103 protein-coding genes, 3 pseudogenes and 1 other annotated feature (1 of these 107 running past the window's edge) are annotated in these 113,868 nt (G+C 60.3%); of the genes and pseudogenes, 50 read left to right on the top strand and 56 right to left on the bottom strand.

The features are described from left to right. Positions 1 to 89: the end of an HAD-IA family hydrolase gene (locus FUU19_RS06935; RefSeq protein ID WP_230490255.1), read on the top strand. It extends 1,855 nt beyond the left edge of the window; only the last 89 of its 1,944 coding nucleotides appear in the window; the start codon falls outside the window, past its left edge; the stop codon is at positions 87 to 89. Positions 90 to 206: 117 nt separating this feature from the next. Here FUU19_RS06935 and hisIE read toward each other — a convergent pair whose 3' ends face one another. The 9 genes from hisIE to hisL all read right to left on the bottom strand — a co-directional run bounded on the left by hisIE (position 207) and on the right by hisL (position 7,487). Then, positions 207 to 821 carry a bifunctional phosphoribosyl-AMP cyclohydrolase/phosphoribosyl-ATP diphosphatase HisIE gene (gene hisIE / locus FUU19_RS06930; protein ID WP_230490256.1) on the bottom strand — a complete coding sequence of 205 codons (615 nt, stop codon included), beginning with the start codon at positions 819 to 821 and terminating at the stop codon, positions 207 to 209. Further along, positions 815 to 1,591 (bottom strand): imidazole glycerol phosphate synthase subunit HisF, encoded by a 777-nt coding sequence (gene hisF, locus FUU19_RS06925; protein WP_230490257.1) that lies wholly within the window; start codon positions 1,589 to 1,591, stop codon positions 815 to 817. The genes hisIE and hisF overlap by 7 nt, the downstream gene beginning before the upstream one ends. Continuing rightward, complete coding sequence (gene hisA / locus FUU19_RS06920) at positions 1,573 to 2,310, bottom strand: 1-(5-phosphoribosyl)-5-[(5-phosphoribosylamino)methylideneamino]imidazole-4-carboxamide isomerase (protein ID WP_197828533.1); 738 nt, start codon at positions 2,308 to 2,310, stop codon at positions 1,573 to 1,575. The genes hisF and hisA overlap by 19 nt, the downstream gene beginning before the upstream one ends. A 5-nt stretch (positions 2,311 to 2,315) precedes the next feature. Next, complete coding sequence (gene hisH, locus FUU19_RS06915) at positions 2,316 to 2,906, bottom strand: imidazole glycerol phosphate synthase subunit HisH (protein WP_033637766.1); 591 nt, start codon at positions 2,904 to 2,906, stop codon at positions 2,316 to 2,318. Further along, positions 2,906 to 3,973, bottom strand: a complete 1,068-nt coding sequence (gene hisB / locus FUU19_RS06910; RefSeq protein WP_033637767.1) for a bifunctional histidinol-phosphatase/imidazoleglycerol-phosphate dehydratase HisB — start codon at positions 3,971 to 3,973, stop codon at positions 2,906 to 2,908. The genes hisH and hisB overlap by 1 nt, the downstream gene beginning before the upstream one ends. Beyond that, positions 3,970 to 5,058: a histidinol-phosphate transaminase gene (gene hisC, locus FUU19_RS06905; RefSeq protein WP_197832846.1), complete on the bottom strand. Its 1,089-nt coding sequence runs from the start codon at positions 5,056 to 5,058 to the stop codon at positions 3,970 to 3,972. The genes hisB and hisC overlap by 4 nt, the downstream gene beginning before the upstream one ends. Next, positions 5,055 to 6,362 carry a histidinol dehydrogenase gene (hisD, locus tag FUU19_RS06900; RefSeq protein WP_141969893.1) on the bottom strand — a complete coding sequence of 436 codons (1,308 nt, stop codon included), beginning with the start codon at positions 6,360 to 6,362 and terminating at the stop codon, positions 5,055 to 5,057. Before hisD ends, hisC begins: the two co-directional genes overlap by 4 nt. 4 nt (positions 6,363 to 6,366) lie before the next feature. Then, on the bottom strand, positions 6,367 to 7,266 hold the full coding sequence (gene hisG, locus FUU19_RS06895) for an ATP phosphoribosyltransferase (protein ID WP_049202244.1): 900 nt from the start codon (positions 7,264 to 7,266) through the stop codon (positions 6,367 to 6,369). A 71-nt stretch (positions 7,267 to 7,337) separates the two neighbouring features. Then, positions 7,338 to 7,464 (bottom strand) — a sequence feature (His leader region). Then, a complete protein-coding gene (gene hisL / locus FUU19_RS06890; protein ID WP_100396937.1) occupies positions 7,440 to 7,487 on the bottom strand; it encodes a his operon leader peptide in 48 nt (15 codons plus the stop codon). It overlaps the preceding feature by 25 nt. Positions 7,488 to 7,716: 229 nt before the next feature. Between hisL and FUU19_RS06885 the strand changes: the two genes are divergently transcribed. Further along, positions 7,717 to 8,541: an SDR family oxidoreductase gene (locus FUU19_RS06885; RefSeq protein ID WP_197832844.1), complete on the top strand. Its 825-nt coding sequence runs from the start codon at positions 7,717 to 7,719 to the stop codon at positions 8,539 to 8,541. A 15-nt stretch (positions 8,542 to 8,556) separates the two neighbouring features. Here the strand turns inward: FUU19_RS06885 and FUU19_RS06880 are convergent, their stop codons facing one another. Next, positions 8,557 to 9,441, bottom strand: a complete 885-nt coding sequence (locus FUU19_RS06880) for a LysR family transcriptional regulator (protein WP_230490258.1) — start codon at positions 9,439 to 9,441, stop codon at positions 8,557 to 8,559. Positions 9,442 to 9,578: 137 nt separating this feature from the next. Here FUU19_RS06880 and FUU19_RS06875 point away from each other — a divergent pair, with 137 nt between their 5' ends. Continuing rightward, entirely contained in the window at positions 9,579 to 10,769 is a 1,191-nt protein-coding gene (locus tag FUU19_RS06875) for an MFS transporter (protein WP_230490259.1), read from the top strand. Here the strand turns inward: FUU19_RS06875 and FUU19_RS06870 are convergent. Beyond that, entirely contained in the window at positions 10,760 to 11,665 is a 906-nt protein-coding gene (locus FUU19_RS06870) for a LysR family transcriptional regulator (RefSeq protein ID WP_230490260.1), read from the bottom strand. The two genes, FUU19_RS06875 and FUU19_RS06870, sit on opposite strands and share 10 nt — an antisense overlap. A 248-nt stretch (positions 11,666 to 11,913) precedes the next feature. Here FUU19_RS06870 and speB point away from each other — a divergent pair, with 248 nt between their 5' ends. The 4 genes from speB (at position 11,914) to FUU19_RS06850 (ending at position 16,580) form a co-directional block, all read left to right on the top strand. Then, positions 11,914 to 12,846, top strand: coding sequence for an agmatinase (speB, locus tag FUU19_RS06865; protein WP_174136005.1), 933 nt, complete (start codon positions 11,914 to 11,916; stop codon positions 12,844 to 12,846). 77 nt (positions 12,847 to 12,923) lie between these two features. After that, positions 12,924 to 14,309 (top strand): sodium:solute symporter family protein, encoded by a 1,386-nt coding sequence (locus FUU19_RS06860; protein WP_230490261.1) that lies wholly within the window; start codon positions 12,924 to 12,926, stop codon positions 14,307 to 14,309. Between the two features lie 34 nt (positions 14,310 to 14,343). Continuing rightward, complete coding sequence (locus FUU19_RS06855) at positions 14,344 to 15,771, top strand: purine-cytosine permease family protein (RefSeq protein WP_230490262.1); 1,428 nt, start codon at positions 14,344 to 14,346, stop codon at positions 15,769 to 15,771. Continuing rightward, the gene (locus FUU19_RS06850) at positions 15,768 to 16,580 is read left to right on the top strand and encodes a nitrilase-related carbon-nitrogen hydrolase (protein ID WP_230490263.1); all 813 of its coding nucleotides are present in this window, start codon (positions 15,768 to 15,770) and stop codon (positions 16,578 to 16,580) included. The genes FUU19_RS06855 and FUU19_RS06850 overlap by 4 nt, the downstream gene beginning before the upstream one ends. A 74-nt stretch (positions 16,581 to 16,654) precedes the next feature. Here the strand turns inward: FUU19_RS06850 and FUU19_RS06845 are convergent, their stop codons facing one another. Then, entirely contained in the window at positions 16,655 to 17,638 is a 984-nt protein-coding gene (locus FUU19_RS06845) for a magnesium and cobalt transport protein CorA (protein WP_230490264.1), read from the bottom strand. Between the two features lie 11 nt (positions 17,639 to 17,649). Then, the gene (locus FUU19_RS06840; protein WP_033654621.1) at positions 17,650 to 18,069 is read right to left on the bottom strand and encodes a GNAT family N-acetyltransferase; all 420 of its coding nucleotides are present in this window, start codon (positions 18,067 to 18,069) and stop codon (positions 17,650 to 17,652) included. Positions 18,070 to 18,199: 130 nt separating this feature from the next. Here FUU19_RS06840 and FUU19_RS06835 point away from each other — a divergent pair, with 130 nt between their 5' ends. Then, positions 18,200 to 19,300, top strand: a complete 1,101-nt coding sequence (locus FUU19_RS06835) for a PQQ-dependent sugar dehydrogenase (RefSeq protein ID WP_230490265.1) — start codon at positions 18,200 to 18,202, stop codon at positions 19,298 to 19,300. 13 nt (positions 19,301 to 19,313) lie between these two features. Here the strand turns inward: FUU19_RS06835 and FUU19_RS06830 are convergent, their stop codons facing one another. Together FUU19_RS06830 and FUU19_RS06825 are read right to left on the bottom strand one after the other, a co-directional pair. After that, the gene (locus FUU19_RS06830; RefSeq protein WP_060432761.1) at positions 19,314 to 19,934 is read right to left on the bottom strand and encodes a glutathione S-transferase family protein; all 621 of its coding nucleotides are present in this window, start codon (positions 19,932 to 19,934) and stop codon (positions 19,314 to 19,316) included. Between the two features lie 89 nt (positions 19,935 to 20,023). Then, on the bottom strand, positions 20,024 to 20,680 hold the full coding sequence (locus FUU19_RS06825) for an HAD family hydrolase (RefSeq protein ID WP_060432762.1): 657 nt from the start codon (positions 20,678 to 20,680) through the stop codon (positions 20,024 to 20,026). A gap of 288 nt (positions 20,681 to 20,968) precedes the next feature. Here FUU19_RS06825 and FUU19_RS06820 point away from each other — a divergent pair, with 288 nt between their 5' ends. Next, positions 20,969 to 21,991 (top strand): isopenicillin N synthase family dioxygenase, encoded by a 1,023-nt coding sequence (locus FUU19_RS06820; RefSeq protein WP_230490356.1) that lies wholly within the window; start codon positions 20,969 to 20,971, stop codon positions 21,989 to 21,991. 58 nt (positions 21,992 to 22,049) lie between these two features. On the opposite strand, the gene FUU19_RS06815 is transcribed toward FUU19_RS06820, so the two are convergent. Further along, positions 22,050 to 23,195: a trans-sulfuration enzyme family protein gene (locus FUU19_RS06815; protein ID WP_060432763.1), complete on the bottom strand. Its 1,146-nt coding sequence runs from the start codon at positions 23,193 to 23,195 to the stop codon at positions 22,050 to 22,052. A gap of 12 nt (positions 23,196 to 23,207) precedes the next feature. Beyond that, positions 23,208 to 24,575: a pyridoxal-phosphate dependent enzyme gene (locus tag FUU19_RS06810; protein ID WP_147823020.1), complete on the bottom strand. Its 1,368-nt coding sequence runs from the start codon at positions 24,573 to 24,575 to the stop codon at positions 23,208 to 23,210. Between the two features lie 466 nt (positions 24,576 to 25,041). Here FUU19_RS06810 and FUU19_RS06805 point away from each other — a divergent pair, with 466 nt between their 5' ends. Next, positions 25,042 to 26,247: a serine hydrolase gene (locus tag FUU19_RS06805; protein WP_197832835.1), complete on the top strand. Its 1,206-nt coding sequence runs from the start codon at positions 25,042 to 25,044 to the stop codon at positions 26,245 to 26,247. A 102-nt stretch (positions 26,248 to 26,349) separates the two neighbouring features. Here FUU19_RS06805 and FUU19_RS06800 read toward each other — a convergent pair whose 3' ends face one another. The 3 genes from FUU19_RS06800 to FUU19_RS06790 all read right to left on the bottom strand — a co-directional run bounded on the left by FUU19_RS06800 (position 26,350) and on the right by FUU19_RS06790 (position 28,240). Beyond that, a complete protein-coding gene (locus FUU19_RS06800; protein WP_204275807.1) occupies positions 26,350 to 26,841 on the bottom strand; it encodes a fimbrial protein in 492 nt (163 codons plus the stop codon). Positions 26,842 to 26,860: 19 nt separating this feature from the next. Continuing rightward, on the bottom strand, positions 26,861 to 27,778 hold the full coding sequence (locus FUU19_RS06795) for a fimbrial protein (RefSeq protein ID WP_141972980.1): 918 nt from the start codon (positions 27,776 to 27,778) through the stop codon (positions 26,861 to 26,863). Positions 27,779 to 27,919: 141 nt separating this feature from the next. After that, on the bottom strand, positions 27,920 to 28,240 hold the full coding sequence (locus FUU19_RS06790; RefSeq protein ID WP_060432766.1) for a hypothetical protein: 321 nt from the start codon (positions 28,238 to 28,240) through the stop codon (positions 27,920 to 27,922). Between the two features lie 665 nt (positions 28,241 to 28,905). On the opposite strand from FUU19_RS06790, the gene FUU19_RS06785 reads away from it, so the two are divergent. The 9 genes from FUU19_RS06785 to FUU19_RS06745 all read left to right on the top strand — a co-directional run bounded on the left by FUU19_RS06785 (position 28,906) and on the right by FUU19_RS06745 (position 37,278). Next, positions 28,906 to 29,427, top strand: coding sequence for a fimbrial protein (locus FUU19_RS06785; RefSeq protein ID WP_025302212.1), 522 nt, complete (start codon positions 28,906 to 28,908; stop codon positions 29,425 to 29,427). 78 nt (positions 29,428 to 29,505) lie between these two features. Beyond that, positions 29,506 to 30,042 (top strand): fimbrial protein, encoded by a 537-nt coding sequence (locus FUU19_RS06780; protein ID WP_141969861.1) that lies wholly within the window; start codon positions 29,506 to 29,508, stop codon positions 30,040 to 30,042. Positions 30,043 to 30,088: 46 nt separating this feature from the next. After that, positions 30,089 to 32,623, top strand: coding sequence for an outer membrane usher protein (locus tag FUU19_RS06775; RefSeq protein ID WP_230490266.1), 2,535 nt, complete (start codon positions 30,089 to 30,091; stop codon positions 32,621 to 32,623). Between the two features lie 81 nt (positions 32,624 to 32,704). Beyond that, entirely contained in the window at positions 32,705 to 33,469 is a 765-nt protein-coding gene (locus FUU19_RS06770) for a fimbria/pilus periplasmic chaperone (protein ID WP_048321394.1), read from the top strand. 71 nt (positions 33,470 to 33,540) lie between these two features. Next, on the top strand, positions 33,541 to 34,179 hold the full coding sequence (locus tag FUU19_RS06765) for a fimbrial protein (protein ID WP_141972978.1): 639 nt from the start codon (positions 33,541 to 33,543) through the stop codon (positions 34,177 to 34,179). Positions 34,180 to 34,229: 50 nt separating this feature from the next. Further along, on the top strand, positions 34,230 to 34,784 hold the full coding sequence (locus tag FUU19_RS06760; protein WP_141969857.1) for a fimbrial protein: 555 nt from the start codon (positions 34,230 to 34,232) through the stop codon (positions 34,782 to 34,784). A 24-nt stretch (positions 34,785 to 34,808) separates the two neighbouring features. Next, positions 34,809 to 35,231 (top strand): hypothetical protein, encoded by a 423-nt coding sequence (locus tag FUU19_RS06755; protein ID WP_025302218.1) that lies wholly within the window; start codon positions 34,809 to 34,811, stop codon positions 35,229 to 35,231. Next, positions 35,228 to 36,616 carry an FKBP-type peptidyl-prolyl cis-trans isomerase N-terminal domain-containing protein gene (locus tag FUU19_RS06750; RefSeq protein WP_230490267.1) on the top strand — a complete coding sequence of 463 codons (1,389 nt, stop codon included), beginning with the start codon at positions 35,228 to 35,230 and terminating at the stop codon, positions 36,614 to 36,616. Before FUU19_RS06755 ends, FUU19_RS06750 begins: the two co-directional genes overlap by 4 nt. Further along, entirely contained in the window at positions 36,613 to 37,278 is a 666-nt protein-coding gene (locus FUU19_RS06745) for a response regulator transcription factor (RefSeq protein WP_202669235.1), read from the top strand. The genes FUU19_RS06750 and FUU19_RS06745 overlap by 4 nt, the downstream gene beginning before the upstream one ends. A gap of 54 nt (positions 37,279 to 37,332) precedes the next feature. On the opposite strand, the gene FUU19_RS06740 is transcribed toward FUU19_RS06745, so the two are convergent. From FUU19_RS06740 to deoC, 4 genes are all read right to left on the bottom strand, one after another. Further along, positions 37,333 to 38,700 (bottom strand): L-serine ammonia-lyase, encoded by a 1,368-nt coding sequence (locus FUU19_RS06740; RefSeq protein ID WP_025302221.1) that lies wholly within the window; start codon positions 38,698 to 38,700, stop codon positions 37,333 to 37,335. 92 nt (positions 38,701 to 38,792) lie between these two features. Continuing rightward, a complete protein-coding gene (locus FUU19_RS06735) occupies positions 38,793 to 40,091 on the bottom strand; it encodes an HAAAP family serine/threonine permease (protein ID WP_141969849.1) in 1,299 nt (432 codons plus the stop codon). A gap of 979 nt (positions 40,092 to 41,070) precedes the next feature. Continuing rightward, positions 41,071 to 41,835: a DNA-binding transcriptional repressor DeoR gene (gene deoR, locus FUU19_RS06730; protein WP_141969847.1), complete on the bottom strand. Its 765-nt coding sequence runs from the start codon at positions 41,833 to 41,835 to the stop codon at positions 41,071 to 41,073. 152 nt (positions 41,836 to 41,987) lie between these two features. Then, positions 41,988 to 42,668 carry a deoxyribose-phosphate aldolase gene (gene deoC, locus FUU19_RS06725; RefSeq protein ID WP_038881133.1) on the bottom strand — a complete coding sequence of 227 codons (681 nt, stop codon included), beginning with the start codon at positions 42,666 to 42,668 and terminating at the stop codon, positions 41,988 to 41,990. 213 nt (positions 42,669 to 42,881) lie between these two features. Here deoC and FUU19_RS06720 point away from each other — a divergent pair, with 213 nt between their 5' ends. Then, positions 42,882 to 43,718 carry an aldose epimerase family protein gene (locus tag FUU19_RS06720; protein WP_197832831.1) on the top strand — a complete coding sequence of 279 codons (837 nt, stop codon included), beginning with the start codon at positions 42,882 to 42,884 and terminating at the stop codon, positions 43,716 to 43,718. Between the two features lie 37 nt (positions 43,719 to 43,755). Here the strand turns inward: FUU19_RS06720 and ybjG are convergent, their stop codons facing one another. Together ybjG and FUU19_RS06710 are read right to left on the bottom strand one after the other, a co-directional pair. Continuing rightward, positions 43,756 to 44,361 carry an undecaprenyl-diphosphate phosphatase gene (gene ybjG, locus FUU19_RS06715; protein ID WP_197832830.1) on the bottom strand — a complete coding sequence of 202 codons (606 nt, stop codon included), beginning with the start codon at positions 44,359 to 44,361 and terminating at the stop codon, positions 43,756 to 43,758. 5 nt (positions 44,362 to 44,366) lie between these two features. Next, a complete protein-coding gene (locus tag FUU19_RS06710) occupies positions 44,367 to 45,101 on the bottom strand; it encodes a phosphatase PAP2 family protein (protein WP_230490268.1) in 735 nt (244 codons plus the stop codon). Between the two features lie 147 nt (positions 45,102 to 45,248). Here FUU19_RS06710 and FUU19_RS06705 point away from each other — a divergent pair, with 147 nt between their 5' ends. The 5 genes from FUU19_RS06705 to FUU19_RS06685 all read left to right on the top strand — a co-directional run bounded on the left by FUU19_RS06705 (position 45,249) and on the right by FUU19_RS06685 (position 50,235). Next, positions 45,249 to 46,094 (top strand): 5'-methylthioadenosine/S-adenosylhomocysteine nucleosidase, encoded by an 846-nt coding sequence (locus FUU19_RS06705; RefSeq protein ID WP_202669981.1) that lies wholly within the window; start codon positions 45,249 to 45,251, stop codon positions 46,092 to 46,094. Between the two features lie 140 nt (positions 46,095 to 46,234). Beyond that, positions 46,235 to 46,747, top strand: a complete 513-nt coding sequence (eco, locus tag FUU19_RS06700; RefSeq protein ID WP_230490269.1) for a serine protease inhibitor ecotin — start codon at positions 46,235 to 46,237, stop codon at positions 46,745 to 46,747. A 403-nt stretch (positions 46,748 to 47,150) separates the two neighbouring features. Beyond that, positions 47,151 to 48,632 carry a Tle-like phospholipase domain-containing protein gene (locus tag FUU19_RS06695; protein ID WP_230490270.1) on the top strand — a complete coding sequence of 494 codons (1,482 nt, stop codon included), beginning with the start codon at positions 47,151 to 47,153 and terminating at the stop codon, positions 48,630 to 48,632. Then, entirely contained in the window at positions 48,629 to 49,402 is a 774-nt protein-coding gene (locus FUU19_RS06690; protein WP_230490271.1) for an ankyrin repeat domain-containing protein, read from the top strand. Before FUU19_RS06695 ends, FUU19_RS06690 begins: the two co-directional genes overlap by 4 nt. Positions 49,403 to 49,491: 89 nt before the next feature. Continuing rightward, a complete protein-coding gene (locus FUU19_RS06685; RefSeq protein ID WP_230490272.1) occupies positions 49,492 to 50,235 on the top strand; it encodes an ankyrin repeat domain-containing protein in 744 nt (247 codons plus the stop codon). A gap of 477 nt (positions 50,236 to 50,712) precedes the next feature. Here the strand turns inward: FUU19_RS06685 and FUU19_RS06680 are convergent, their stop codons facing one another. Further along, positions 50,713 to 52,401: an aspartate:alanine antiporter gene (locus FUU19_RS06680; RefSeq protein ID WP_047728000.1), complete on the bottom strand. Its 1,689-nt coding sequence runs from the start codon at positions 52,399 to 52,401 to the stop codon at positions 50,713 to 50,715. A gap of 294 nt (positions 52,402 to 52,695) precedes the next feature. Here FUU19_RS06680 and FUU19_RS06675 point away from each other — a divergent pair, with 294 nt between their 5' ends. Beyond that, positions 52,696 to 53,085, top strand: a complete 390-nt coding sequence (locus FUU19_RS06675) for an inner membrane protein YbjM (protein ID WP_230507097.1) — start codon at positions 52,696 to 52,698, stop codon at positions 53,083 to 53,085. A gap of 53 nt (positions 53,086 to 53,138) precedes the next feature. On the opposite strand, the gene FUU19_RS06670 is transcribed toward FUU19_RS06675, so the two are convergent. Beyond that, the gene (locus tag FUU19_RS06670) at positions 53,139 to 53,387 is read right to left on the bottom strand and encodes a GrxA family glutaredoxin (protein ID WP_230507096.1); all 249 of its coding nucleotides are present in this window, start codon (positions 53,385 to 53,387) and stop codon (positions 53,139 to 53,141) included. Positions 53,388 to 53,617: 230 nt separating this feature from the next. Here FUU19_RS06670 and FUU19_RS06665 point away from each other — a divergent pair, with 230 nt between their 5' ends. From FUU19_RS06665 to rlmC, 9 genes and pseudogenes are all read left to right on the top strand, one after another. Next, entirely contained in the window at positions 53,618 to 53,920 is a 303-nt protein-coding gene (locus FUU19_RS06665) for a YbjC family protein (protein ID WP_033646672.1), read from the top strand. Between the two features lie 54 nt (positions 53,921 to 53,974). Beyond that, entirely contained in the window at positions 53,975 to 54,877 is a 903-nt protein-coding gene (gene rimK, locus FUU19_RS06660; protein ID WP_141969820.1) for a 30S ribosomal protein S6--L-glutamate ligase, read from the top strand. Between the two features lie 136 nt (positions 54,878 to 55,013). Continuing rightward, positions 55,014 to 55,493 (top strand): type III secretion system chaperone family protein, encoded by a 480-nt coding sequence (locus tag FUU19_RS06655; RefSeq protein ID WP_060421651.1) that lies wholly within the window; start codon positions 55,014 to 55,016, stop codon positions 55,491 to 55,493. A 406-nt stretch (positions 55,494 to 55,899) separates the two neighbouring features. Continuing rightward, positions 55,900 to 57,009: a spermidine/putrescine ABC transporter substrate-binding protein PotF gene (potF, locus tag FUU19_RS06650; RefSeq protein WP_141969818.1), complete on the top strand. Its 1,110-nt coding sequence runs from the start codon at positions 55,900 to 55,902 to the stop codon at positions 57,007 to 57,009. Between the two features lie 120 nt (positions 57,010 to 57,129). Continuing rightward, entirely contained in the window at positions 57,130 to 58,263 is a 1,134-nt protein-coding gene (gene potG / locus FUU19_RS06645) for a putrescine ABC transporter ATP-binding subunit PotG (protein WP_141969816.1), read from the top strand. Between the two features lie 24 nt (positions 58,264 to 58,287). Continuing rightward, positions 58,288 to 59,250 carry a putrescine ABC transporter permease PotH gene (gene potH, locus FUU19_RS06640; RefSeq protein ID WP_141969814.1) on the top strand — a complete coding sequence of 321 codons (963 nt, stop codon included), beginning with the start codon at positions 58,288 to 58,290 and terminating at the stop codon, positions 59,248 to 59,250. Beyond that, a pseudogene (potI, locus tag FUU19_RS06635) lies at positions 59,247 to 60,093 on the top strand (putrescine ABC transporter permease PotI). Before potH ends, potI begins: the two are co-directional and overlap by 4 nt. 104 nt (positions 60,094 to 60,197) lie before the next feature. Beyond that, the gene (locus FUU19_RS06630) at positions 60,198 to 60,677 is read left to right on the top strand and encodes a YbjO family protein (protein ID WP_230490274.1); all 480 of its coding nucleotides are present in this window, start codon (positions 60,198 to 60,200) and stop codon (positions 60,675 to 60,677) included. Between the two features lie 69 nt (positions 60,678 to 60,746). Beyond that, positions 60,747 to 61,877, top strand: coding sequence for a 23S rRNA (uracil(747)-C(5))-methyltransferase RlmC (gene rlmC / locus FUU19_RS06625; protein WP_230490275.1), 1,131 nt, complete (start codon positions 60,747 to 60,749; stop codon positions 61,875 to 61,877). A 33-nt stretch (positions 61,878 to 61,910) separates the two neighbouring features. Here rlmC and artJ (FUU19_RS06620) read toward each other — a convergent pair whose 3' ends face one another. The 6 genes from artJ (FUU19_RS06620) to FUU19_RS06595 form a co-directional block, all read right to left on the bottom strand. Further along, a complete protein-coding gene (gene artJ / locus FUU19_RS06620) occupies positions 61,911 to 62,645 on the bottom strand; it encodes an arginine ABC transporter substrate-binding protein (protein WP_033637816.1) in 735 nt (244 codons plus the stop codon). A 199-nt stretch (positions 62,646 to 62,844) separates the two neighbouring features. Continuing rightward, positions 62,845 to 63,513, bottom strand: a complete 669-nt coding sequence (artM, locus tag FUU19_RS06615; protein ID WP_230507095.1) for an arginine ABC transporter permease ArtM — start codon at positions 63,511 to 63,513, stop codon at positions 62,845 to 62,847. Continuing rightward, positions 63,513 to 64,229: an arginine ABC transporter permease ArtQ gene (artQ, locus tag FUU19_RS06610; protein WP_025159684.1), complete on the bottom strand. Its 717-nt coding sequence runs from the start codon at positions 64,227 to 64,229 to the stop codon at positions 63,513 to 63,515. Before artQ ends, artM begins: the two co-directional genes overlap by 1 nt. 9 nt (positions 64,230 to 64,238) lie before the next feature. After that, positions 64,239 to 64,970, bottom strand: a complete 732-nt coding sequence (gene artJ / locus FUU19_RS06605) for an arginine ABC transporter substrate-binding protein (protein ID WP_004928409.1) — start codon at positions 64,968 to 64,970, stop codon at positions 64,239 to 64,241. Between the two features lie 32 nt (positions 64,971 to 65,002). Next, positions 65,003 to 65,731: an arginine ABC transporter ATP-binding protein ArtP gene (gene artP, locus FUU19_RS06600; protein ID WP_038884338.1), complete on the bottom strand. Its 729-nt coding sequence runs from the start codon at positions 65,729 to 65,731 to the stop codon at positions 65,003 to 65,005. Between the two features lie 263 nt (positions 65,732 to 65,994). Next, the gene (locus FUU19_RS06595) at positions 65,995 to 66,537 is read right to left on the bottom strand and encodes a lipoprotein (RefSeq protein ID WP_141969809.1); all 543 of its coding nucleotides are present in this window, start codon (positions 66,535 to 66,537) and stop codon (positions 65,995 to 65,997) included. Between the two features lie 159 nt (positions 66,538 to 66,696). Here FUU19_RS06595 and FUU19_RS06590 point away from each other — a divergent pair, with 159 nt between their 5' ends. Next, positions 66,697 to 67,020, top strand: a complete 324-nt coding sequence (locus FUU19_RS06590; protein ID WP_004928400.1) for a heavy metal-binding domain-containing protein — start codon at positions 66,697 to 66,699, stop codon at positions 67,018 to 67,020. Between the two features lie 48 nt (positions 67,021 to 67,068). On the opposite strand, the gene FUU19_RS06585 is transcribed toward FUU19_RS06590, so the two are convergent. Beyond that, the gene (locus FUU19_RS06585; RefSeq protein ID WP_230490276.1) at positions 67,069 to 68,595 is read right to left on the bottom strand and encodes a DUF3300 domain-containing protein; all 1,527 of its coding nucleotides are present in this window, start codon (positions 68,593 to 68,595) and stop codon (positions 67,069 to 67,071) included. A 187-nt stretch (positions 68,596 to 68,782) separates the two neighbouring features. Between FUU19_RS06585 and FUU19_RS06580 the strand changes: the two genes are divergently transcribed. Then, a complete protein-coding gene (locus FUU19_RS06580) occupies positions 68,783 to 69,619 on the top strand; it encodes an N-acetylmuramoyl-L-alanine amidase (protein WP_230490277.1) in 837 nt (278 codons plus the stop codon). Here FUU19_RS06580 and FUU19_RS06575 read toward each other — a convergent pair whose 3' ends face one another. Together FUU19_RS06575 and FUU19_RS06570 are read right to left on the bottom strand one after the other, a co-directional pair. Further along, entirely contained in the window at positions 69,620 to 70,630 is a 1,011-nt protein-coding gene (locus FUU19_RS06575; protein WP_141969803.1) for an NAD-dependent epimerase/dehydratase family protein, read from the bottom strand. A 158-nt stretch (positions 70,631 to 70,788) separates the two neighbouring features. Beyond that, a complete protein-coding gene (locus FUU19_RS06570; RefSeq protein ID WP_141969801.1) occupies positions 70,789 to 72,228 on the bottom strand; it encodes a DUF2867 domain-containing protein in 1,440 nt (479 codons plus the stop codon). Positions 72,229 to 72,378: 150 nt separating this feature from the next. On the opposite strand from FUU19_RS06570, the gene FUU19_RS06565 reads away from it, so the two are divergent. Next, a complete protein-coding gene (locus tag FUU19_RS06565; RefSeq protein ID WP_230490278.1) occupies positions 72,379 to 72,726 on the top strand; it encodes a DUF1294 domain-containing protein in 348 nt (115 codons plus the stop codon). Positions 72,727 to 72,755: 29 nt separating this feature from the next. Here the strand turns inward: FUU19_RS06565 and ltaE are convergent, their stop codons facing one another. From ltaE to FUU19_RS06540, 5 genes are all read right to left on the bottom strand, one after another. Next, positions 72,756 to 73,772 (bottom strand): low-specificity L-threonine aldolase, encoded by a 1,017-nt coding sequence (gene ltaE, locus FUU19_RS06560; RefSeq protein WP_230490279.1) that lies wholly within the window; start codon positions 73,770 to 73,772, stop codon positions 72,756 to 72,758. Positions 73,773 to 73,847: 75 nt separating this feature from the next. After that, positions 73,848 to 75,569 (bottom strand): ubiquinone-dependent pyruvate dehydrogenase, encoded by a 1,722-nt coding sequence (gene poxB, locus FUU19_RS06555; RefSeq protein ID WP_089195715.1) that lies wholly within the window; start codon positions 75,567 to 75,569, stop codon positions 73,848 to 73,850. A gap of 199 nt (positions 75,570 to 75,768) precedes the next feature. Beyond that, entirely contained in the window at positions 75,769 to 76,770 is a 1,002-nt protein-coding gene (hcr, locus tag FUU19_RS06550) for an NADH oxidoreductase (RefSeq protein ID WP_230490280.1), read from the bottom strand. A gap of 56 nt (positions 76,771 to 76,826) precedes the next feature. Then, entirely contained in the window at positions 76,827 to 78,476 is a 1,650-nt protein-coding gene (gene hcp / locus FUU19_RS06545; protein ID WP_230490281.1) for a hydroxylamine reductase, read from the bottom strand. 180 nt (positions 78,477 to 78,656) lie between these two features. After that, positions 78,657 to 79,553, bottom strand: a complete 897-nt coding sequence (locus tag FUU19_RS06540; protein WP_004928363.1) for a LysO family transporter — start codon at positions 79,551 to 79,553, stop codon at positions 78,657 to 78,659. Positions 79,554 to 79,740: 187 nt separating this feature from the next. On the opposite strand from FUU19_RS06540, the gene FUU19_RS06535 reads away from it, so the two are divergent. Further along, the gene (locus tag FUU19_RS06535) at positions 79,741 to 81,399 is read left to right on the top strand and encodes an ATP-dependent endonuclease (protein ID WP_141969791.1); all 1,659 of its coding nucleotides are present in this window, start codon (positions 79,741 to 79,743) and stop codon (positions 81,397 to 81,399) included. Positions 81,400 to 81,413: 14 nt separating this feature from the next. Here the strand turns inward: FUU19_RS06535 and FUU19_RS06530 are convergent, their stop codons facing one another. Beyond that, positions 81,414 to 82,367 carry a VirK/YbjX family protein gene (locus FUU19_RS06530; RefSeq protein ID WP_141969789.1) on the bottom strand — a complete coding sequence of 318 codons (954 nt, stop codon included), beginning with the start codon at positions 82,365 to 82,367 and terminating at the stop codon, positions 81,414 to 81,416. A 195-nt stretch (positions 82,368 to 82,562) separates the two neighbouring features. Between FUU19_RS06530 and macA the strand changes: the two genes are divergently transcribed. Together macA and macB are read left to right on the top strand one after the other, a co-directional pair. Continuing rightward, positions 82,563 to 83,678, top strand: coding sequence for a macrolide transporter subunit MacA (gene macA, locus FUU19_RS06525; protein WP_255703089.1), 1,116 nt, complete (start codon positions 82,563 to 82,565; stop codon positions 83,676 to 83,678). Beyond that, positions 83,678 to 85,624 (top strand): macrolide ABC transporter ATP-binding protein/permease MacB, encoded by a 1,947-nt coding sequence (gene macB, locus FUU19_RS06520; protein WP_230490282.1) that lies wholly within the window; start codon positions 83,678 to 83,680, stop codon positions 85,622 to 85,624. Before macA ends, macB begins: the two co-directional genes overlap by 1 nt. Before the next feature lie 87 nt (positions 85,625 to 85,711). Here the strand turns inward: macB and cspD are convergent, their stop codons facing one another. Further along, positions 85,712 to 85,933 carry a cold shock-like protein CspD gene (gene cspD, locus FUU19_RS06515; protein ID WP_004928349.1) on the bottom strand — a complete coding sequence of 74 codons (222 nt, stop codon included), beginning with the start codon at positions 85,931 to 85,933 and terminating at the stop codon, positions 85,712 to 85,714. Between the two features lie 355 nt (positions 85,934 to 86,288). Here cspD and clpS point away from each other — a divergent pair, with 355 nt between their 5' ends. Then, the gene (gene clpS / locus FUU19_RS06510) at positions 86,289 to 86,609 is read left to right on the top strand and encodes an ATP-dependent Clp protease adapter ClpS (protein ID WP_004928347.1); all 321 of its coding nucleotides are present in this window, start codon (positions 86,289 to 86,291) and stop codon (positions 86,607 to 86,609) included. A 27-nt stretch (positions 86,610 to 86,636) separates the two neighbouring features. Further along, entirely contained in the window at positions 86,637 to 88,916 is a 2,280-nt protein-coding gene (clpA, locus tag FUU19_RS06505; protein ID WP_025302261.1) for an ATP-dependent Clp protease ATP-binding subunit ClpA, read from the top strand. Between the two features lie 205 nt (positions 88,917 to 89,121). On the opposite strand, the gene infA is transcribed toward clpA, so the two are convergent. From infA to trxB, 7 genes and pseudogenes are all read right to left on the bottom strand, one after another. Then, positions 89,122 to 89,340, bottom strand: a complete 219-nt coding sequence (gene infA / locus FUU19_RS06500) for a translation initiation factor IF-1 (RefSeq protein ID WP_002211347.1) — start codon at positions 89,338 to 89,340, stop codon at positions 89,122 to 89,124. 105 nt (positions 89,341 to 89,445) lie between these two features. Further along, positions 89,446 to 90,171, bottom strand: a complete 726-nt coding sequence (aat, locus tag FUU19_RS06495; protein WP_047727955.1) for a leucyl/phenylalanyl-tRNA--protein transferase — start codon at positions 90,169 to 90,171, stop codon at positions 89,446 to 89,448. Positions 90,172 to 90,200: 29 nt separating this feature from the next. Further along, a pseudogene (gene cydC / locus FUU19_RS06490) lies at positions 90,201 to 91,941 on the bottom strand (heme ABC transporter ATP-binding protein/permease CydC). A gap of 2 nt (positions 91,942 to 91,943) precedes the next feature. After that, entirely contained in the window at positions 91,944 to 93,710 is a 1,767-nt protein-coding gene (gene cydD / locus FUU19_RS06485) for a heme ABC transporter permease/ATP-binding protein CydD (protein WP_230490284.1), read from the bottom strand. Between the two features lie 175 nt (positions 93,711 to 93,885). Further along, complete coding sequence (gstA, locus tag FUU19_RS06480; protein ID WP_230490285.1) at positions 93,886 to 94,503, bottom strand: glutathione transferase GstA; 618 nt, start codon at positions 94,501 to 94,503, stop codon at positions 93,886 to 93,888. A gap of 93 nt (positions 94,504 to 94,596) precedes the next feature. Further along, positions 94,597 to 95,485, bottom strand: a pseudogene (locus FUU19_RS06475) (LysR family transcriptional regulator). 75 nt (positions 95,486 to 95,560) lie between these two features. Beyond that, positions 95,561 to 96,532, bottom strand: coding sequence for a thioredoxin-disulfide reductase (gene trxB / locus FUU19_RS06470; protein ID WP_230490286.1), 972 nt, complete (start codon positions 96,530 to 96,532; stop codon positions 95,561 to 95,563). A gap of 654 nt (positions 96,533 to 97,186) precedes the next feature. Here trxB and lrp point away from each other — a divergent pair. The 5 genes from lrp to serS all read left to right on the top strand — a co-directional run bounded on the left by lrp (position 97,187) and on the right by serS (position 104,994). Then, complete coding sequence (lrp, locus tag FUU19_RS06465) at positions 97,187 to 97,681, top strand: leucine-responsive transcriptional regulator Lrp (protein ID WP_004928318.1); 495 nt, start codon at positions 97,187 to 97,189, stop codon at positions 97,679 to 97,681. 120 nt (positions 97,682 to 97,801) lie between these two features. Continuing rightward, on the top strand, positions 97,802 to 101,428 hold the full coding sequence (locus FUU19_RS06460; protein ID WP_230490287.1) for a DNA translocase FtsK 4TM domain-containing protein: 3,627 nt from the start codon (positions 97,802 to 97,804) through the stop codon (positions 101,426 to 101,428). Between the two features lie 198 nt (positions 101,429 to 101,626). Beyond that, positions 101,627 to 102,238, top strand: coding sequence for an outer membrane lipoprotein periplasmic chaperone LolA (lolA, locus tag FUU19_RS06455; RefSeq protein WP_019454555.1), 612 nt, complete (start codon positions 101,627 to 101,629; stop codon positions 102,236 to 102,238). Positions 102,239 to 102,305: 67 nt separating this feature from the next. Further along, entirely contained in the window at positions 102,306 to 103,592 is a 1,287-nt protein-coding gene (locus FUU19_RS06450) for a replication-associated recombination protein A (protein WP_049208098.1), read from the top strand. Between the two features lie 109 nt (positions 103,593 to 103,701). Next, entirely contained in the window at positions 103,702 to 104,994 is a 1,293-nt protein-coding gene (gene serS, locus FUU19_RS06445; protein ID WP_141969772.1) for a serine--tRNA ligase, read from the top strand. Between the two features lie 51 nt (positions 104,995 to 105,045). Here serS and FUU19_RS06440 read toward each other — a convergent pair whose 3' ends face one another. After that, the gene (locus FUU19_RS06440; RefSeq protein WP_230490288.1) at positions 105,046 to 105,411 is read right to left on the bottom strand and encodes a DUF1801 domain-containing protein; all 366 of its coding nucleotides are present in this window, start codon (positions 105,409 to 105,411) and stop codon (positions 105,046 to 105,048) included. A gap of 163 nt (positions 105,412 to 105,574) precedes the next feature. Here FUU19_RS06440 and FUU19_RS06435 point away from each other — a divergent pair, with 163 nt between their 5' ends. Next, entirely contained in the window at positions 105,575 to 106,726 is a 1,152-nt protein-coding gene (locus tag FUU19_RS06435) for an MFS transporter (protein ID WP_033637849.1), read from the top strand. A gap of 49 nt (positions 106,727 to 106,775) precedes the next feature. On the opposite strand, the gene pflA is transcribed toward FUU19_RS06435, so the two are convergent. From pflA to ycaO, 4 genes are all read right to left on the bottom strand, one after another. Further along, entirely contained in the window at positions 106,776 to 107,516 is a 741-nt protein-coding gene (gene pflA / locus FUU19_RS06430) for a pyruvate formate lyase 1-activating protein (RefSeq protein ID WP_031299859.1), read from the bottom strand. Between the two features lie 279 nt (positions 107,517 to 107,795). Further along, positions 107,796 to 110,078 (bottom strand): formate C-acetyltransferase, encoded by a 2,283-nt coding sequence (pflB, locus tag FUU19_RS06425; RefSeq protein WP_049208015.1) that lies wholly within the window; start codon positions 110,076 to 110,078, stop codon positions 107,796 to 107,798. A gap of 54 nt (positions 110,079 to 110,132) precedes the next feature. Continuing rightward, positions 110,133 to 110,993: a formate transporter FocA gene (focA, locus tag FUU19_RS06420; RefSeq protein ID WP_107227716.1), complete on the bottom strand. Its 861-nt coding sequence runs from the start codon at positions 110,991 to 110,993 to the stop codon at positions 110,133 to 110,135. 462 nt (positions 110,994 to 111,455) lie between these two features. Continuing rightward, positions 111,456 to 113,219, bottom strand: coding sequence for a 30S ribosomal protein S12 methylthiotransferase accessory factor YcaO (gene ycaO, locus FUU19_RS06415; RefSeq protein ID WP_141969768.1), 1,764 nt, complete (start codon positions 113,217 to 113,219; stop codon positions 111,456 to 111,458). 148 nt (positions 113,220 to 113,367) lie between these two features. Between ycaO and FUU19_RS06410 the strand changes: the two genes are divergently transcribed. Then, positions 113,368 to 113,868 (top strand): asparaginase domain-containing protein (locus FUU19_RS06410; RefSeq protein WP_230507094.1); only part of this gene is annotated, 501 nt, incomplete at its 3' end.

The raw sequence follows: 113,868 nt of genomic DNA, 5'->3' as shown, positions 1-113,868 counted from the left end.
ATAAGTATTACGAAATGTTTGAACAGAGCTATTGGAAAGAAGGTTATCGGCGCATAAATAGGAAGAAATTCTGGAAGAAATACATCTAATCATATTAATTTAGGGTTCAATTTGCCGGCAATAAATGTCAAGTCATGATATTTATTGCCGGTTTTTTTATGGCCAAAAATGTTAAGTGAGTGATGTTATGGCATTATATCGCGATTTTATTTCCTATGCCGCTCGCGCAGCCGGCCAATCACCGCGCTCAGATCCAGATCCTGGTCCTGCAGCAGCACCAGCAGGTGATAGATCAGGTCCGAAGCTTCGTTGGTCAGCTCTTCGCGATCGTTGACCGTGGCGGCCAGCGCGGTTTCCACGCCTTCTTCCCCGACCTTCTGCGCGATGCGCTTGGTGCCGCTGGCGTACAGGCTGGCGGTGTACGAGCTGTCCGGGCTGGCGTGCTTGCGCTCCGCCAACAGCTGCTCCAACTGATAGAGGAACGTCCAGTCGCTGGCAGCCGGGTGGAAGCAGCTGCTGTTGCCCAGGTGGCAGGTCGGGCCGATCGGAGTGGCCAATACCAGCAGCGTGTCGTTATCGCAGTCCGGCGTAATGCTGACCACCTTGAGGAAGTGGCCGGAACTTTCACCCTTGGTCCACAGGCGCTGCTTGGTGCGCGAGAAGAAGGTGACGTTACCGCTCTGCTCGGTGGTCGCCAGCGCTTTCGGTGTCATGTAACCCAGCATCAGCACTTCGCCGGAAACGGCGTGCTGCACGATAGCCGGCATCAGGCCGTCGGTTTTTTCCCAGTCCAGCTGGTTTCTCTGTTGTTCTGTCAGCACACGCGAATCTCCACGCCTTGTTCAACCAGGAACCTTTTCAGTTCGCCGATATTGATGATTTGTTTGTGGAACACCGATGCCGCCAGCGCGCCGTCGACGTCCGTATCGCGGAACGCTTCCAGGAAGTGCTCCATGGTGCCCGCGCCGCCGGAGGCGATCAGCGGCACCTTGCAGGCCTCGCGCACCAGGCGCAGCTGCTGCAGATCGTAACCGTTGCGCACGCCGTCCTGGTTCATCATGTTCAGCACGATCTCACCGGCGCCGCGGCGCTGCACTTCCTGTACCCAGTCGAGGGTTTCCCACTGGGTGATGCGGGTGCGGCTCTCGTCACCGGTATATTGGTTGACGTGATACTTGCCGGTTTCACTGTCGAACCAGGTATCGATGCCCACCACGATGCACTGCACGCCGAAGCGTTCCGCCAGGCGGCTAATCAACTCAGGATCGGCCAGCGCCGGCGAGTTGATCGAAATCTTGTCGGCGCCGAAAGACAGGATCTGGCTGGCGTCTTCGGCGCTTTTAATGCCGCCGGCGACGCAGAACGGAATATCAATCACCTCCGCCACGCGCGATACCCAGCTTTTGTCCACCACCCGGCCGTCGCTCGAGGCGGTGATATCGTAAAACACCAGCTCGTCCGCACCTTCTTGCGCATAGCGCTGCGCCAGCGGCACGATGTCGCCGATGATTTCGTGGTTGCGGAACTGCACGCCTTTCACCACTTGCCCGTCTTTAACATCCAGGCACGGGATTATCCGTTTTGCCAGCATGCGATCGCCTCCTCAACGCTAAATTTACCTTCCAGCAGGGCGCGCCCCACGATCACGCCAGCAACGCCGCTGCCGCGCAGCTGGGCGATGTCGTCCAGATTGCCGATGCCGCCCGAGGCCTGGAAGGCCACCTGCGGATAGCGGCGGCTGATCGCCTGATACAGCGCCACGTTGGACCCGGCCAGCGTACCGTCGCGCGAAATGTCGGTGCACAGCACGTGCTTGAGCCCATAGGGCAGGAACTGCTCCACCACCTGTTCCAGCGTGGCGTCGGACTCTTCCTGCCAGCCGCTGATGGCCACGCGTTTCACGCCCTGCGCGTCGATGCGCACGTCCAGCGCCAGCACCAGCGCGTCGGCGCCGTAGCGCTCGAACCAACTCTGCACCAACTGCGGCTGTTTCACCGCGGTGGAGCCGATCACCACGCGCGTGGCGCCGGCCTCCAGCAGGGCGCTGACGTCTTGCTCGTTGCGGATGCCGCCGCCGACCTGCACCGGCACGTCAACCCCCGCCAGCAGCTTGCGCAGCAGCGGGATCTGGCGCGCCGTCGGATCCTTGGCGCCGGTCAAATCGACCAGGTGCAGCACCTGTGCGCCCTGTTGTTGATAGTCCTGCAGGCGCAACAGCGGATCGTTGCCGTAGTCGCGCTGCTGGCCGTAATCGCCCTGATGCAAACGCACCACGTTGCCGTCGATCAAATCCAAAGCCGGAATAATCATGCTGCCTACATCTCCAGAAAGTTTTTCAACAGTTGCGCGCCGGCCGCTCCAGAACGTTCTGGATGAAACTGCACGCCGAAGAAGTTGTCTTTTTGCACGGCGGCGGTGAAGGGCTCGCCGTAGTTCGCCTGGGCGATGGTGCTGGGGCATATCGGCATCGCATAGCTGTGAACGAAATAGAAGTAGGCGCCGTCATCGATGCCGCGGAACAGATGGTGGCCCGCCTGCGCGGACACCTGGTTCCAGCCCATGTGCGGCAGCGGCAGGCCGAAGTCGGTCATCTGCTTGACCGGCGTATCGATGAGGCCGAGCGTAGTCACGCCGCCGTTCTCTTCGCTGCTGGCCGCCAGCAGCTGCATGCCGAGGCAGATGCCCAGCACGGGCTGCGTGCAGGCCTTGATCAGTTCGATCAGATCGCGCTCGCGCAGTTGATCCATCGCCGCCTGTGCGGTGCCGACGCCCGGCAGGAACAGCTTGTCGGCGCGCAGCACGATCTCCGGATCGCGGCTCACCTCCGGCTGATAACCCAGGCGCCGCACCGCGTAGGTGACGGAGGCCAGGTTGGCGCAGCCGGTATCCAAAATCACCACGTTCATCACAGCACTCCTTTCGAGCTCGGCAGGGTATTGCCCTCGACGCGGATCGCCTGGCGCAGCGTGCGGCCAAACACTTTGAATAGGCTCTCGACCCGGTGGTGGTCGTTTTTGCCCTTGGTCTTCAGGTGCAGCGTGCAGCCCATGGTGTAAGAGAGCGAACGGAAGAAGTGCTCAACCATTTCGGTGCTGAGATCGCCGACGCGCTGATAGTTGAACTCGGCCTTGTATTCCAGGTGCGGGCGGCCGGAGATATCCAGCGCGCAGCGCGCCAGGCATTCGTCCATCGGCAACACGAAGCCGAAGCGGGCGATGCCGCGCTTGTCGCCCAATGCCTTGTTCAGCGCTTCACCCAGCGCCAGACCGGTGTCTTCCACCGTGTGGTGATCGTCGATATACAGATCGCCTTTGACGTCGATCTCCATGCGGAAGCCGCCGTGGGTGGCGATCTGATCCAGCATGTGATCGAAGAAGCCGACGCCGGTTTTGATCTTGCTGCCGCCTTCGCGATCCAGCCAGACGTTGACGTCGATCTGCGTCTCTTTGGTCACGCGGTTAACTCGCGCATGACGGTCACGCAGGGTCAGCTGGCGCACGATCTCTTTCCAGCCCAGCACGCCGCGCTGGTAACGCAGCCCCTGGATGCCCATGTTTTCCGCCAGTTGCACATCGGTCGGCCGATCGCCGATCACGTAGCTGTGGGCGGCATTCAGCACGCCGGGTTCGAGGTAACCTTTCACCAGCGCGGTTTTCGGCTTGCGGCAGTCGCAGTTGTCCGCCGGCAGGTGCGGGCAGATCAGCACATCGGCGAACTGAATGCCCTGCGAGCTGAGGATCTGCATCATCAGGTTGTGCGGCGGATCGAAGGTTTCCTGCGGGAAACTGGCGGTGCCGAGCCCATCCTGATTGGTGATCATCACCAGCTGATACCCCGCCTGTTGCAGCGCCAGCAGGGAAGGGATCACGTCCGGCTCGAGCGCCAGCTTGTCCAGGCGGTCAACCTGGAAATCTTCCGGTGGCTCGGCGATCAGCGTGCCGTCACGATCGATAAAGAGGATTTTTTGGCTCACATTGGCTCCTGGCGAGTCGGGTTGGCGCCGGGCAGGGCGGACAAAGCGTCCACCACGCGTTGACATTCGTCGCGGGTGCCTATAGTGATGCGCAGGCAGCCGGACAATCCGGGCTGTTTGTTTTGGTCTCGTAAGATAATGCCCTGATCCCACAAGCTTTTAAACACATTACTTGAGGCGGTGAAGCGAGCCAGCAGGTAATTGCTGTCGCTGGCGAAAACCTGCTCGACGCAGGCGCATTTCTCCAGCTGTTGCTGCAGCCAGCTGCGGGTGGCGGCGATATCGGTGACGCGCTGGCGCATGGTGCGGATACCTTCTTCGCTCAGCGCCTGCGCGGCGATATCCGCCACCGGCGTCGAAAGCGGGTAAGGCGCGATCACTTTCAGCAGCAGGGCGATCAGATCTTCGTTGGCGAGCGTAAAGCCGCAGCGCAGACCGGCCAGCGCAAAGGCCTTCGACAGCGTGCGCAGGATAGCCAGGTGCGGATAGTCGCTCAGCCAGCCGGCCACCGAGGCCTGCGGGCAAAACTCGATGTAGGCTTCGTCCACCGCGACGATCGCCTTGCCTTTGGCCAGCTCCAGCAGGCTGCGCAGAGAGTCAGGGTCGATCAGATTGCCGGTCGGGTTGTTCGGGCTGCAGACGTAGATCAGCTTCACGCTGTCCATGCTGTCTGCGATGGCCGGCAGATCCAGCTGCCAGTCCTCTTTGGCGGCTACGGTGCGGCGCTCCACGCCGAAGGTTTCGGCGCTGACGGCGTACATGCCGTAGGTCGGCGGGCAGAACAGAATGGCGTCTTTACCCGGCTCGCAGAAGGCGCGGATCAGCAGCTCGATGCCTTCATCGGCGCCGCGGCTGACCAGCACCTGCTCCTTCTTCACCCCGGCGTAGGCGGCGTAGCGTTCGATCACCAACGCCGGCTGGCACTCCGGATAGCGGTTGAAGGTTTGCGCGGTCAGCTGGAACTCGGGCGCGATCGGGTATTCGTTGGCGTTGAGCCACACATCGCCCTTACCGCCGAGGCGGCGCGCCGATTGATAAGGGGTCAGCTCGCGAACGTTGGCGCGCGCCAGTTTTTCGATGCTCATGCTTGCTCCTTCAGGGCGGCGACGCGCAGGGTCACGGCGTTCTTGTGGGCGATCAGCTGCTCGGCGGCAGCCAGCGTCTCGATGGTGGCGGCCAGGTTGCTGAAGCCCTGCGGCGTCAGCTCCTGCACCGTCATGCGTTTTTGAAAATCGGCCAGCCCCAGGCTGGAGCAGGTGGCGGTGTAGCCGTAGGTCGGCAGCACGTGGTTGGTGCCGGAGGCGTAATCGCCGGCGGACTCCGGCGACCAGTCGCCGAGGAACACCGAACCGGCGCTGGTGATGCCGTCCACCAGCTCACGCGCATTGCGGGTCTGAATGATCAGGTGCTCCGGGCCGTAGCGGTTGCTGATGGCCACGCACTCAGGCAGATCGCGCGCCACGATAAGGCGGCTGCTCGCCAGCGCCTGACGGGCGGTGTCGGCGCGCGGCAGCTCGGCCAGCTGGCTTTCCACCGCTTCGGCCACCGCCTGCGCCATTGCCGCGTCCGGCGTCAGCAGGATCACCTGCGAATCCGGGCCGTGTTCGGCCTGCGACAGCAGATCGGAAGCGACGAATGCCGGGGTAGCGCCGGCATCGGCGATCACCAGCACTTCCGAAGGGCCGGCCGGCATGTCGATGGCCGCGCCGTCGAGGCGCTGGCTGACCTGCCGCTTGGCTTCGGTCACGAAGGCGTTGCCCGGCCCGAAAATTTTCGCCACGCGCGGCACGCTTTCGGTGCCGAACGCCAGGGCGGCGATCGCCTGCGCGCCCCCGACCTGAAACACTTCCTGCACGCCGCACAGCTGTGCCGCATACAGGATCTCATCGGCGATCGGCGGCGGCGAGCACAGCACCACCCGGCGGCAACCGGCGATGCGCGCCGGCGTCGCCAGCATCAGCACGGTGGAGAACAGCGGCGCCGATCCGCCGGGAATATACAGGCCCACCGAGTCGATTGGGCGGGTCACCTGCTGGCAGCGCACGCCCGGCTGCGTTTCGACGTCCACCGGCGGCAGTCGCTGTGCGTTGTGGAAGGTGTCCACGTTGGCGACGGCCACCGCCATCGCCTGTTTGATGTCATCGCCCAGTCGGGCGCAGGCGGCGGCGATCTGCTCGGCGCTGACGCGCAGCGCGGCGACGTCCGCCTTGTCGAAACGGGCGCTGTAGTCACGCAGCGCCCGATCGCCGTTGGCCTTCACGTTGTCGAGGATCTCGCTCACCGTGCGGGTGATGCTGTCGGAAGCGGCGATGGCCGGGCGCATCAGCAGTTCGGCCTGGCGTTCGGCGCTGCACGTTGCCCAATCGATCGGCGTGTTGAAGGTCGACATGGCGTTACTCCATCATCTTTTCAATCGGCAGCACCAGAATCGAGCTGGCGCCGAGCGCTTTCAGTTTTTCCATGGTTTCCCAGAACAGGGTTTCGCTGCTCACCATGTGCATCGCCACGCGGTTCTGCGCGCCGGCCAGCGGCAGAATGGTCGGGCGCTCGGCGCCCGGCAGCAGCGCGACGATCTCGTCCAGCTTCTCGCTCGGCGCGTGCAGCATGATGTATTTGGATTCGCGCGCCTGGATCACGCCCTGAATGCGGGTCATCAGGCGGTCGATCAGCTGCTGCTTGGCTTCCGGCATTTCGCCGTCGCGCTGAATCAGGCAGGCCTTGGAGCGGTAGATCACTTCCACTTCGCGCAGGCCGTTGGCCTCCAGCGTGGCGCCGGTAGAGACCAGATCGCAGATGGCGTCGGCCAGGCCGGCGCGCGGCGCCACTTCCACCGAGCCGTTCAGCAGGCAAGATTTAAAGCGCACGCCCTGCTTGTCGAGGTATTGCTTCAGCAGGTGCGGGTAAGAGGTGGCGATGCGGGCGTCCTGCAGGTTTTGCGGACCGGTATATTCGGCGTCGAGCGGGGTGGCCAGCGACAGGCGGCAGCCGCCGAAATCGAGGCGGCGCAGGGTAAAGTAGCGCGGGTCTTCGCCTTGAGCGCGGCGGCTGAGCAGCTCTTCTTCCAGCACGTTTTCGCCGATGATGCCCAGATCGACCACGCCGTCCATCACCAGGCCCGGAATGTCGTCATCGCGCACGCGCAGGATATCGATCGGCATGTTTTCCGCGAAGGCGATCAGGCGCTGCTGCTGCAGGTTGATCTTGATGCCGCAGCGCGCCAGCAGCTCCTGGGATTCATCGCTCAGGCGACCCGACTTCTGCATTGCGATCCGTAAACGTGTCTTGTCCAGCATGGTAACCTCTGTTTAATCTGTAATTATATGAATTTATTGTAAAAGCTATTCTTTTCTGTCTGTCCGGAGCCAAAAAAAAACCCTCGGAAGAAATCTTCCGAGGGCTCTCTCTTGCGTTCTGCGCGCCACTGGAAGATTAACAAACCGTCTTCCAGCACTCATCGCCTGAAAGACTAGTCAGGGTGATGGTGATGATGGTGGTTGAACTGAACGCGTGTCATGGTGTTTTTCTCTAATCAAAAGCCGGTAAAAACCGTATGCCAATTAAGCTAAACTATCCGCTGTCCACCGCGCAACCCTTTTTTAACGTCATAAATTTAATTTATTGAAACAGGTTAGGTTATTAGCCACAGACGGCTTTACCTAACCTTAAGCCGGGCAGATTGTATCGCCGTGCACAGTGGCGTAGCCTTAGGGGTAGGGCGCTGCGATCTTCAGGAGAGGAAGAGGATGAAAAAGGTAGCCATTATTGGTTTGGGTTGGCTGGGCATGCCGTTGGCGCTGTCGCTGATGGGGCGCGGGTATGATGTGGTCGGCAGCAAAACCACGCCGGACGGCGTCGAGGCCGCGCGCATGAGCGGCATCGAATGCTATCAACTGGAGCTGACGCCGGAGCTGGTGTGCGATCCGGACGATCTGGAATCGCTGCTGCGCGTGGATGCGCTGGTGGTGACGCTGCCCGCGCGCCGCACCGTCGAAGGCAGCGAGAACTATTTTAATGCGGTGCGCATGCTGGTGGACAGCGCGATGGCCTTCGGCGTGCCGCGGGTGATCTTCACCAGTTCCACCTCGGTGTACGGCGAAACCGCCGGCACGCTGCGTGAAGAGTCGCCGCTGCGGCCGGTCTCGCCGTCGGGCCGGGTGTTGGCCGAGCTGGAGCGCTGGCTGCATGAATTGCCGAACACCTCGGTGGACATTCTGCGGCTGGCGGGGCTGGTGGGCGCCGATCGTCACCCCGGCCGCTTCCTGGCGGGCAAACTCGACGTGAAGGGCGGATCGCAGGGGGTGAATCTGGTGCACCAGGACGACGTCATCGCCGCCATCCAACTGTTGCTGAAGCTGCCGAAGGGCGGCCATGTGTACAACCTGTGCGCGCCGCATCATCCGGCCAAACGCGAATTTTATCCGGCGCTGGCCGAACAGCTGCACCTGGCGCCGCCGCAGTTCGCCGACGAAACGGAACAGGATGAGCGGCTGGTGGACGGCAACCGCATCTGCAACGAGCTGGGTTTTGAGTACCAGTATCCCGATCCGGCGCGTATGCCGGTCAGTTAAGGCGGCATACGTCGTTTAAAGCGGGAAAAGGTGGCTCGTCACAAAGTCGACGAACAGCCTGATTTTGACTGACAGGTGGCGGCCCGACGGCCAGAGGACATGAAAAACCATGTTCTCGCGGTCGTATTCATCCAGAACCGTCACCAGGCTGCCCTGTTCCAGCTGTCTGCGTACGGCGATCTCCGGCAAATAAGCGATGCCCAGCCCTTGTTCGGCGAAGCACACCTGCGGATCGAGGGTATTTGTCACCATGCTGGCCGGCCGTTCGGGGATCATCTCCGTCTTGTCTCCCAGCGGCCAAACATCCAGTTTTCCTGTGCGGGGAAAGCGATAATGCAAACGGGCATGGCTTGTCAGATCCTCGGGCTTGCGCGGTATACCCGCTTGGCTGAAATAGCTTGGCGCGCCAACGAAAACCTTGCGGCAGGTCCCCAACCGGCGGGCAACCAGCCGTGAATCGCTCGGAGTGCCGCTGCGGATAACGGCATCGAAACCTTCCTCAATCACGTCAACCAGCCGATCCGAATAATCAATATCCAGCTCGATCTCAGGATAGCGGCGCTTGAAGTCCCCCAGTTTTGGCATGAAAAGCGTGCCCAGCGACGGGAGACTGATACGCAGCTTGCCCTGAGGCGTTCCCCGCGTTTGCAACAGTTCGGCTTCTGCCTCTTTCACCTCACTCAAAATGCGTCGGCACCTTTCCAGGAACAAGGCGCCTTCCGGCGTCAGGTTGACCGTGCGGGTGGAACGGTGAAACAGGCGCACGCTGAGCCGCTCCTCCAGCCGGGCGATGGTTTTGCTGACCGCCGACGCGGAGATCCCCAGCTGTTGCCCGGCTGCCGTGAAACTGCGGCTTTCACTGACCCGCACGAAAACGTCGAGAGAACCCAGACTTTCCATAGGCTTCCATTCTATTGATGAACTTTATGTCATGAGTGTTGTTCACTTTAGCCTGTTTTTCTTTTATCAGCGAGTGGGCAGCATGATGCAAACGTCATCCGCGATGGGCGGAAACATCTTTGAATGGGGAGTGATTAATGAATCAAACGACGATATCTGCGCCTGCCGGGGGCATCGAGCGGTTGCCGCTGGGCGGCCTGCTGGCGTTGGCGATGGCCGCTTTCATCACGCTGCTGACCGAGATCATGCCGGCGGGCGTGCTGTCTTCGATCGCGGGCGATTTGAGCGTGTCTGAAAGCCTGGCGGGGCAGTTCATCACCGCCTATGCGGTGGGCGCGTTGGTCGCCGCCATTCCGCTCACCGCATTGACGCAGGGCATGCGGCGGCGCCCCTTGCTCTTGAGTGCGATCGGCGGTTTTGCCATCGTCAACCTCGTCACGGCGCTGTCGCATGATTACCACGTCTCATTGGCGACGCGTTTCTTCGCCGGCGTTTTCGGCGGCATCGTTTGGTCCTTGCTGGCCGGTTACGCCGTGCGCATGTCGCCGGCCCATCTTGGCGGCCGCGCTATTGCGATCTCCGGCGCCGGCGCCACCCTGGCGCTGGTGCTCGGCGTACCGCTCGGCACGTTGCTTGGCCGAGCCATCGGCTGGCAGGGCGCCTTTGGCCTGATGACGTTGATGGCGGTGATGCTCGTGGTGTGGATCATCGCCATCGTGCCGGATTTCCCCGGCCAGGCTAAGGCGCATCGCCCGTCTCTGAGCGGCGTATTCTTGCAATGCGGGATCCGCGCCGTGCTGTTCGTGGTGTTCACCTTCATCGTTGCCCACAACATTCTGTATATCTACCTGGAGCCTTTCCTCACGCCGTCGGGGTTATCCGAGCGGGTCGATATCGTGCTGTTTATCTTCGGGCTGGGCGCGATTGCCGGATTGGGCGTCGCCGGGATGCTGGTCGATCGACGAGTCCAATCTCTTACGGTAATGAGCATCGTCACCTTTGCCCTCGCCGCCGTGCTGCTGGGGAGTGGGGGACGGATAGCCCCGATGGTTTATCTCGCGGTCGCATTGTGGGGCGTGGCTTTCGGCGGTTTCGCCACCCTCACTCAGACGGCATTGTCACGCCTTTCCGGCCGCGCGGCCGATATGGCGCAGTCCATGTATACGACGGGCTGGAATACCGCCGTGGCCGCCGGTGGCGCGATCGGCGGCATGCTGCTCGACAAGGGCGGAGCGGCCTCTTTCGCCTGGGCCATTATCGGGCTCCTCATCCTGTCTTTAACCGGCACGCTGTTTGCCATGAATCGGGCGCTGGCCTCTCAGCGATGAGGCGATTGGCGTGCGGCGCGCGCCAAATCCTCCAGCAGCGCGTTCAACGCCTCGTCGGGCTGAACGGGGCGCCTGACCAGGCTGAGCGTGGCGCGGTAAGAGAGCGCCGCGCCGCCCAACTGCCGCAGCAATCCCTGTTCCACCCAGCGCGCCGCGTAGTGGGTGGGCAGATAGCCGAGACAGGTGCCGCTCAGCACCAGATGGGCGACGCTTTCCATATGATGGGCCACCGCCGCCAAGTGAGGCGGTGCGATCGGGCACAGCTGCTGCGCCAGCAGGTAGCCGCGCTTGACCCAGCGCGCGTTTTCAATCTGTTCGCGATCGGGGGCTTCCACCGCGAACAGCGGGTGATCCGCGCTGCAGTAAATCGCCTGCGTTTCCTCCAGCCACGGCTGATAACACAACGCCTCCAACTGTTGGCCAAAGTAGCCGATGCCCAGATCGAGCTGCCGGTGCAGCAGCCCTTGCTCAATCTCGTTCGGCGAACAGATGCGGCACTGCAATTGCACGTCCTGATGTCGACGTTGGAAGTGCTGGATGGCCTGGCTGAACGGATTGCCCGGCAGCGAAACCAGGTTATCCACCAGACCTATCTGCAGATCGCCGGTCAGCAAGCCGTTCAGCGACTGACTGACTCGGGTGAAGTCGCGGGCGGCGTTGAACAGCGAGCGGCAGGCGATCAGCATGCGTTCGCCCTTGGGCGTCAGTCGGAAGCCGGAGCGGCCGCGTTGGCACAGGCGAAAACCCAGCCGGGTTTCCAGCGAGGCCAGGTGGGTGCTGATGGTGGATTGGTTCATCAGCAGGGTTTCCTGTGCGGCGCTGACGCCCTGGGCTTCCGCCACCGCGACGAACACCCGCAGCAGTTTCAGATCGATATCGCTTAGGTTGGTGAGCATTCCCCCTCCGCAGAACGTCGGCCGGTTAACCCATTTTTAACATCAAAGAAATAGGGGCGACGCTAAAGATATGGCCTTCCTTATGGCATGAAGTGGAAATAAAAATCAATACTTCAATAAGTTAGTTGCATCGCGTTTTTCGATGTTTACATGCAAAAGCGGGAATGGTAGCCGGGGTGGCCAACGGGGTAGTCTGCGAATGTTGCTCAAATGTTTCAATTCATCGCAGATAAAGACAAGGAAACGCCATGCTGAACCAACCCCAAAGCGGTAACGACATGCCGCGCTTTGCCGGTATTCCCACCATGATGCGCCTGCCCGCCGCCGATCAGGCGCACGGTCTGGATGCTGCCTTTGTCGGCATTCCGCTGGATATCGGCACCTCCAACCGCAGCGGCACCCGCTATGGCCCGCGCCAGATCCGTCAGGAGTCGGTGATGATCCGCCCTTACAACATGGGCACCGGCTCCGCCCCGTTCGAACGGCTGCAGGTGGCCGATCTGGGGGATGTCGCCATCAACCCTTACAGCCTGGCGGACAGCGTGCAGCGTATCGAGGCGGCTTACCACGAGATCCTGGCGCACGGTTGCATGCCGTTGACGCTCGGCGGCGACCACACCCTGACGTTGCCGGTGCTGCGCGCCGTCGCCCGTCGGCATGGTCCGGTCGGGCTGATCCACGTCGATGCGCATTCCGACACCAACGAGGAGATGTTCGGCGAACAGCTGGCGCACGGCACCACCTTCCGCCGCGCGTTCGAGGAGGGGCTGCTGGCGCCGGAAAAGGTGGTGCAGATTGGCCTGCGCGGCAGCGGCTATGCGGCGGACGATTTTGACTGGTCGCGCCGCCAGGGCTTCCGCGTGGTGCCGGCCGAGGCCTGCTGGCACCGGTCGCTGACGCCGCTGATGGCGGAGATCCGCGAACAGATGGGCGATGCGCCGGTTTACCTCAGCTTCGATATCGACGGACTGGATCCGGCCTTCGCACCGGGCACCGGCACGCCGGAAGTCGGCGGGCTGTCGGTCTGGCAGGGGCTGGAGATCGTGCGCGGCTGCCGTGGGCTGAACCTGGTGGGCGGCGACGTGGTGGAGGTGTCGCCACCTTACGATCGCTCCGGCAACACGGCGCTGCTGGCCGCCAACCTGCTGTTTGAAATGTTGTGCGTGCTGCCGGCCCGCTGAGGCCGGTGCGCTGACCCTACCGGCGGAGCGGTTGCGTCGGGGCCCCTGATAACAATAACAACGGAGTGGAGGTACCCATGAATCTCGATCTGCTGGTCGTGGTGTTTTACTTTCTGGTGATAGGCGCGGTGGGGTGGATGGGCATTCGCCGCGCCAATTCCAAAGAGGCGTATCTGGTCGCCGGGCGCAACCTGGGGCCGGGGCTGTATCTGGGCACGCTGTCGGCGGTGGTGCTCGGCGGCGCGTCAACCATCGGCAGCGTCAAGCTCGGCTACACCTACGGCATCTCCGGCGCCTGGCTGTGCGGCGCGCTCGGGTTGGGCATCGTGGTGCTGAGCCTAGTACTGGCCAAGCCGCTGCTCAAGCTGAAGCTGTATACCGTCAGCCAGGTGCTGTCGCGACGCTATCACCCGGCGGCGCGGGTCACCAGCGGCGCGATCATGCTGGCGTATGACCTGATGGTGGCGGTGACCTCGATCATCGCCATCGGCAGCGTGATGCAGGTGATGTTCGGCCTGTCGTTCAGTGCGTCTATCCTGCTCGGCGGCGGGCTGGTGGTGCTGTATTCGACGCTGGGGGGCATGTGGTCGCTGACGCTGACCGACATCATTCAGTTCATCATCATGACCGTCGGCATGATGCTGGTGCTGATGCCGATGAGTATCGTCAAGGCCGGCGGCTGGGAAGCCTTCACCAGCCAGCTGCCCGCTGGTTACTACCAGCTGTCGTCGATCGGATTGGACACCATTCTGGTGTTCTTCCTGATCTACTTCTTCGGCATTCTGATCGGCCAGGACATCTGGCAGCGGGTGTTTACCGCCCGCAGCGCCAACGTGGCGCGCTTCGCCGGGCTGGGGGCGGGCGTCTATTGCGTGCTGTACGGCGTGACCGGCGCGCTGATCGGCATGGCCGGCAAGATCGTGCTGCCGTCGCTCAGCAACACCGACGGCGCCTTTGCCGCTATCGCGCAGGCGGTGTTGCCGGTCGGCGTCAGCGGGCTGGTGGCCGCCGCGGCGTTGGCGGCGCTGATGTCCACTGCCAGCGCCTGCCTGCTGGCCTCTTCCACCATCGCGCTGGAGGACGTATTGCCGGCCATCCGGCGGAAACCTTCCGGCGGGTTGGCCGCCGGGCGCTTCACCACGCTTTTCATGGGCGTGGTCATGCTGGGGCTGGCGTTCGTGGTGCGGGACGTGCTGGCGGCGCTGACGCTGGCTTACAACCTGCTGGTGGGCGGCATGCTGATCCCGCTGGTGGGGGCGATCTTCTGGCCGCGCGCCACCAGCGCCGGCGCGATTGCCAGCATGCTGACCGGCAGCCTGTGCGTGGTGGGGCTGATGGCCTGGCACGGCATCGACGCCAACAGCCCAATCTACGGCGGCCTGCTGGGCGGCGGCGTCGCCTTCGTGTTGGGCAGCCTGTTGAGCCGCCCGACGCCGCAGCTGCAGCCGCAAACCGAACGTTGAGACGACGAGGCTAATGACCGCGACGAGGTGGAACATGAACAATCGCAATGTGGCGTCACGCCCAAAAATTGAAGTGCGCTCGATAGACTATGTGCCCCGTCACGAGCGGCATGGCAAGGTTTGGCATCAGGCGCCGTTTTGGTTCACCGGCAATTTCGTTTTGACGACGATGGTGGTCGGTTTCACCGGCCCGGCGTTGGGATTGGGCGCGCTTTATTCGATGCTGGCCATTGCCGTCGGCGTAGGGTTCGGCACGTTCTTCATGGCGTGTCATGCTAATCAGGGGCCGCGCATGGGACTGCCGCAGATGATCCAGTCGCGGGCCCAATTCGGCCTGCGTGGCGCCATCGTTCCCTTTACCGCCGTGGTGTTTGTTTACATCGGTTTCAACGTGTTCAACGTTATTCTCGCGACCGATGCGATCAACACGGTGTTGCCGGGCCACCGTCTGCCTTGGTATGCGTTGCTGATTGCGGTGGCCGTGCTGTTGGCGATCGTCGGCCACGACATGCTGCATGCGGTGCAGCGCTGGCTGACCTATGTGATGATGGCAGTGTTCGGCGTGCTGACGGTCGGCGCCGTGTTGTCGTTGCGGATGGATGCCGCCGCCGGCGCCGGGCATTTCTCGTGGGCGGCCTTTTTGATTCAGCTGTCGGCCGCCGCCGGCTACCAGATCAGCTACGCGGTGTATGTTTCCGACTACTCGCGTTATTTACCGCATGAAACGCCGTCTGCCAACGTGATCTTTTGGACTTACCTGGGGGCGGCCGGATCGGCGCTTTGGCTGATGTCGCTGGGCGCATTTCTGGCTTCAGCCATACCGGTCCCCGATGCGATCGGCAGCGTACAGGCGGTGGGTAATGCCGTTTATCCGGGGTTTGGCACGCTGGCCGTGCTGATCGCCGTACCCTCGCTGGTCGGCATCATGGCGGTCAACTGTTATGGCGCAATGCTGACCAGCCTCAGCGCGATTGACGCGTTTTGCAAAGTGACGCCGACGTTGAGATTACGCATGATCGGCATTGGCGTCGTCGCCCTGACGGTGTTTGCGGTGGCGATGGCCATCCCGGCGAGCTACCTCGCCAGCTTCAATACCTTCGTGCTGCTGATGCTGTATTTCCTGGTGCCCTGGACGGCGGTGAATCTGATGGACTTTTACGTGGTGCGCGGCGGGCATTACGCGATCGGTGAAATCTTCAACCCGGCGGGGATCTACGGCCGCTGGGGGCGCCCTGGCCTGACGGCTTATGCGATCGGCCTGCTGGCGATGGTGCCGTTCATGACGTTGGGCTTTTACACCGGCCCCTTTGCTGTTTTACTGGGCGGCGCGGATATCGCTTTTCTGATCGGCCTGCTGGTGGCCGGGAGCGTTTATATCGTAATGTGCCGAAAGCTCGATCTCGAAGCCGAACGGCGGGTGGCGTTGCGCTGCGAGGGTTTATTGGAAGGAGAACGGGAGTGAAGGAAAAAATCAGCGTCGCATGCTGCCAGTTAGCGTTGCGGGTCGGGGAAGCGGAACACAATCGGGCGCTGTCCGCCCAGGCTATCCGCCGGGCGGCGCAGCGCGGCGCCAACGTCATCGTGTTGCCGGAGTTGGTGAACAGCGGCTACGTGCTGCGTGATAAGGCAGAGGCGCGCGCGTTGGCCGAGGCCGAAGACGGGCCTAGCCTCAGCCTGTGGCGGGGCCTGGCGCGCGAGTTGGATGTGGCGATCGTCGCCGGTTTTTGCGAACGCCTGCCTGATGGCGAGGTGGCCAACAGCGCGGCATTGATCGATGCGCAGGGGGTGAGGGCGATTTATCGCAAAGCGCACCTGTGGCATGAAGAGAGCACCATTTTTACCGCCGGCGATCGGCCGCCGCCGGTCATCGAGACCCGCTTCGGCCGCTTGGCGGTGATGATCTGTTACGATCTCGAATTCCCAGAGTGGGTGCGGCTGCCGGCGCTGGCCGGCGCTCAGCTGCTGTGCGCGCCGGTCAACTGGCCGCTGGCGCCGCGCCCGCAGGGTGAACGGCCGGCGGAGATGGTGAAGGCGCAGGCCAACGCCGCCGTCAATCGGCTGTTCATCGCGGTGTGCGATCGCTGCGAAACGGAGCGCGGCGTTGCGTGGATCGGCGGATCGGTGATTGTCGACGCCGATGGTTATCCGTTGACGCAGAGCCTGGAGGGCGAAGGCATGGTGCTGGCATCGATGGATATCGGCGCAGCCGATGACAAGCACATCGGCCGCCACAATCACGTGCATCGCGATCGACGGCCGATGCTGTACTGAAGCAACGGGGCGGCCGGTGGATCCGGCTGCCTCGCAGAGCGTCTTTGCCGGCGGGAAAAGCCGCCGTTTTGGCGCTACAGCCAGCCCGATTTCTTCAGCTTCTGATACAGGAAAATGCAGCCGACGGCGGTCACTCCCAGCGTGGCGTGATAGGCCCACGGGAACTTCAGCTCCGGCATGTCGGCGAAGTTCATGCCGTACAGGCTGAAGATCACCGTCGGGATGGCCAAAATCGCGCCCCAGCCCGCCAGCCGTTTCACCACTTCGTTTTGTTTGACCGTCACCAGCGCCAGGTTGACGTGCATGGCATTGGTCAGCATTTCGCGCATGTCGTCGATGTTGCTGACCACTTGATGCGCGTGATCCTGCACGTCGCGCACGTAGGCGCGCAGCTCTTTCGGAATCACCTCTTCGTGCAGGCGGATCAGCTGGTTGCAGATTTCATCCATCGGCAGCGCGGCGTTGCGCAGCGCCAACAGGTGGCGGCGCAGGGTATAGACGTTCTCGATCGCCGCCTGATCGAAGTCCGACTGGAACATGTTGGCTTCGATGTTCTCGATGGTGCTCTCGAAGCGCGTCACCACGCTGCGGTAGTTGTCCACCACGAAGTCCAACACCGAATAGAGGGCGAAGCCCGGCCCGCGGCACATCTGCTTGTGGTTCTCTTCCGCCTTGGCGCGGATCGGCGCGTAGCTGGGCGAGGCGCCGTGGCGCACCGTCACCAGAAAGTTTTTGCCGACGAAGAAGTGGGTTTCGCCGTATTCGATTTCGTCGTGTTCGCCCCACTGCGCGGTTTTCACCACGATGAACAGCGAGTCGCCGTAGGTTTCCAGCTTCGGCCGCTGATGTGCGCACAGCGCGTCTTCGATCGCCAGATCGTGCAGGCCAAACTCCTCCTGCACCTTGCGCATAAACGCCGGCTCCGGCTGCCGCAGCCCCAGCCAGACGAAGGTGTCCGGCTGTTTGACCTCCTCGCTGATATCGTCGATGGTCACTTCGCCCAGCCGTTGTCCGGCTTTGTACGCCACACAGTTCACCACCATGCTTTTGCTGTCCATCCGTCCATCCATTAATCAGTCAGGGTTTTGGTGAGAAAATAACACTCATGTTCCACCGGATAATCTTTCAGCGTCATTTGCAGCTGATAGCCGAGTTTTTCGTAGAACGGCCGCGCCTGGAAGCTGAAGGTGTCCAGGCGAGCGTAGCGGCAGCCGCGCGCCTGCGCCTCGCGTTCGGCGGCGCGCATCAGCCGGCCGCCGAGGCCGCTGCCGCGCTGGGAGTCGGCCACCCACAGCCACTCGACGCTCAGCCAGTTGCCCCAGGTTTCGGCGGTCAGCCCGCCGATCACCGTGCCGGCCTCGTCGCGCGCATAGACGCTGAGCGGCTTGCGGTGACGGGCGTCGATATGGGGCAGGTTGTAAGCGCGCAGGCCTTGCCTGATCGCATCGAGGGTGTGTTCGTCAATCGCGTCGGTAACGGTAATGTCCATGATTCCTCCTGGGTGATGCGTTAACTTAAGCACACTACGGCCAAAAGGCAACCTATTGAAATGTAATGCAAACGACCACATCCGCTGAGTGGGCTACACTAAACGGGTCATTTCACCCCAGGAGGACGCCATGCCCCGATTGACTTTGCTGGCCGGTTTGCTGCTGTGCAGCGGCCTGCTGCACGCTGCGCCGACGGTCAGCCAACTGCAGGACGGCCTGGAACACCCGTGGTCGCTGGCCTTCTTGCCGGCGGAACAAGGCCTGCTTATCACCGAACGGCCCGGCCGGCTGCGGCTGTGGCAGCAGGGCAAAGGCCTGTCGCCGCCGATCGCCGGCGTGCCGCAGGTTTACGCCGAGGGGCAGGGCGGCCTGCTGGAGGTGTTGCCGGCCCCCGACTTCGCCGCCAGCCGCCGGGTGTACCTCAGCTTCGCCGAACCGGGCGAGGGCGGCAAAGCCGGCACGGCGGTCGGCTACGGCCGTTTGAGCGACGACGGCGCGCGGCTGGAAAATTTCAAGGTGATCTTCCGCCAACTGCCCAAGCTGTCGGTCGGCAATCACTTCGGCGGCAAGCTGGCGTTCGACAGGCAGGGCTACCTGTTTATTGCGCTGGGCGAAAACAACCAGCGGCCGACGGCGCAGGAGACTGGCAAGCTGCAGGGCAAGCTGGTGCGGCTGACCGCCGAGGGCGCGGTACCGCCGGACAATCCCTGGGTCGGCCAGGCCGGCAAACGGCCGGAGGTCTGGTCTTACGGCCACCGCAATCCGCAAGGGCTGGCGTTGAACCCGTGGAGCGGCGCGATCTGGGAACATGAGCACGGCCCGCGCGGCGGCGATGAGCTCAACATCCCGCTGCCGGGTAAAAACTACGGCTGGCCGCTGGCCACCTACGGCATCAACTATTCCGGCCAGCCGATCCCGGAGGCCAAAGGAGAACGGGTGCCCGGCACCGAACAGCCGCTGCACTATTGGCGGGTTTCGCCCGGCCTCAGCGGCATGGCATTTTATGACGGGCAGCGCTTCCCCGCCTGGCGGCACTCGCTGTTCATCGGCGCACTGGCGCAAAAGGAATTGATTCGTCTGACGCTGGAAGGTGACAAGGTGGTGGCGGAAGAGCGGCTGCTGGGCGATCGCGGCGAACGCATCCGCGAGGTGCGCAGCGGGCCGGACGGCTACCTGTATCTGCTGACGGACGAACGGGACGGCAAGCTGCTGAAGGTCGGGGCGTCGTAACGCCCCGCACGCATCAGGTGAGTTCGCTCATCACGCCGCGCTGATAGGCCGGGCGATCGCGCAGCTGCTGATACCAGCGTTCCATATTCGGCCGCGAGCGGCGGGCGATCGGCATCTCGAACCAGCCGTAGGCGAAGCTGCCGAGCGGAATATCGCCGAAGCCGAATGCGTCGCCGGAGAGGTAAGGCTGGTGCGCCAGCGTCTGTTCAATGACGTCGAAGTGTTTTTCCAGCGTGGCGATCGCCGCTTCGATTTTCGCCATGTCGCGCAGCTCCGGCGCGGTGCGGATCAGGCCCCAAAAGACGATGGTGAAGGCCGGAACGATGGTCGAGGTGGTCCAGTCCATCCATTTCTCGGCGGCGGCGCGCGCCTGCAGATCTTGCGGATAGAACGTCGCGTCGCCGAATTTCGCCGCCAGGTAGCGCACGATGGTGTTGGACTCCCACAGCACGAAGTCATCGTCCTGCAGCAACGGCACCAGGCCGTTCGGGTTCAGCGCGCGGTAACTCTCTTCGTTGACCTTGCCGAACGCGCCGCCGGCGTTGATGTGGGTATAGCTCAGCCCCAGTTCGGCGGCGCACCACAGCACCTTCCTGACGTTGTTCGAATTCTCACGACCCCAAATGGTCAGCATGGGATAACTCCGTTAGCGGATTAAAGACCCTTAATACCTACGCCACAATGCGCTTTTTGTCACACCGCAGGGCATTTTTTGTCTGCCGATCAACGCTCCCAGCGGCACACTTCCCAGCCGTGCTCCGCCGCCAGCGCGCTCAGTTCGCTGTCTGGGTTGATCACCGTGGCGCTGTCGACGAATTGCAGCATCGCCTTATCGTTGAGAGAGTCGCTGTAGCCATGGCTGTGCTCGAACTTCAGGTGTGGATGCTGCGTCAGCCAGTGCTGCAGGCGGATCACCTTGCCCTGTTGGTAGGTCATGGTGCCGTAGGTGTTGCCGGTGAAGCGGCCGTCGCTGATTTCCACGCCGATCGCCAGCGCATCGTCGGCGCCGAGCTGTTCGGCGATCGGCGCCACCAGGTGTTCGCCGGTGGCGGAGATCACCAGGATGCAGTCGCCGCGCTCGCGGTGCCACTGCAGGCGCTCACGGGCGGCGGGATAGACGCGCGGCAGGATATCGCGGCGAATGTAGCGTTGCACCCAGCCGGCCACGGTTTGCACGCTCAGGCCGGTCAGCGGTGCCAGCGTGGCCTGCATGTAGTCCTCCATCGACAGCTTGCCCTGATAATAGAGCTGCATCAGCTGCTGCTCCTGCAGTTCCAGCTCCGCCGGCGCGAAGCCCTGGCCGACCAGCCAGCGGATCCACAGGCTGGCGCTGTCATCGTCAATCAGGGTTTCATCCAGGTCGAATAAGGCTAAATCCATCAGTATTTCTCCGGCAGGCAGGGTATGAGGTCGTTTACAGGATAGCGGATAGCGCCCATCGCCAGCCAGCGGCGTCGGCGAAATTGCGCAGAGCATAAGAAACATTGATGACGGTTTTGCGACAGTTTGTTGAACGTTTGCATAACTTAGAACGCAACAATATTGGCCGCCCCGGGGAGCGCGGTGATAACTATGAGGCAAACGCAGCTACCCGCTGGAGAGAGACAATGTTGATTATTCGCCTGTATGGCAGCCCGATCGTGATCGGGGAACAAGAGGAACCGCATGATGACGCACCTGACGACGCTGAAGACGCTGCCGCTGCTGGATCTTTCGCAGCTTGACGGCGATGCGCGCCGGCGGCGCGTCTTTCTCGACGATCTGCGCGCGGCGGCCCGCGACGTCGGCTTTTTCTATCTGCGCGGCCACGGCGTGGACGGCGCGTTGAATGCGCGGCTGCAGCACGCCGCGCGGCAATTTTTCGCGCTGTCGGAAGCCGACAAATTGGCGGTGCAGATGGTGCATTCGCCGCACTTTCGCGGTTACAACCGGGCGGCGGCGGAGCTGACGCGCGGGCAGCCGGACTGGCGCGAGCAGTTCGATATCGGCGCCGAACGCCCGGCGCTGACGTTGTCTGACGACACGCCGCGCTGGGCGCGCCTGCAGGGGCCAAACCAGTGGCCGGCGGCGCTGCCGACGCTGAAACCGCTGCTGCTGCAGTGGCAACAGGCGATGACCGCCATGTCGCTGCGGCTGCTGCGCACTTTCGCTTTGGCGCTGTCGCTGCCGGAGCAGGCTTTCGATCGCTTGTACGGCGAGAAGCCCAACGAGCACATCAAACTGATCCGCTATCCGGGGCGGGAGGCTACCGACAGTGCACAGGGCGTCGGTGCGCACAAGGACTCCGGCTTTCTCAGCTTCCTGCTGCAGGACGCGCAAAAAGGGCTGCAGGTGGAGGTAAGCGAAGGGCAATGGATAGACGCGCAGCCGCGTGAAGACACCTTCGTGGTGAACATCGGCGAGCTGCTGGAGCTGGCGACCAACGGCTATCTGCGCGCCACGGTGCATCGGGTGGAAACGCCGCCGGCGGGGTACGACAGGCTGTCGATCGCCTTCTTCCTCGGCGCGCGCTTGGACGCGGTGGTGCCGTTGTATCAACTGCCGCCGCCGCTGGCGGCGCAGGCGCCCGGCCCGGCCAGCGATCCGCTCAACCCGCTGCTGCGCGACGTGGGGTATAACTACCTGAAAGGCCGCATCCGTTCCCACCCCGATGTGGCACAGCGCTTTTATCGGGACGTCATCGGCGTCTGAACACCAGGCACAAAAAAGCCCGGCACGCCGGCCGGGCTGATGGCGATTGATTCGGCGATTATTCCGCCAGCGCCTGCTGCAGATCGGCGATCAGATCTTCCACATCCTCAATCCCCACCGACAGGCGCACCAGCTGCGGTGTGATGCCGGTTGCCAGGCGCTGTTCCAGCGGAATGGAGGCGTGCGTCATGCTGAACGGTTGGCTGATCAGGCTTTCCACGCCGCCCAGGCTTTCCGCCAGGGTGAACAGGTGCGAGCGCTGGATGACCCGGCGCGCATAGGCGTCGTCGCCTTTCAGCCGCACCGAGATCATGCCGCCGAAGCGCGTCATCTGGCGCGCCGCCAGTTCATGCTGCGGGTGGCTCGGCAGGCCGGGATAATAGACGTTTTCCACCTGCGGCTGGCTCTCCAGCCACTGGGCGATGCGCAGCGCGCTGTCGCTGTGGCGCTGCATGCGCAGGGCCAGGGTGCGAATGCCGCGCAGCGTCAGGAAGCTGCTGAACGGATCGAGAATGCCGCCGACCGCGTTTTGCAGGAAACCGAGCTGCTCCGCCAGCGCCGGGTTATCCCCCACCGCAGCGACGCCGGCCACCACGTCGGAGTGACCGTTGAGGTATTTGGTGGCGGAGTGCACCACCACGTCAAAGCCCAGATCCAGCGGACGCTGCAGATACGGCGAAGCGAAGGTATTGTCCGCCACGCTGATAAGCTGATGCTTTTTGGCGATCGCGGCGATGGCGCTCAGATCCGCCAGTTTCAGCAATGGGTTGGTCGGGGTTTCCACCCAGATCATTTTGGTATCCGGCTCGATCGCCTGTTCCAGCCCGGCGAGATCCGCCGGTGACACGTAGGTGACGCGCAGGCCGGCGGTGCGGCTGCGCACCTTTTCCAGCAGGCGATAGGTGCCGCCGTACAGGTCGTCTACCGCGATCAGGTGGCTGTCTTTATCGAGCAGCTCCAGCACCGTGGAGCAGGCCGCCAGACCGGAGGCGAAGGCGTAGCCGCGGCTGCCACCTTCCAGTTCGGCGATGGCGCTTTCCAGCGCGGTGCGCGTCGGGTTGGCGCTGCGGGAGTATTCGTAGCCGGTATGCTCGCCCGGTGCCGGTTGGGCGTAGGTGGAGGTGGCGTAAATCGCCGGCATCACTGCGCCGGTCGCGTCCGGGGTGTAACCGGCGTGAACGGTCAACGTATCAAACTTGGCCATAATGGGTCCTTATTAACGTAATTTTTGGCGCCAGGCGTTAAGTACGTCTGTGCGGGTAATCAGGCCGAGGAAGCGCTCGCCGTCGAGCACTACCGCGACGTGGCCATGGTTGAAGGTGGCCTGTAATTCGTCGTAGCCGGCTTCTTTTTGCAGCGTATGGACTTGCTTGGTCATCGCGCTGCCGGCCGGCAGGCTGAAGTGGGCGGCGTCGGCCTGGACGGCGTTCAGCAGATCCCACTCATCGATCAAACCGACCACCCGATCGCCTTCCAGCACCGGCAGCTGCGAGATGTCGTACAGCCGCATGCGGGCGTGCACGATCGCCAGCGTGTCATCCGGCGCGGCAGAAACGGCCGCACCTTCGTCGTGGCGGTAGGCGATCAGATCGCGCAGATCGCCGTGCTGCGGCTTGCTCAGCAGGCCCTGTTCCAGCATCCAGTGGTCGTTATACATTTTAGACAGGTATTTGTTGCCGCTGTCGCAGACGAAGGTCACCACTCGCTTGGGTTCGGTCTGTGCGCGGCAGTAACGCAATGCGGCGGCCAGCAGGGTGCCGGTGGACGATCCCGCCAGCACGCCTTCCTTGCGCAGTAGATCGCGCGCGGTAGTGAAGGCCTCCGCGTCGCCGATGCGGTAAGCGTTGCGGACCTGGTCAAAGTCGCTGAGCGGCGGGACAAAGTCTTCGCCGATGCCCTCGACTAACCAACTGCCCGCTTCGCCGATGTGACCGTTGTCGAGATAGTCCGCCAGAATAGAACCGGCAGGGTCGGCCAGCACAAATTCCGTCTGCGGCGAAACGTCGGCGAAATAGCGGCTCAGCCCGCCCAGCGTGCCGCCGGAGCCGACGCCGACCACGATAGCGTCCACGTCGTGCTCCATCTGCCGCCACAGTTCGGGCGCGGTAGTGGTGGTATGGGCCGCCGGATTGGCCGGGTTGTTGAACTGATCGATATAAAAGGCGCCGGGGATCTCCCCGGCGAGGCGTTTGGCGTAATCCTGATAGTAAGCCGGATGCCCCTTGCCGACGTCCGAGCGGGTCAACAGCACTTCCACGCCCAGCGCGCGCAGGTGGAAGATCTTCTCGCGGCTCATCTTGTCCGGCACCACCAGCAGCAGCTTATAGCCTTTCAGCGCCGCCACCAGCGCCAATCCCAGGCCGGTATTGCCGGCGGTGGCTTCGATGATGGTGCCGCCCGGCTGCAGCTTGCCGTCGCGCTCGGCCTGTTCGATCATCGACAGCGCCACGCGGTCTTTGATCGAACCGCCGGGGTTTTGGTTCTCCAGCTTGACGAACAGCCGGCACGGGCCGGTATCGAACTGGGTCAGTTCCAGCATCGGGGTATTGCCAATCATCTCGATGACGGAATGGGGGATCGCCATGACTCATCTCCAGGATTATTCGGTATAAAAGTCTTTGTATGGATGATAGCGCTGAGGATAAGCGCTTTAAAAAGAACAAATAACGGTTCTATATGCCATTATGGAATATATTAATCTTTTTTAGACGTATGGATGCGCAGATGTTTAGCAGTGCAGATGCTTGGCCGTGTGGCCGTGGATGGGTGCAAAAATGCGCGTCGCGATGTTTTTTTAAACGATCAGCAGGGGCCTGCGTACAGTTATGTAAAAATGCTGAAAATTCACGCTAAACCCTGCAAAAATAAGATAAATCACATAAACTCACAGCAAGGGCATTTTCGGTGCGTTGTGTTACCCGCTATGGGCGCCGCAGGGGGTTGCGGCCGGCATGCGCGCACCGGGCCACTCTCGCTGGTTGGCTTAAAACGTGAACATGTTTGAAAGTTAACGCTATTTCAATGGTTTGAATGGACACTCTGGCGACGTCATGATGAAAAAAAACTTATCCACTTCCCTGAAAAAACTGACCTTCAGCGTAGGCATCCTGTTGCTGGCCGCACCGGCCGTGCGCGCTGCCGAGCCGCCGGCGCCGCCGCAGGTAGACGCCAAGGCCTACATTCTGATGGATTACAACAGCGGCAAGGTGCTGACCGAAGGTAATTCCGATACGCGTCTCGATCCCGCCAGCCTGACCAAGATCATGTCCAGCTACGTGATCGGCCAAGCGATCAAGGCCGGCAAGATCAAGCCGGACGACCTGGTCACCGTCGGTAAAGATGCCTGGGCGCCCGGTAACCCGGCGCTGCGCGGTTCTTCACTGATGTTCATCAAGCCGGGCGATCAGGTGCCGGTGCTGGAGCTGAATAAAGGCATCGTGATCCAGTCGGGCAACGATGCCAGCATCGCGCTGGCGGATTACGTGGCGGGCAGCCAAGATTCGTTCGTCGGCCTGATGAACAACTACGCCAAATCTCTGGGGCTGCAGAATACCCACTTCCTGACGGTGCACGGTCTGGATGCGGAAGGGCAGTACAGCACCGCGCGCGACATGGCGCTGCTGAGCCAGGCGCTGATCCGCGACGTGCCGGACGAATACGCGCTGCATAAAGAGAAAGAGTTCACCTTTAACAAGATCCGCCAGATTAACCGTAACCGTCTGCTGTGGAGCAGCAACCTGAACGTCGACGGCATCAAGACCGGTTACACCAGCGGTGCAGGCCACAACCTGGTGGCGTCCGCCACCGACGGCCCGATGCGCCTGATCTCGGTGGTGCTGGGCGCGCCGAGCGATCGCGTGCGCTTCAGCGAAAGCGAAAAGCTGCTGACCTGGGGCTTCCGTTTCTATGAAACCGCGACGCCGATCAAGGCCGATAAGCCGTTCGTCACCCAGAAAGTGTGGTTCGGCGACGTCAGCGAAGTGCCGCTCGGCGTGGCGAAAGACGCCTCGGTCACCATTCCGAAAGGGCAGATGAAAAACCTGAAGGCCAGCTACAAGCTGACCCAACCGACGCTGGAAGCGCCGCTGGCGAAAAACCAGGTGGTCGGCACCATCGATTTCCAACTGGACGGCAAGACCATCGAGCAGCACCCGCTGGTGGTGATGCAAGAGGTGAAAGAGGGCAACTTCTTCAGCCGCATCTGGGATATGGTGATGATGAAGCTGAGCCAGTGGTTCGGCGGGATCTTCGGCTAAATACCCTGATGTGAGGCGCGCGCCCCGGGCGCAAGATTCTCGACCAAGCCGCAACGGAGACGTTGCGGCTTTTTTTTCGCAAGTTTCTGGGATGCGGGGTGTTTAAAAGTAGTCCACCAGCATGGTGGCGCCGCTGGTGAAATCGCCTTCCGCCAGGGTGACGGCGCTGTTTTTCACCGGTACTGCATCAAGCGTCGGCGGATTGGCGTAATCGATGTTCAGCGGCGTATTGATGGCAAAGGCCTTACCGTTGGCCAGCAGCTTGATGCCCAATCCATTGACGCTGCTGGTTAACACGCTGCCGTCGAAGGCCGCCGCGCCGCCCATGATCTTCATTTTCAGCTGGCGGCTGTTATCCAGAAACTCGCATTTGATGCTGTAATCGATGCGTTGCATATAGCGATTGCCGTCGATGCGCTTAATACCGACCTTGCCGAAGTCGATATCGATGGTGCGCCCGTCATTGATCACGCAAGGCGGAGGCGCCACCACGGTGGCGGTGATGTTGACCTTGGTGCCCTGGTCGGCGGCCTGGGCGGCGGCGCTAATCAGGCTCAGTGACCACAGCAGAGCGCAGCGCGTTTTTTTCGTCATGTTCATTCTGACTCCCGTTTCAAGGTGCGCTGAAGATCAGCGTGGCCGAGCCTGACAGCGGGCCGGTGGCGATGCTGGTGTAAGGCACATTGTTCTTCACCGGCACAAAGGTTACGGTGTCGTTGCCCAGTCCGTTGACGATGCGCGTTCTGAAGGCATTGTTGGGCTTTACCACCGCCCCGTTGTACACCATGGCCACGCCGACGTTAGGGTTGCTGGTCTTGATAAAATCGCTGGAGAAGCCGCTGGCGTCGCTGACCATACGGATCAGAATATCCTGCGTCGCGCTCTGGTCGTCGCATTGGTAGCTGAGCGCTTTATCCTGTTTTATCTGGGCATCGCTGGCGCTCTGAGTCAGAAAGTCCTGACGGATCTGGCCGAAGTCGACGTTAATCTGCTGGCCGTTGTTGATGGTGCAACTGGTGGTGACGAAGTAAGCGTCATTGTCGGCGATCAGGCGCCAGCGATAAACGCCGCACTGTGGGCAACCCGGCTGATCGTTAGTCTGAATAAAGTTGATTTGACCGATGACGTCGCCCTTGTTCACCTTGATGTCCGGCGTTGGGAAACGGTTCAACACGATATAGACCCGGATGGCGACCGACTGAGTTTGCAGGTTGGTCAGGCTGAGTACGCTGATGCCTGATGGCACCGGAGAGTTGTAATCGCTGCCGTTGATGGTGGTACCGCTGCCGATGGTGCCAAAAATCGCACTGTTCATCGACAGCGCCGGGCTGTCGGTTTTGAGATAGTCATACCAGCTCGCGACGTCGTTTTTACAGGTGACCTGGCTGACGTTGACGATTTCGTTTTTGCCATAAGAAAGCTGTGGCCCGATGCGTACCCGGACGTCAACCGGCGTGGCCGAGCCCCCGGGTGGAATCAGTCCGCCATCGGACGTGCGGCAGGTAAATGCGTTGGCATTGCCAAGCAGCATGAAGAAAGATAATGCCAGGCAGCAACGTAAAAATAGCAGGGCTGTTTTTCTCACGATAATATCCCAATATATATAAATAGTGTGCGGCATTACTCCGCAATGAAATATCGCCAATCAGGCCGGTTGGCCATATTTATTCCGTTAAAGGGGAGTGAGGGCATCTCTGTTGGGGATGCCGTCGTTATCACCGTTCAGCAACGCGGTGGGATACCACCTCAACGAGTTGTTGATAGAGCCGTCCGTCACAATCACTTTTTGCCGAACGACAAGATCCAACAACAGCCGCCGAGCCCGGTAAACACCGACGTTGACAGCATTGGCCAGTTGCCGCGTCGATAGCCATTGCTGCTGCGGCGGCAGCCCGGCGACGGGGCACTTGCGGGGCGACTGCGCAAATAATGTTTGCAGCAGATCGTGCTGCAATTGCCGTATTTCCTTTTGTTTCGGAGATAACGCTTCCATAGCACTTCCTCTGTATTCCGATTGCCGTATTCCTAAGAAAAAACAAACTTTCGCTGCCTACCAACAACGAGGTAAAACGCGAACAAAGAAAAATCCTATCTATTTATCAGGATTGAAAAAAAAGGCGTTGCCCGCCCCGTTTTTACCTATAGCAAGGCAGGGGAGGCGTCACGCTGAAACCTAAAATTTTGGTTTATTATATTCACAAAGTGCCACTTTGCGATCTGATTACTTGGTAATCCCAGAAAAACAGGATATTGCTCTATAAAAGCATCTTTTACGATCTATGAGCCTAAAAATAACAGTAAATTAACTTCAATTAGGAAATAAATTGCGAATGTTCGCCTTGATCAAAAAAAGCCTTTTTTTGCTTGGAGGCATTTGCCAGAATATTCATCGCCGGACAAGAAGGGCGGATTAGAAAGTATTGGCCTCTGCTTGTTGTGATTTCGTTTATTTTTATATGACGAATTCATTAATGGGTGGGCCGCTGCGAACTTGCCGTGATCGACATGTTTATTGTCGGTGCCTTTGGGTTTTGGCAGTTAACCAACCAGCAAGATGCTAAAGAATCAGGGCTGCGCATATATAAGCGCGAGCGGGTTTCCTGTTGCTCTTTTTCTTGATTGGAATATGCATTTTTTCTTATAAGGAATATAGGTTCTATGAAACTTAACAAAATCATGATGGCTGCAGTGATTGCATTTGGCGCAAGTTCTTTTGCACAGGCAGCCGATCAGGGACACGGTAAGGTCACCTTCACGGGTTCTATTATTGATGCGCCATGCTCTATTGCGCCCGAGTCGATCGATCAGACCGTAGATCTGGGCCAGGTTTCCAACGTGGCGTTGAAAAACGGCGGCAAATCCAACCCGCGTCCGTTTGAAATCAAACTGGAGCAGTGTGATATCACCACGCTGAAAACCGTTAAAACCACCTTCAGCGGCGTAGCGTCGTCCACCGACAAGGATCTGTTGGGTATCGCGGGCACCGCCAGCGGCGCCGGCGTAGCCATCTCTTACAATGGTCAGCCGATCAAACTGGGTGAAGCGACTACCGCACAGACCCTGAACACCGGCAACAATACCCTGCATTTCGCCGCCTACCTGCAGGGCGAAGGCGCTTCCGCCGCCATCGTTCCGGGCGATTTCACTGCCGTAGCCGATTTCACCCTGGCTTATCAGTAAGTGAGTCCGAAGGCTTAATCAACCAGGCATGGGGTTCGCCGCATGCCTGGTGAATCTCCCTGTCAAAGGAATGTCGCGATGTTTTTACCAAGGAATCGAGCGGGTGCCGTTCTTTTGGCGTCGTTGGCGTTTGTGCCCGGCTATGCAACTTCCGCCGCGCAGGGGTGGGGCAAAGTCAACATGCACGGCGCCATTATCGACACCGCCTGCGCCATTGCCGCCGGCAGCCGCGATCAGACGATCGATATGGACACTATTCCTCTCGGGCAGATCATTCGTGACGGCCAGGGGATGACCAAACCTTTCAGTATCGAATTGGTCAATTGCATTTTGGAACGACCGGAAAACAAGCCTGACTGGAAATTCTTTCAGGTCACGTTTGATGGTTATGCGGAAGGCGCTCTGTTTGGCGTACAGGGCGATGCGCGCGGCGTTGCATTGGAGATAAAAGACAGCAGCGGCACGGCGGTTATTCCAGGGAAACCTTTACCGATGGAGGGAATAATACCGGGAAACCGAGTGCTGAATTATTCCATGACGTTGATGCCGAATCACCAGCCGTTGAAGGTGGGAGCGTATTTTTCCACAGTGCGTTTTAAGCTGGATTATTTTTGATTTTTTCTCGTACTGACGGTTAATTCGTTATTGAAAGGACTTTATTATGCTTTCACCGGCAGGGAAGTTATTTCGTCTTCAGGCCTTGGGGCTTTGCGTTGCCCTTTCTCTGGGAAATCCAATCGCGTTGGTCTATGCCGCCGACGTTATTCAATTCAATACCGACGTATTGGACATCAACGATCGTAAAAATATCGATCTGAGCCAATTCACGCGCAGCGGCTACATCATGCCGGGCGTTTATACCATGGTGGTGCACGTCAATAAGAACGATCTGCCGGAACAGCCGGTGACGTTTATGGCGCCCGAGAACGATCCTAAAGGCAGCGAAGCCTGTCTTTCGCCGGAATTGGTCAACCAACTGGGGCTGAAAGAAAAACTGTTAAGCACGCTGAACTGGACGCACGGCGGCCGTTGCCTTGACGCCTCCAGTCTGGCGGGGATGGAAGCCCGCGGCGATCTTGCCAGCTCCTCACTGTATCTCAACATTCCTCAGGCCTATCTGGAATACAGCTCGGAAAACTGGGACCCGCCTTCGCGCTGGGATGACGGTATTCCTGGGCTGCTGTTTGACTATAACGTCAACGCCCAAACGCAAAAGCATCAGAAAGGCGGCAGCAGTTACAGTCTGAGCGGCAACGGCACCGGCGGCGCCAACCTGGGCGCCTGGCGTCTGCGCGCCGACTGGCAGGCCAACCTCAACCATCAGACCGGTTCTTCTCAGCCTACCGATAAGCAGTTCGACTGGAGCCGCTATTACGCCTACCGGGCGATCCCGGCGCTGCGTTCGCGGCTGACGATGGGTGAGGATTACCTGAACTCCGACATTTTCGACAGCCTGCGCTTTACCGGCGTCAGTCTGCGATCCGACGACAGCATGTTGCCGCCCAATCTGCGCGGCTATGCGCCGGAAGTGACCGGCGTGGCGAAAACCAACGCCAAGGTGGTGGTCAGCCAGCAGGGGCGCGTGCTGTATGAAACGCAGGTAGCGGCGGGGCCGTTCCGCATTCAGGACATCAATGATGCGGTTTCCGGCGAGCTGGACGTGCGTGTCGAAGAGCAAGACGGTAGCGTGCAGGAGTTCAAGATGAACACCGCCAACATTCCTTATCTGACGCGGCCGGGTACGGTGCGTTACAAGCTGGCGACGGGCAAACCGTCAGAGTGGGGGCACCATCTGCGCGGGCCGATGTTCGGCACCGGCGAGTTCTCCTGGGGGATCAGCAACGGCTGGTCGCTGTACGGTGGGGGCATCGCCGGCGGCGATTACAACGCGCTGTCGCTGGGGATCGGGCGCGATCTGATGGCGCTGGGGGCGCTGTCGTTCGATGCCACGCAGTCGCGTGCGCGTTTGCCGCAGGATGGCACGCTGACCGGCGGTTCGTACCGGCTGAGCTATTCGAAGAACTTCGATGAATACGACAGCCAGGTCACCTTTGCCGGTTACCGCTTCTCCCAGGAAGATTTCATGAGCATGGGGGACTACCTGGATGCGCGTTACGAAGGGGGGCGCAGCGGCAAGAGCAAGGAGATGTACACCATCACCTTCAACAAGCAGTTCCGCGAGCTGGGGCTGAGCACCTATCTCAACTACAGCCACCAAACCTACTGGGATCGGGCGCCGAACGATCGTTACAACCTGATGGTATCGCGCTATTTCGACATCGGCGATTTCAAGAACGTCAGCGTGTCGCTGTCGGCCTATCGCAACCGTTACAACGAGCGCAACGACGACGGGATGTATCTGTCGCTGTCGCTGCCCTGGGGCAGTGCAGGCACGCTCAGTTACAACATGACGCTCGATCGCGAAGAGAACGCTCACCGGGTCGGGTACTACAACCGGGTCGATGAACACAACAACTATCAGATCAGCGCCGGCGCCGCACGCAGCGGAGCGACGGCCAGCGGTTATTACAGCCATCAGGGCGACATGGCGCAGATCAACGCCAACGCCAGCTACCAGGCCGGCCGCTACAGCGCCGTCGGCATCGGCGCGCAGGGCGGCCTGACGATGGCGGCGGAAGGGGCGGTGCTGCACCGCGTCAATACGCCGGGCGGTACGCGTTTGCTGCTCGATACCGAAGGCGTCGCCGGTGTGCCGGTGCGCGGCTACGGCAGTACGGTGCTGACCAACCGTTACGGCAAGGCGGTGGTGGCGGATGTAAACAGCTACTACCGCAACAAGGCCAGTATCGATCTCAACAGCCTGAGCGACAACGTCGAGGCGACGCGTTCCGTGGTGCAGGCCACGTTGACCGAGGGGGCCATCGGCTACCGCAAGTTTGAAGTGATTGCCGGCGAGAAGGCGATGGCGATCGTCAAGCTGGCGGACGGCAGCGAGCCGCCGTTTGGTGCCACGGTGCTGAATGCCCGCAAACAGGAGACCGGCATCATCAATGACGGCGGCAGCGTTTACCTGTCCGGCCTTAACCCCGGCGAGCGCATGAGCGTGCACTGGAACGGCGCGGCGCAGTGTGAAATCCAGTTGCCGTCGCCGCTGTCGGCCGAAATGTTGATGAACACGTTGCTGCTGCCTTGCCGTCCTCTTGCCGGCAGCAAGTCGGCGGCTGACGCCAACTGACATACACCCGGCGGAGCCCGCTCCGCTGCTAAACCGCCGGGGCGGGCTCGTCCGCTCCCGGCCGACTGGAACCGTGAAGACATGATGAATCTGACTATGACCAGAAAGACCGTTTTCCTTGTGGGCCCGCTCGCCGCCGCGTTGACGATCGGCGCGGTCAGCCTGCCCGCTCATGCGGCTATCGCGCTGGATCGCACGCGCGTGATTTTCGACGGCGACCTGAAAACGGTCAGTCTCAACATCAGCAACCAGAACAAACAGTTGCCGTATCTGGCGCAGGGATGGATCGAAGACGATCGCGGCAACAAGATTCAAAGTCCTTTCACCGTGCTGCCGCCGGTGCAGCGGGTGGAACCGGGCAAACCGAGCCAGGTGAAGATCCAGTCGCTGCCGGCCGCGCGTCAGCTGCCGCAGGACAGGGAGACGCTGTATTACTTCAACCTGCGCGAGATCCCGCCGCGCAGCAATAAGCCGAATACGCTGCAGATAGCGCTGCAGACGCGCATCAAAATGTTTTATCGCCCGGCGGCGCTCGCCCCGAAAAAGAACGCCGCGCCGTGGCAGGAGCAGCTGACGCTGACCCGGCAGGGTGATAAGTACGTGGTGAATAACCCGACCCCTTATTACGTGACGATCGTTGAGGCGAGCGCCGGCAAGGGCGGAAAAGGGGCGGCGGGCTTTGAACCGCTGATGGTGGCGCCGAAGGCCAGTGCCCCGCTGAACGTCTCTGCCGCGAGCCTCGGCAACGGTCCGTCGCTGGCATACATCAACGATTACGGTGGGCGGCCGCAGTTGAACTTCCGCTGCGCCGGCAATGCCTGCCAGGTCGTGCCGGTCGCCAAATGACGATCCGCGCGCAAGCAGGGAAGACAGAGTGAACACAGCGGAGTGAACGAATCATGCAACGAAAGATCCCCATGCTGTTGGGAAAGGCCTATGAACGTCATCAGCGACGCACTATCGGCCTGACGGTGTTGGCCGCGCTGATGGTACCGCTGACGGCAGGCACGATGCTGATGCTGATGCCGTCGGCCCGCGCGGTGGACAACTGGGACGTGGAGGGCGCGAACGGCACGCTCCACGTCTACGGTGCGTTGACGGAAAGCGCCTGCAGTCTGGAAATGACCACCGCTCGTCAGGAGGTTTGGCTGGGGGAGACCGGAACGGCGCACTTTCAGCGTCCGGGCGATCGCGGCACGCCGGTGGCGTTCGAGCTGACGCTGAAAGACTGTCTGCGGGCGCCGGCGAGCAATCGCGACGCCTGGACCGGAGTTCTGGCCTGGAGCGGCAGTCAGCCTGCTGTGTCGGTGGCGTTTGCCGCGCCGACGGATGACGACGCGCCGGGTTTGGTCAGGGTCGCCGGCGTCACCGGCTTGGGGCTGCAGTTGGCGGATGCCAGCGGCCTGCCGGTGCGCCTCGGCGCGCGTAACAAACCGATCTTGCTGACGCCGGGGCAAAACACCCTGACGTATACGGTGACGCCGGTGCGCACCCCAGCGACGCTGAGCGCCGGCGCCTACCGTGCGGCGATCGATTTCCGCCTTTATTACGACTAATACGCCGCTTGTGCCGGAGCGGCGCAAGCACAACCAAAGGGAGTGGCGTCATGCGCGCGACAGAGACGAACCGGCGCCGGAGCGCGCTGTTGGGGGCCGGCATGGTCATGGCGGCCGGCATGATGGCGCCGCCGGCGGCTGCGGCGGAAAACATGCGCTTTCACGGTACGCTGGTGGCCGAGCCGTGCGTCATTCAGCCGGGAGATGAGGATATCCAACTGGATTTCGGCACCATCGTCGACAAATACCTGTATCTGAACACCCGCACCCATAGCCAAAGCTTCGCGTTGCACCTGACCGAGTGCGATCTCAGCCTGGGCAATACGGTGGCCATTACGTTTACCGGCACCGAGAACGCCAAACTGCCCGGTCTGTTGGCGCTGGATGCCGGCAGCCTGGCCTCGGGGATCGGCATCGGGCTGGAGGACAGCACCGGCAAGGCGCTGCCGCTCAATCGCGCCAGCGATAAATTCCGCCTGAATGCCGGCAACACCACGCTCACGCTGCAGGCCTATGTGCAGGGGGAGCCGGAGGCCATCCAAACGAAGTCCATCGGCCGCGGCACCTTCAGCGCGGTGGCCACTTTTACGTTGGAATACGAATAAGCGTCTACAAGGACAAAAAACGCAATGATGATAAAGCCCCTCAATCGCGCCCTGCGCATGGGCCTGCTGTGCCTGTTGGCGTTGAGCGCCGCCGCCTGTCAAAACCAAAAGTCGGGCAAGCCGGCTGTGAACACCAAAAATCAGGCTGTGCAAGCTCCGTCAGAAGAGGCTTTGCGCAAGCAGCGTGAGGCCGAGCAGCTGCAGCAGTGCCAGCAGCAACTGGGTGCATTGCGCACGATCGACGAGAAACAGTATCAGCGCTATAAACAGGCCTTCGACAGCCTGATGAGCGGCGCTTCGCAGTACGCCAACCTGCGTGCACGGGTAAACGGCGACACGCAGGAGACGGTGGATGCGCTGTATCGCTACAAGGTCAACTATCTGTGCGCCGGGGTGAATCAGGCGGTGTTGACCGGCTTGGCGGATCGCGGGGAGCAGGTTAAATGAGGCTGCGCCTGCTGGGCTGTGCGGCTCTGCTTTTCACCGGCGTCGCGCAGGCGGACGACGGCGTGCCAGCGCTGCTGCAGTTTGCCGAGCAGTATCAACGGCAGAACACCGCGCCGAAGAGCGAAAACGCGGCGCCCGCCGACCGCGGGGCGGGGCAAAAAAAGCGTGAGCCGGCAAAGCGTCCGCCGGACACCCACCAGCCTGCTTCACCGGCCAAAGCTTTTACGCTGAGCCAGGAATTATTGGCGCGTGACCAACAGCTGGCGCGCCAGCGAATGGAACTGACGATGTTGCGCCAGGAACTTACTGCGCTGCGGGCTGAGAAAGCGGCGCCACCCGTCGCGACGTTGCCTGATTCGTCAACGCTGCAGCAGTGGATCGCCGGGCTGGGCGCCGCCTGGCGCGGCTCGCCCGATGCGCAGCGCGCCGAGGCGCTGCTGCGGCAGGCGACGCAGGAAACCGCCAAAACCAAAGCGACGGCGATGCAGGCCGAACGGCGCGTCACCGAGCTGGAGTCCGCCGCGCAGGCATCGGCGCAGACGCTTGCACAACGCCAGCGCGAGCACCAGGAGGAACTGCACGCTCTGCGTACCGCGCTGGAGGCGAGTGAGCAGAAGCGGGCCGATGAGCAGAAAGTGACCCAGCAGGCGCGCGAAGCGCTGTTGGCGCTGCATAAGCGGCTGCAATGGGAGATGACGCCGGAGCAGTTGAAGGATGAACGCAAGCGTTTGTCCTATGCGGCGGGCAGTGCGCTGGGGCGGGATATTCAGGGGGTAGTGACGGAGCGTCAAAGCTGGGGCGTACCGGTGGACCGCGACAGCCTGTTGGCGGGCGTCATCGATAGCGTGTCGGGGCGTTTGCAGCTGCCGCCGGATGAACTGAATACGCTGACGGCGCAGGCGGATGCCGCCGCCATGGCCGCGCGTGAGAAACGCGTTAACGAACAGCGGCGGCGTGATGAAGATTATCTGGCGCAGTTCAGTCAACAAAAGGGCGTAAAGCAGTCGGCGATGGGCTTTTGGTATCGGGTGGATTACGCCGGGGAGGGCGCGCTGGCGCCAACGGCGGTGGTCGATGTGGTCGTGAAGGAGAAATTGACCGACGGCACGGTGATCCAGGATATGGAGCTGAGCGGCAAGGTGCTGTCGCAACCGCTGTCTGAGTATCCGCCGCTGTTCAGGGAGGCGATAAGCCATCTGCATAACCACGGTTCGCTGACGATGGTCGTGCCGCCGGCGCTGGCCTACGGCGAAACCGGCTATCCGCCGAAAGTACCACCTAACGCCACCATGATTTATGAATTACGCATCGACAACAGTCAGGCTCCGACAAAGGGGGCCCAGGCGGTTAAACGGGAAGCCGGAACGGCGGGAGGGCAGGGATGAACACCATGATAAAAATCGCGCTATTTGATGAAAACCGTTACTTCAGCGCCGGTTGGCAGGAGGCCCTGGCGCTGCATTTCAGCACTTACGGCAAGCGCACGCTGTTATTGGATGCGCAGCAGGTTCACGAAGCCGATCTGGTGTTCTGCTATTTTCCTCCCGGCGTGCAAAGCTGTTTTTGTCACTTTTTTGAGGCACAGACCGCAGGGCGCAAAACGCTGTATTTCTCGTTGCGAACGCCGGAGGGGCGGTATAAACGCACCGTGGGCACCCGCTGCTCGCTGGAGGCCGGCGTCATTTATCACGATACGCCGCTGGTATCGGCATTGTATCAGGTGAGCGCCGAACTGGAGCGGCGCAGCAAATGGCCGGGCAGGCCGGGTTGTGGCATGAACTGCGTATGCCAGCACCGCGGCCTGACGCTGCGCGAACAGGAGATCATGCGCTGCATGACGCGGGAGATGGGGGTAACGCAAATTGCACGGATGCTGGACATCAGTGTGAAAACCGTCAGCAATCACAAGATGAGCGTTATGCGCAAGATGGGATTCCGGCGTAATGCCGAACTTTACGGCTGGCTGCGGCACAGCGCCCGCCCCGGCGCCGTGGGGGCTCGGGCCGGCATTCAGCCGGGCGTTGCGGCAGGGAAAGAGCGGCATTGAAACGGCGCCGGCCAGATCGGAACGGCCGGCGCCTTTAGTGATTCGCCGTGGCGGTCAATTGCAGGCCACGACCTTGATCGCCAGCCCGCCCTGGGAGGTTTCGCGGTATTTGGCGTTCATGTCTTTGCCGGTTTCGTACATGGTTTCGATCACCTTATCCAGACAAACTCGCGGTTCGCTGGTGCGGCGCATCGCCATGCGTGCGGCGTTGACCGCCTTGACGGCGGAAATAGCGTTGCGTTCGATGCAGGGCACCTGAACCTGGCCGGCAAGCGGATCGCAGGTCAGCCCCAAATGGTGCTCCATGGCGATCTCCGCCGCGATGCACACCTGCGCCGGGCTGCCGCCCAGCAGCTCGGTCAACCCGGCCGCCGCCATCGAACAGGCTACGCCCACTTCCCCCTGACAGCCCACTTCGGCGCCGGAGATCGAGGCGTTCATTTTGTACAGCGCGCCAATCACCCCAGACGCCAGGAAGTAGCGGGTGTAGGAGTTGGCGTTGACCGGTCGGATGAACTTGTCGTAGTAAGCCAGCACCGCAGGGATGATGCCGCAGGCGCCGTTGGTCGGCGCGGTGACCACGCGGCCACCGGCGGCGTTCTCTTCGTTGACCGCCAGCGCGAACATGTTGATCCAATCGACCACGTTCATCGGATCGATATTGTTCTTGTCGCCGGTCACCAGAATGCGGCGCAGCGCGGCGGCGCGGCGTGGCACTTTCATCGGGCCGGGCAGCAAGCCTTCGGTGTTAATGCCGCGCTCGATACCGGCGCTCATCACCTGCCAGACGTCGGCGAAGTGCGCGTCGATATCCGCTTTGCTGCGCAGCGCCAGCTCGTTCTGCATCACCAGGCCGGACAACGACAGCCCGGTGTCTTTGCAATGCTGCTGCAGATCGTGCGCCGATTTGAACGGGTAGGGCACCGGCGTGGCGCCCTCGGCGGATTGGCCGAAGTGCTCTTCGTCGACGATGAAACCGCCACCGATCGAGTAATAGGTTTTGCTGTGAAGCAGGCGTTCACCGGCGAAGGCGCGGATGCGCATGCCGTTTTCGTGCAGCGGCAGGTTGTCGCTGTGGAAGTTCATGCCGCCGTGCAGCGGAAAATCCACCTCGTGGTGGCCGTTGGCCAGCGGCAGGCGGCCGCGCTGTTCGACGTCGCGGATAAAGCCCGGGATGCTGTCGATGTCCACGTCGTGCGGCAGGTTGCCGGCCAGGCCCATGATGATGGCGATATCGGTGTGGTGGCCTTTACCGGTCAACGACAGCGAACCGTACACGTCGACCACCACGCGGGTGGTGTCCTGCAGCTGCTGGTGGGCGATCAGATCGTCGACGAACTGTTTGCCGGCTTTCATCGGGCCAACGGTGTGGGAGCTGGATGGGCCGATGCCAATTTTGAAAATATCGAAAACGCTGACCATGGTCTCGCCTCCTTCTTCAGGTTTCAGGCGGTGAATACGGGAAATGGGGGAGTGCGGGAGGGCCGGCGCACAGCGGCGCCGGCCGGACGTGATTAGCCGATCAGGCTGAACACGATAGCAGAGATGGCGATCAGACCCATCACAACCACGAACACGTTGCTGATGTGGCCGCTGTACTTGCGCATGGCAGGCACTTTACGGATGGCATACATCGGCATCAGGAACAGCAGCATGGCGATGATTGGGCCACCCAGGGTTTCGATCATGCCCAGGATGCTTGGGTTCAGGGTGGCGACAATCCAGGTGGTCACCAGCATGAAGATAGCGGTCATGCGGTTCAGTTTGGCGGTGCTGACGGTTTTGCCGCGGCTCTTCATCGACTTGGCAACCAGGCCGTTGAAGCCTTCACGGGCGCCCAGGTAGTGGCCCAGGAACGATTTGGTGATGGCGACGAAGGCGATAACCGGCGCGATGTACGCGATCATCGGGTTGTTAAAGTGGTTAGCCAGGTAAGACAGAATCGAGATGTTCTGCGCTTTGGCTTCCGCCAGGTTTTCCGGCGTCAGGCTCAGCACGCAGCTGAACACGAAGAACATCACGGTCAGCACCATCATGATGTGTGCATAAGCCAGAATGCGGGAGCATTTCTTCTCGGCGTCTGCGCCGTACTCCTCGCGTTTGGCGACGGCGAAGGCGGAGATGATCGGCGAGTGGTTGAAGGAGAACACCATTACCGGGATCGCCAGCCACAGGGTCATGATCAGGCCGTGGCCCATGCCGGTACCGCTGCCGGACAGCGACACGTTTTCGAAGATGGCGCCGGTCCAGTTAGGGATCAGATAGACGGCCAGCAGCATCAGCACCGCGACGAACGGGAAGACCAGGATGCTCATGGTTTTCACGATGGCCTGCTCGCCGAAGCGCACGATGGTCATCAGGCCGACGATCAGGATCAGCGACAGGATGGCGCGCGGTGGCGACGTCATGCCCAACTGGTGGGTGATGAAGCTGTCGACGGTGTTGGTGATCGCCACGCTGTAAACCAGCAGAATCGGGTAGATGGCGAAGAAGTACAGCAGGGTAATCAGTTTACCGGCGGTGATGCCGAAGTGCTCTTCTACCACGGCGGTGATGTCTTCACCGGGATTTTTGCCGGACAGAACGAAACGGCACAGGCCGCGGTGGGCAAAGAAGGTCATCGGGAAAGCGATGATGGCCATGATGATCAGAGGAATCAAACCGCCGATGCCGGCGTTGATGGGCAAGAACAGGACGCCTGCGCCGATGGCGGTGCCGTACAGGCCCAACATCCACATGGTATCCGTTTTACGCCAGGTACTGCTGGAGCCCGAGGCCGCAGAGGCAATTGTGCCGGTCTGTGTAGTGTCCATAAATATCTCCGAAGTGAACACGAATTTAAAATTAAAAGGCAAAACTTAAGGTTAAACCGTCAAACGTCCTATTCAGGCAACGCTTGCGGTAAGAATCAGGTGTTGCTTGCGGGGATGTTTTGGCGTCCCCCTGGTTGTTTATTGTGTTCATTACCAAGGCACAGCGCCGGGTAATTCACTAAAGACTTTCCACCGTCACGGGTGATAAAAGTCGTTACCGCTGCCGACAGGTCTTTGCCTGTCGATTTTTGTTGGCGGCAAGATAACGATTTACAGTAGAAACAACCGTGATCCTGCTCTCAAATGCGCAATATGTGCAGTTATCCGCTTTTTTATCGATTTTTCGCGCATTTGTTGCACATTTGTGTAAGATTTTGTGCTGAGAACGCTCTCATAAAACTTTCTGCGATTATGCGGGTTGTACAATAATCAGCCGGATAAAGCGCTGTGCTCAGCAGCAAGCCGAGCAATATATTTTATGCGTGGTTTTGGATCTAGCGAAAAACCCGGATTAAGCAGTTTTAGTGACGTAGATCACATTGTGTTTTTAAGTAAAATTCAATTTATCTATTTGTTTTTAATGATTTTTAATTAAAAATCACCGCTAATAACGAAGGGAAATTACTTACGTGGTTAGCGGATAAAAATGCGTAACCATTCATCATATAAATAACAGATAACTAACAGGTATTGGCGAGATTTGCTGCAATCGCTTAAAACGCCGTTTATTTAAACATCCCGGCCTTTGGCGCGATTTATCATATAAAAGCCATAAATAGTCGTTAATTCACGCAGCCGACAGCGTGTTTTGCCTACGAGAAAATAATCACTGGAGTAACCTGTTGCATTTTATTAACCTGATGTTGCGTGCGGATAAGCGAAAAACGCGAATCGATTGCGCATTATTTGTTCATTTTAGAGCAAGGAAAGAGGGGGATTGCAGGGGTGCGCCGCCGGTTTCGACGGCGCAGAAGGCGGATTAATAGCGGGTAGCGATGGCGTTGTCGTTGAAGAACGCCATGAAGTCGGCGTCCGGTTGGCGGTCGCTGATCACCCGATCGAACTGCGTCAGGGGGCCGATACAGGCCGGTTTGGTTTTGCCGAACTTACTGTGGTCTGCCACCAGGATCTTTTGCTGCGCCATCGCCATGGCGCGATGCTTCATCTCCAGCTCGTCAAAGTTGAAGCAGGTGGCGCCGTGCTGCAGGCTGAGGCCGGCGGCGGAGATAAAGGCGATGTTCGGGCAGATGTGATCGAGCTCGTTACGGCCGCTGACGCTGGAAAAGATGTAGTTGTTCGGCTTGAACTCACCGCCGCACAGGATCACTTTGCAGTTCGGTTTGTCCTGCAGCGCCAGGAAGGTGTTCAGCGAATGACAGACGGCGGTGAAGGTCAGCTCGTCGGCGATGGCATCGATGATCGCGGGGGTGGTGGTGCCGCAGTCGAAAAACACCGTATCGTTTTCATTGATCAGCGGTGCTGCCAGCAGGCCGATGCGCCGTTTCTCCGTCACCTGCTTGGCTTTTTGATCGGAAACGAAGTAGTTGGTCACGCCGTTGCTGCGCGGATCGGTCACCACATAGCCGCCGAGCAGTACCACCGCCGCCGGTTCGGCGCTCAGATCGCGGCGAATGGTCATCTCCGAGACCCCCAGCAGCACGGCGGCTTCTTTCAGGTGGATCTTGTCAGCGCGTTTTAACGCCTGAACTAGCCGGTTGATACGTTCTTCGCGCCGCGTTTCCATAGGTCCGTCTTCCCACAGGTAGTAGAGGTAAAGGGCGTGCCGGCGTGTCCGGCGCTAAACACAACAATGCGGGGCAATATCGGGCCGCCTTGGCCGCCCGTATTGTCCCGCATCGGAGTGTATTGGCTGTGCCCGTCAGGGCATGCCGACGATCAGTAGCTGCCTGCCGCCGGCTGAGCGCCGGACACGATGGCGACGCCGGAGCTGGTGCCGATACGCGTGGCGCCGGCGTTGATCATCTTCTCGGCGGTGGCGCGATCGCGCACGGCGCCGGAAGCTTTCACGCCCATCTCGCTGCCCACGGTCTCGCGCATCAGTTTGACGTGCTCTTCCCGAGCGCCGCCGGTGCTGAAGCCGGTGGAAGTTTTCACGAAGGCCACATCGAGTTCGCGACACATTTCACAAACCTGGACGATCTGCGCATCGCTGAGCAGGCAGGTTTCCAATATTACCTTCAACGGGATCGCCGCGCAAACCTCGCGCACGGCGGCGATGTCGGCTTTCACCTCGTCCAGCAGGCCGCTTTTCAACCAACCGACGTTGATCACCATATCGATCTCTTGCGCGCCGGCGGCGATCGCCGCTTTGGCTTCAAAGGCTTTGGCAACGGTCAGGCCGGCGCCCAGCGGGAAACCGATCACCGAGCAGACTTTCACGGTGCTTTCCTGCAGCAGTTGGGCTGCCAGCGGCACGTAGCCGGAGTTGACGCACACCGCATAGAAGTTGTGCTGCTGCGCTTCTTCGCACAGCTTGGCGATCTGCAGTTCGGTGGCGTCCATCGCCAGCAGGGTGTGGTCAACGTAGCTGGCGTAATCGATGGTTTCGGTGGTCATCGCGATTCCTTAGTGAGGTTAAGACAGTAAGCGGGATGGGTAATGTGAAAATAATAACATTCAGATGCCGATAAACCTAGCGATGTTTAAAAAATGTCGGCCAGATCGTCGCTATCAGGCTGTTATAGGTATAACTTAAAGGCGTTTTATTTGTTATTTAAATAACATTTCAGGGCTCGCGGCCTGCGCGGGCGAAACGTCGAGGGAAAAAAGATGAAGATCAACATCGATCTGGCTCCTGAAGCTTTCGGGGCGCATCGGCAGGAACTGTTCCGCAATGCGGATTTCGCGGTGAGCACGCATCGCTGCACAGAACGCGGGCCGATGCTGACGTTGGCAAATCACCGTGGCGCACTGACGGTTTTGCCGTATCAGGGCCTCACGATCTGGGACGCTGAGTTTGACGGTTATTCGCTGAAGTCGGGCCGGCGCAGCGTAAAGGGCGCCGGAAGAAAGCGCGCCGACGACGCCGCATTCTGCCCCGCCTGGCCGCATCAGGACGGTGAGCCGCTGCAGATGCAACGCGTGTGGATCCAGCTGGCGGGCGATGAGCTGACATTGCACGGCGAGGGGGAGCGGGCGGGTGGGCGTTGGCGCATCGGCCCGGCGCTGCGTCTGGCGGCGCAGAGCGCGCAGTTCGCCATTGAGATGACGGTCACCAACCTGGCTGAGCGGCCGCAGCCGCTGCGCTATGTGTGTCATCTCAACTACGACTGCATTCCCGATGCGGTATTCCGTCAGAACCTGCCGACGCCGGCGCTGTTGGGGGATGCGCTCGGGCAGGAACTGCTGTGCTCCGACGATCTGTCGCGCTATGTGGATCAGGCCGAGTTCTTTATGCTGGCGCCGCAAGGCCGGCGCTATGTGACGCGCTTCGCCACCGGGCAATTCAACTATGGCCTGCGGCGCATCGCCGTTCAGGGCAACCGGCGGTTGCTGGCTTTTATCCAGCCGGCGAACTGTCGCCCGAATGCGCCGGAGGAAGAGGCAGGAATGATGCTGGGGGCGGGAAAAACGCGGGCGTTTTGCGTGACCACCGGCGTGGTCTGAAATAACGGGGCGGTAACGCCCCGGTCATGTTGTGCAGTTACTCTTTCACCCAGCCACGGCGAATGGCGAAGGCGAACAGGAAACGATACAGGCGCGACAGCTTGTCGGCGATGACATCGCCGAACAGATTCCACACCAGCTGGGCGAACAGGCAGCCGACCAGGCCGAGCAGGAAACCGCCGACCATATCCAGCGGCCAGTGCACGCCGAGGTAAACGCGTGACCAGGCGATACCGATGGCGACGATCATCAGCAGCACGCCGGACCAGACCCGGTGCCAGAACAGGAACGCCAGCGCAAAGGTAAAGATGGCGGTGCCGTGATCGCTCGGGAACGAGCTGTCCGGCGCATGTGCCAGGAAGGTATAGCCGACGCCGGCGACGAACGGGCGCTCATGCGGCAGCAGCGCGCCGATGGTGGCGGCGGCGAGCATGGCGAACAGCAGCGCGATAGTGGTTTTCGCTACCACCTGGCGCTGCGAAACCAGCTGGCTTTGCGGCCCCCACAGCCACAGGCCGACGATCAGCAGCGGCACGATGATGATCAGATCGCGTGCCAAAAAGGTGGCGAAATCGATCATCCATTCGGGAGACGCCGGGGTCGCATTGATCCAGGCGAAAAGAAAATGGTTTAACTGTTCCATAACCGTTACCTCGTTTTGCGGCGCCAATAGCCGCTAACCGTCCAATAAATAGCCAACTGGCTTAACCAAACCCACCAACCTGCCCACAGGTTATGGGTAAGAAAATGTGCGCCGCGCATGATCTGGCCAAAGCCCATCAGCATGCCGAGCGCAATGCCGCCCCACCAGCACCACCAGGCCAAGCGCGGACGCTGCGGATAAAACAGGAAAAACAACGCCATGATCGCGAAACCGCTTGAGGCGTGCCCGCCGGGGAAGCAGCGGCCGGGGCCTGGCAGCGCCGGTACCGTGCCGAACAGCGGGAAAGACATCGCCTTGCCGCCATACTCGATCAGATCCCACGGGCAGGAGTGCGCACTGGTGGCCTTGAGAATGCCCACCACCAATGGGCCGATACCGATCAACAACATGGCCACGATCAGGCGTGCGCTGCGGCGATAGATACCCCAAAACAGCGTCAGCACCGCCCCGACGATCACTATTTGCTTCAGCAGGCGGTGGTTGATCAGGTCCAGCCAATAATTGTTTTGCCACGGGAAATGCCCGCTGGCGGCATCGTACCAAGCGTTACTGATCGCCCAGTCCAGCTGTTCGTTGCGGGAGAGCCACAGGAACACCAACCCGCTGATCAGCAGGCCAAAAACTTGCCAACGGTAAAAGGATGCCGGCAGGGAGTAAAGGGCGGTTGTCTTAATTTGCGGTGTCGTTGAGGATTGATTTAATGATGATTCTGGATTCACGCGCAGGCTCGGTGACAGGATTGAATAACGCCACTGTAATAATTCTGTCTTAAGAAAACCTTAGTCCCCCGGTAAGAAAACCCTATCCGAGGCCACCGCCTTCGGCTAAGGTGATCGTTTGCTTTTTTTCGGGATGAGAGTGTGGTGATGCAGAATAAAGCGCGTGTCTTACTGTTGGCAGCCGCCGGTGCGGCCTTTTCTCCGCTGAGCTTTGGCCAACCTGCGGCGGCCGGGCCGATCGTGGTACAGGGCGCCATGCCGGTGGAGGCGGAACGTTTCGCCCAGCGGTTGGAAAACCCGCGTGAGGAGCAGGTTGGCGGCTGGCGCTTTTGGCACGGTACCGTAGACGGCTACCCGGTGGTGGTGTCGGAGACGCTGAAGGGCATGTCCAACGCCGCGGCGGCCACGGCGATCGCCGCCACGCAGTTTCACCCGGTGGCGATCATTAATCAGGGCACCGCCGGCGGCCATGACCCGGCACTGAAAGTATATGACATCGTGCTGGGCAAATATTCGGTCAATCTCGGGGCGTTCAAAACACCGGCCAAGGCGTTGGGGGAAGGCAGCGACTCGCGTCAGTGGCAGCCGATGGATCTGTTGGCTTCCAAGGGCAGCGCCGGCGAGGACCAAAAGGCGCACAGCCTGCGCCAGTTTCCCGCCGACCCCAAACTGCTGGCGATTGCGCAAAGCGTTAAGAGCGATTACCGACAGGGCAAGGTAGTGGAAGGGGTGATCGGCTCGGCCGACGTATGGAACAGCGAGCTGGATCGCATTCGCTATTTCCACGACAGCTACCGGACGTCGGTCGAAGAGATGGAGACCGCCTCCGCCGCGCAGATCGCCGCCGAGTTCAAGGTGCCGTTCGTCGGCATTCGCGTGTTGTCCAACAACATCACCAATCAGGGCAAGTACGATCCGCAAACCGGGCTGGCATGCCAGGATTATGTCTATCAGGTGGTGAAGGCCTATGTTGCCAACCTGAAGAAACACTGAGTTATTACTCCGGCTAATCGGCGATATTAGGCGATTGTCACTATTCATCGCCTATTGTAAAGAAGATTAAACCTGTAGCGAGCTTGGCTGTAGTGTATTAGTTTATAGGCGGATTATTTGACAACGTGTAGGGATAAAACATGAACAAGGCATCCGTTGTATTTTCTGGCCTGCTGATGGCCGTTTCCGCCGGCGCAATGGCGGCGACCTCTGGCGATGACGCGGACATGAGCAAACAGCCGCTGGAAAAGATCGCGCCTTACCCGAAAGCCGAGAAGGGCATGAACCGCCAGGTGATCTACCTGCCGAAGCAAGAGCACGAAGAGAACTACAAGGTGGAGCTGCTGATCGGCAAGACGCTGGAAGTGGACTGCAACCGCCACATGATTGGCGGCACGCTGGAGACCAAAACCCTTTCCGGCTGGGGCTATGACTATCTGGTGTTGGAGAAGCTGTCCGATCCGGCCTCCACGCTGATGGGCTGCCCGGACAACACCAAGACCAAGCAATTCATCGCCGCCAACCTGGGTGATGCTGCGATGCAGCGCTACAACAGCCGCCTGCCGATCGTGGTGTACGCGCCGAAAGACGCGGAAGTGAAATACCGCATCTGGAAAGCCGAAGATACCGTAAGTCAGGCTGAGCAGAAGTAACCGCTGCCTGACGCCGCTCCGCTGGCCATTCCTGGTTGGCGGAGCCTTTCTCCTTCCTGTCTCCTTATCATTCCCGCATCTTTGACACTCGACTGATTGCTTTCGGACGTGGCTTTTAGCCGCAACATGGCAACGAAATACGCTCTTCACATGGGCACAGGAAGCACGCAGCTGCATGGATGGGAGAGGATGCGCGCGTATAGAAATAGAGCAAAGAAATCTTTACTGAATTGTGATAATTTTGCCCATACCCTATTTAGGCGTGACACAGAAGATAAGGATATCCAATGCGTTATCGTTCGCTAACGCTCGACGAGACCCGTAACAGCCGCACACCTGGCGAGTTGCTTGATGATGGTGCGCCTGTGCCGACCACGGAACCTTACGAGTGGGCAGGCACCGCATGAAACTGATTCATTTCTCCTCTGAACACACGGCGCCGGAAAGCTTTTCCAGGATACTTAACCCAACAGCAGCGCGGTATGAGCTGGAACGGCATTATCTGTTCGGCGGCGCAGCCGGCATATCGATAAGCAGCCGGTATCCGATTACCCGCAATGCTCAATCCGGGATTGGCGTCACCGGTTATCGTGAGGACGTGGCTATGAAGCGCAGCGTGCTCGATGAGATCAACCGGGGCGGCTTGCTGGCGATTGATAAGGGAATGGGCGCCTGGTCACCGACAAAATACGCTTTTTACGTCGATGCGGAAGGCCGATTGCAGCGCTATCCCGGCAGCTCTCTTCCCGCCTTTTATCCTACCGGGCGCGTGATAGCCCGCTATGAAGAAATGGTCAGCCGCTATGGTCACCGGGCAAAACCGACGGTGCTGCCGCCGAGGCAGAATACGACCCGCAATCCCCCTCTGCAGCAAGCCATCGCGACCGCAGTGGCAACCGTTGCCACCACGGTGCAGGCTATCCGTCCGATGACCAAGGCAGAACGCTGGCAAGAACGCCAGTATCTGATAGGGCGAGGCAACCGCAGCATTTATCCGGATGCGCGCATGGCGGCACAGCGCCTGGCAGAGAACAACGTTGCGGTCGAAAAGGCGAAGCTGGCTGAGAATGTTTACAAGACCACTAACCCACTCAAGGACACGATAGACATCCCTGAAGGCTGGAAGGACATCAGTAACAACGATGGAGCGCTGGGCCGGCTTGGTTTGAGCAGTAACATGCTTTATGACAAACCAATGAATCCTGACTTTTTAGCCCGAGTTTATCAGCCAGACGAAAGTGTCTTTGGCAAGGCGATGAACCCGACGGTGGTATTCCGCGGATCGCGGGCACCAGAATTCCCGGAGGGAATAAGCCGCGCAACCCAAAAAGCCTTAATAAGGGGTGACTTATCAGGCATTAAAAATCTCAGTGACTGGAAAAACAACGGTGCTCAGGGAATAGGGCTTAATTCTGAATACTACAAAAAAGCGGTTGGTATTGGCGATAAAATTTCAAAGGTATCCAATATCGACGTTGCGGGTCACTCATTAGGCGGTGGCATGGCGTCTGCTGCCTCCATGGCCAGCGGCAAGCCAGCTTGGACGTTTAATGCCGCTGGATTGCATGCGGGAACCGTCGAAAAATACGGCGGCTCTATAATAGGAAGCGTCGATAATATTCAGGCGTATCGCGTGAAAGGGGAGCTGTTGACCAAGCTGCAGGAGGTTGATTTGTGGGAGGATGCCAAAGACCTCAAATTTTATCCGCCGGCGGTGATGGCGAAAGAACGGTTGTCCATGTTGGCGCCTGACGCCGTGGGAGTAAAACACACGCTTTCCGGTGGAACAGGCTCACTGCTGGATAAGCACGGTATAGACCAGGCGATACAATGCATTGAAAATGAAAAAGACGATGACATTGCCACAATCAAGGGAAGAATATGAAAAAACTTATTCTCATTATCACGATGGTAGTGTCTACGCTCATCATGCAGGGGTGCGAAAAAGGTATGGATTTACAACCGCAGGATTATTTTGACGGTCAGCAATTGGACATTGCCAAAGCCATTTATGATGGTGATAGGCCGCAGTTGGATAAACAGTTATCATCAGTAAACAAAGAGATCTTAAATCGTCCAGCTAAGGAAGAAATGACCTTATTGTTCTGGGCAATAAACAATGCCATCTATGATAAAACCACACCTGAAAGGCTGAAAATTATCACTGATTTGGTAAAAGCCGGCGCAGATCCTTTACAGCCTCAACCCAACACGCCAGGTAGCCCAGCTGAATTTGTTATGAAAGCGGATAAAGGCATCTGGATACAGGCTATGTTAGAGGGCGGACTTTCTCCAAATGCTAGGGATAAGGTTCATAATCAACCCATTATATTTAATAGCATCTTTGCAAAAAACACAGAAACATTAGAGGTCATGTTGGAGCATGGTGCTGATATAAATATAAGAAATTCACTGGGTGATACGCTGCTCATCGATGCTTTAGACTATCACTCCTATGACCACGTCATTCTTTTATTAGAAAAAGGCGCCGATAGCGATATAAGAGGCAACTCGGGTTGGACGATGGGTAATCAACTACAACGGCTGATTAATAGGAGTCCGGACGGCAGTGAGGCGAAAGAGTCTCTTGAGCGCATCAAAGACGAGCTAATTAAGCGTGGTGGGAAATGGCCACCTCTCCCTGTCAGTAAATAAGCCGTTCTCAGTATCCCAAGGGTGTAGAGGGATACTGATACGGTAATAAAGCAAAGTTGGGCCGTGGTTATGTTAAAAATGGAGATGGCATGAGGCACAGCACTCTTATCATTATCATGTTGCTGTCGATGCTCATGATGCAGGGATGCGAACAAGGTAGGGATCTACAACCGCAGGATTATTTTGAAGGGACGCAGCTGGACATCGCCAACATCATCTACGAGGGTGACAGGCAAAAGCTGGATAAGGTTTTACCGACGGTCAGCAAAGAAACGTTAAATCGGCCGGCCAAGGCGGAGATGACGTTGCTATTTTGGGCGATAAACAACGCAATCTTTGACAAGAACACGCCAGAGCGGCTCAAGATCATTACGGATTTGGTCAAGGCGGGGGCAGATCCACTTCAGCCAAGAGCTGAGGGGGGGAGTAGCCCGGCTGAATTTGTTATGAAGGCGAATAAAGGTGTATGGATACAAGCTATGTTAGAGGGCGGGCTCTCTCCAAATGCCAGAGATAAGGTTCATAATCAACCCATTATATTTGAAAGTTTTGATGCGGCGAACACCGAAACATTAAAGATGTTAATTGCATACCAAGTTGATGTTGACATCAAAGGCGCTATGAACCGAATGCCATTAATTAATGCCCTGTATAACAGTTGCCCAGAACACATTGAGGTTCTTTTGGCTCATGGCGCTAATCCATTAGCCAAAGATGACTTTAATGACAGCTTCCTCTCGCTGATTTCTGCGGAAATAGCCAAAGGGGATAAGAGCAATGCGTATATAAAAAAGCTAATTAAAATTAAAGAAAAAATAAAACAGGTGGATTAGTTCGCCTCGACTCTCATGGGGGACAATGCTGGCACTTCCCCCAGTGCACTACCATGACGTGATGGCATACAGGAAGATGATAGGATGAGCCACCAAAGAGCACCCAGTCGACGGCGACGAGAGTGCTGTTGTTAAGTACCGTTTTTGACGCCGTCTCTTTGAACAGTGGCGAACCCACAAGCAGCGTTTCTATGTTGAAACCTGCACATTGATAGGGATGCTGGCGTAAGCGACACCCAGAGGCAGGATGCTTTATGCCTGACGACGAGGCAGCGACAGTAGGTATGTGGGCCGTTTCAGGCAACAAAAAACCCGATAATCTTGAACCTAAAAGGCGGGATTATCGGGCTCCACAAAATGGGGACATCAAAGAAAAGCAGTGGCACTAATTCAGACTGCGGCCCCCCACGAAAGTTCTGGCCGGCGACAAAAAAATCAAAATATTTTTATCGCCGATCCATCTCTCCCGCTAATCGATCAGCCGAGTATGCCCGGCCATAGCACCACGATGAGTGAACCCGCCAGCGTTAACAGCACGTTAGCGATGGCATAGGTGCCGGCGTAGCCCAATGCCGGGATGTTGCTGCGAGCGGTGTCACTGATGATCTCCATCGCCGGCGCGCAGGTGCGGGCGCCCATAATGGCACCGAACAGCAGGGCGCGGTTCATGCGCAGCACGTAGGCGCCGAACAGGAAGCAGATAACCACCGGCACCAGGCTGACGATAAGCCCGGCGATCAGCATCTGGCCGCCGACCGCACCCAGGCTGTGGCCAATGCCGGCGCCAGCGCTCAGGCCCACGCCCGCCATAAACACCATCAGGCCGAATTCTTTCACCATGTTCAGCGCGCCCTGCGGAATGTAGCCGAAGGTCGGGTGGTTGGCGCGCAGGAAGCCGAGCATGATGCCGGACATCAGCAGGCCGGCGGCGTTACCGATGCCGAACGAGAAGTTGCTGAACTGAATGGTGATCTGGCCGATCAGCAGGCCGATGATGAAGAAGGCGCAGAATGCCAGCAGGTCGGTCACCTGGCTGTGGATCGAGATAAAGCCAATCTTCTCCGCCACGCTCTTCACCCGGCGTGCGTCGCCGCTCACCTGCAGCACGTCGCCCTTGTTGAGCACGATGCTGTCGTCGATCGGCATTTCGATCTGGCTGCGGATCACGCGGTTGAGGAAGCAGCCGTGGTCGGTCAGCTTCAGCTGGCTCAGGCGTTTGTTCACCGCGTTGCTGTTCTTCACCACGATCTCTTCGGTGACGATGCGCATGTCGAGCAGATCGCGATCGAACACTTCCTTGCCGTTGCGGAAGCTCGGGTCCAGCCGCGCGTGGGCGTCCGGGTAGCCGACCAGCGAGATCTCGTCGCCCACCTGCAGCACCGCGTCACCGTCCGGGTTGGCCAGAATGCCGTTGCGGCGGATGCGTTCGATGTAACAGCCGGTTTGACGGTAGATGCCCAGTTCACGCAGGTTCTTGCCGTCGGCCCAGGCCACCAGCTCGGGGCCGACGCGGTAGGCGCGGATCACCGGCAGGTAGACCTTGCGCTGGCTGTCGGTGTCCAGGCCGCGTTCGCGGGCGATCTGCTGGGCAGAGGTGGACAGGTCCTGGTGCTGCAGCTTCGGCAGGTAGCGCGCGCCGAAGATCAGGCTGACCAGACCGATCAGGTAGGTGAGGGCGTAGCCGAGGCTCAGATGATCCTGCGCCGCCAGCAGCGCCGGGCCGTTGACGATGGTGTTACGCAGCGTGTCGCCGGCGCCCACCAGCACCGGTGTCGAGGTCATCGAGCCGGCCAGCATGCCGGCGGTCAGGCCGATGTCCCAGTGGAACAGCTTGCCGAGACCGATGGCGAGCACCATCGCCGAGCCGACCATCACCAGCGCCAGCATCAGGTAATTTTTACCGTCGCGGAAGAAAATCGAGAAAAAGTTGGGTCCGGCTTCCACGCCGACGCAGAAAATAAACAGCATAAAGCCGAGATTCAGCGCCTCGGTGTTAATGGCGAAGTGTTGCTGGCCGAGCAGCAGCGAAACCACCAAAACGCCAATGGAATTACCGAGTTGGACGGAGCCCAGACGGAGTTTACCGAGGCACAGCCCCAGTGCGAGTACCACGAACAGTAACAGAATGTAGTTACCGTTTAACAAACTAGCGACGTTTATGTTCACGGAGGATAACTTATTGTTTACCAGTAAGTGCTTGATATAGATAACTATAAGAGATAAATTCAGCCTTAAAACGACGTCATAAATCACCACCAGCGTAAGGCGAAGCGAACCATCGTTCGGCGGCGTTCATTCTAGACGCTATGACCGATGACAGCCAGCACAGAAAGCTGATTTCCTGCGCCGCCGTGCGCATTTAACTCTCTTTTGACCAAGGAAAAAATTCGGTTCAGCGTCACCGCACGGGTGATCGGACTGATTTCTATTGATGCAGTAATTGGGCGGGGGAGAATTCGCATGACGAGTTATAGATATTGGCTGGGCATTCTCAGCTGTTTTCTGTTGTTCAGCCTGGTGTTTCTCGGCCAGCAAACCGGCCTGTTCGGCAGCACGGATCATGAGCACCACGGTGAAACCGGCCTGCTGCTGTTCGTGGTCCCCGGTGCGATCGCCAGCTATCTGTCGAGCCGCAAGCGGCTGCTTTGCCCGTTGCTGGGCGCGCTGTATGCATTGCCGCTGTGCCTGCTGATCCGCCACTTCTGGCTGACGCCGTCCTCTTCGTTCTGGCAGGAGCTGGCCTATGCCACCAGCGCGGTGTTCTGGTGCGTGTTCGGCGCGATGCTGATGCTGTTCGCCCTCGGCCTGTTGCAGCTGCTGCAGCGTCTGCACCGGCGGCAGCGGCAATAAAAAAAGGCGCGTTAAGCGCCTTTTTTGTCGTTCAAAAACTTACTGGAACAGGTTCAGGTGTTTTTGGCGTAAGCTTCGAAATCGGTGCAACCGCCGATGTGCTTCTCATCCAGGAAGATCTGCGGCACGGTTTCAACCGGTTTGCCGACGGTTTTTTCCAGATCGGCCTTGGTGATGCCTTCCGCGTGGATGTCAACGTAACGGAAGTTGAAATCGTCGCGTTCTTCAGTCAGTTTTTCCGCCAGTTCTTTAGCGCGGACACAATAAGGACAGCCAGGACGCCCGAAGATTACTGCAAACATGCAACGCTCCTTAATTGGATTTTCAATAAATGGTTCGCTATTGCAACGACATCCCGTCACCGAAAAAGTCATTACCTGCGTCAGATGGCGCCTACTATGCCCGTTGAGGCCATGAAAAAAAAGCAGGAATTACCTGTTAATCTGATTCATGTAACCAATTAGTCTGCCGGGGCTGTCGCCGCCGACGGGAATTCACTACACTGGGGGCAGACCTTCTGGAGAAGAAAAATATGCGTTCATTCGGTGACTTACCGCGCCCGGTGCTGGTGTTGGAAGGGCTGGGCATCGTGATGCTGGTGTTGGCCTACCTCAGCATTCACGGCCACCTGCAGCTGCCGGGCTGGCTGGCGTCGCAGCAGGCGGCGGTCGGCATGATTTTCCTCGGCGTGGCGCTGATGGTGCCGGCGGCGGCGTTTCTGGTGTGGCGCGTGGTGCAGGGGTTTGGGCCGCTGATGCGCGGTGGGTTGCCGCCGGAAAACGATCGCCGTAAACCGCAATCGAAAGATAATCAGGACAGCGATCCGCGCGCCTGAGTGCCGCGGCCGCTAACCCGCCTGCCGGGCAGGCGTTGGCTTTTGGAGTGACGAGTGAAAATTGCCATTCTTTCTCGCGACGGAACGCTCTACTCATGCAAGCGTCTGCGTGACGCGGCGGAAGATCGCGGGCACAGCATCGATATCATCGATCCGCTCTCCTGCTACATGAACATCAATCCAGCGGCGCCGACCATTCACTATCGCGGCCGCCAGCTGGAACGCTATGACGCGGTGATCCCGCGCATCGGCTCCGCCATCACCTTTTACGGCACCGCGGTGCTGCGCCAGTTCGAGCTGCTCGGCAGCTACCCGTTAAACGAATCCGTGGCCATTACCCGCGCCCGCGACAAGCTGCGTTCGCTGCAACTGCTGGCGCGCCAGGGCATCGATCTGCCGATCACCGGCTTCGCCCATTCGCCGGACGACACCGGCGATCTGATCGAGCTGGTCGGCGGCGCGCCGCTGGTGGTCAAGCTGGTGGAGGGCACGCAGGGCATCGGCGTGGTGCTGGCGGAAACCCGCCAGGCGGCGGAAAGCGTGATCGATGCCTTTCGCGGCCTGAACGCCCATATCCTGGTGCAGGAATACGTGCGCGAAGCGCAGGGCAGCGATGTGCGCTGCCTGGTGGTGGGCGGCCGGGTGGTGGCCGCCATCGAACGGCAGGCCAAGCCCGGCGAATTTCGCTCCAACCTGCACCGCGGCGGTACCGCCCGCAAGGTGACCATCACCGCCAGAGAACGGGCGATCGCGGTGAAAGCGGCGAGCACGCTGGGGCTGGACGTCGCCGGGGTGGATATCCTGCGCGCCGAGCGCGGCCCGCTGGTGATGGAGGTCAACGCGTCGCCGGGGCTGGAAGGGGTGGAAACCACCACCGGGCTGGATATCGCCGGCATGATGATCGAATACATCGAGCAGCGCGGCCGGCCTGGCTTTCGCCTGAAATCCGGCGGTTAACGGAGCGGTCGGCGCGCTTTTCCCGCCGAGCAATATCTTAATTAGTGAATTAAGCCGCATTGATCGTGGCGTATCGGGTGAATATTCCGTAAGCTATGCGCCTTTTCGCGTATTGAATATTGTGAGGCTGGTTATTATGGATTCACTCATTGTCCCCGATTTGGCGCTGTTGCGGCGCTGGCTGGATCAGTCGGGCATTTCTTTCTTTGAGTGCGATTCCTGCCAGGCGCTGCACCTGCCGCACATGCAGAACTTCGACGGCGTGTTCGACGCCAAGATAGATCTGGTGGACAACGTCATCCTGTTCTCCGCGCTGGCCGAGGTGAAGCCGACCGCCCTGATCCCGCTGGTGGCGGACCTGAGCCAAATCAACGCCAGTTCGCTGACCATCAAAGCCTTTGTCGACATTCAGGACGACAACCTGCCGAAGCTGATCGTCTGCCAGTCGTTGAGCGTGGCGGTCGGCATCACCTACGAGCAGTTCACCCACTTCATGCAGCAGGGTGAAGAGCAGGTCTCGATGGTGATCCTCGAGGCGCGGGCGAACGATCTGCTGTTTATGGGGGACGAAGAAGAGATCCCCGCTGGCGCCGCGCGTCAGCCGATGCTGCACTGATCCTCGCTGTACCTTAAGCATGCCGTCGCTCCGGCGGCATGCTGCCGTTATTCCCCTCCGCAATAAAATATTCTGCATTTTGGCCTTGGCCGCCCGATCTTTCTCGCCTTTTGTGCCGTTAATGGCGTATCACATAGAGAAAAACTGCATAAAAAATCGATAAAAGGCGTTTTTTACCCTGGGGGCTGGCGGGTTGCGGTGGCAGCGGCTATGCTGCTGATTCTGCAAAGGGCTTGCGATTTCCCTTGTGACCACGCGAGCAGGGCAGTGAGAAAAGGCGCATGCAATCATATGCATAGCCATTCAGTTCGCGGTTGCAACGATTGCGCTCAATCAGGAAAGGTTTTGTATCGCTGCAGATACAAGTTCAATTCTATGATTCACCCTGTTTTGGAGGAAGTTACGGATGGTCACCCAACGTAAAAAGTGGTTATCGGGTGTGGTTGCCGGCCTGCTGATGGCCGCGTCCGTCACGGCGTCAGCCGAAGATAAAACGCTGCACGTGTATAACTGGTCCGACTATATCGCGCCGGATACCCTGGCCAAATTCCAGAAAGAAACCGGTATCAAAGTGGTGTACGACGTCTTTGACTCCAACGAAGTGTTGGAAGGCAAACTGATGGCGGGCAGCACCGGTTACGATTTGGTGGTTCCTTCGTCCAACTTCCTCGAGCGTCAGTCGCAGGCCGGCATTTTCGAGCCGCTCGACAAGAGCAAAATCCCCAATTACAAAAATCTCGATCCCGAGATGCTGAAGCTGGTGGCGCATAACGACAAGGACAACAAATACGGCATCCCTTACATGATGGTGACCACCGGCATTGGCTATAACGTCGACAAGGTGAAGGCGGCGCTGGGCAAAGACGCGCCGGTCAACAGCTGGGATCTGATCTTCAAGCCGGAAAACCTCGAGAAGCTGAAAAGCTGCGGGGTTTCCTTCCTTGATGCGCCAAGCGAAGTCTACGCCACCGTGCTGCACTACCTGGGTAAAGACCCCAACAGCACCAACGCGGCGGATTATACCGGCGCGGCCAACGATCTGCTGTTGAAGCTGCGGCCGAATATCCGCTATTTCCACTCTTCCCAGTACATCAACGATCTGGCGAACGGTGACATCTGCGTAGCGATCGGCTGGTCTGGCGACGTGATGCAGGCGGCCAATCGCGCCAAAGAGGCGAAGAACGGCGTGAACGTGGCCTATGCGATCCCGAAAGAAGGGGCACTGACCTACTTCGACATGTTCGCCATGCCGGCAGATGCCAAGAACAAGGACGCCGCCTACCAGTTCCTGAACTTCCTGCTGAAGCCGGACGTGATGGCGGACATCAGCAATCACGTTTACTACGCCAATGCGGTGAAGGACGCTACGCCGTTGGTGAACGCCGAGGTGCGCGATAACCCGAACGTCTATCCGCCGGCCGATATTCGCGCCAAGCTGTTCACGCTCAACGTGCAGTCGCCGAAGCTGGACCGTGTCATTACCCGCGCATGGACTAAAGTTAAAAGCGGGAAGTGATGATGGGGGATAGTCCCCCATCGTCGTTAAACCGGCAGGCGGGTGCCCCGCCTGCATTGCCGTTTTGGGCCACGGCGCTCGCCGTGGTTTTGTGCCGCTTTATGCCGGAGAGCACCCCGATTGAACGACGCCATCCCTCGCCCTCAAGCCAAGTCGCAGAAGGTTTTCACCCCTCTGCTGGAAATCCGTAACCTCACCAAAACCTTCGACGGGCAGAACGCGGTCGAAGACGTCAGCCTTACCATCTATAAGGGCGAAATCTTTGCGCTGCTCGGCCCGTCCGGCTGCGGCAAGTCCACCTTGCTGCGCATGCTGGCCGGTTTCGAACAGCCGTCGGAAGGGCAGATCGTGCTCGATGGGCAGGATATGTCGCACGTGCCGCCGTACCAGCGGCCGATCAACATGATGTTTCAGTCTTACGCGCTGTTCCCGCACATGACGGTAGAGCAGAACATCGCCTTCGGCCTGAAGCAGGACAAAATGCCGCGGGCGGAAATCGCCGAACGGGTGGCGGAAATGCTGGCGCTGGTGCACATGCAGGAGTACGCCAGGCGCAAGCCGCACCAGCTTTCCGGCGGCCAGCGGCAGCGGGTGGCGCTGGCGCGCAGCCTGGCCAAGCGGCCGAAGCTGCTGCTGCTGGATGAGCCGATGGGCGCGCTGGACAAGAAGCTGCGCGATCGCATGCAGCTGGAAGTGACCGATATTCTCGAGCGCGTCGGCGTGACCTGCGTGATGGTGACGCACGATCAGGAAGAGGCGATGACCATGGCGGGGCGTATCGCTATCATGAACCGCGGCAAGTTCGTGCAGATCGGCGAGCCGGAAGAGATCTACGAGCATCCGAACAGCCGCTTCAGCGCCGAATTTATCGGCTCGGTCAACGTCTTCGACTGCGTATTGCAGGCGCGGCACGACGACGCGCTGATCCTGCAAAGCCCCGGATTGCGCCATGCGATCAAGGTCGATCCGGACGCCTCGGTGGTGGATGGCGTACCGATCCAGGTGGCGCTGCGGCCGGAGAAGATCCTGCTGTGCGAACAGGTGCCGGAAGACGGCTGCAACTTCGCGGTGGGGGAAGTGGCGCACATTGCCTACCTGGGCGATCTGTCCATCTATCACGTGAAGCTGCACAGCGGGCAGATTATCAGCGCCCAGCTGCAAAACGGCCACCGTTTCCGCAAGGGGATGCCGACCTGGGGCGATGAAGTGCGTCTGTGCTGGGAAACCGACAGCTGCGTCGTGTTGACGGTGTAGTGGAGCCGGTGAGGAGAAACCCGTATGACCCTGCTTTCTGAACGCACGCCGGAACCGCCGGCCAAAACGCCCGGCACCTTAAAGGCGCTGTTCCACCGCCTGCTGATGGCTCACGGCCGCAAGCTGGTGATCGCGCTGCCGTATTTATGGCTGACGCTGCTGTTCATGCTGCCGTTCCTGATCGTGTTCAAGATCAGCCTGGCGGAGCTGGCGTTGGCGGTGCCACCCTACACCGAGCTGCTGAGCTGGGCGGACGGCAAGCTGAACATCGCGCTCAACTTCGCCAACTACCTGCAGCTGACCGACGATCCGCTGTATATCGACGCCTATCTGCAGTCGCTGCGTGTGGCGGCGGTTTCGACGCTGTGTTGCCTGATCATCGGCTATCCGCTGGCCTGGGCGGTGGCCCACAGCAAGGCGTCAACCCGCAACATTCTGCTGCTGCTGGTGATCCTGCCTTCCTGGACCTCGTTCCTGATCCGCGTCTACGCCTGGATGGGCATTCTGAAAAACAACGGCATTCTGAATAACTTTCTGATGTGGCTGGGGGTGATCGATCAGCCGCTGGTGATCCTGCACACCAACCTGGCGGTGTATATCGGCATCGTTTATTCCTATCTGCCGTTTATGGTGCTGCCGATCTACACGGCGCTGATCCGGCTGGATTACTCGCTGGTGGAGGCGTCGCTGGATCTGGGCGCCCGGCCGCTGAAAACCTTCTTCAGCGTGATTGTGCCGCTGACGCGCGGCGGCATCATCGCCGGTTCGATGCTGGTGTTCATTCCGGCAGTGGGGGAGTTCGTGATCCCGGAACTGCTCGGTGGGCCGGACAGCATCATGATCGGCCGCGTGCTGTGGCAGGAGTTCTTCAATAACCGCGACTGGCCGGTAGCCTCGGCGGTCGCTACCATCATGCTGTTGTTGCTGATCGTGCCAATTTTGTGGTTCCACAAACACCAGAACAAGGAAATGGGGGGGCAGGAATGAACAACTTGCCGGTAGTACGTTCACCGTGGCGTATCGCCATTCTGACTGTCGGCTTTACCTTCCTGTATGCGCCGATGCTGATGTTGGTGATCTACTCCTTCAACAGCTCCAAGCTGGTGACGGTGTGGGCCGGCTGGTCCACGCGCTGGTATACCGAACTGTTCCACGACTCGGCGATGATCAGCGCGGTGGGGCTCAGCCTGACCATCGCCGCCGCTTCTGCCACTGCCGCGGTGGTTCTGGGCGCCATCGCCGCCGTGGTGATGGTGCGCTTCGGCCGCTTTCGCGGTTCGACCGGCTTTGCGTTTATGCTGACCGCGCCGCTGGTGATGCCGGACGTGATCACCGGCCTGTCGCTGTTGCTGCTGTTCGTGGCGATGGGACACGCTTTCGGCTGGCCGTCGGAGCGCGGCATGTTCACTATCTGGCTGGCGCATGTCACCTTCTGTACCGCGTATGTGGCGGTGGTGATCAGCTCGCGCCTGCGCGAGGTGGATCGCTCGATTGAAGAGGCGGCAATGGATCTGGGGGCGCCGCCGCTGAAGGTGTTCTTCGTTATCACCTTGGCCGATGATCGCGCCGGCGCTGATCTCCGGCTGGATGCTGGCGTTCACCCTGTCGCTGGACGATATGGTGATCGCCAGCTTCGTCTCCGGGCCGGGTGCCACCACGCTGCCGATGCTGGTGTTCTCCAGCGTGCGTATGGGGGTGAATCCGGAAATTAACGCGCTGGCCAGCCTGATCCTGCTGGTGGTGGGCATTCTCGGCCTGATCGCCTGGTGGTTTATGGCGCGCTCGGAAAAACAACGATCGCGTGAATTACAGCGGGCGGCCCGTAGCTGAATCGTAACAAACCTGCTATTTTTGCAATCAATAAGTATTGCAACTAACTACCTGACTTTACATGCGCCATCTGTATTGGTGGCGCGTCGTAGCGGAACACGGATATGTCAGACATGCTGAAAAGCGGGCAGGGAATGAGATCGACTTCGGATGCGCCGGTGCCGGTGATGGTGGCGGGTACCGCCATGGTCGCGATCAAGTGTATCAGCGTGGTGCTGCTGTTGGGCGAACTGGGCGTCGACGGTGCGCAGGAGTTTGTCAGCACCAGCGCGCAGGCGTGGGATTCTACCCTTATTTTTCTGGCCGGCCTGATGCTGCTGTGCCTGCAAATCAGCTGCGGCTTTGCGGTGATGCGCGGGCGCAACTGGGGGCGCTGGGGTTACGTGGCCTGCCAGTGCATCGTGGTACTTTATCTGCTGTTGGCCACCATCGGCAGCGTCTTCCCCGAGGTGTTTACCGTGGAAGGGGAAACCAGCGGCCAGATTCTGCACGTTCTGATCCTGCAAAAGATCCCCGACGCGGTGATCCTGGCGTTGCTGTTCGTTCCTGCCGCCAGCCGCCGCTTCTTCGCCGCGCGCAAGTGAGATTTTAGGCGCGCGGAGTGGTAAACTCTGCGCCCTTAATTCGTCATCCTGAACTTCACGGTAATCTTCATGCATTGCGCTTTGTATACGGCGGGCACCTGCCGTTCCTGTCAGTGGCTGGAAAAGCCCTATCCGCAGCAACTGGCCGACAAACAGCATCACCTGCAATCGCTGCTGGCCGGGCGCGACGTCGCGCAGTGGCTGCAGCCGGTGGCAGGAGAGCTGAGCGCATTTCGCAATAAAGCCAAGATGGTGGTCAGCGGCAGCGTGGAGCGCCCGCTGCTCGGCATGCTGCACCGCGACGGCACGCCGGTCGATCTGAGCGACTGCCCGCTGTATCCCGCCGCCTTTGCGCCGATGTTTGCGGTGCTGAAAAGCTTTATCGCCCGTGCGGGCCTGACGCCGTATAACGTGGCGCGCAAACGCGGCGAGCTGAAGTACCTGCTGCTGACCGAAAGCACGCTCGACGGCGGCGTGATGCTGCGCTTCGTGCTGCGCTCGGAAACCAAGCTGGCGCAGCTGCGCGCCGCGCTGCCGTGGCTGCAGCAGCAGCTGCCGCAGCTCAAGGTGATCTCCGCCAATATTCAGCCGGTGCACATGGCGATCATGGAAGGGGAGCGCGAGATCGCGCTGACCGAACAGCAGGCGCTGGAGGAACGGTTCAATCAGGTGCCGCTGTTCATCCGCCCGCAAAGCTTCTTCCAGACCAACCCGCAGGTGGCCGCCGATCTGTATGCCACCGCCCGCGACTGGGTGCGGGCGCTGGGTATCGACAGCATGTGGGATCTGTTCTGCGGCGTCGGCGGTTTCGGCCTGCACTGCGCGCAGCCGCAAACGCGGCTGACCGGCATCGAAATCAGTGCAGAAGCGATCGCCTGCGCCCGCCAGTCGGCGCAGCGGTTAGGGCTGTTGCACGTCGATTTTCAGGCGCTCGATTCCACCCGCTTCGCCACCGCCGAAGGCCAGGTGCCGCAGCTGGTGCTGGTCAATCCGCCGCGGCGCGGCATCGGCCAGGCGCTGTGCGACTATCTGAGCCGAATGGCGCCGGACTATATTCTCTATTCCAGCTGCAACGCCGAGAGCATGGCGAAAGATATCGAGATGTTGCCGGGGTATCGCATCGAACGGGTGCAGCTGTTTGACATGTTCCCGCATACCGCGCACTACGAAGTGCTGACGCTGTTGGTGCGGCGTTTATAAAACATAAGGCCCGGATAACCGGGCCTTAATTGTTTATTGCGGGAACCACTTGTCGTTGATGGCCTTGTAGGTGCCGTCGGCCTTGATGGCGTCCAGCGCGGCGTTCAGCTTGGCCAGCAGCGCCTGGTTGTCCGGGCGCACCGCGATGCCGAGACCGGTGCCGAAGTATTGCGCATCGGTGATGTGCTCGCCGACCGGCGCCAGCTGCGGGTTGGTTTTCAGCCACTCGTTCACCACGGCGGTGTCGCCGAACACGCCGTCGATACGGCCGTTTTTCAGCTCCAGAATGGCGTTCTGGTAGCTGTCGTAAGAGACGGTGTTAATCTCCGGGTGCTTGTCCTGCATGTATTTCTGGTGGGTGGTGCCGTTTTCCATGCCGAGCTTTTTGCCTTTCAGATCCGCCAGCGAGCTGAACTTGCCTTTTTGCGCGATCACGATCGCCGAGTTGGCGTAGTAAGGCTGGGTGAAAGCGACCTGTTTGCTGCGTTCCGGCGTGATGTCCATACCGGAAATCACCGCATCGTATTTCTTGAATTTCAGCGCGGCGATCAGGCTGTCGAATGCCTGGTTGGTGAAGGTGCACTGCGCCTGCATCTGCTTGCACAGCGCGTTGGCCAGATCGATATCGAAGCCGACGATCTGGTTGTTGGCGTCCAGCGATTCGAACGGCGGGTAGGTGGCGGAAGCGGCAAAGCGGATGGTCTCGGCCGCGGTGGCGTTAAAGGTGATCCCGGCCAACATCGTCGCGGCAAGCAGCAGTTTTTTCATGCGTAGAGCTCCTGTCTGAATCCTGAAAGTGATTATTCGCTATCGTTTGTTTTTACTGGTAATCGCCAGAGGTTTTTGCGCGTGCGTCTGCTGATAACCCTGCCACTGAGTGAATTAAAATGCAATATGAATGATTAAATATTGCGTGGAGATAAAAAAAAGCCCCGCACGATGGCGGGGCTCATAGGGGGAGGCGGCCTCAGTTGCGGCGTTCAAATGCCAGCGCGCGGCGCTCCACCAGCCGCATCAGCAGCGTCAGCAGGCCGTTAACGCACAGGTACACCAGGCCCGCGGCGCCGAATACCATGACGTCGTAGGTACGGCCATACATCAGCTGGCTACAGCCCATCACCTCCATCAGCGTGATGGTGTAAGCCAGCGAGGTGCTTTTGAACACCAGCACCACTTCGTTGGAATAAGACGACAGCGCGCGCTTGAAGGCGAATGGCAGCAGGATGCGCAGCGTCTGCCGGCGCGACATGCCCAGCGCTTCGCACGACTGCCACTGCCCGGCGGGAATGGCGCGTACCGCGCCATAGAACAGCTGCGTGGTGTAGGCCGCGCTGTTCAGCGCCAGCGCTATCATCGCGCACAGCCAGGGCTGCGACAGCAGGTTCCACAACCACGGGTAGTCGCGGATCGCCGGGAACTGGCCGGGGCCATAGTAGATCAGGAAGATCTGCACCAGCAGCGGCGTGCCGGTGAACAGCGTCACGTAGATCTTGACCAGCGGCGTCAGGATTGGCGTTTTTAGCGTCAGGATCACCGTCAGCAGCAGCGACAGCAGCAGCGCGACGATCAGCGCGGCGACGGTCAGCGTCAGGCTGGTGTGCAACCCTTTGAGGATCTCCGGTAAATACTCAATCATCAGACCGGCCCCCGCTCAAAGCGCGTGGCGCGCAGCTCAATGCGTTTGATGACGTATTGGCTGAACAGCGTCACCAGCAGGTAGATGGCCGCCGCGATCACATACCAGGTAAAAGGCTCCTGGGTGCGGGTGGCGATGCTCTTGGTTTGCAGCATCAGATCGTTCACGCTGATCAGCGACACCAGCGCGGTGTCTTTCAGCAACACCAGCCACTGGTTGCCGAGGCCGGGCAGGGCGTGGCGCCACATCTGCGGCATGATCAGGCGAAAGAAGATCGCTGCCTTGCCGAGTCCCAGCGCCTGGCCGGATTCCCACTGCCCCTGCGGCACCGCTTTGAGCGCGCCGCGCAGCGTCTGCGAAGCGTAGGCGGAATAGAGCAGGGCCAGAGCGATCACCCCGCACAGGAACGGACTGACTTCGAAATTGTCTATCGCCAACTGAATCGGCAGCTGGAACAGACCGAGGTTGAGGGTAAAGCCGTCGGAGAGCATCAGCAGCAGCTGCGACGAGCCGAAATAGATAAACAGCACCACCAGGATTTCCGGCAGGCCGCGCAGCACGGTCACCCAGGCGGTGCCGAGCCAGCTGACCGCTTTCCAGCGGGACGATTCCCATACGGCGAACAGCATCGCCAGAATCAGCCCGAGGATCAGGGCGCAAACGGCAAGGCCGACGGTCATGCCGGCGGCGCTTGCTAAAGGTTGTAATTCATTCATCGGGGCGTATTACTGCTGGAACCATTTTTTGTAGATGGTTTCATAGGTCCCATCCTGCTTGATCTTGTCCAGAGCGGCGTTGAACTTGCCCTGCAGATCGGTGTTCTTCTGGCGCACCGCGATGCCGAGGCCGGTGCCGAAGTAGTCTTTATCCGTCACTTTGGCGCCCACTGCCGCCAGCGCGTCATTCTGCTTCAGCCATTCGTTGACCACCGCGGTATCGCCGAACACCGCATCAACGCGGCCGTTCTTCAGATCCAAAATGGCGTTCTGGTAGCTGTCGTAAGGCACGGTGGTGATTTCCGGGTGCTTGTCGGTCAGGTATTTCTGGTGGGTGGTGCCGTTTTGCACGCCCACTTTCTTGCCTTTCAGCGCCGCCACGTCGGCGATTTTGCCTTTCTGCGCGATGAACAGCGCCGAGTTATCGTAGTACGGCTTGGTGAACAGCACCTGCTTTTCACGCTCCGGCGTGATGTCCATACCGGCCATGACCGCATCGAAACGCTTGAATTTCAGGCTCGGGATCAGGCTGTCGAACGCCTGGTTGGTGAAGGTGCACTCGGCCTGCATCTCTTTGCACAGGGCGTTGGCCAGATCGACGTCAAAACCCTGAATCTTGTTGCCGGCGTCAATAAATTCAAATGGAGGATAGGAGGCTTCGGTAGCGAAACGGATGGTTTCGGCTGCGGAGGCGGAAACGCTGATGCCGGCCAGAACGGCGGCGATTATTAGTTTTTTCATCGCAAAATCCCCAAATTACAGCAAGTTAATTGTTAGTGTGATAAGTAGTTGGCAAACTCGGTGGTCCGCGGCTGCGTAAAGTGGCTGCTGTCGCCTTGCTCCACCACGTGGCCGTTTTCCATGTACACCACGCGGCTGGCGGTTTTGCGCGCCACTTCCACTTCGTGGGTGACGATCACCTGAGTGATGCCGGTGCCGGCCAGTTCGCGAATGATGCTGACGATCTGAGCGGTGATTTCCGGATCTAGGGCCGCGGTCGGTTCATCGAACAGCAGCACCTGCGGTTCCATCATCAGGGCGCGGGCGATCGCCACGCGCTGCTGCTGGCCGCCGGAAAGGTGCAGCGGGAAGCGATCGGCGAAGTCGGTCAGGCGCAGACGCTTGAGCAGCTTGTCGGCGCGCTCCATCGCCTGAGCCTTGGTCAGACCCAGCACGCGGCAAGGCGCTTCGATCAGGTTCTGAACCACGGTGAGGTGAGGCCACAGGTTGTATTGCTGGAAGACCATGCCGACGTTTTGGCGCAGTTCGCGGATGGCTTTCTCGCCCGGCGCCTGCTTGAAGTCGAATTGGTTGCCGGCGATCTGCAGTTGGCCCGAACGCGGCATTTCCAGCAGGTTCAGCACCCGCAGCAATGAACTTTTCCCGGCGCCGCTTGGGCCAAGCAGCACCAGGGTTTCCCCGGCTGGACAATCCAGCGTGATGTCAAACAGCGCCTGGTGAGCGCCGTAATAGCAATTGATACCGTTAAGTTGAATACTCATGCGCCAGAATTGAATAGACATTGATGCCGCAAATGTTAACTTCCACAGAATACTTATGCAATCTTTGTGCGTTAAAATTTATGAGTGTGCGGCGGGACAGTAAAAGATTAGCACAAGATACCGCGACTCAAGCCGAGGGAGGGGATTTGTGGTGCAGGCTGTGAGATCGGTAGCGAAATTTTTTCTATTGGACGAAATTTGAGCGGCTGGCGGCAGCGGGGATGACCGACGCGGCAAGCCCGCGTCGGCCGGGGTATCGCGGGTTACTGGTTTTCCAGCACCTGGCGTACGCTGCCGTTGGTGGCGTGCGCTGGAACATTCAGGTAGCGAATATCATCAACCACCCAGCAGGTGCCTTCGCGCACCATCAGCACTTCGTCCTGCCAGTTCACGGTGCTGTTGGCGTCTTTCTGGTAGCTCAAGTCAACGCGCAACGGGATGTTTTTCGCATCGGTGTTAGGAATGGTCGAGGCGCTGGCGACGGACGCGCTGCTTGGCCCCTGCGCATTGCCGGAGAACAGATCGCCGGTTATCCGATACTTGCCCGGGTTCTGGCCGGCGCTGACCAGATCCTGATACAGCACTTTGCTCAGGTAAGGTTGCAGCTGCGCCAGGCGGTTGCTGTCCGGCAGGCCGGCGCCCTGCTGGATGCGCAGATCATAGAACTTTTGCGCGACCGTATCCGGGCCGCCTTCCACACAGCTGCCGCTGCGAGTGCCGATATCCTTGTATGCCGGTTCCACCGTGGTACAGGCACTCAGCAGCAGCGCTAAGGGTAAAACAGCCGCAATCGTTTTTGTTTTCATCTTATTACCTTATGTGAAAGTCTCTACCATGAAGACCGATAGCTTACAGTATAAATGCGTTTTTTGGCCTTGCATTCGTACTGCGTGCCATTGATTAAGCGAACATAACGCCAATCTTCTGGTCATAGATACGTTGAATTAATCAAACAAGGAATTCTGATGCAGCTTTCAACTACCCCGACCCTGGAAGGGTTTACCATCACCGAATACTGCGGCGTCGTGACCGGCGAAGCGATCCTCGGCGCCAACATTTTTCGTGATTTCTTCGCCGGCGTGCGCGATATCGTCGGCGGCCGTTCGGGCGCCTACGAGAAAGAGCTGCGCAAGGCGCGCTTGATCGCGTTCGAAGAGCTGGAAGATCAGGCGAAAGAGCTGGGCGCCAACGCGGTGGTCGGCATTGATATCGATTATGAAACCGTTGGCAAAGACGGCAGCATGCTGATGGTGACCGTCAGCGGCACCGCGGTGAAAGTCAGCCGCTAACGCCATTCTCGCGCCCCGGCCGTTACGCCGGGGCGACGTTCTCTTGCTTTACCCCACCTTGTGCTGCTCGACGATCGGGCGGTGCTCCTGCGGTTTTACCGGCGCCGGCTCCTGGCGATGCTGTATCGGCTGAACGAACGACGGGCGGATCTGCGGCGCCGGGGCCGGATGCGGCATGACGCGTTCTTGCGGCATCGGCGTCGGGCGCACTACCGCCGGGTGCGGCGCTACGGCCGCTTCGTGCACCGCCGGCTGAGCGACGTGCGGCACGACCTGAAGCGGTGGCCGCACGGCGGATTGATGCACCGGCGCGACGGTCTGCATCGGATGCGTCTGTACCGGGGCTGAATGCACGGCCATCGGCTGCTGCGCGTGGGGCGCCGCAGGTGCGGCATGCGTGAACGTTGGCATGCTCATCGGCTGCTGTACATGGGGCGCGTTGACCGATTGTTGCACGTGCGGCGCGGCCGCTACCGGCTGGGTATGCGCAAAGTTCGGCATGGTCATCGGCGCATGGGCTGCAGGCGCGACGCGCGGCTGTTGCGGCGCCGCGTTCGGCGTCGATTGATTGAAGCGCGGCGTCGGCGCGGCGGGGGTCGTATTGTAGTTGTTCACCGTGCTGGTGGTGCTGCGATTCACATTATTGACGTTGTTATATTGGTTGATGTTGGTGACGCGATTCACCACGGTGGTGGAATGCGACACGTAGGGCGCATTGCGGTAGACCACCGGCTGGCGCCGATCGTCCCAGCGCATATCCCAGTTGTGCCAGCCGCTGTTGTGTTGGTTGAGCAAAGAGGCGACCGCGATGCCGACGCCGAAGCTGATCACGCCGGCTGCCAGCATGTCGCCGCCGCTGTAGCCCGAAGGCTGATACTGATAGCTTGGATAAGCCTGGATCGGCGTGCCGTAGGCCACCCAGGGATCGTAATGCGGAACGTAAACCGTATCCGGCTGGCTGGGCTCGATGACGATGGTTTCGCCCGGCGCCGCCACCACGCTCTGGCGATAGGACTGCTGCTCAACGTAACGGGTGGTGGGAGCCACGACGATGCGCTGCTGCGGGGTGTTTTTCAGCGTACCCTGGCTGGCCGCCCGCTGACGCATCACCTGAATGGCGTTCATCACGTCGGTGGGATCGTTGAGGTAGGCGCTGCCCAGGGCGGTGGTCCAGGGGATGTTCTTCGCCATCTGATCGAGCACGTCGGGGAATTGTACCAGGCCGCGTACGCTGGGATCCCAGGGCTGAGCGTCGGCCGCCGAGCTGAGCGCCGCAGGTTGCAATCCGCGGTTTTGCGCCAGCCAGGCATCCGCGGCGCTGATTTGGTCAGGGTAACCCGCGCCGGCCAACACTTGCGCCAGCAGTTTGTCGGGGAACAGCGCCACCGGGCTGACCAATTGGTAAAGCTGATCGGCGGTCAGCGGCGTATAGGCCGGTGTACTGGCATTGGCGGCGGGAGCGGCCGGGGGCGGTGTGCTCCCGCCCATCGCACCGGCGACTTTTTGCTGATCGCAGCCACTGAGCGGCAGCATGGCGGCACAGAGCAACCAGGACAGATAGCGTGGCGTGAACATGTTCGACTCCGCTCTTTCAGCGCAGATGATACTTTGAGACTATCATGGGCGGGAGAGGCCGCCAGTCGGGAGAAATACTCGCTTGCATATCGGCGCTATCTGTCATCATTTCTCGATGAGCGTGATGATTGGATACAGGTTAATCGCGTTACGTTACATCTTTCACGGACGATAATCAGGAGGATAAGTGAAAATTTGGCCAGGGATTATCGCCGCCGCGCTGTTGGCGGGGTGCCAAAATCCACAGCAGGATACGCTCGTCGATCGCGGCGCTTACCAGCTCGAAACCCTGCATCAGGCACAGGGCGCCGATCAGCGCATCCGGTTTTTGGTGATGCACTACACGGCGGAAGACTTCCATTCATCGCTGAAAACGCTGACCGACGAGCACGTCAGCGCCCATTATCTGCTGCCGGCGCACCCACAGCGCGAGCACAGCAAACCGACGGTGTACCGGTTGGTGCCGGAGGCGATGCGTGCCTGGCATGCCGGCACCAGCGCCTGGCGCGGCCGCAACAACCTCAACGACACCTCGATCGGCATCGAAATCGTCAACAAGGGCTTCACCCGCAGCATGCTGTTCACCCACTGGCAACCTTATACGGCGGAGCAGATCGCCGTGCTGATCCCGCTGAGCAGCGACATTATCCAACGCTATGGCATCCAGCCGCAGGACGTGGTGGGGCACAGCGATATCGCGCCGCAGCGCAAACAGGATCCCGGCCCGCTGTTCCCCTGGCGGCAGCTGGCGCAGGCCGGCATCGGCGCCTGGCCGGATGAACGGGACGTGCAGCGTTTGCTGGCGGGGCGCGATCGCCATGCGCCGGTACCGATGGCGCCGCTGCTCGAAAAGCTGGCGCGTTACGGTTACGCGATAGACCCGTTGTGGGATGCGCGGCAGCAGCGCAACGTGCTGGCGGCGTTTCAGATGCATTTTCGGCCCGACGATGTGCGCGGCGAGCCGGATGCAGAAAGTGAAGCGATTGTCGATGCGCTGCTGGTGAAGTACGGCGCGGCGCGTTGATTACAGGCCGTGCAGCTTACCGTGGTCTTTCAGCCAGCGGGCGGTGCGCGCGATGCCTTCTTCCAGCGAGACGATGGGCTGATAGCCCAGCTCTTGCTGTGCACGAGTGGTATCGAGCGTGAGGTCGAAGTTGAGTTTGGCGACGCCGTAGTGGGTCAGCACCGGCTCCTTTTCGCTTTTGCTGCCCAGACGCTCCATGCCGCGCGCCATCATATCGAGCATCGGATAGGGGACGGAGCGGATATGGCACTTCATGCCCAAATCGTCGATCAGCTGCTGCACCACGGTGCGTAGCGGGCGCGGCTGCTGGTTGGTGATGTTGTAGGCACGGCCGGACGGCGTATCTTCTTTTAGCGTCGCCAGCCACATGGCGTGCACCGCATTCTCCAGATAGGTCATGTCCACCATTGCCGCGCCGCCGCGCGGCAGCAGCAGGTTGCCGTAGCGTTTGATCATCTGCAACAGCCGCGGCAGCATCACTTTGTCGTGCGGCCCGAACAGCCCCTGTGGGCGCAGAATGGTGAAATGGGTCTGCGGATTGGACAGCGCCAATTGCTGGATCACCTGCTCGCCGGCGGCCTTGCTGCGCGCGAACTCGTTGGCGTAGCGCTGCGGGCGAAAGTCTTCGGTCACGTTGCGGTGATGATGGTAATCGAAATAGATCGCCGGGGAAGAGATGTGAATGAACTGCGCCACGCCGTAGGCCGCCGCCCATTCGCCGAGGCGGCGGGTGGCGCGGACGTTGGCCAGTTCGAAGGCTTCTTCGGTGCCCCAGGGGGAGGTAAAGCTGGAGCAGTGCCACAGTACGTCGACGTCGGCCAGCATCGCCTTGGCCTGCGAAGAGATCAGGTTGGTGAGATCGGCATGAATGAACTCCGCGCCCATTTTTTCCAGCAGGCTGCCCATCGCCTGGTTGCGACCGGTGGCGCGCACTTTGATGCCCTGGCGACGCAGATATTCAACGGCGTTACGGCCTAACCCACTGGTTGCACCGGTGACCAATACCTTCATAACGGACTCTATTCTCACCCAAAATCGGAATACCGGCGGGCGCTTACGGCGCTCCCAGCAAATAAGATGCCATTCTTCCGTGATTTCGTGCGCTATGCAATCGGAAAGCCCCGAAGCACAGCGGCAAACTGTGCGGTTGATCGACAAATGAACGGCGTTCAGCGCTGTTGGCGGTCCAGGCTCTCGGCCAGCGTCGCGATGCGCTTCGCCATGCCGCGAAAAATGAACAGGTGTGCGGGCATCATGGCGAACCAATACAGCAGCCCGCTGAAGCCGGCCGGATGCCACCAGGCGCGCACATCCAGCGTGCGGCGATCGCCGTGATCGGTGATGGTGAAGCTCAGCCGCCCCAGCCCCGGCGCCTTCATGCCGAACAGCAGCGCCAGTTGCCGCAGCGGCTTCAGCGTGATGACTTTCCAACCGTCGATCTCGTCGCCCAGCGCCAGGGTCGCGCGCGCCGGGCGGCCATAGACCACCCCGTTGCCGATCATGTCGTCCATACGGGCGCGGATGCGCCACAGAATATTGGCGTAGAAATAGCCTTCTTCGCCCCCCAACTGCTGCACCGTTTGCCACAGGGCCTCGCGGGTGGCGGCGGTGTCCAGCGAACAACCGGCCTGTTTCGGATAGTAACCGTAGCCGGGGCGCCAGCGGGCCCGCGCCGCCGGATCGTAGCCCCAGTCGGCGGAATCGACCACCTCCTGTTCGCGCTGCAGCGTGGCGGTGACCGCTTGATCAAAGGTGTGCAGCCGCTGCGGGATCAGGGCCTGCAGCGGCCGGCCGTCGGCGGGCAGATCGTGCTTCAGCCCCTGGATCAGCGCGCGAGCGATCGGCGTCGGCACCGAGGTGATCAGGCTGATGAACCACACCGAAATCAGCCGCGTCGGCAGAGGGATCGGGATCAGCCAGCGCCGCTTGCCGCTGATGGCGATAAAGCGTTTGAACATATCCTGATAGCTGAGGTATTCCGGCCCGGCAACGTCGAAGATGCGGTGCTCCTGCGCCGGGTGTGCCAGCAGATCGGCCAGATAAACCAGCAGGTTCTCCAGCGCCACCGGCGACGACTTCGAACGCACCCAGCGCGGCGGCGTCAGCACCGGCAGGTTATAGACCATGTCGCGCATCACTTCGAACGCCGCCGAGCCGGGGCCGACGATGATGCCGGCGCGCAGCTCGGTGACCGGCACGCCGCTCTGGCGCAAGATCTCGCCGGTCAGGCGGCGGGCCGCCAGGTGCGGTGAGCTGTCGTCGTTAGGCTGCAGCGCGCCGAGAAAGATCACCTGTTTAACGCTGGCATGGCGCAGCGCGTCGCGCAGGTTTTCCGCCGCCTGGCGCTCCTTCTCGATAAAATCGTCGCCGTCGCCCATCGCATGCACCAGATAGTAAAGCGTATCGATTTCCCACAGCGCCGCGCTCAGAGTTTCCGGGCGATACAGATCGGCATACAGGCAGTTGACCTGCGGCCAGTTCCGCTCCTGCAGCCACTCGATGCGCCGCGCGGCGGCGGTAATCTGGTGCCCCTGTTCGATCAGGTGCGGGATCAGGTTCTGGCCTATATAGCCGCTGGCTCCAAGAACCAGTACGCGTTGGGGTGTCATCGGGCCGCCTTGTGCGGTAGAGGATTGGCTGAACGACAGGATGCCAAATTCAGGGTTTAAATGCACTTTTTGTATGGGTATAAGCCGGTTGCATCCATCCTGGCACAGGTTCACACTACGCGCCCCTTATCGAACGAAAAACCGGTTGCCATGAAGCTCAATGTGATTTGTTACGCCCTGCTGGGCCTGGCGCTGGTCGCCAGCCTGTTCTCGCTGCATCCGGTGTGGATGTGGTTGCTGTTGGCCAACCTGTTGACGTTTCTGATCTACGGCGGCGATAAGCTGGCAGCGCGTAAAGGGTGGTGGCGGGTACCGGAGGCGACGCTGTTGCTGTTCGGCGCGCTGGGCGGATGGTTGGGCGCACTGGCGGCACAGCAGCTGTTTCGCCATAAGACCCAGAAGCAGCCGTTTAAAACCTGGTTCATCCTCAGCGTGGCGCTCAATCTGGCGGTGGTGCTGGGGTTGTGGTACTGGGTTTATGGCCGCTGGATTTTCTGATGGTGGGGCGCGGCCGGCGCCCCTGGCGATCAGGCGTGCTGCCGGAGGAATTCCCGCCACAGCTCAACTACCCGCTGCAGATCCTGACGGCTGACGTCGAGGTGGGTCAGAATGCGCGTCAGCGGGCCGCTGCTGATCAGCACGCCACGTTCGCGCATCCACGGACCGAGTTTGGCCGCCAGCGCCGGCGGTTGGCGCAGGTACAGCACGTTGGTCTGCGCGCCGGGTTCGGCGATCTCTACGCCGATCTGCCGCAGCTGTTGCTCCAGCCAGACCGCGTTGTCATGGTCTTCGCACAGCCGCGCGACGTTATGCTCCAACGCGTAAAGACCGGCCGCCGCCAGGATGCCGGCCTGACGCAGCCCGCCGCCCGTCATCTTGCGCCAACGCAGCGCGCGCTGAATGAAGGCTTCGCTGCCGCACAGCAGCGATCCGACCGGCGCGCCCAATCCTTTTGACAGGCAAATGGTGAACGTGTCGCAGTATTGCACGATCTCTTTCAGCGGCAGGTTCAGCGCCACGGCGGCATTAAAGATGCGTGCGCCGTCGATATGCAGCGCCAGCTGCCGCTCGCGGGTAAATTGCCACGCCTGCTGCAGGTAGGCCTGCGGCAAAACTCGGCCGCTGATGGTGTTTTCCAGGCTCAGCAGCCGGGTACGGGCGAAGTGGATATCGTCGGGTTTGATGGCGGCGGCGAGCTTGTCCAGCGGCAGCGTGCCGTCCGCGTCAGCCTCGATCGGCTGCGGCTGGATGCTGCCCAGCACCGCCGCGCCGCCGGCCTCGTATTTATAGTTGTGTGCCTGTTGGCCGACCAGATACTCGTCGCCGCGCTGACAGTGGCTCAGCAGCGCCACCAGGTTGGCCTGGGTGCCGCTGGGCAAAAACAACGCCGCTTCTTTGCCTGACAGGCGCACCGCCTCGGCCTCCAGCGCGTTGACCGTCGGGTCATCGCCGTAGACGTCGTCGCCGACCTCTGCCTGAGCCATCGCCTGGCGCATGGCGGCGCTGGGGCGGGTGACGGTGTCGCTGCGTAGATCGATAAGCATAGGGTTCCTGGAATATAAGGGAGAGGAAAAGGGTACATGGCATCATATACCCTTTATTTCACCGGGGCAGCTTGCTTAGCGCAGCCAGTTGGTTTTCGCCAGCTCGACCACTTCGTCGCCGCGGCCGTTGATGATGGCGCGCAGCATGTACAGGCTGAAGCCTTTCGCCTGTTCGAACTTGATCTGCGGCGGCATCGCCAACTCTTGCTTGGCGGTGACCACGTCCAGCAGCGCCGGGCCGGGATGCGCCAACATCTCCTGCAGCGCGCCGTCCAGATCCGACGCTTTTTCCACGCGGATGCCCTTGATGCCTGCGGCGTTGGCGATCGCCGCGAAGTCCGGATTATGCAGATCGGTGCCGTCGGTCAGGTAGCCGCCCGCCTTCATCTCCATCGCCACGAACCCCAGCACGCTGTTGTTGAACACCACGATCTTCACCGGCAGCTTGAGCTGCGCCAGCGACAGGAAATCCCCCATCAGCATGGTGAAGCCGCCATCGCCGCACATGGCGATCACCTGTTTATCCGGCGCGGTGGCCTGGGCGCCGATCGCCTGCGGCATGGCGTTGGCCATCGAACCGTGGTTGAACGAACCGAGCAGGCGGCGCTTGCCGTTCATTTTCACGTAGCGGGCGGCCCACACCGTCGGCGTGCCGACGTCGCAGGTGAAGATGGCGTCGTCGCTGGCGTAGTGGCTGAGCTGCTGCGCCAGATATTGCGGATGGATCGGCTGGTCATCGTTGGCGGTCGCCAGCCCGTCGAGCTCCTTGCGCGCGTTGCGGTAGTGCTCCAGCGCCTTGTCGAGGAATGCCCGGTCGCGCTTGGGCTCCAGCTGCGGCAGCAGGGCGGTGAGGGTGGTGTGGATATCTCCCACCAGCGCCATGTTGACCGGGCAGTGCGCGCCGATGCTGCCGGGGTTGATGTCGATCTGAATGATGTTGGCGTTGGTGGGGTAGAACGCGCGATAGGGGAACTGGGTGCCGAGCAGCACCAGCGTGTCGGCGTTCATCATCGCGTGGTAGCCGGAGGAGAAACCGATCAGCCCGGTCATGCCGACGCTGTAGGGGTTATCCCACTCGATATGTTCTTTGCCGCGCAGCGCGTGCACCACCGGTGCTTGCAGCAGCTCGGCCAGCTTGACCACTTCATCGTGCGCGCCGGCGCAGCCGCTGCCGCACATCAGGGTGATGTTCTTCGCCTTGTTCAGCGTTTCCGCCAGCTTGTTCAACTCGCTCATCGGCGGCTGCACCAGCGGCAGCGCCGGGGTATGCCAGGTCAGCGTCGCGTCTTCCGGCGCCATGCGCAGCGCCACGTCGCCCGGCAAGACGACCACTGAAACGCCGCGGTTGAGGATCGCCTTGCGCATGGCGATCTCCAGCACGCGCGGCAGCTGTTCCGGGTTGGAGACCAATTCGCAATAGTGGCTGCATTCGCGGAACAACTCCTGCGGATGGGTTTCCTGGAAGTAGCCGCTGCCGATTTCGCTGGAAGGAATGTGTGCGGCGATCGCCAGCACCGGCACATGGTTGCGGTGACAGTCGAACAGGCCGTTGATCAGATGCAGGTTGCCGGGGCCGCAGGAACCGGCGCACACCGCCAACTGGCCGGTGAGCTGGGCTTCGGCACCGGCGGCGAAGGCGGCCACCTCTTCATGGCGGGTGCCCAGCCATTCGATGGTGCCCATGCGGTGCAGGCTGTCGCTCAGGCCGTTGAGCGAATCGCCGGTTACGCCCCAAATGCGTTTTACGCCGGCTTGATCCAGCGTTTTGGCGATCAGTGTGGCTACGGTTTGCTTCATGGTTCCCCCAAACATGGTTTGAAAAACGATGTGTACTCGATCCGGTGAGTGTCAGCAGAACAACTGCAAGCATAGCTTACCGGCTGTGGACGAGATGCGGTCAGGAAGGGTAAAGAGCGTAGGACGGGAAGCAGTGTAACCGGGCTGGCCACGGGGAACTTGCCGATAAATGCCCCATCGCGGCGATGGGGCCAGGGGATCACGCCAGGGTGACGTCACCCTGCAGCTGGCAACTGCAGGCCAGCACGTAGCCTTGCGCTATCTCTTCTGCGCTTAGCGTCATGGTGCTGGTGGTGGTGTAGTCGCCCTCGAGGATGCGGGTTTTGCACGAGCCGCACACCCCGGCGCGGCAGGCGGCGTTGACCGGCAGGGCATTGGCCTCCATCGCCGCCAGCAGCGTGCTGCCGACCGGCACGCGGAATTCACGCAGCGGGCGCGCGGCGCGCAGCGTCAGCCCTTCGGTGGCGTCGGCCTGCGCCGTCGGCGTGTGGAACTGCTCTTTATGGAAATGCTCGGCCGGCACGCCGAGCCGGCGACAAAGCTGCTCCACCTGATCCATGTAGGGCGCAGGGCCGCAGGTCATCACCGTGCGTTCGGCGATATCCGGTGCCGCCTGCCGCAGCGTCTGTTCATCGATACGGCCGCTGAGGTAGCCGGGTTGCAGATCCTGCTCGGCCATCAGCGTCAGGCGCAGCTGCGGATGGGCGGCACACAGCACGCGCCATTGATCGGCGAAAATCGTGTCAGCGGGGGTGCGTACGTTAAAGATCACGGCGATATCGCAGGCCGGACGGTTGGCGGTCAGCCAGCGGCACATCGAGACGATCGGCGTCACGCCGCAGCCGGCGGCCAGCATCAGATAACGATCGGCCGGGTGGCGCTCGCAGCTGAATTCGCCCTGCGCGTCGGACAGCCACAGCGTGTTGCCGGGCTTGACCTCTTGCGTCAGCCAGCGCGATCCGACGCCGTCCGGCAGGCAGCGCACGCTGATGCTGAGAAAGCGGCTCTGACCAGGCGAGGAGGAGAGCGTATAGGCGCGCAACGTCTCCTCGCTGTTGCGAATGCTGACCAGCGCGAACTGGCCAGCCTGGTAAGGGTAGAAAACGTCGCAGATCAGGTTCAGCGTCCAGACGTCTGCGGTTTCACGCTGGATGGAATGCACCTGCATGCGGTTCGGGCAAAGCGGTGTGGGTTGAGTCATCGGGGCACCTCAAAAAACAAAGGGGCCGGCGCAGGCGGCCCCATAACGTAACGGCATCAGGCGAGCAGCGCTGCAATATCCTGCTCGACGGTGGTGATCGGACGCAGGCCGAATTTCTCGTTGAGGATCGCCATCAGGTTGTCGGTCAGGAAGCCCGGCGCGGTCGGGCCGGTGACGATGTTTTTCACCCCCAGCGACAGCAGCGTCAGCAGAATGACGATCGCCTTCTGTTCAAACCACGACAGCACCAGGCTGAGCGGCAGCTCGTTGACGCTGCAGCCGAGCGTATCCGCCAGCTTGACCGCCAACATGATGGCGGAGTAGGCGTCGTTGCACTGGCCGACGTCCAGCAGGCGCGGCAGCCCTTCCAGCGTGCCGAAGTCCAGCTTGTTGAAACGGTACTTGCCGCAGGCCAGCGTCATGATCAGGCAGTCTTGCGGCACGCTGCGGGCGAAGTCGGTGAAGTAGCTGCGCTCGTCGCGGCTGCCGTCGCAGCCGCCGACCAGGAAGACGTGGCGCAGTTTTTTCTGCGACACCAGGTCGATCACCGTGTCGGCGGCGTTCAGCAGCGTCTGGCGGCCGAAACCGACGGTGATCAGATGCTCGATCTCGGTATAAGGGAAACCGTTCATGCCCTGCGCCTGGCGGATCACGGCGCCGAAGTCGTCGCCTTCCAGATGATTGACGCCTGGCCAGCCGACGATGCTGCGGGTCCAGATGCGATCGCCGTAGTTGCCGACGTTAGGATCGATGATGCAGTTGGAGGTCATCACGATCGGGCCGGGGAATTTGGCGAATTCCGTTTGCTGGTTTTGCCAGCCGCTGCCGTAGTTGCCCACCAGATGCTTGAATTTTTTCAGTTCCGGATAGCCGTGCGCCGGCAGCATTTCGCCGTGGGTGTAGACGTTGACGTTTTGCCCTTCGGTTTGCTCGAGCAGCATGCGCAGATCTTTCAGATCGTGGCCGGAAATCAGAATGGCTTTCCCGGCCACCGGGCGCACGTTGACCGCGCTGGGCTGCGGATCGCCGTAGGCTTGGGTTTCACCGCGATCGAGGATCGCCATCACGTTGAAGTTCATCTTGCCGATGCCCATGGCGTTGTTCAGCAGGGTGTCGACGTCGCGCGGCTGGGTGCCGAGCCAGGCCATAAAGGCGTGGTAGTCGGCATAGAGTTGCTCGTCGAACTGGCCGAGCACGTGCGCGTGTTCCATATAGGCCGCCGCGCCTTTCAGGCCGTACAGGCACAGCATGCGCAAACCGTGTACGTCGTCACCTACCTCGGCCTTGTCGCTGTTGAGGGCAAACTGCGCTGCCTGTTGCAGCAGCGCAGGCATATCGTCACCGGCCAGCTGCAGCGCCGCCATCGGGTGATCGACGCGTACGCCGGCGTCCAGCAGCCGGCAACGGGCGGCCAGCGAATCGCGCAGCAGCAAGGTTTCGCGCGCGTAGCCGATGATGCGCTGGGAGTCGAAGTTGACGTTGGTCAGGGTGGAGAAGAAGGCGCGCGGGGCGAAGCTGTCGATCTCGTGGTCGACGATGCCCAGCGAACGCGCCTGCAGCGCCCAGGCGGAGAGCCCCTGCAGCGCCGCCACCAGCAGATCCTGCAGATCGGAGGTTTCCGCCGTCTTGCCGCACATGCCCTGAGCATACGCGCAGCCGTTGCCTGACGGGGTACGGATGGTTTGTTCACATTGCACACAGAACATAGTCGCTTCCTTTTATTTTTAAAGTTGCATTTATAATGCTTGTTTAAAAGCATAGATCGGCGATCGGGGTTGCAAAAGGCTTTTGTGCGACTACTGCGGGCAAGTTTGATTTAGCGCAATTTTGCCGTGCGGATGGGAATTATTACGCTTTGGGGGCCGGCCGGCCCCCAGGGAAAAGGATCAGGAGAACAGGGCGATCAGCACCGGCGCCAGCAGGCTCAGCAGGAAGCCGTGTACGATGGCGGGCGGCACCATGTCCAGCCCGCCGCTGCGCTGCAGCACCGGCAGGGTGAAGTCCATCGAGGTGGCGCCGCACAGGCCGAGGGCGGTGGAACGGCTGCGGCGCACCAGCGTCGGGATCAGCATGATCGCCACCAGCTCGCGCGCCAGATCGTTGAAGAATGCGGCGCTGCCCATCACCGGGCCGTAGGCGTCGGTAATCAGAATACCCGATAGCGAATACCAGCCGAAGCCGGAGGCCATCGCCAGCCCGGCCTTGACCGGCAGCCCCAGCAGCTGAGCCGCCAGCGCGCCGCCGGCCAGCGACGCGACGGTCACCACCAGCGCCACCAGCGTGCCGCGGCGGTTGAGCACGATCTGGCGCAGCGTCATGCCGCTGTTACGCAGCTGAATGCCGACCAGCAACAGCAGGAAGATCAGCGCATATTCGCTGCCTTTATGGGCGAACTGCAGCCATTGCCATTGCGTCAGGCCGAGCAGGAAGCCGCCGAGCACCACGCCGCACAGCTTGAGCGACTCCAGCGCCATGTGCACGCGTGAAGGCAACTTTTCCTGTTTATGGCTGCTGCGCCACGGCATGCGCCGCTCCAGCAGCGCCAGCAACAGCAGGTTGGCGCAGAGAATACAGAAGAAGAACACCGCGCTGTACTGGAAGATCAGCACCAGGTTGCTGCTGAGATCCTCCATAAACGCCAGGCTGATACCCATGAAAAACAGGATCACGTACACCATCCAGCTGAGCAGCCGGTTGATCAGCACCAGCAGCGGGCGATGGCGTAAGGGAATGAGGTAACCGACAATCAGCGGTAACAGAATAATCAACAGTCCTGAATACATGGTGCAGCTTGTGTCCTTGAGTTTTGAAACGCGCCGAACGGCGGCGAGGAGCACACGCTAACCAAAAGCCCGGCCGGAGTAAAGCGGCAGATTTGACGTTGGCCGCTTGACCTGCAAGGGGTTTTTTGACCATGCTCTGTGAAGGTCACCTCATTGAAGAGGCGACGGCGCGCACGGGAGGCGGCGGATGTTCTTGGAGCGTATCGAAATTGTAGGTTTTCGCGGCATTAACCGGCTGTCCCTGATGCTGGACGACAACACGCTGTTGCTCGGTGAAAACGCCTGGGGTAAATCCAGCTTGCTGGATGCGCTGACGCTGTTGCTGGCGCCGGAGCAGAAGCTGTACCGGTTTGAAGCGCACGATTTCCATTTCCCCCCCGGTGAAGAGTCGGCCAAAGAGCGCCACCTGCAGGTGGTGTTCACCTTCTGCGAAAAAGACATCGGCCATGCGCACCTGCCGCGCTATCGCCACCTGACGCCGCTGTGGGTCAAGGGCGAAGATGGCCTGAGCCGCATTCATTACCGCTGCGAGGGCGAGCTGGAAGACGACGGCACGGTGTGCACCTGGCGCGGTTTTCTCGACGCAGACGGCAATGCCTTTCAACTGCACCATATCGAACAGCTGGCGCACGCCATCATCCGCATCCACCCGGTACTGCGCCTGCGCGACGCGCGCTTTATTCGCCGCCTGCGCCCCAGCAGCCTCGGGGATGAACGCAAACCCGATACCCAAGCGCTGGCGCAGCAGTTGGATCAGCTGACGCGCGAGCTGGTGCGCAATCCGCAGAAGCTGACCAACGGCGAGCTGCGTCAGGGGCTGGCGGCCATGCAGCAGTTGCTGGAGCACTACTTCGCCGAGCAGAGTTCGCAGGTGGCGCGGCCGCGCCGTCGCGGCGGCGAACCGGAGCAGGATGCGTGGCGTGCGCTGGATGGCATCAACCGCATGGTGGCCGAACCGAACAGCCGCAGCATGCGTCTGATCCTGCTGGGGATGTTTTCCACCCTGTTGCAGGCGAAGGGCGACGTCAAGCTGGATCCCCATGCCCGCCCGCTGCTGCTGGTGGAGGACCCGGAAACTCGCCTGCACCCGATCATGCTGTCGGTGGCCTGGGGGCTGCTCAATCAGCTGCCATTGCAGCGCATCACCACCACCAACTCCAGCGAACTGGTGTCGCTGGTACCGGTGGAGCACGTGTGCCGGCTGGTGCGTGAGTCGGGGCGGGTCGCAACCTATCGTCTCGGGCCGCGCGGGCTGAGCGCCGAAGACGGACGGCGTATCGCGTTTCACATCCGTTTCAATCGGCCGTCGTCGCTGTTCGCCCGCTGCTGGCTGCTGGTGGAAGGCGAGACCGAAGTGTGGCTGCTGAACGAGCTGGCGCGCCAATGCGGCTACCATTTTGAGGCGGAAGGGGTGAGGGTCATCGAATTCGCCCAGTGCGGCCTGAAGCCGCTGTTGCGCTTCGCCCGCCGCATGGGCATCGAGTGGCATGCGCTGGTGGACGGCGATGAGGCGGGTAAAAAATACGCCAACACCGTACGCAGCCTGCTGGACAATCATGAAGACAACGAACGCGATCGGCTGACCGCGCTGCCGGCGCCGGACATGGAGCACTTCATGTTCCGCGAAGGGTTCGGCCCGGTCTATCACCGGATGGCGTCGGTGCCGCTCAACGCGCAGATGCCGGTGCGCAAGGTGATCCTGAAAGCGGTTCATCACTCGTCGAAGCCGGATCTGGCGATCGAGGTCGCGATGCAGGCCGGCGAATGGGGCACGGATTCGGTGCCGCCGCTGCTGAAGAAAATGTTCTCACGGGTGATCTGGCTGGCGCGCGGCCGGGCGGACTGACGGCCCGCCGGGCGTTATCGGGCGCAGAAATGCGCCGCCAATCCCTGTTCCAGCTCGTCCAGCAGTTGATAACGGCGGCGATACTCGGCGCGCTTCTTGCTGGCAATCTCTTCGATCGGCTTGCGGGCGATGCGTTCGGGCAGCAGGAAATAGCCGCTGTCGAGCGGTTTGGCGCCCATCGACAGCCAGAACTGATCGTAATCGGCGTGCAGCTTGTCCTTCTTCTTACTCTGGTAACGCCAGTTTTGATAGATATGGGTGGCGTTGCCGACCGCCACGACCTGGCGAATGCCGAGGTGCCGCGCCAGCGTGCAGATGCCTTCCAGCACCAGCCGTTTAGGGAACAGGCCGTGGCACTCTTTGGTGGTGTGCTGGATCTCTGCGTGCGGCACCTCATGGTTTGCGCCCTGCAGGCCGCCGATGAACAGCGTCGGCTGCTGCTGATAATGCATCAGCGCAAAGGTGATCTCCGCCAGCATCACGCCGTTGGCGTTGCGCAGCAGCAGCGTGGCTTCCCCTTCCTTATTCAGCTTGTCGATCGCCGCCAGTTCCAGCGTGATCGGCGCTTCGTTCTTGCCCATTGCGCTGGCCAACACGAAAGATTGCGGGCCGAGGTGGCCGAGGCGCATCTTCAGCGGCATGCGCTGTACGATAAGATCGTAATGATCGCGCAGGGCGAACAGGCATTCGATCTTGCTCATGTTGGCCGCCAGGTAGGGGCGATGCAGTTTGCACGGCAGGTTCGGCTGCGCGCTCAGGATCTCTTCCAGCAGCGGGTTGCTGGCCAGGGTGTTGAGCAGGCCGCTGGTGGTGCGCCAGTTGAGCAGCGAACGGCCGAGAAACTTCAGGCGAAACGAGGTTTTTTTCCAGGCATTGCTCGGCGCCATTTCGCCATTGATCAGCGCCGTCATCAGTTGCCAGCCGTTAAGCGACTGGGCGGAGGCGAGTGGGTAGCTGAGCTGTGACATGATGAAATCCTTGGCTTGTGTTGAATGGCGCTATTTCATCAAGGCTTCACTAAACGGGAGTTCAATGCCGAACTGTAACCAAGCGTGTCTCCACATTGTGTTGAGCTAAGGTTTAGTTATTCCCTACGTTGCATGCTAATTTAGCTCCGCCGCCGCAAGGGGCGGCCGATATTCACAAGCACAGGCAGGTCAATTTTGACAGGGTTTAAAGGACATAAACGCCGCTGGATACTCGTTCTGGCGGTCATTGCGGCGATTGCCGCGGCGGCCGTTTGGCACTTTCGCCATCCGGCGCCAACCGATTTCAAAACGGTGAAAGCCAGCAAACGCGATCTGCAGCAGAACGTGTTGGCGACCGGCCAGCTGGACGCGGTGCGCAAGGTCGACGTCGGCGCGCAGGTTAGCGGGCAGTTGGAAAAGCTGTATGTCGAGATCGGCGACAAGGTGAAAAAAGGCCAGTTGCTGGGGGTTATCGATCCGCAACAGGCACAGAACAGCATTCGCGAAGGCGAGGCGACGCTGCGCGAACTGCATGCGCAACTGCTGCAGGCACAGGCCGAGCAGCAATTGGCGGCTGTCACGCTGCAGCGCAACCAGGCGCTGGCCAAACTGCAGGCGGTATCGCGTCAGGATCTGGATCAGGCGGCGACGCAGCTGGCGGTGAAGAAAGCGCAGGTGGGCACCATCAATGCGCAGATCGCCCGGAACCAGGCCAGCCTGGATACCGCCAAGATCAACCTGGCCTATACCCGCATCGAAGCGCCGATGGATGGCGACGTGGTGCAGATCACCACGCTGCAGGGCCAGACGATGATCGCGGCGCAGCAGGCACCGAACATTCTGACGTTGGCGGATCTTGGCACCATGCTGGTGAAGGCCCAAGTATCGGAGGCCGACGTCATTAACCTCAAGCCGGGTCAAAAGGCCTGGTTCACGGTGCTGGGCGATCCGACCCGGCGCTTCGACGGCGTGCTGAAAGACATTCAGCCGACGCCGGAAAAGGTCAACAACGCCATCTTCTATTATGCGCGTTTCGAAGTGCCCAACCCGGAAAGGCTGTTGCGCTTGCAAATGACGGCGCAGGTGCATATTCAGCTGGCCGGCGTCGAGCAGGCGCTGGTGATCCCGCTGGCGGCGCTGGGCGATCAGATCGCCGACAATCGTTACCATGTCTCGGTGCTGAAACAGGGCAAGGAAGAGAAGCGCGAGGTAGCTATCGGCCTGCGCAACAATATCGACGTGCAGATCCTCAGCGGCCTCGAGGCGGGCGATGAGGTGATCGTCAGCCGTGGCGGCGTGGAGGCCGGCTGATGGCGGCGTTGTTGCAGCTGAGCGGCATTCGCCGCAGCTACCGCTCCGGCGAGCAGACGGTGGAGGTGCTGAAGGGGATCAGCCTGAGCATCGACGCCGGTGAAATGGTGGCGATCATGGGGGCCTCCGGCTCCGGCAAATCGACGCTGATGAACATTCTCGGCTGTCTGGACAAGCCGAGCGCCGGCGTGTATCGGGTGGCCGGGCAGGATGTGGCGACGCTGAGCGACGATGCGCTGGCGCAGCTGCGGCGCGAGCATTTCGGCTTTATCTTTCAGCGCTATCATCTGCTGCCGCACCTGAGCGCGGCGCACAACGTCGAAGTGCCGGCGGTGTACGCGGGGCTGGGAAAAGCGGCGCGGCGCGAACGGGCGGAGGCGCTGTTGCGGCGCCTGGGGCTGGGGGAGCGCGTCAACTACCGGCCGAGCCAGCTTTCCGGCGGGCAGCAGCAGCGGGTCAGCATCGCCCGCGCGCTGATGAACGGCGGGCAGGTGATCCTGGCGGATGAACCGACCGGCGCGCTCGACAGCCATTCCGGCGAAGAGGTGATGGCGATCCTCAAACAGCTGTGCGCCCAAGGCCACACGGTGATTCTGGTGACTCACGATCCGGCGGTAGCGCGCCAGGCTGAGCGCATTATCGAGATCCGCGACGGTGAGATTATCGCCGATTCGCGTCCGGCACCGCAGGAGAATGCGCAGGCCGAGCCGCTGGCGCTGGCCGCCGCGGCGGCTTCCTGGCGGCAGGTGGGGGGCCGCTTCCGCGAAGCGCTGGTCATGGCCTGGCGCGCGATGGCGGCCAACAAGATGCGCACCGCGCTGACCATGCTCGGTATCATTATCGGCATCGCCTCGGTGGTATCGATCCTGGTGATCGGCGACGCCGCCAAGCAGATGGTGCTGGCGGACATCAAATCCATCGGCACCAACACCATCGACATCTATCCCGGCAAGGATTTCGGCGACGACGATCCGACCTACCGGCAATCGTTGAAATACGGCGATCTTGATGCGTTGCGCGAACAGCCTTACATCAGCGCGCTGTCGCCGAGCATCAGCAGCAGCATGCGGCTGCGGCTGGGCAACGTCGATGCGGCGGCCAACGTCAACGGCGTCAGCGAGCAGTTTTTCCGCGTGTTCGGCATGAGCTTTACCCAGGGCGTCGGCATCGATCCGCTGCAGGTGCAGTCACAGGCGCAGACGGTGGTGATCGACGCCAATACCCAACGGCGGCTGTTCCCGCACCAGAAGAACGTGGTGGGCGAGGTGATCCTGGTGGGTAACATGCCGGCGACGGTGGTCGGCGTGGCCAAGGAGAAGCAGTCGATGTTTGGCAGCAGCAAGACGCTGAACGTATGGGTGCCTTACAGCACCATGGCCAACCGGCTGATGGGCAACAATTATTTCGACTCGATCACTGTGCGCATCCGCGACGGCTACGACAGTAAGGAAGCGGAACAGCAGCTGTCGCGCCTGTTGACGCTGCGCCATGGCAAGAAGGACTTCTTCACCTATAACATGGACAGCCTGGTGCAAACCGCCGAGAAAACCACCCGCACGCTGCAGCTGTTCCTGACGCTGGTGGCGGTGATTTCGCTGGTGGTCGGTGGCATCGGCGTGATGAACATCATGCTGGTGTCGGTGACCGAACGCACGCGAGAGATCGGCATTCGCATGGCGGTGGGCGCCCGTTCCGGCGACGTGTTGCAGCAGTTTCTGATCGAGGCGGTATTGGTTTGTCTGGTGGGGGGCGCGCTGGGGATTACGCTGTCGTTTGCCATCGGGCTGGCGGTGCAGTTGGTGTTGCCGGGCTGGCAGATCAGCTTCCCGCCGGCGGCGTTGCTGAGCGCGTTCCTCTGTTCCACCGGCATCGGCGTGGTGTTCGGCTATCTGCCGGCGCGCAATGCCGCGCGGTTGAATCCTATCGATGCGCTGGCGCGCGAGTAAGTAAAAAGCATAAAAAATGCCAGTCACACGGCGGCTGGCATTTTTATCGCAGTCATGGTCAGTGCAGCGCGACGCTGCCGGAAGCGTTTAGGACAGCGCCTCGCTTTCCACCGGCACAATAAGACTGGCATGGTTCCCTTTGGGCCCTTGATGCACGTCGAAGCTGACCTGCTGGCCCGCCTTCAACGTTCTGTAACCATCCATCTTGATTGTGGAATAATGCGCGAAAATATCTTCGCCACCGCCGGCTGGGCAGATGAAGCCAAACCCTTTGGCGTTGTTAAACCATTTAACAGTACCCGTCTCCATGCTTTTACATCCCTCGCAACGCTATTTTAAGTGAGATGAATAACTGATTTCGCACTCGCCGTAGGCGAGTAGCAGGGTGGACAAGGGGTGGTTAAAAGACCACCAGCCACGAATTTACACTCTAGAGCAAATGATCGGGGCGTCAAGCGATCGGCTTTTGTCGGCGGGGAGCAGTTCACCAAAGTTTGAAGCAGGTAACGCTATTGCCACGATTCAGTCACAATTGGCCCGTTTTTTTGCGCACGTTACAGTGCGGCGGGACGATGCCGAAGATGATAAAATAGTAACTATCCCCACTTTGAATAACCGAAACCTGTCCCCATATAAGAGGGCAGAGCAGAGAAGATGAGCAGCGATGGGCAATAACAACGATTGGCTAAACTTTGAACACTTGGCCGAAGAAAAACAAATCGATGCGGTAAAACCGCCGTCTATGTATAAAGTTATACTTAACAACGACGATTACACACCGATGGAATTTGTGATTGACGTTCTGCAAAAGTTCTTTTCTTATGATATTGAACGCGCAACGCAACTGATGCTCACGGTCCACTATCAAGGCAAGGCGATCTGTGGTGTTTTTACCGCCGAGGTGGCGGAAACCAAAGTCGTCCATGTGAACCGGTACGCAAGGGAGAACGAGCATCCGTTGCTTTGTACGCTGGAAAAAGCCTGAATAAGGCAATCTATTGGGGAGGTGCTTATGCTCAATCAAGAACTGGAACTCAGTCTCAACATGGCTTTCGCCAGGGCGCGTGAGCACAGACACGAGTTTATGACCGTGGAGCACCTGTTGCTGGCGTTGCTGAGCAACCCTGCCGCGCGAGAAGCGCTTGAGGCATGTACGGTGGATCTGGCCGCGTTGCGCCAGGAGCTGGAAGCCTTCATCGAACAAACCACACCGACGCTGCCCGCCGGCGAAGAAGAGCGCGACACTCAGCCGACGCTCAGCTTCCAGCGCGTGCTGCAGCGCGCGGTCTTCCATGTGCAATCTTCCGGCCGCAGCGAAGTGTCCGGCGCCAACGTGTTGGTGGCCATCTTCAGCGAGCAGGAGTCGCAGGCGGCCTATCTGCTGCGCAAACACGACGTCAGCCGTCTCGACGTGGTGAACTTCATTTCACATGGCACGCGTAAAGACGAGCCGGGCCAAGCACCGAATGCGGAAAACCCGGTGAACGAAGAGCAGTCCGGAGGGGAAGACCGTATGGAAAACTTCACCACCAACCTCAATCAGTTGGCCCGTGTGGGCGGCATCGATCCGTTGATCGGTCGCGATCGTGAGCTGGAGCGCGCGATTCAGGTGCTGTGCCGCCGTCGTAAAAACAACCCGCTGCTGGTCGGCGAATCCGGCGTCGGCAAGACCGCCATCGCCGAAGGGCTGGCCTGGCGTATCGTGCAGGGCGACGTGCCGGAAGTGATGGCGGACTGCACGCTGTATTCGCTGGATATCGGCTCACTGCTGGCCGGCACCAAATACCGCGGCGACTTCGAGAAGCGCTTCAAAGCGCTGCTCAAGCAGCTGGAGCAGGATCAGAACAGCATCCTGTTCATCGATGAAATTCACACCATCATCGGCGCCGGCGCGGCTTCCGGTGGGCAGGTGGATGCCGCCAACCTGATCAAACCGCTGCTGTCGAGCGGAAAAATCCGGGTGATCGGCTCGACCACCTACCAGGAGTTCAGCAACATCTTCGAAAAGGATCGCGCTCTGGCGCGCCGTTTCCAGAAGATCGATATCACCGAGCCGACGGCGGAAGAGACCGTTCAGATCATCAACGGCCTGAAGACCAAGTATGAAGCGCACCACGACGTGCGTTATACCGCCAAGGCGATCCGCGCCGCGGTGGAGCTGTCGGTGAAATACATCAACGATCGTCATCTGCCGGACAAGGCGATCGACGTGATCGACGAGGCGGGCGCCCGCAGCCGGTTGATGCCGGCCAGCAAGCGCAAGAAAACCGTCAACGTGGCCGATATCGAATCCGTGGTGGCGCGCATCGCTCGCATCCCGGAGAAAACCGTGTCGGCCAGCGATCGCGACGTGCTGAGAAACCTGGGCGATCGCTTGAAGATGCTGGTGTTCGGCCAGGATCAGGCGATCGAAGCGTTGACGGAAGCCATCAAGATGAGCCGCGCCGGTCTGGGCCACGAGCGCAAGCCGGTCGGTTCCTTCCTGTTCGCCGGGCCGACCGGGGTCGGGAAAACCGAGGTCACCGTACAGTTGGCCAAGGCGATGGATATCGAGCTGCTGCGTTTCGACATGTCCGAGTACATGGAGCGGCATACCGTCAGCCGTCTGATCGGCGCGCCTCCGGGCTATGTCGGTTACGATCAGGGCGGGCTGCTGACCGATGCGGTGATCAAGCATCCGCATGCGGTGGTGCTGCTCGATGAGATCGAGAAGGCGCATCCGGACGTGTTCAACCTGCTGCTGCAGGTGATGGACAACGGGACGCTGACCGACAACAACGGCCGCAAGGCGGACTTCCGCAACGTGATCCTGGTGATGACCACCAACGCCGGGGTGCGGGAAACCGAACGCAAGTCGATCGGCCTGGTGCAACAGGACAACAGCACCGACGCGATGGAAGAGATCAAGAAGGTGTTTACGCCGGAGTTCCGCAACCGTCTGGACAACATCATCTGGTTCAACCATCTCTCTACCGAGGTGATCCAGCAGGTGGTCGACAAGTTTATCGTCGAACTGCAGGCGCAGCTGGATGCGAAGGGCGTCTCGCTGGAAGTGAGCGACGAAGCGCGCGACTGGCTGTCGGTGAAGGGCTACGACCGTGCGATGGGCGCTCGGCCGATGGCGCGCGTCATGCAGGAGAACCTGAAGAAACCGTTGGCCAACGAACTGCTGTTCGGCTCGCTGGTGGACGGCGGTTCCGTGAAGGTCGAGCTGGACAAGGACAAGAAACAGCTGACCTATCACTTCCTCAGCGCCGCCAAACGCAAGGCGGACGAGGGCGCGGTGCACTAAGGCCGCCTTCAGGCAAAGAAAAAGCGATGCTTCGGCATCGCTTTTTTTATGGGTGAGATTCACCGTACAACAGAAACGAGTGAGCCCTCTCAGTTTACCTGCGCACCTGCAACCCGTTGTGTAACGTCGCTGCGGGGGTAAACGGAAAGGGCTCCCGAGGGATTACATCCTCGATGCCGCCAGCGTGTGGCGCGCGGTGAGCCGATTAACGGCTACGGAAGACAATGCGGCCTTTGCTCAGGTCGTACGGGGTCAGCTCTACAGTGACTTTGTCGCCCGTCAGGATGCGGATATAGTTTTTACGCATTTTACCGGAGATGTGTGCGGTTACCACGTGCCCGTTTTCCAATTCAACGCGGAACATGGTGTTCGGCAGCGTATCAAGAACGGTGCCCTGCATTTCAATATTGTCTTCTTTGGCCATCGAATCCTCTAGGTCTAACTACCTTAGTTTTTAACCGGCAAGATAATGCCGAAAAACCCCCATTATGTAAAGATGCGTCGGTGAACATTGCACCGTTTCCACCAATTAGTTTACTGGAGAGGGCGGTTCAGCCGGCTGTGGGGATATGACTTGCGGCTCCCAGCACGCCGGCGCCAAAGGCCGCCGTTGAAGGGTGCTGAGCTGCTGCAAAAATTGACGGCGCGGAATTTCACGCGCGCCAAGGCGGGCAGTGTGAGCGTTCAGCACCTGGCAGTCAATCAATTCCCCGCCATAAGCGGCAAAATGGCGGCAAAAGGCCATCAATGCGCATTTTGAGGCGTTGGTGACGCGGCTGAACATCGATTCGCCGCAGAACAACGCGCCCTGCGCCACGCCGTACATGCCGCCGACCAGTTGATCATCCTGCCACACCTCCACCGAGTGTGCGTAGCCGAGGCGATGCAGATGCTGATAGGCACGCTGTACTTCCGGGCCGATCCAGGTGCCTTCATCCGGCCGGTGGGCGCAGGCGGCGATCACCGCGGCGAAATCATGATTGAGCGTGATGCGAAACGGATCGTGGCGCAAAAAGCGTTTCAGACTGCGGTTGAGATGGAACTCGGCCGGGAACAGCACTGCACGCGGATCGGGTGACCACCACAGAATCGCTTCCCCCGGCGAGTACCAGGGGAAGATACCGCGCTCGTAGGCCGCCAGCAGCCGCGGCGCCGTCAGGTCGCCGCCGATAGCCAGCAGGCCGTTGGGATCGCGCAGGGCGCCCTCAGGCGAGGGAAACGCCAGCGACTGGGGGGAAAGCTTAACGATGCGCATACAGGGTCTCTGCGTCCTCTACGGGCCGATTACGGCGCCAGGTTGCTGATACGGTTGCGAAAGCGGGCATAGCGGCCCTGCTGGCGCATCAGGGTGGCGTGATCGCCCTGTTCGACAATCCGGCCGTCATCCATCACGCAAATGCGGTCGAGATGCTCCAGGCCATACAAACGGTGCGTCACCAGGATCAGCGTCTTGCCCTGACAATGCCGGCGCAGCAGCGCCAGGATCTGCTGCTCGGTCTCGGCGTCCAGGCCTTCGGTCGGTTCGTCAAGCAGCAGCAGCGGGGCTGGGTGCAGCAGCGCACGGGCGATGCCCAGACGGCGCTGTTCGCCGCCGGAGAGCTGCCGGCCGCCTTCGCCGAGCCAGGCGTTCAGCCCGCCGTCGCTGCCCAGCAATTTGCCGAGCCCCACCTGCTGCAGCACGTCACTCAGGCGAGCGTCGTCGGCATCCGGCGCAGCCAGGCGCAGGTTTTCCCGCAGCGTATCGCTGAAGATATGCACCCGCTGGCTGACGACCGTGGTCATTTGACGCAGCGTGGTTTCATCATATTCCTCCAGCGGTTCGCCGTTGAGCAGAATGTTGCCGCCGTCGGTGCGCCAGGCGCGGGTCAGCAGCTGCAGCAGGGTGGACTTGCCGCAGCCGGTGCGGCCGAGCAAGGCAATGTGTTCGCCGGCCGCCACCTCGAGCGTGACGTCGCGCAGCACCGGCTGCGGCTGGTCGGGGTAGGTGAAACTCAACTGCCGCAGGCTAAGCTGAGCCCGATTGGCGGCGGCCGGGCCGGCGGCCGGGAAGGTGACCTCCGGCTGACGATCGATGATCTGTTTGACCCGCGTCGCGGAGGCGATCACCTGGCCGAGGTGCTGGAAGGCACCGGCGACCGGCATCAGCGCTTCGAACGACGCCAGCGCGGCGAAGACAAACAGCGCGATCAGCGCGCCGGGCTGGGTATCGCCGCCGATGCCGGCGGCGGTCAGCCACAGCAGCAGCGTCACCGTCAGCCCGCTGGCGAGGATCATCAGCGCCTGCGCCTTGCCGCTCAGCGAGGCCTGCTGCCACTGGCGGCGTTGCCACCGCTGTTCGGTGGCGTTCAGCGTCTGGCGGAAATCGTTGACGGCACCGAATACCACCAGCTCTGCCTGCCCCTGTAGCCAGGCGGTCAGGTCGGTACGGTATTGGCCGCGCAGCGCGGTGAGTTGGCCGCCGATCGGTTTGCCGGCGCGATAGAACACCGGCGGCACCAACAGCAACAGCAGCAACAGAATGCCGCCCAGCGTCAGGGCGAGCGCAGGATCGAGCCAGCTCAGGCCATAGGTGACCACCAGGATCACCGCCGCTGCGCTGATCAGCGGCGAGATCACCCGCAGATAAAGATGATCCAGCGTGTCCACGTCCGCCACCAGGCGATTGAGCAGATCGGCCTGGCGGAAACGGGCGATGCCGCCCGGCGTCAGCGGCAGGATCTTGCTGAAGGTGAATACCCGCAGATGCGACAGCACGCGGAAGGTGGCGTCGTGGCTGACGACGCGCTCGGCGTAGCGCCCGGCGGTGCGGAAGATCGGCCGCGCCGCGCACGCCGGCGGCCGGCAGCATGTAGTTGAAGGTCAACAGGCCCGCCAATCCGGCCAGCGACGAGGCGGCCAGGAACCAGCCGGAGAGCGCCAGCAGGCCGATGCTGGCCAACAGAGTGACGATCGCTAAAAGGATGCCCAGGCTAATCAGCAGGCTATGGCGGCGATACAACGCCAAAAACGGCAGCAAAACGCGCATGATTAAAGCTCCCCGCGGCGATGGGCGATCAGAGTGGCAAACAGGCCCGGCTGGGCGCTGAGGGTGGCGTAATCGCCCTGTTGCACGATGCGCCCGTTATCCATCACCCAGATCTGATCGTAGTCTTCGGTGTCTTCCAACTGGTGCGTTACCAGCAGGGTGGTTTGCTGATGCGAAGCGGCACTCAACGCCTGCATGACCCACTGTTCGCTGTGGGCATCGAGGCTGGCGGCCGGTTCATCCAGCAGCAGCAGGCGGCGCGGGCCGATCAACGCCCGGGCGACCGCCACGCGCTGCGCCTGGCCGACCGACAGGCGAGCGGCGTTGTCACCCACTTCGGTGTCGAGCCCCTGCGGCAGATAAGGGAGCAGTTCGCTGACGTAGGCGTGTTCCACCGCCTGCTGCAGCTGCGCTTCGTCGGCCCGCGGGCAGCCCAGCAGGATATTGGCGCGCAAGGTTTGCGCCGGCAGGTGCGGGTTTTGGCCGACCCAGCTCAGCTGTTGCCTCCAGTTTTCTGCGGACAGCTCACGCAGCTCAATGCCGTTGACGGTCAATGACCCGCGATAGGGCAGGAAGCCGAGCAGCAGATTCAGCAGCGAACTTTTGCCGGCGCCGCTCAGCCCGACCAACGCCACGCGCTGCTGAGGTTGCAGGGTGAAGCTCAGCGGCCCGGCCAGCAGCACGCCGTTCGGCGACAGAATTTCCAACGCATTGGCCTGCAGCGTCAGCGGTTGCTCGGCGGGCAGTTGCCGCGTGCCGTTGCCCATCTGCTCGCCTTCGGCGCTGAGGAAGGTTTCCAGCGCTTCTGCCGCGCCGATCGCCTGCGCTTTGGCATGGTAGAAGGTGCCGAGATCGCGCAGCGGTTGGAAAAACTCCGGCGCCAGAATCAACACCAGAAAACCGGAAAACAGCGTCACGCCGAGGCCGTAGCTGCCGAAGTTGAGTTCGCCGAGGTAGGAAAAGCCGAAGTACACCGCCACCACGGCGATGGAAATCGAGGCGAAGAACTCCAGCACGCCGGAAGAGAGGAAAGCCAGGCGCAGCACTTCCATGGTGCGGCTGCGGAAGTCTTCGGAGGATTTGGCGATCTGCGCCGTTTCGGCCTGCGCGCGGTCGAACAGCCGCAGGGTGTCCAGGCCGCGCAGGCGGTCGAGGAAATTGCCGCTCAATCGCGCCAGCGCCACGAAGTTGCGGCGGTTGGCGTCGGCGGCTCCCATGCCGACCAGCGCCATAAACAGCGGGATCAGCGGCGCGGTCGCCAGCAGAATGATGCCCGCAGCCCAATTGATCGGGAAGACGGCGATCAGGATCAGCAGCGGGATGAAGACCGCCAAATACATCTGCGGCAGATAGCGCGAGTAATAATCCTGCATATCCTCGATCTGCTCGACGATGATGCTGGCCCAGCTGCCCGCCGGTTTGCCCTGGATCCAGGCCGGGCCAAGCTGCTGCAGCTTATCCAGTACCTGTTGGCGCATACGCTGGCGGATCACCTGCCCACACAGGAAACCGATCCGTTCCCGCAACCAGCTTAACAGCGCCCGCAGCGCGAACGCGGCGGCCAGCCAGATAAACGAAGGGATCAGCTGTTCGCGCGGGGTATGCTCGATGATCAGGGCGTGCAGCAGGCTGGCCAGCAGCCATGCCTGCGCCACGATCAGCAGGCCGCTGAACAGCCCCAACAGCATGGAAAGGCGCAGCCAACGCTGCGCCAACGAACTCTGGGTTTTAAGCCAACGGGTTAACTGTTGCTGTCTGGTTTTTTTCATCAGATATGCGTCTGCGTCGCCGGTGCCCGTTTGTTACGGACTGGGTTAACGTACTGTTAAATAATAGTGTTTGGCGCAATCGGCGACAAACAAGCGAGGTCCCATGTTACCTCGTCACCCGGCAGACTGAAAATAATAAAGCGGCCAAATGTGGCTATAACAGACGCGTTACCGACTATTTGACTTCCTCACTCGCGGCCTCGGCTTCCAGAGCGGCGCGCACCGACGCTCGCTCTGCGATCCGCGCCACATAATGCTGGAGCGCCGGCCACTCGCTCAGCGAAATCTCGAAGCGCGCCATCCAGCGCAACACGGTAAACAGATAAGCGTCAGCGACGCTGAAATGCGCTCCCAACAGATAGATTTGCTGTGCCAACGCTTGCGCGAGATAACCCAATCGCCGTCTCAACTTGTCGCGCAGCAACGCCTTGGCGTCGTCGGGCAGGGCGTCATTGAATAAAGGGGCGGCGCCGGCATGGATCTCGCTGGTGATGAAATTAAGCCACTCCTGCAGCCGTACCCGCTCAAAGGCCGTCGGTGGCGGCGCCAGCCGGTATTCTGGGCGCAGGTCGGCGAGGAATTGAACGATGGCGGGGCCTTCGGTGATCACGTTGCCGTCGTCGAGCTGCAGGGCGGCGACGTAACCTTTAGGGTTGATGCGATAGAAATCCTCACCGTCGGCGCACCGCTTGCTGCGATTGTTCACCCTGATCAGGGTGAAAGGGATCGCTAATTCCCGCAGGACGATATGTGGGGCCAGCGAGCAGGCATCGGGAGCAAAATACAGCTTCATGCTATTTCCTTGTGGGTCAATGAGAACGCTTGCCACAGCATGCCGATGCGGGCACCGGCGGGGAAATGGAAATTTCAGAAAGCTGCTATTAACTCAGCGACTGGCCAGGGTTTGCTCCTGTTCGCGCAGGTAATTCAGCAGGGTTTGGACGGGGGGCTGGGTCACCGCCTCGGATGAGCAGGCCAGGCCGAAACGGCGATAAACCGGCGCAACGAGCGGCAGAGCGCAAACTCCGAGCGCATCGGGCGGGATCACGGACGCGGGCATCAGCGCGACGCCCGTGCCTTCCTTGACCAGCGTCAACGCCGTTTGCCAGTCGCTGACGGTGGCGCGGACATCGGCTAGCGCCAGGCCCGACTGCTGCGCCAAACTTTGCGCATTCACATCGCATCCGCCGGTCGCCAGGATGAAAGGCAGCCGGAACAGGGCATCCAGCACCACCGGCCGCCGTTCTCGCGCCAGCGGGTGCGCGCTGGGCACGACAGCCAACCAGGCATCCTCCCCCTAAGGGGAAACACAGCCGCTCCGGTGCCGGATTGAGCACCACGCCGATGTCTGCCGTTGCCGATGTTAACCAGCTCTCCACTTCGTGGTCGGTGCCCTCGAGCGTAATCAGCTCAATGTCGGGGTACAGACGGCGAAATTTGCGCAGCAGCGGCGGCAACAGCGTGCTGAATGCCGACGGGAAACTGGCCAGGCGTATTTTGCCCGCGTGCGCGTTACCGGCTTGCTGCGCGCATTGTTGAATGGCCCGTAGCCCTGCCAACATCGAGCGGGCATGGGCGACGATCTGCAGGCCGCTTTGGGTCAGGACGACATTGTGTGGCTGGCGCACCAAAAGCCGGGTGCTCAGCATCGTCTCCAGTTGAGCGATGGACTGGCTGGCGGCAGACTGCGTCATACCGCAGATCGCCGCAGCCTGAGTGATGGTGCCGCTGTCGGCGACGGCAACCAGCAGGCGCCAGTGAAGAAGATTATGCATCGGCGTGCATCCTCCTGGGGGCTGAAGACAAAAAAAGCGGCTCGAGAGCCGCTTTTTGCTGATGAAGAGAACGTCTTAGCAGACTTCTGCGCCGGCGATGCCGTCCAGGTAACGCTCTGCGTCCAGCGCCGCCATACAACCGGTGCCGGCGGAAGTGATCGCCTGGCGGTAAATGTGATCCATCACGTCGCCTGCGGCGAAGACGCCGGGGATGGTGGTTTGGGTCGCATTGCCGTGAATGCCGGACTGCACCTTGATGTAGCCGTTTTCCAGCTCCAGCTGGCCGCCGAAGATGCCGGTGTTCGGGCTGTGGCCGATGGCGATGAACACGCCGGCCAGCTCCAGCTCACGGGTTTCGTTTTCCGCTTTGGTGCTGCGGATACGCACGCCGGTCACGCCCATTTCATCGCCCAGCACTTCGTCCAGCGTATGGTCGGTGTGCAGCACGATGTTGCCGCTTTTCACTTTTTCCATCAGCCGGTCGATCAGGATCTTCTCCGAACGGAAGCTGTCGCGGCGGTGGATCAGGTGAACCTCGGCGGCGATGTTGGACAGGTACAGCGCTTCTTCAACGGCGGTGTTGCCGCCGCCGACCACGGCGACTTTCTGGTTGCGGTAGAAGAAACCGTCGCAGGTCGCGCAGGCGGAAACGCCTTTGCCCTTGAAGGCGTCTTCGGAAGGCAGGCCAAGGTAGCGGGCGGAGGCGCCGGTCGCGATGATCAGCGCGTCGCAGCTGTATTCACCGCTGTCGCCGAACAGGCGGAACGGACGCTGCTGCAGATCGACGTTGTTGATATGATCGAAGACGATCTCAGTCTGGAACTTCTCCGCGTGCTCGCGCATGCGCTCCATCAGCGCCGGACCGGTCAGGCCTTCGGCGTCGCCCGGCCAGTTTTCCACTTCAGTGGTGGTGGTCAGCTGGCCGCCTTGCTCCAGACCGGTGATCAGCACCGGGTTCAGGTTGGCGCGCGCCGCGTAGACGGCGGCGGTGTAACCGGCCGGGCCGGAGCCCAGAATCAGTAATTTGCTATGTTTAGCCGTGCCCATGAATAACCTCTTTATTCCACAATGGCGGACAATGAAGCCGATTGTAGGGAAAATGGCGCAGTAAAAAAAGCGCCGGGCGACGTTGTTAACGATTTGTATGATAGTTGTCGCCTATTAATGCACCCGCTGTCGGCAAATCGTACGCCGAACGCAGAAATTTACCTTATCAAAGCCGCATTCGGCTACCGAATCGCCAACCGCGCAAAAACGGCGCATTCTGCGACTTCAGCCGCTCCCTGCCGGGGTTTATCTGCCAGCGATTCATAACCAAAAATGGGATGCAGACTTTTCATGACGGTACGTTGTTCTGATTTTGCTTCTTTTACTTTGACAATCCGCTGCGCATTTGCGAAAACATCATAGGAAGAAGAAATTATCCCCGTAACACCAGCAAATCGTACGTATTTACGCCGCAAGGCGACAATACGCGGTGGATGTGCGGAGCAGGGCGCGCAAGCGTTTGCTGATTTTTTCTCGACCGAAACGTCGTTACCGGCGTTGCGCGGGGTTGGACAGACAGGCTGCGCGGCGTGGAATGATGGTAGTGAAGAAGCATATGACAGGCATCGGGTCTTCGCTTGGAACGAACCCTTACACATTGACGTTGGCTAGGGTGTGGCAAGTGCACGGAAGAAAATAAGAGAGACAATAATAATGGCAGACAACAAGAAACGCCCGGGTAAAGATCTTGACCGTATCGACCGCAACATCCTGAATGAGCTGCAGAAGGATGGGCGTATTTCGAACGTCGAGCTTTCGAAGCGCGTGGGGTTATCCCCGACTCCATGTTTAGAACGCGTGCGCCGTCTCGAGCGCCAGGGTTTCATTCATGGCTATACCGCATTGCTCAACCCGCATTATCTGGATGCGTCCCTGCTGGTTTTCGTGGAGATCACGTTGAACCGCGGCGCGCCGGACGTGTTTGAGCAATTCAACTCGGCAGTGCAGAAGCTTGAAGAGATTCAGGAGTGTCATCTGGTTTCCGGTGATTTCGACTACCTGTTGAAAACCCGCGTACCGGACATGTCGGCTTACCGCAAACTGCTGGGCGAAACGTTGCTGCGTTTGCCGGGGGTTAACGACACCCGTACCTACGTAGTGATGGAAGAAGTGAAACAGAGTAACCGTCTGGTTATCAAAACACGGTAAGGTGCAGGTGCAAAACCTGATTAAATTGGTTACACTCCTGTTTATTCATACAGTTTCGGCGCCGGGGAAGCTTCTCGGCGCTGTTGCTATGTCAGCTAACAGGAACCTGGAGAGCCTTTCTTGAGCCAGGAATATACAGAAGATAAAGAAGTTACCCTGAAAAGACTCAGCAGTGGCCGGCGTTTGCTGGAAGCTGCGCTTATCGTGGTAGCGATTTTTGCCGTTTACCTCATGGCTGCGCTGGTCAGTTTCAACCCGTCTGACCCAAGCTGGTCGCAGACCGCGTGGCATGAGCCGATTCACAACTTGGGTGGCGGTGTTGGGGCCTGGTTGGCCGACACGCTGTTCTTCACCTTCGGGGTGCTCGCCTACGCGATACCGCCGATCATGCTGGTCCTGTGCTGGGCGGCCTATCGCCAGCGCGGCAACAGAGACTACATCGACTATTTCGCGCTCTCCCTGCGCCTGATCGGCACCTTGGCGTTAGTGCTTACCTCCTGTGGGTTGGCGGCGCTGAACGTTGACGATCTCTATTACTTCGCTTCCGGCGGCGTGATCGGCAGCCTGCTGAGCAACGCCATGTTGCCGTGGTTCAACGGCATCGGCGCTACGCTGGCGCTGTTGTGCGTGTGGGCGGCGGGGCTGACGTTGTTTACCGGCTGGTCCTGGCTGGTGATCGCCGAGAAGATTGGCGGTGCGGTGTTGGGCGTCGCGACGGTGATGACCAATCGCTCACGTCGCGAAGATCGCTATTTCGAGGATGACGAGCGTTACGTTGATGACGAGCCTGAGCAGGCAGGGAAGGGCGCCGCGGCTGCGGCGACCGCCGCCGGAGCCGCGGCTGCCGATGACGACGTGCTGTTCTCCGCACCCTCGGTCACCGAAAGCGCCAAAGAGGCGGCGGAAGACGCCGCCGATCCGTTGCTCAGCGGCCTGCGAGCCGACGATAGTGAGGTTGAAGCCGACGCCGCGCCAATCGCGCCGGCGGCTTCGCCTGCACCGGCGGTGACGGCAGAGATCCACGAGCCCGTTGCTGCACCGATCGCCACACAGGCGCCGTCGATAACGGTGGCACCGACAGCGCCGGCCTCGGTCAATCAGCACCCGGTGAGCGCCCCGGCGCAAGACGCCACGCCGCCGCTGTATTCCTTCGAAATCCCGGAAGAAACGCCAGCGCCTAAGGCGACGCGCCCTGCCGATCCTTATCGGGACGATGATGAGCCGCGCCTCGGCAATTGGCAAGAGCCGACAGCACCGCAGCCGCCGGCACGTTCTCCCTTTGATTTTACCGCCGCGCAGCGCGACAGTGCCGACGTCAGCGGAGCAGGTGGTTTCAGCGCCACCGGCGCCAAGCCGCAGCTGGATACGGCAGCCGCTGCCGCGGCGGGCGCCGCAGCGGCGACCTTTATGCCGGCCTTCACGGCCACCAGCGACGGCAATTCGCAGGTTAAACAGGGTATCGGCCCTGAGTTGCCGCGGCCGAATCCGGTGCGTATTCCGACCCGCCGCGAGCTGGCTTCCTACGGCATCAAGCTGCCTTCGCAGCGCGCGGCCGAGCAGGAACAGCGCCAGGCGGAGCCTCAACAGCCGACGGCGATAAATCCGCAGGAAGAAGAGGCGCTGCAGGAAGCCGCGCTGCGCCAGGCGTTCGCTACGCAGCAAAGCGAGCGCTATGGCGAAAGCTACGAGCCGGAGCAGGATGATGAAAATGCTCAGCAGGAAGCCGAGCTGAGCAAGGCGTTCGCCGAACAACAGAATCAACGTTACGGTGAAGTCCAACAGGACGATGAAGAGGCGCGGCAAGAGGCTGCGCTGCGTCAGGCGTTCGCCGAGCAACAGCAGGCACGTTATGGCCAGCAAGAGACTGCCCCGCAGGCGCCGGCCGCCAGCCCGGTCGATACCCGCAATGCTTTCAGCTTCTCGCCGATGGCGGATTTAGTGGACGATGGCCCGAGCGAGCCGATGTTCACGCTGTCCCCACAGCTTGAAGAGCGCATTGAACAGCAAAGCGAGCAAGAGGACGACGTGCCGTTTGGCCAGTTTGAGCCTGCGGCGCCGGCTGCCCAACCTCAGCAACCGCACTCTCAACCGTATCAACAGCCGCAGCAACAGCAGTATCAACCGCCGTCGCAGCAGCAATATCAGCAGCCACAACAACCGGTGCAGCAGCCTCAGCAATCTCAGGCCGAGCAACATCCGGCGATGGACAGCCTGATTCACCCGTTCCTGATGCGCAACGATCAGCCGCTGCAGAAGCCGACCACGCCCTTGCCGACGCTGGATCTGCTGACCGAAGCGCCGAAAGAGGTGGAGCCGGTCGACTCCTTCGCGCTGGAACAGAAGGCGCGCCTGGTGGAGGCCAGCCTGGCCGATTACCGCGTGAAAGCCGACGTGGTGGACATCCTGCCGGGGCCGGTCATCACCCGCTTCGAGCTGGATCTGGCGCCGGGCGTTAAAGCGGCGCGCATTTCCAACCTGTCGCGCGATCTGGCGCGCTCGCTGTCGACTTCGGCGGTGCGCGTGGTGGAAGTGATCCCCGGTAAGCCTTACGTCGGTCTGGAGCTGCCGAACGCCAAGCGTCAAACGGTGTACCTGCGCGAAGTGCTGGACTGCCCGGCCTTCCGCGACAACCCGTCGCCGCTGTCCATCGTATTGGGTAAGGACATCTCCGGCGAACCGGTGGTGGCCGATCTGGGCAAAATGCCGCACTTGCTGGTCGCCGGTACCACAGGTTCCGGTAAGTCGGTCGGGGTCAACGCCATGATCCTGAGCATCCTGTATAAAGCCACGCCGAAAGAAGTGCGCTTTATCATGATCGACCCGAAAATGCTGGAACTGTCGGTTTACGAAGGTATTCCGCACCTGTTGACCGATGTGGTCACCGACATGAAAGACGCTGCCAATGCGCTGCGCTGGTGCGTGGGCGAAATGGAACGTCGCTACAAGCTGATGTCTGCCCTGGGCGTGCGTAACCTGGCCGGCTACAACGAGCGCGTCGATCAGGCCGAAGCGATGGGGCGCCCGATCCCGGATCCGTTCTGGAAACCGACCGACAGCATGGACATCACGCCGCCGGTGTTGGAGAAAGAGCCGTACATCGTGGTAATGGTCGACGAATTCGCCGATCTGATCATGACGGTCGGCAAAAAGGTCGAAGAGTTGATCGCTCGCCTGGCGCAGAAAGCGCGTGCGGCGGGTATCCACCTGGTGCTGGCGACCCAGCGTCCGTCGGTGGATGTGATCACGGGTCTTATCAAGGCCAACATCCCGACGCGTATCGCCTTTACCGTGTCGAGCAAGATCGACTCCCGCACCATCCTCGATCAGGGGGGCGCCGAGTCCTTGCTGGGTATGGGTGACATGCTCTATCTGGCGCCGAACTCCTCGATTCCGGTGCGCGTACATGGCGCATTCGTGCGCGATCAGGAAGTGCACGCGGTGGTTAAGGATTGGAAAGCGCGCGAGCGGCCCCAATATAAAGAGGGCATTCTCAGCGGCGGCGAAGACGGTGAGGGCGGTGCCGGCGGCGGTATGGACGGTGACGAAGAGCTGGATCCGTTGTTTGACCAGGCGGTGGATTTCGTGGTGGATAAACGCCGCGCCTCCATCTCCGGCGTGCAGCGCCAGTTCCGTATCGGTTATAACCGCGCGGCGCGCATCATCGAACAGATGGAAGCGCAGGGCATCGTCAGCGAGCAGGGGCACAACGGCAACCGCGAGGTGCTGGCGCCGCCTCGGCACGATTGATGGTCGTTTAGCCATTGCAATTCAATAAGAAAGGGCCGCTTAAGCGGCCCTTGTGCAAAGAAGCGTAAACCCGTTTCTTCTCGGAACATTGGCCTACCGGCCGATCGCCGGCTTCGGGTAAAGTAAGCGGGTATAGGGTTGATTTGACCCGCACGGCGTCGCCCTGCGGTTAACGCATTTCATAAGGTATCTGGAATAATGAAAAAACTGTTAGTTGCCTGCTGTCTGCTTTCGGGATTCGCTTCTACCTCCGTGCTGGCCGATGCCGCACAGGATCTGCAAAGTCGCCTGGCGAAGGTGAACAGTTTCCACGCCAGCTTCTCACAAACCGTGACCAGCGCCGACGGCGCTGCGGTGCAACAGGGGGAAGGCGAGCTGTGGGTGAAGCGGCCAAACCTCTTCAACTGGCACATGACGTCGCCCGATGAGAGCGTGCTGGTCTCTGATGGCCAGACCCTGTGGTTCTATAATCCGTTCGTCGAGCAGGTGACGGCGACCTGGCTGAAGAACGCCACCGGCAATACGCCGTTTATGCTGATCACCCGCAATAATGCCAGCGACTGGAAACAGTACAACGTGAAGCAAAAGGGCGATGATTTCGAGCTGACGCCGAAGTCTGCCAGCGGCAACCTGAAGCAGTTCGCCATCAGCGTGACCAACAGCGGTACCATTCGCAGCTTCGCTGCGGTGGAGCAGGACGGCCAGCGCAGTTCCTACACGCTGAAAAGCCAGCAGAACGTCGCCGCCGATCCGGCCAAATTCAAATTTACCCCGCCGAAGGGGGTGACGCTGGACGACCAGCGCCAGTGAGGTGCAAGTGAGTAATAATCTGTCGCTCGATTTTTCCCAGAATGAGTTCCAGCCGTTGGCCGCGCGTATGCGGCCGACCACGCTGGCGCAGTATATCGGCCAGCAGCACCTGCTGGCCGCCGGCAAGCCGCTGCCGCGCGCCATCGAGGCCGGGCAGCTGCACTCGATGATTTTATGGGGGCCGCCGGGCACCGGGAAGACGACGCTGGCAGAGCTGATCGGCCGTTACGGTCAGGCGGATGTCGAACGGATCTCCGCCGTGACCTCCGGTATCAAGGAGATCCGCGAGGCGATCGAGCGGGCGCGGCAAAATCGCGACGCCGGCCGCCGCACCATCCTGTTCGTCGACGAAGTGCACCGTTTCAATAAGAGCCAGCAGGACGCTTTCCTGCCGCACATCGAAGACGGCACCATCACCTTTATCGGCGCCACCACCGAAAATCCGTCGTTCGAGCTGAACTCGGCGCTGTTGTCCCGCGCCCGCGTTTACCTGTTGAAGGCGCTGACCGCCGAAGATATCGGCCAGGTGCTGGATCAGGCGATGAGCGACAAGGCGCGCGGCTTTGGCAATCAGAACGTCGAGCTGCCCGCGGAAACGCGCCGCCTGCTGTCCGAGCTGGTGGGCGGCGATGCACGCCGGGCGCTGAACAGCCTGGAAATGATGGCGGACATGGCGGAGATCGATGCCAAAGGCGTGCGGGTGCTGACGCCGGAGCTGCTGAAAGAGGTGTCAGGCGAGCGCAGCGCGCGCTTCGATAACAAGGGCGACCGTTATTACGATCTGATTTCCGCGCTGCATAAATCGGTGCGCGGCTCGGCGCCGGACGCGGCGCTGTATTGGTATGCGCGCATCATTACCGCCGGCGGCGATCCGCTCTACGTGGCGCGCCGTCTGTTGGCGATTGCCTCTGAAGACGTGGGCAACGCCGATCCGCGCGGCATGCAGGTGGCGATCGCCGCCTGGGATTGCTTCACCCGCGTGGGGCCGGCGGAGGGCGAGCGCGCCATCGCGCAGGCGATCGTCTACCTGGCCTGCGCGCCGAAGAGCAACGCGGTCTATACCGCGTTCAAGGCCGCCATGCGCGACGCCAAAGAGCAGGCCGATTATGACGTGCCAGAGCACCTGCGCAATGCGCCGACCAAGCTGATGAAGGAGATGGGGCTGGGGGCGGAGTACCGTTACGCCCACGACGAACCCAACGCCTACGCCGCCGGCGAGAACTATTTCCCGCCCGAAATGGCCAAGACGCGCTACTATCAACCGACCTCGCGCGGGCTTGAAGGGAAAATCGGCGAAAAGTTGGCATGGCTGGCTGAGCAGGATCAAAATAGCCCGACAAAACGCTACCGCTAGCGAGGCCGTTGCGGTAAGGTTAGCGGGTATCACTCTTCTTTTATGCGGCTATAAATCAGCCGCATAGAACAACAACACTTCTTTCAATAACAACAAGCACAGGATTAGCATGCTCGATCCCAATCTGCTGCGTAATGAGCTAGACGCAGTCGCCGTCAAACTGGCTCGCCGAGGCTTTAAACTCGATCTGGATCTGCTGCGTTCGCAGGAAGAACGTCGCAAAGTTCTGCAGGTAGAAACTGAAACGCTGCAAGCGGAACGCAACTCCCGATCGAAATCCATCGGCGCGGCCAAAGCGCGTGGGGAAGACATCGAGCCGCTGCGTCGCGAAGTGAACGAGCTGGGTGACAAGCTGGATGCCGCTAAGGCAGAGCTGGACACGCTGCAGAGCGAGATCCGCGATTACGCCCTGACGCTGCCTAACCTGCCGGACGACGCCGTGCCGGATGGTAAAGACGACAGCGAAAACCTGGAAGTGACCCGCTGGGGCGAACCGCGCCAGTACGACTTCGCGGTGCGCGATCACGTCGATCTGGGCGAAATGGCCGGCGGGCTGGATTTTGCCGCCGCGGTTAAGCTGACCGGCTCGCGCTTCGTGGTCATGAAAGGGCAAATCGCCCGCATGCACCGTGCGCTGTCCCAGTTCATGCTGGATCTGCACACCGAGCAGCACGGCTACCTGGAGGCCTATGTGCCTTACCTGGTCAACCACGCCACGCTGTACGGCACCGGCCAGTTGCCGAAGTTCGGCGAAGACCTGTTCCATACCCGTCCGCTGGAAGAAGAAGCCGACAGCAGCAACTACGCGCTGATCCCAACGGCGGAAGTGCCGTTGACCAACCTGGTGCGCGACGAGATCGTGGAAGAGGAATCTCTGCCGCTGAAGATGACCGCGCACACGCCATGCTTCCGTGCGGAAGCCGGTTCTTACGGCCGCGACACCCGCGGTTTGATCCGCATGCACCAGTTCGACAAGGTTGAGATGGTGCAGGTAGTTCGTCCGGAAGATTCGATGGATGCCCTGGAAGAGCTGACCGGCCACGCGGAAAAAGTGCTGCAGCTGCTGAACCTGCCTTACCGCAAGGTGCTGCTGTGCACCGGCGACATGGGCTTCGGCGCATGCAAAACCTACGATCTGGAAGTGTGGCTGCCGGCGCAGGATACCTACCGCGAGATCTCGTCCTGCTCCAACATGTGGGATTTCCAGGCGCGTCGCATGCAGGCGCGCTGCCGTAGCAAAGCCGACAAGAAACCGCGTTTGGTTCACACGCTGAACGGCTCCGGCCTGGCGGTTGGTCGTACGCTGGTGGCGGTGCTGGAAAACTACCAGCAGGCCGACGGGCGTATTCAGGTGCCTGAAGTGCTGCGTCCTTATATGGGCGGCCTGGAATACATCGGCTAAACGGAAAACCACGAAAAAAGCGCCTGCGGGCGCTTTTTTTATGTCGAGAATTCAGCCCGTCGCCAGCGTATAAGCCTGTTGAATGTAGTCCGCCAGATGCTTGCTTTTCACCTCGTCGGGCGAGTGGAGTTTGATGTGCCGCCGATACTGGCCGCTGCCTTCGAGCTGGTGATAACGATCTTCCAATCGGTAGCCGTGGCCGAACTCCACCGTGACGTGGTGGCGATAGGCGAAAACGCCGCAGAAAAATTGGCTATGCGAGAACATGATGCCGCCGTATTTGACCGATTCGGTGACGCCGTTGCCGCTCGCCGCCGCGATCCGGCGCACCTGCTGCACGATGGCCAATAGCTCACCGTGCGTGCTGCCGATGTCCGCCAGCAGGGCCTCTACCGCCGCATCATTTGCCTGATTCATCCTGTCTCTCCATCGTCAAATCCGCTCTGCGCTCAGCATAGCGCTTTTTCAGCCGGTTAGCCGGAAACAAATCGTGCGGTGAAATGATAAGAGGCGATTGACTTTTTTATCGCCAGTGGCATGATGCGCGCACTCTCATTGCGCGTTCGGTCACAATTTCACTATGTCCGCATACTCCCGCCCAGTGCTCTTATTGCTCTGCGGCCTCTTGCTGCTCACGGTATCCATTGCCGTTTTGAATACGCTCGTGCCTCTTTGGTTAACGCATGCTCAGCTGTCAACCTGGCAGGTGGGAATGGTCAGCTCCTCTTATTTCAGCGGCAACCTGTTGGGCACGCTGGTGGCGGGCAAACTGATTCAGCGCGTCGGCTTTACCCGCAGCTATCATCTTTCTTGCCTGGTGTTTGCCGCCGCGACCGCCGGCATGGTGCTGTCGATCGATTTTTGGAGCTGGCTGGGCTGGCGTTTCTTCGCCGGTGTCGGCTGCGCCTGGATCTGGGTGATCGTGGAGAGCGCGCTGTTGCGCAGCGGCAACCTGAGCAACCGCGGCCAGCTGCTGGCGGCCTATATGATCGTCTATTACCTCGGTACGGTGACCGGCCAATTGCTGTTGAGTATGACGTCGACGGAATTGCTGCACGTGGTGCCGTGGGTGACCGCCATTGTGATCAGCGCGATGTTGCCGATGCTGTTTGCGCGGGTCAACCGCCATGAAGACGAGCCGCAGCAGGCGGCGGTGTGGACAATGCTGAGACGCCGCAGCGCGCGCCTCGGCATCAATGGCTGCATCATCTCCGGCATCGTGCTCGGTTCACTGTATGGCCTGATGCCGCTGTACCTCTCCCATCAGGGCATGAGCGACGCCAACGTCGGTTATTGGATGGCGCTGCTGGTCAGCTCCGGCATCGTCGGGCAATGGCCGGTCGGGCGCCTGGCCGATCGCTACGGGCGCCTGCTGGTGCTGCGCATTCAGGTGTTCGTGGTGATCCTCGCCAGCGTGGCGATGCTCGGCAACTACGCCATGGCACCTTCGCTGTTCATCCTCGGCTGCGCCGGCTTTACCCTGTATCCGGTGGCGATGTCCTGGGCCTGTGAGAAGGCGCTGCCGCATGAGTTGGTGGCGATGAACCAGGCGCTGTTGATGAGCTACACCATCGGCAGCCTGCTGGGGCCATCGATGACGGCGCTGCTGATGCAAAACTACTCCGACCGCGTGCTGTTCGTGATGATCGCCGCTGTGGCGCTGGTTTACCTGCTGATGCTGCTGAAAAAGCAGAAGCCGGATCACCATCACACGCCATTCGCCGCCGCCTGAACATAAAAAAACCGGCCTTGAGCCGGTTTTTTCTTTTGGCGTGCGCCAATCAGTAAATCACTTTGTGGCCGTAACTTTCCAGGATGCCTTTGACGCGATCCATGGTCTCGGCCTTCGGCGGATGTACGCCGTCCAGTTTGTACTCTTCCCCCATCGCTATCCATTTATGCTTGCCCAGTTCGTGGTAGGGCAGCAGCTCGATTTTCTCGATGTTGGTCATGTCCTTGGTGAACTCGCCCAGCAGGTGTGCCGACTTATCGTCGTCTGACCAACCCGGCACCACCACATAGCGGATCCAGGTGCGCTGATTGCGTTTCGCCAGGTAGCGGGCGAATTCCAGCGTGCGGTGATTGGAGACGCCGACCAGGTTCTGGTGGATCTCGTCGTTCATCTGTTTCAGATCCAGCATCACCAGATCGGTGGTGTCCAGCAGCTCGTCAATCACCGGATCGTAGCGGCGCACGAAGCCATTGGTGTCCAGGCAGGTGTTGATGCCTTCGGCATGGCAGGCGCGGAACCAGTCGCGCACGAATTCAGCCTGCAGGATCGCCTCGCCGCCAGACGCGGTCACGCCGCCGCCGGAGGCATTCATGAAGTGGCGATAGGCCACCGCGTCTTTCATCAGCTCTTCGACGGTCACTTCTTTGCCGCCGTGGGTGTCCCAGGTATCGCGGTTATGGCAATAGAGGCAGCGCATCAGGCAGCCCTGGAAGAAGACGATAAAGCGGATCCCGGGCCCATCGACGGTGCCGCAGGATTCGAAGGAGTGGATGCGACCAGTTACTGACATTGCGGGGTTTTCTCCAATATTGACTGTCAAACGCAGTCTAAAAATAGGCGCGTGGCCGCCGGCCAGGTATCTGCGATGCAGCAGCGGGTGGAACCGCCGCCGGGGGTAATGATGCCTGTCGGCCGGTCAGTTGCCGGATAACTGTTTTGCCGGCTATCCATTCAGTATAGATGTCCGGCAAAACAGACTCTACAGAGTCAGGGGAGAGCGGTGGGAGAAAAGGGCCGGCAGAACCGGCCCTGACGTTGGCACCGGGCGGTTTCCCACCCGGTTGGCGTATTACATCGTTTGAGTGAAGGTACGAGTAATGACGTCCTGCTGTTGCTCTTTGGTCAGCGAGTTGAAGCGCACGGCGTAACCGGAAACACGGATGGTCAGCTGAGGGTATTTCTCAGGGTTTTCCATCGCGTCCAGCAGCATTTCGCGGTTCATTACGTTGACGTTCAGGTGCTGGCCGCCTTCGATGGAGGCTTCATGGTGGAAGTAACCATCCATCAGGCCCGCCAGGTTGGCTTTACGCACGTCGTCGTCTTTACCCAGCGCGTTAGGCACGATGGAGAAGGTGTAGGAGATCCCGTCTTTCGCGTAGGCAAACGGCAGTTTGGCTACCGAGGTCAGGGAGGCTACTGCGCCTTTCTGGTCGCGGCCGTGCATCGGGTTGGCACCTGGGCCGAACGGTGCGCCTGCGCGGCGGCCATCCGGGGTGTTACCGGTTTTCTTACCGTACACCACGTTGGAGGTGATGGTCAGTACGGACTGAGTCGGTACCGCATTGCGGTAGGTGCGCAGTTTCTGAATTTTCTTCATGAAACGTTCCACCAGGTCGCAGGCGATGTCATCGACGCGGGCGTCGTTGTTACCGAACTGCGGATACTCGCCTTCCACTTTGAAGTCGATAGCCAGGCCGTCTTCGTCGCGAATGGTGGTGACTTTCGCGTACTTGATGGCGGACAGGGAGTCGGCCGCAACGGACAGGCCGGCGATGCCGCAAGCCATGGTGCGATAAACGTCACGGTCATGCAGCGCCATCAGCGCAGCTTCGTAGCTGTACTTGTCGTGCATGTAGTGAATGATGTTCAGCGCGGTCACGTACTGCTTGGCCAGCCAATCCATAAAGTGGTCCATGCGCGCCATGACTTTGTCATAGTCCAGCACTTCGTCCATCATCGGCGCTTCTTTCGGGCCGACCTGCATTTTCAGTTTTTCGTCAACGCCGCCGTTGATGGCATACAGCATGGTTTTCGCCAGGTTGGCGCGGGCGCCGAAGAACTGCATTTGTTTGCCGACGATCATCGGGCTGACGCAGCAAGCGATGGCGTAGTCATCGTTGTTGAAGTCAGGACGCATCAGGTCGTCGTTTTCGTACTGAACGGAAGAGGTGTCGATGGACACTTTGGCCGCGAATTTCTTGAAGTTCAGCGGCAGCTTCTCAGACCACAGGATGGTCATGTTCGGCTCCGGAGACGGCCCCATGGTGTACAGGGTGTTCAGGAAGCGGAAGCTGTTTTTGGTGACCAGGGTGCGGCCGTCGACGCCCATGCCGGCCAGGGATTCTGTCGCCCAGATTGGGTCGCCGGAGAACAGTTCATCGTACTCAGGGGTACGCAGGAAGCGCACCATACGCAGTTTCATCACCAGGTGGTCGATCAGTTCCTGCGCTTGTTCTTCGGTCAGTTTGCCCGCCTTGATGTCGCGCTCGATGAACACGTCGAGGAAGGTGGACACGCGGCCGAAGGACATGGCGGCGCCGTTCTGGGATTTCACCGCGGCCAGGTAGCCGAAGTAGGTCCACTGTACCGCTTCTTGCGCGTTAGTGGCCGGGCCGGAGATGTCGTAACCGTATTTGGCGGCCATCTCTTTGATCTGAGCCAGAGCGCGGTGCTGTTCAGCGATCTCTTCGCGCAGCTGGATGGTCATTTCCAGATCTTCGCCGTTTTCCAGTTTTTCCTGCAGCGATTTGAACTGGTTCAGCTTGTCGGCCATCAGGAAGTCGATACCGTACAGCGCCACGCGGCGGTAGTCGCCGATGATGCGGCCGCGGCCGTAGGCATCTGGCAGACCGGTCAGCACGCCGGACTTACGGCAGTTCAGGATGTCTTTGGTGTAAACGTCGAATACGCCCTGGTTGTGGGTTTTACGGTATTCGGTGAACACTTTTTTCAGCTGCGGATCCAGCTCGCGGCCGTACACTTTGCACGAACCTTCGACCATTTTGATGCCGCCGAACGGGATCAGCGCGCGTTTCAGAGGGGCGTCGGTCTGCAGACCGACGATGGTTTCCAGCTCTTTGGCGATGTAACCCGCGTCGTGAGAAGTGATGGTTGCAGCAACGTTGGTGTCGAAATCAACCGGCGCGTGAGTGCGGTTTTCCAGTTTGATCCCTTCCATAACCTTGTCCCACAAGGTGGTGGTGGCTTGAGTTGCGCCAGCCAGGAAGGATTCGTCACCCTCATAAGGCGTGTAGTTTTTCTGGATGAAGTCACGAACGTTGACTTCATTCTGCCAGTCACCCTTGCTGAAACCTTCCCAAGCGTTGGCTAATTTCTCGTTAAGTTCGGTCATTGTACACCTACCTTTGATTGTGGATTTCTAACTCTGCACGCGGTAACTCACAGCTTAGTGCTGTTCGCGGCCCCCGCGCAGATAAATTACCCAGTAAGTCAACCCAACCAGCAGGCCGCCGCCGATGATGTTGCCGATGGTGACCGGAATCAGGTTGTCGATGATGAAATTGCTTACTGTCAGATGAGCGAATTGCTCAGGTACCGCCCCTACGGCTTGCCAGAACTCCGGCGTGGCGAAGTGTTTGACCACGATGCCCATAGGGATCATAAACATGTTGGCGATGCTGTGTTCGAAACCGCTGGCGACAAACATCCCGACCGGCAGCACCATGGCGAACATCTTATCGGTCAGGGTGCGGCCGGAGTAGCTCATCCAGACCGCCAGGCAGACCATCAGATTAGCCAGAATGCCGAGGCACACGGCTTCGATAAAGGTGTGATGCAGCTTGTGGTCTGCGGTTTGCAGGACATTCAGGCCCCACTGGCCATTAGCGACCATATACTCGCCGGAGAACCAGATCAGCGCCACGAAGAACAGCGCGCCGACCAGGTTGCCGAGATAAACGTTCAGCCAGTTGGCGCCCAGCTGGCCCCAGCTGATGCGGCCGCTGGCCTTGGCGATGACGATAAGTACGGTAGAGGTGAACAGGTCGGCGCCCGACACCACCACCAGCATTAACCCGAGAGAGAAGCAGATGCCGCCGACCAGTTTCGCCAGCCCGAAAGGCACGCCGGCGGTGCCGGTGGTCGCCGTGATGTAGAAGACGAAGGCGATGGAAATGAAGACACCGGCGGTGATCGCCAAATAAAACGTTTTCAGCGGATGTTTGGTGGCTTTATACACGCCGGCATCTTCAGCGATTTTCGCCGTGGCCGCAGGTAAAATCAGATCGAAGGGGCTGTCAGTTTTCAAACTAACTCTCGCTCTTAAGGGTTAAAACAACGCAATGAGATACTAGCAAAGCAGTATAGGGGAAAATTTGATTTGGATCATAAGGCGGGGAAGTAGAGCGGCAAAATGACGTGTTTTTTGTGTGGTTTTTGTGGTTAATTTATTGATTTTTATATAAAAACATTTTTTTAATGTTTGCAATTTTTTTTGAATTCACTGAGTGGAGGGGATGAAGTAAAGTTAAATTTTTAGGCGTTTTGTCGCCGCGCAGCGCTGAAAGTTTAATTATCGGTTAATTATTATTTCACCGTCCGGCAACAATTGACGGTTTATTTATTTTTATGGTCGTTTAACCGCCTATTTTCCGGCGAGAAAATAAAACCGAAAGCGTTGAAATAAACCGCAGAAATGAAAACGCCGCAACGGAGTGCGGCGTTTGGCAACAAGGGGTACTCCCAACGTGGCAGTATCCCCTGACGATGCTTAGGCTTTGGCCCAGTGGCGGCGTTTGGCCGCCTGCAGCTTCTCGTAGGCCGCCAGCAGCGCCTGATGGGCCGGCAGCGCCTTCAGATCGGCATCGACGGCGAACAGCCCGTTGAAGCGCGCTTCACCGCTGATGGCGGCGGAGGCGGCGTCGACCGCTTCCTGGCCGTACATCTTCACGAACGCGGTGTAGTACTGCGCCGCTTCGCGTTCAGGCTCCTGCGCCAGCAGCAGCAGCGTTTGCAGGCAGCGGTAGTAGTTGCTGCGCGCCGGGCTCAGCACCGAGGCATTGAAGTCCTGCGTCCATTCGGTCCAGATCAGCGCCTGATCCAGATCGCCGCCCGCCAGCGCCAGCATCGACTTCAGCTCGCCCACGCGCAGGGTATGCCAGGCGTTGTCTTTGCCGCTGGCAATGCCCAGCAGTTCGCGTACGCGGGTGAAATCGTCCAGCCCTTCGTCGTCCAGTTGCTCGATCAGCGCCAGGTACTCTTCCGGTTGCCACTCGCTGCCCGGCAGCGCCAGCAGAGTATCGCGCAGGTGCGCGCCCATGCTGTTGTTGGCCAGCAGCAGATCTTCTGCCGGGTAAATGTCGGACATACCCGGCACGATGATGCGGCAAGCATAGACGCCCAGGTGCTCGTAGTCGGCGATGTACACTTCCGCGTCTTCTTTGTCGAAGATGCTCATCAGGGTGGCGAACTCTTCCTGCGTGCTGCCGCTGAAGCTCCAGTCAACGAACGGATAGTCCGCGTCCTGTTTGAACAGATCCCAGGAGATCAGGCCGCTGGAGTCGATGAAGTGCGTTTCCAGGTTGGTGTGTTCCGCCACTTCTTCGTCATCGAAGGTCGGCGCGGTGAACACGTCGAGATCTTTCAGGCTGCGGCCCTGCAGCAGTTCGGTTACCGTGCGCTCCAGCGCCACGCCGAAGTCCGGGTGCGCGCCGAACGAGGCGAAGCAGGTGCCGTTGGTCGGGTTGAACAGCACCACGCAAATGACCGGGTAGTTGCCGCCCAGCGAGGCGTCATAGGAGAGGATCGGGAAACCTTCCTCTTCCAGCTTGGCGATGGCTTCCACCACGCCCGGGTAACGGTTCAGCACCTCGTCCGGGATCGCCGGCAGGCTGATGGATTCGGCGATGATGCGGTTTTTCACATAGCGCTCGAACACTTCCGACAGGCCCTGCACGCGCGCTTCGTTGGCGGTATTGCCGGCGGACATGCCGTTGGAAACATACAGGTTACCGATGATATTCATCGGGATGTACACGGTTTGCTGGTCGGACTGACGGGTAAACGGCAGCGCGCACACGCCGCGATCGGCATTGCCGGATTGCAGATCGACAAGATCGCTGGCGCTCAGCTCTTGCTGCGGATCGTAGAAGGCGTGCAGGCGTTCGTCGAGGATGCCGGTCGGCAGCGCGTCGTCTTCAGGGATTGGGAACCATTTCTCATTCGGGTAGTGCACGAAGTCGCCTTCGGCGATCTGCCGGCCCAAATAGAAATCGGCGAAGAAGTAGTTGGTGGACAGGCGCTCGAAATATTCACCCAGCGCGGAGGCCAGCGCGGCTTTTTTGCTGGCGCCTTTGCCGTTGGTGAAGCACAGCGGGCAATCGCGATCGCGAATGTGCACCGACCACACGTGCGGCACCGGGTTCAGCCAGGAGGCCTCTTCGATGTTGAAACCGAGATCGCTCAGTTTCTGCTGGAAACGGGCGATGGAGTCTTCCAGGGCGGCGTCTTTACCGGGGATAAAAGTTTGCGTCATTGTCTTCACTTTTTGCGCGTACTAAAAACGCGCAATGATACGGGGTTTTACGCTGGAGCTCCACGTATTCCTAAAGCGGCGGCAAAGTCACAGTTTTTTTAAGGATAAAGGCCATAATTCAGCGAGTTATCTGTCACGGAGAAATCTAATGAAATCAGTGAAACTCAGCGCGTTAACCCTCCTGTTGACCGGCTTCAGCGCCTCGGCGCTGGCGCTGCCCAACATCACTCTGCTGGCGACCGGCGGCACCATCGCCGGCGGCGGCGATTCGGCGACGAAGTCCAACTATACGGCGGGCAAGCTGGGCGTCGAGGCGTTGGTCGATGCGGTGCCGGCGCTGAAAAACATCGCCAACGTGCAGGGGGAGCAGGTGGTGAACATCGGTTCGCAGGACATGAACGATCGGGTCTGGCTGACGCTGGCGAAGAAAATTGACGCCGACTGCGGCAAGACCGACGGCTTCGTCATCACCCACGGCACCGATACGCTGGAAGAGACGGCCTATTTCCTCGATCTGACGGTGAAGTGCGACAAACCGGTGGTGGTGGTGGGGGCGATGCGGCCGGCGACGGCGATGAGCGCCGACGGCCCGTTCAACTTGTATAACGCAGTGGTGACGGCGGCGGATCCTCAATCGGCCAACCGCGGG

It is taken from the genome of Serratia montpellierensis, from assembly GCF_020858655.1.
Taxonomy (GTDB): Bacteria; Pseudomonadota; Gammaproteobacteria; order Enterobacterales; family Enterobacteriaceae; genus Serratia; species Serratia montpellierensis.
This window is presented reverse-complemented; position numbering and strand designations above follow the sequence as displayed.

What these genes read in the sequence shown, in the direction of transcription:
- hisF (WP_230490257.1), bottom strand. Translation starts at nt 1,591, where the DNA reads ATGCTGGCAAAACGGATAATCCCGTGCCTGGATGTTAAAGACGGGCAA.
- hisA (WP_197828533.1), bottom strand. Translation starts at nt 2,310, where the DNA reads ATGATTATTCCGGCTTTGGATTTGATCGACGGCAACGTGGTGCGTTTG.
- hisH (WP_033637766.1), bottom strand. Translation starts at nt 2,906, where the DNA reads ATGAACGTGGTGATTTTGGATACCGGCTGCGCCAACCTGGCCTCCGTC.
- hisC (WP_197832846.1), bottom strand. Translation starts at nt 5,058, where the DNA reads ATGAGCATCGAAAAACTGGCGCGCGCCAACGTTCGCGAGCTGACCCCT.
- hisD (WP_141969893.1), bottom strand. Translation starts at nt 6,362, where the DNA reads ATGTCGACCTTCAACACGCCGATCGATTGGGCAACGTGCAGCGCCGAA.
- hisG (WP_049202244.1), bottom strand. Translation starts at nt 7,266, where the DNA reads ATGCTGGACAAGACACGTTTACGGATCGCAATGCAGAAGTCGGGTCGC.
- FUU19_RS06885 (WP_197832844.1), top strand. Translation starts at nt 7,717, where the DNA reads ATGAAAAAGGTAGCCATTATTGGTTTGGGTTGGCTGGGCATGCCGTTG.
- FUU19_RS06880 (WP_230490258.1), bottom strand. Translation starts at nt 9,441, where the DNA reads ATGGAAAGTCTGGGTTCTCTCGACGTTTTCGTGCGGGTCAGTGAAAGC.
- FUU19_RS06875 (WP_230490259.1), top strand. Translation starts at nt 9,579, where the DNA reads ATGAATCAAACGACGATATCTGCGCCTGCCGGGGGCATCGAGCGGTTG.
- FUU19_RS06870 (WP_230490260.1), bottom strand. Translation starts at nt 11,665, where the DNA reads ATGCTCACCAACCTAAGCGATATCGATCTGAAACTGCTGCGGGTGTTC.
- speB (WP_174136005.1), top strand. Translation starts at nt 11,914, where the DNA reads ATGCTGAACCAACCCCAAAGCGGTAACGACATGCCGCGCTTTGCCGGT.
- FUU19_RS06860 (WP_230490261.1), top strand. Translation starts at nt 12,924, where the DNA reads ATGAATCTCGATCTGCTGGTCGTGGTGTTTTACTTTCTGGTGATAGGC.
- FUU19_RS06855 (WP_230490262.1), top strand. Translation starts at nt 14,344, where the DNA reads ATGAACAATCGCAATGTGGCGTCACGCCCAAAAATTGAAGTGCGCTCG.
- FUU19_RS06845 (WP_230490264.1), bottom strand. Translation starts at nt 17,638, where the DNA reads ATGGACAGCAAAAGCATGGTGGTGAACTGTGTGGCGTACAAAGCCGGA.
- FUU19_RS06840 (WP_033654621.1), bottom strand. Translation starts at nt 18,069, where the DNA reads ATGGACATTACCGTTACCGACGCGATTGACGAACACACCCTCGATGCG.
- FUU19_RS06835 (WP_230490265.1), top strand. Translation starts at nt 18,200, where the DNA reads ATGCCCCGATTGACTTTGCTGGCCGGTTTGCTGCTGTGCAGCGGCCTG.
- FUU19_RS06830 (WP_060432761.1), bottom strand. Translation starts at nt 19,934, where the DNA reads ATGCTGACCATTTGGGGTCGTGAGAATTCGAACAACGTCAGGAAGGTG.
- FUU19_RS06825 (WP_060432762.1), bottom strand. Translation starts at nt 20,680, where the DNA reads ATGGATTTAGCCTTATTCGACCTGGATGAAACCCTGATTGACGATGAC.
- FUU19_RS06820 (WP_230490356.1), top strand. Translation starts at nt 20,969, where the DNA reads ATGACGCACCTGACGACGCTGAAGACGCTGCCGCTGCTGGATCTTTCG.
- FUU19_RS06815 (WP_060432763.1), bottom strand. Translation starts at nt 23,195, where the DNA reads ATGGCCAAGTTTGATACGTTGACCGTTCACGCCGGTTACACCCCGGAC.
- FUU19_RS06810 (WP_147823020.1), bottom strand. Translation starts at nt 24,575, where the DNA reads ATGGCGATCCCCCATTCCGTCATCGAGATGATTGGCAATACCCCGATG.
- FUU19_RS06805 (WP_197832835.1), top strand. Translation starts at nt 25,042, where the DNA reads ATGATGAAAAAAAACTTATCCACTTCCCTGAAAAAACTGACCTTCAGC.
- FUU19_RS06800 (WP_204275807.1), bottom strand. Translation starts at nt 26,841, where the DNA reads ATGACGAAAAAAACGCGCTGCGCTCTGCTGTGGTCACTGAGCCTGATT.
- FUU19_RS06795 (WP_141972980.1), bottom strand. Translation starts at nt 27,778, where the DNA reads ATGCTGCTTGGCAATGCCAACGCATTTACCTGCCGCACGTCCGATGGC.
- FUU19_RS06790 (WP_060432766.1), bottom strand. Translation starts at nt 28,240, where the DNA reads ATGGAAGCGTTATCTCCGAAACAAAAGGAAATACGGCAATTGCAGCAC.
- FUU19_RS06785 (WP_025302212.1), top strand. Translation starts at nt 28,906, where the DNA reads ATGAAACTTAACAAAATCATGATGGCTGCAGTGATTGCATTTGGCGCA.
- FUU19_RS06780 (WP_141969861.1), top strand. Translation starts at nt 29,506, where the DNA reads ATGTTTTTACCAAGGAATCGAGCGGGTGCCGTTCTTTTGGCGTCGTTG.
- FUU19_RS06775 (WP_230490266.1), top strand. Translation starts at nt 30,089, where the DNA reads ATGCTTTCACCGGCAGGGAAGTTATTTCGTCTTCAGGCCTTGGGGCTT.
- FUU19_RS06770 (WP_048321394.1), top strand. Translation starts at nt 32,705, where the DNA reads ATGATGAATCTGACTATGACCAGAAAGACCGTTTTCCTTGTGGGCCCG.
- FUU19_RS06765 (WP_141972978.1), top strand. Translation starts at nt 33,541, where the DNA reads ATGCTGTTGGGAAAGGCCTATGAACGTCATCAGCGACGCACTATCGGC.
- FUU19_RS06760 (WP_141969857.1), top strand. Translation starts at nt 34,230, where the DNA reads ATGCGCGCGACAGAGACGAACCGGCGCCGGAGCGCGCTGTTGGGGGCC.
- FUU19_RS06755 (WP_025302218.1), top strand. Translation starts at nt 34,809, where the DNA reads ATGATGATAAAGCCCCTCAATCGCGCCCTGCGCATGGGCCTGCTGTGC.
- FUU19_RS06750 (WP_230490267.1), top strand. Translation starts at nt 35,228, where the DNA reads ATGAGGCTGCGCCTGCTGGGCTGTGCGGCTCTGCTTTTCACCGGCGTC.
- FUU19_RS06745 (WP_202669235.1), top strand. Translation starts at nt 36,613, where the DNA reads ATGAACACCATGATAAAAATCGCGCTATTTGATGAAAACCGTTACTTC.
- FUU19_RS06740 (WP_025302221.1), bottom strand. Translation starts at nt 38,700, where the DNA reads ATGGTCAGCGTTTTCGATATTTTCAAAATTGGCATCGGCCCATCCAGC.
- FUU19_RS06735 (WP_141969849.1), bottom strand. Translation starts at nt 40,091, where the DNA reads ATGGACACTACACAGACCGGCACAATTGCCTCTGCGGCCTCGGGCTCC.
- deoR (WP_141969847.1), bottom strand. Translation starts at nt 41,835, where the DNA reads ATGGAAACGCGGCGCGAAGAACGTATCAACCGGCTAGTTCAGGCGTTA.
- deoC (WP_038881133.1), bottom strand. Translation starts at nt 42,668, where the DNA reads ATGACCACCGAAACCATCGATTACGCCAGCTACGTTGACCACACCCTG.
- FUU19_RS06720 (WP_197832831.1), top strand. Translation starts at nt 42,882, where the DNA reads ATGAAGATCAACATCGATCTGGCTCCTGAAGCTTTCGGGGCGCATCGG.
- ybjG (WP_197832830.1), bottom strand. Translation starts at nt 44,361, where the DNA reads ATGGAACAGTTAAACCATTTTCTTTTCGCCTGGATCAATGCGACCCCG.
- FUU19_RS06705 (WP_202669981.1), top strand. Translation starts at nt 45,249, where the DNA reads ATGCAGAATAAAGCGCGTGTCTTACTGTTGGCAGCCGCCGGTGCGGCC.
- eco (WP_230490269.1), top strand. Translation starts at nt 46,235, where the DNA reads ATGAACAAGGCATCCGTTGTATTTTCTGGCCTGCTGATGGCCGTTTCC.
- FUU19_RS06695 (WP_230490270.1), top strand. Translation starts at nt 47,151, where the DNA reads ATGAAACTGATTCATTTCTCCTCTGAACACACGGCGCCGGAAAGCTTT.
- FUU19_RS06690 (WP_230490271.1), top strand. Translation starts at nt 48,629, where the DNA reads ATGAAAAAACTTATTCTCATTATCACGATGGTAGTGTCTACGCTCATC.
- FUU19_RS06685 (WP_230490272.1), top strand. Translation starts at nt 49,492, where the DNA reads ATGAGGCACAGCACTCTTATCATTATCATGTTGCTGTCGATGCTCATG.
- FUU19_RS06675 (WP_230507097.1), top strand. Translation starts at nt 52,696, where the DNA reads ATGACGAGTTATAGATATTGGCTGGGCATTCTCAGCTGTTTTCTGTTG.
- FUU19_RS06670 (WP_230507096.1), bottom strand. Translation starts at nt 53,387, where the DNA reads ATGTTTGCAGTAATCTTCGGGCGTCCTGGCTGTCCTTATTGTGTCCGC.
- FUU19_RS06665 (WP_033646672.1), top strand. Translation starts at nt 53,618, where the DNA reads ATGCGTTCATTCGGTGACTTACCGCGCCCGGTGCTGGTGTTGGAAGGG.
- FUU19_RS06655 (WP_060421651.1), top strand. Translation starts at nt 55,014, where the DNA reads ATGGATTCACTCATTGTCCCCGATTTGGCGCTGTTGCGGCGCTGGCTG.
- potF (WP_141969818.1), top strand. Translation starts at nt 55,900, where the DNA reads ATGGTCACCCAACGTAAAAAGTGGTTATCGGGTGTGGTTGCCGGCCTG.
- potH (WP_141969814.1), top strand. Translation starts at nt 58,288, where the DNA reads ATGACCCTGCTTTCTGAACGCACGCCGGAACCGCCGGCCAAAACGCCC.
- FUU19_RS06630 (WP_230490274.1), top strand. Translation starts at nt 60,198, where the DNA reads ATGTCAGACATGCTGAAAAGCGGGCAGGGAATGAGATCGACTTCGGAT.
- rlmC (WP_230490275.1), top strand. Translation starts at nt 60,747, where the DNA reads ATGCATTGCGCTTTGTATACGGCGGGCACCTGCCGTTCCTGTCAGTGG.
- artJ (WP_033637816.1), bottom strand. Translation starts at nt 62,645, where the DNA reads ATGAAAAAACTGCTGCTTGCCGCGACGATGTTGGCCGGGATCACCTTT.
- artM (WP_230507095.1), bottom strand. Translation starts at nt 63,513, where the DNA reads ATGATTGAGTATTTACCGGAGATCCTCAAAGGGTTGCACACCAGCCTG.
- artQ (WP_025159684.1), bottom strand. Translation starts at nt 64,229, where the DNA reads ATGAATGAATTACAACCTTTAGCAAGCGCCGCCGGCATGACCGTCGGC.
- artJ (WP_004928409.1), bottom strand. Translation starts at nt 64,970, where the DNA reads ATGAAAAAACTAATAATCGCCGCCGTTCTGGCCGGCATCAGCGTTTCC.
- artP (WP_038884338.1), bottom strand. Translation starts at nt 65,731, where the DNA reads ATGAGTATTCAACTTAACGGTATCAATTGCTATTACGGCGCTCACCAG.
- FUU19_RS06595 (WP_141969809.1), bottom strand. Translation starts at nt 66,537, where the DNA reads ATGAAAACAAAAACGATTGCGGCTGTTTTACCCTTAGCGCTGCTGCTG.
- FUU19_RS06590 (WP_004928400.1), top strand. Translation starts at nt 66,697, where the DNA reads ATGCAGCTTTCAACTACCCCGACCCTGGAAGGGTTTACCATCACCGAA.
- FUU19_RS06585 (WP_230490276.1), bottom strand. Translation starts at nt 68,595, where the DNA reads ATGTTCACGCCACGCTATCTGTCCTGGTTGCTCTGTGCCGCCATGCTG.
- FUU19_RS06575 (WP_141969803.1), bottom strand. Translation starts at nt 70,630, where the DNA reads ATGAAGGTATTGGTCACCGGTGCAACCAGTGGGTTAGGCCGTAACGCC.
- FUU19_RS06570 (WP_141969801.1), bottom strand. Translation starts at nt 72,228, where the DNA reads ATGACACCCCAACGCGTACTGGTTCTTGGAGCCAGCGGCTATATAGGC.
- FUU19_RS06565 (WP_230490278.1), top strand. Translation starts at nt 72,379, where the DNA reads ATGAAGCTCAATGTGATTTGTTACGCCCTGCTGGGCCTGGCGCTGGTC.
- ltaE (WP_230490279.1), bottom strand. Translation starts at nt 73,772, where the DNA reads ATGCTTATCGATCTACGCAGCGACACCGTCACCCGCCCCAGCGCCGCC.
- poxB (WP_089195715.1), bottom strand. Translation starts at nt 75,569, where the DNA reads ATGAAGCAAACCGTAGCCACACTGATCGCCAAAACGCTGGATCAAGCC.
- hcr (WP_230490280.1), bottom strand. Translation starts at nt 76,770, where the DNA reads ATGACTCAACCCACACCGCTTTGCCCGAACCGCATGCAGGTGCATTCC.
- hcp (WP_230490281.1), bottom strand. Translation starts at nt 78,476, where the DNA reads ATGTTCTGTGTGCAATGTGAACAAACCATCCGTACCCCGTCAGGCAAC.
- FUU19_RS06540 (WP_004928363.1), bottom strand. Translation starts at nt 79,553, where the DNA reads ATGTATTCAGGACTGTTGATTATTCTGTTACCGCTGATTGTCGGTTAC.
- FUU19_RS06535 (WP_141969791.1), top strand. Translation starts at nt 79,741, where the DNA reads ATGTTCTTGGAGCGTATCGAAATTGTAGGTTTTCGCGGCATTAACCGG.
- FUU19_RS06530 (WP_141969789.1), bottom strand. Translation starts at nt 82,367, where the DNA reads ATGTCACAGCTCAGCTACCCACTCGCCTCCGCCCAGTCGCTTAACGGC.
- macB (WP_230490282.1), top strand. Translation starts at nt 83,678, where the DNA reads ATGGCGGCGTTGTTGCAGCTGAGCGGCATTCGCCGCAGCTACCGCTCC.
- cspD (WP_004928349.1), bottom strand. Translation starts at nt 85,933, where the DNA reads ATGGAGACGGGTACTGTTAAATGGTTTAACAACGCCAAAGGGTTTGGC.
- clpS (WP_004928347.1), top strand. Translation starts at nt 86,289, where the DNA reads ATGGGCAATAACAACGATTGGCTAAACTTTGAACACTTGGCCGAAGAA.
- clpA (WP_025302261.1), top strand. Translation starts at nt 86,637, where the DNA reads ATGCTCAATCAAGAACTGGAACTCAGTCTCAACATGGCTTTCGCCAGG.
- infA (WP_002211347.1), bottom strand. Translation starts at nt 89,340, where the DNA reads ATGGCCAAAGAAGACAATATTGAAATGCAGGGCACCGTTCTTGATACG.
- aat (WP_047727955.1), bottom strand. Translation starts at nt 90,171, where the DNA reads ATGCGCATCGTTAAGCTTTCCCCCCAGTCGCTGGCGTTTCCCTCGCCT.
- cydD (WP_230490284.1), bottom strand. Translation starts at nt 93,710, where the DNA reads ATGAAAAAAACCAGACAGCAACAGTTAACCCGTTGGCTTAAAACCCAG.
- gstA (WP_230490285.1), bottom strand. Translation starts at nt 94,503, where the DNA reads ATGAAGCTGTATTTTGCTCCCGATGCCTGCTCGCTGGCCCCACATATC.
- trxB (WP_230490286.1), bottom strand. Translation starts at nt 96,532, where the DNA reads ATGGGCACGGCTAAACATAGCAAATTACTGATTCTGGGCTCCGGCCCG.
- lrp (WP_004928318.1), top strand. Translation starts at nt 97,187, where the DNA reads ATGGCAGACAACAAGAAACGCCCGGGTAAAGATCTTGACCGTATCGAC.
- lolA (WP_019454555.1), top strand. Translation starts at nt 101,627, where the DNA reads ATGAAAAAACTGTTAGTTGCCTGCTGTCTGCTTTCGGGATTCGCTTCT.
- FUU19_RS06450 (WP_049208098.1), top strand. Translation starts at nt 102,306, where the DNA reads ATGCGGCCGACCACGCTGGCGCAGTATATCGGCCAGCAGCACCTGCTG.
- serS (WP_141969772.1), top strand. Translation starts at nt 103,702, where the DNA reads ATGCTCGATCCCAATCTGCTGCGTAATGAGCTAGACGCAGTCGCCGTC.
- FUU19_RS06440 (WP_230490288.1), bottom strand. Translation starts at nt 105,411, where the DNA reads ATGAATCAGGCAAATGATGCGGCGGTAGAGGCCCTGCTGGCGGACATC.
- FUU19_RS06435 (WP_033637849.1), top strand. Translation starts at nt 105,575, where the DNA reads ATGTCCGCATACTCCCGCCCAGTGCTCTTATTGCTCTGCGGCCTCTTG.
- pflA (WP_031299859.1), bottom strand. Translation starts at nt 107,516, where the DNA reads ATGTCAGTAACTGGTCGCATCCACTCCTTCGAATCCTGCGGCACCGTC.
- pflB (WP_049208015.1), bottom strand. Translation starts at nt 110,078, where the DNA reads ATGACCGAACTTAACGAGAAATTAGCCAACGCTTGGGAAGGTTTCAGC.
- ycaO (WP_141969768.1), bottom strand. Translation starts at nt 113,219, where the DNA reads ATGACGCAAACTTTTATCCCCGGTAAAGACGCCGCCCTGGAAGACTCC.